At 70.7% G+C, this 111,456-nt stretch carries 115 protein-coding genes (1 of these 115 only partly in view); 60 read left to right on the top strand and 55 right to left on the bottom strand.

The annotated features are described in order from the left end of the window. Window positions 1-169 carry the final stretch of a hypothetical protein gene (locus tag HQK15_RS16995; RefSeq protein WP_173492701.1) on the top strand. Its footprint begins 422 nt before the window's first position, so the window shows 169 of its 591 coding nt (coding positions 423-591); the start codon falls outside the window, past its left edge; the stop codon is at window positions 167-169. 15 nt (window positions 170-184) lie between these two features. On the opposite strand, the gene HQK15_RS16990 is transcribed toward HQK15_RS16995, so the two are convergent. Both HQK15_RS16990 and HQK15_RS16985 read right to left on the bottom strand, forming a co-directional pair. Further along, window positions 185-772 (bottom strand): TetR/AcrR family transcriptional regulator, encoded by a 588-nt coding sequence (locus tag HQK15_RS16990; RefSeq protein WP_173492700.1) that lies wholly within the window; start codon window positions 770-772, stop codon window positions 185-187. Window positions 773-831: 59 nt separating this feature from the next. Next, window positions 832-1,095, bottom strand: a complete 264-nt coding sequence (locus tag HQK15_RS16985) for a hypothetical protein (protein WP_173492699.1) — start codon at window positions 1,093-1,095, stop codon at window positions 832-834. A gap of 130 nt (window positions 1,096-1,225) precedes the next feature. Between HQK15_RS16985 and HQK15_RS16980 the strand changes: the two genes are divergently transcribed. The 6 genes from HQK15_RS16980 to HQK15_RS16955 all read left to right on the top strand — a co-directional run bounded on the left by HQK15_RS16980 (window position 1,226) and on the right by HQK15_RS16955 (window position 8,195). Then, window positions 1,226-1,942 carry a response regulator transcription factor gene (locus tag HQK15_RS16980; protein ID WP_173492698.1) on the top strand — a complete coding sequence of 239 codons (717 nt, stop codon included), beginning with the start codon at window positions 1,226-1,228 and terminating at the stop codon, window positions 1,940-1,942. 5 nt (window positions 1,943-1,947) lie between these two features. Beyond that, window positions 1,948-3,384, top strand: coding sequence for a sensor histidine kinase (locus HQK15_RS16975; protein WP_173492697.1), 1,437 nt, complete (start codon window positions 1,948-1,950; stop codon window positions 3,382-3,384). A 155-nt stretch (window positions 3,385-3,539) separates the two neighbouring features. Continuing rightward, window positions 3,540-5,603, top strand: coding sequence for an ArnT family glycosyltransferase (locus tag HQK15_RS16970; RefSeq protein WP_173492696.1), 2,064 nt, complete (start codon window positions 3,540-3,542; stop codon window positions 5,601-5,603). Further along, on the top strand, window positions 5,600-6,829 hold the full coding sequence (locus HQK15_RS16965; protein ID WP_367649232.1) for a bifunctional glycosyltransferase family 2/GtrA family protein: 1,230 nt from the start codon (window positions 5,600-5,602) through the stop codon (window positions 6,827-6,829). The genes HQK15_RS16970 and HQK15_RS16965 overlap by 4 nt, the downstream gene beginning before the upstream one ends. Before the next feature lie 102 nt (window positions 6,830-6,931). Beyond that, window positions 6,932-7,678, top strand: a complete 747-nt coding sequence (locus HQK15_RS16960; protein ID WP_173492695.1) for a PspA/IM30 family protein — start codon at window positions 6,932-6,934, stop codon at window positions 7,676-7,678. 31 nt (window positions 7,679-7,709) lie between these two features. Then, on the top strand, window positions 7,710-8,195 hold the full coding sequence (locus HQK15_RS16955) for a DUF2505 domain-containing protein (protein WP_173492694.1): 486 nt from the start codon (window positions 7,710-7,712) through the stop codon (window positions 8,193-8,195). 31 nt (window positions 8,196-8,226) lie between these two features. Here HQK15_RS16955 and HQK15_RS16950 read toward each other — a convergent pair whose 3' ends face one another. Genes HQK15_RS16950 through HQK15_RS16935 form a run of 4 tightly spaced genes read right to left on the bottom strand, consistent with a single transcriptional unit; the run spans window position 8,227 to window position 11,785 of the window. Continuing rightward, entirely contained in the window at window positions 8,227-8,535 is a 309-nt protein-coding gene (locus HQK15_RS16950; RefSeq protein WP_173492693.1) for a hypothetical protein, read from the bottom strand. After that, entirely contained in the window at window positions 8,532-9,935 is a 1,404-nt protein-coding gene (locus HQK15_RS16945; protein ID WP_173492692.1) for a WS/DGAT/MGAT family O-acyltransferase, read from the bottom strand. The genes HQK15_RS16950 and HQK15_RS16945 overlap by 4 nt, the downstream gene beginning before the upstream one ends. Window positions 9,936-9,975: 40 nt before the next feature. Beyond that, window positions 9,976-11,127: a CpaE/TadZ family protein gene (locus HQK15_RS16940; protein WP_173492691.1), complete on the bottom strand. Its 1,152-nt coding sequence runs from the start codon at window positions 11,125-11,127 to the stop codon at window positions 9,976-9,978. A 1-nt stretch (window position 11,128) separates the two neighbouring features. After that, window positions 11,129-11,785, bottom strand: coding sequence for a hypothetical protein (locus tag HQK15_RS16935; protein WP_173492690.1), 657 nt, complete (start codon window positions 11,783-11,785; stop codon window positions 11,129-11,131). A 108-nt stretch (window positions 11,786-11,893) separates the two neighbouring features. Here HQK15_RS16935 and HQK15_RS16930 point away from each other — a divergent pair, with 108 nt between their 5' ends. Continuing rightward, window positions 11,894-12,133, top strand: coding sequence for a helix-turn-helix domain-containing protein (locus tag HQK15_RS16930; protein ID WP_173492689.1), 240 nt, complete (start codon window positions 11,894-11,896; stop codon window positions 12,131-12,133). Here HQK15_RS16930 and HQK15_RS16925 read toward each other — a convergent pair. Beyond that, the gene (locus tag HQK15_RS16925; protein ID WP_173492688.1) at window positions 12,117-12,620 is read right to left on the bottom strand and encodes a hypothetical protein; all 504 of its coding nucleotides are present in this window, start codon (window positions 12,618-12,620) and stop codon (window positions 12,117-12,119) included. The two genes, HQK15_RS16930 and HQK15_RS16925, sit on opposite strands and share 17 nt — an antisense overlap. Window positions 12,621-12,749: 129 nt before the next feature. Between HQK15_RS16925 and HQK15_RS16920 the strand changes: the two genes are divergently transcribed. Further along, entirely contained in the window at window positions 12,750-13,352 is a 603-nt protein-coding gene (locus HQK15_RS16920) for a LysM peptidoglycan-binding domain-containing protein (RefSeq protein WP_173492687.1), read from the top strand. Next, window positions 13,349-13,831 carry an Rv3235 family protein gene (locus HQK15_RS16915; RefSeq protein ID WP_173492686.1) on the top strand — a complete coding sequence of 161 codons (483 nt, stop codon included), beginning with the start codon at window positions 13,349-13,351 and terminating at the stop codon, window positions 13,829-13,831. Before HQK15_RS16920 ends, HQK15_RS16915 begins: the two co-directional genes overlap by 4 nt. Before the next feature lie 6 nt (window positions 13,832-13,837). Here the strand turns inward: HQK15_RS16915 and secA are convergent, their stop codons facing one another. From secA to ahcY, 9 genes are all read right to left on the bottom strand, one after another. Beyond that, entirely contained in the window at window positions 13,838-16,540 is a 2,703-nt protein-coding gene (gene secA, locus HQK15_RS16910) for a preprotein translocase subunit SecA (protein WP_217361815.1), read from the bottom strand. Window positions 16,541-16,620: 80 nt separating this feature from the next. Next, a complete protein-coding gene (locus HQK15_RS16905) occupies window positions 16,621-17,838 on the bottom strand; it encodes a winged helix-turn-helix domain-containing protein (RefSeq protein WP_173492684.1) in 1,218 nt (405 codons plus the stop codon). Between the two features lie 7 nt (window positions 17,839-17,845). Further along, complete coding sequence (locus HQK15_RS16900; protein ID WP_254451136.1) at window positions 17,846-18,475, bottom strand: response regulator; 630 nt, start codon at window positions 18,473-18,475, stop codon at window positions 17,846-17,848. A gap of 75 nt (window positions 18,476-18,550) precedes the next feature. Then, complete coding sequence (gene hpf / locus HQK15_RS16895) at window positions 18,551-19,180, bottom strand: ribosome hibernation-promoting factor, HPF/YfiA family (RefSeq protein WP_173492683.1); 630 nt, start codon at window positions 19,178-19,180, stop codon at window positions 18,551-18,553. Between the two features lie 106 nt (window positions 19,181-19,286). Beyond that, window positions 19,287-19,985, bottom strand: coding sequence for a ComF family protein (locus tag HQK15_RS16890; protein WP_173492682.1), 699 nt, complete (start codon window positions 19,983-19,985; stop codon window positions 19,287-19,289). Between the two features lie 60 nt (window positions 19,986-20,045). Continuing rightward, window positions 20,046-21,791 carry an LpqB family beta-propeller domain-containing protein gene (locus tag HQK15_RS16885; protein WP_173492681.1) on the bottom strand — a complete coding sequence of 582 codons (1,746 nt, stop codon included), beginning with the start codon at window positions 21,789-21,791 and terminating at the stop codon, window positions 20,046-20,048. Then, complete coding sequence (gene mtrB / locus HQK15_RS16880) at window positions 21,788-23,317, bottom strand: MtrAB system histidine kinase MtrB (RefSeq protein ID WP_173492680.1); 1,530 nt, start codon at window positions 23,315-23,317, stop codon at window positions 21,788-21,790. Before mtrB ends, HQK15_RS16885 begins: the two co-directional genes overlap by 4 nt. Window positions 23,318-23,327: 10 nt before the next feature. Then, the gene (gene mtrA / locus HQK15_RS16875) at window positions 23,328-24,026 is read right to left on the bottom strand and encodes an MtrAB system response regulator MtrA (RefSeq protein WP_173492679.1); all 699 of its coding nucleotides are present in this window, start codon (window positions 24,024-24,026) and stop codon (window positions 23,328-23,330) included. A gap of 84 nt (window positions 24,027-24,110) precedes the next feature. Continuing rightward, a complete protein-coding gene (gene ahcY, locus HQK15_RS16870; protein ID WP_173492678.1) occupies window positions 24,111-25,538 on the bottom strand; it encodes an adenosylhomocysteinase in 1,428 nt (475 codons plus the stop codon). 162 nt (window positions 25,539-25,700) lie between these two features. On the opposite strand from ahcY, the gene HQK15_RS16865 reads away from it, so the two are divergent. The 4 genes from HQK15_RS16865 (at window position 25,701) to mctP (ending at window position 30,408) form a co-directional block, all read left to right on the top strand. Continuing rightward, window positions 25,701-27,383, top strand: a complete 1,683-nt coding sequence (locus tag HQK15_RS16865) for a hypothetical protein (protein WP_173492677.1) — start codon at window positions 25,701-25,703, stop codon at window positions 27,381-27,383. A 1-nt stretch (window position 27,384) separates the two neighbouring features. Next, window positions 27,385-28,395 carry a hypothetical protein gene (locus HQK15_RS16860; protein WP_173492676.1) on the top strand — a complete coding sequence of 337 codons (1,011 nt, stop codon included), beginning with the start codon at window positions 27,385-27,387 and terminating at the stop codon, window positions 28,393-28,395. Between the two features lie 73 nt (window positions 28,396-28,468). Then, entirely contained in the window at window positions 28,469-28,741 is a 273-nt protein-coding gene (locus tag HQK15_RS16855; protein WP_173492675.1) for a DUF3311 domain-containing protein, read from the top strand. Beyond that, on the top strand, window positions 28,738-30,408 hold the full coding sequence (gene mctP / locus HQK15_RS16850; protein ID WP_173492674.1) for a monocarboxylate uptake permease MctP: 1,671 nt from the start codon (window positions 28,738-28,740) through the stop codon (window positions 30,406-30,408). Before HQK15_RS16855 ends, mctP begins: the two co-directional genes overlap by 4 nt. 195 nt (window positions 30,409-30,603) lie before the next feature. On the opposite strand, the gene HQK15_RS16845 is transcribed toward mctP, so the two are convergent. The 3 genes from HQK15_RS16845 to HQK15_RS16835 are packed head-to-tail and all read right to left on the bottom strand — an operon-like array spanning window position 30,604 to window position 32,486. Further along, entirely contained in the window at window positions 30,604-30,774 is a 171-nt protein-coding gene (locus HQK15_RS16845) for a Trm112 family protein (RefSeq protein ID WP_173492673.1), read from the bottom strand. Between the two features lie 21 nt (window positions 30,775-30,795). After that, entirely contained in the window at window positions 30,796-32,160 is a 1,365-nt protein-coding gene (locus HQK15_RS16840) for a phosphomannomutase/phosphoglucomutase (RefSeq protein WP_367649231.1), read from the bottom strand. Then, window positions 32,157-32,486 (bottom strand): DUF3499 domain-containing protein, encoded by a 330-nt coding sequence (locus tag HQK15_RS16835; protein ID WP_173492672.1) that lies wholly within the window; start codon window positions 32,484-32,486, stop codon window positions 32,157-32,159. Before HQK15_RS16835 ends, HQK15_RS16840 begins: the two co-directional genes overlap by 4 nt. 48 nt (window positions 32,487-32,534) lie before the next feature. Between HQK15_RS16835 and HQK15_RS16830 the strand changes: the two genes are divergently transcribed. Then, window positions 32,535-32,981 (top strand): metallopeptidase family protein, encoded by a 447-nt coding sequence (locus tag HQK15_RS16830; protein ID WP_173492671.1) that lies wholly within the window; start codon window positions 32,535-32,537, stop codon window positions 32,979-32,981. Window positions 32,982-33,010: 29 nt separating this feature from the next. Here the strand turns inward: HQK15_RS16830 and HQK15_RS16825 are convergent, their stop codons facing one another. The 3 genes from HQK15_RS16825 to HQK15_RS16815 are packed head-to-tail and all read right to left on the bottom strand — an operon-like array spanning window position 33,011 to window position 37,428. Continuing rightward, window positions 33,011-34,351, bottom strand: a complete 1,341-nt coding sequence (locus HQK15_RS16825; protein ID WP_173492670.1) for a DUF5719 family protein — start codon at window positions 34,349-34,351, stop codon at window positions 33,011-33,013. Next, window positions 34,348-37,137 (bottom strand): glycosyltransferase, encoded by a 2,790-nt coding sequence (locus HQK15_RS16820; protein ID WP_173492669.1) that lies wholly within the window; start codon window positions 37,135-37,137, stop codon window positions 34,348-34,350. The genes HQK15_RS16825 and HQK15_RS16820 overlap by 4 nt, the downstream gene beginning before the upstream one ends. Before the next feature lie 36 nt (window positions 37,138-37,173). Continuing rightward, window positions 37,174-37,428, bottom strand: coding sequence for a WhiB family transcriptional regulator (locus HQK15_RS16815; protein ID WP_056212467.1), 255 nt, complete (start codon window positions 37,426-37,428; stop codon window positions 37,174-37,176). Between the two features lie 118 nt (window positions 37,429-37,546). On the opposite strand from HQK15_RS16815, the gene HQK15_RS16810 reads away from it, so the two are divergent. The 4 genes from HQK15_RS16810 (at window position 37,547) to HQK15_RS16795 (ending at window position 40,722) form a co-directional block, all read left to right on the top strand. Then, a complete protein-coding gene (locus HQK15_RS16810) occupies window positions 37,547-38,314 on the top strand; it encodes a 2-phospho-L-lactate transferase CofD family protein (RefSeq protein WP_173492668.1) in 768 nt (255 codons plus the stop codon). Next, the gene (locus HQK15_RS16805) at window positions 38,311-38,976 is read left to right on the top strand and encodes a TIGR03089 family protein (protein WP_173492667.1); all 666 of its coding nucleotides are present in this window, start codon (window positions 38,311-38,313) and stop codon (window positions 38,974-38,976) included. The genes HQK15_RS16810 and HQK15_RS16805 overlap by 4 nt, the downstream gene beginning before the upstream one ends. Window positions 38,977-39,056: 80 nt before the next feature. Continuing rightward, window positions 39,057-39,914, top strand: coding sequence for an ABC transporter permease (locus HQK15_RS16800; protein ID WP_173492666.1), 858 nt, complete (start codon window positions 39,057-39,059; stop codon window positions 39,912-39,914). Beyond that, a complete protein-coding gene (locus tag HQK15_RS16795; protein ID WP_367649230.1) occupies window positions 39,904-40,722 on the top strand; it encodes an ABC transporter ATP-binding protein in 819 nt (272 codons plus the stop codon). Before HQK15_RS16800 ends, HQK15_RS16795 begins: the two co-directional genes overlap by 11 nt. 113 nt (window positions 40,723-40,835) lie before the next feature. Here the strand turns inward: HQK15_RS16795 and HQK15_RS16790 are convergent, their stop codons facing one another. Then, window positions 40,836-42,254 (bottom strand): LCP family protein, encoded by a 1,419-nt coding sequence (locus tag HQK15_RS16790; protein ID WP_173492664.1) that lies wholly within the window; start codon window positions 42,252-42,254, stop codon window positions 40,836-40,838. 103 nt (window positions 42,255-42,357) lie between these two features. Beyond that, the gene (locus HQK15_RS16785; RefSeq protein ID WP_173492663.1) at window positions 42,358-43,791 is read right to left on the bottom strand and encodes an LCP family protein; all 1,434 of its coding nucleotides are present in this window, start codon (window positions 43,789-43,791) and stop codon (window positions 42,358-42,360) included. 158 nt (window positions 43,792-43,949) lie between these two features. Here HQK15_RS16785 and HQK15_RS16780 point away from each other — a divergent pair, with 158 nt between their 5' ends. From HQK15_RS16780 to HQK15_RS16765, 4 genes are all read left to right on the top strand, one after another. Further along, window positions 43,950-45,080, top strand: a complete 1,131-nt coding sequence (locus HQK15_RS16780; RefSeq protein WP_173492662.1) for an LCP family protein — start codon at window positions 43,950-43,952, stop codon at window positions 45,078-45,080. A gap of 171 nt (window positions 45,081-45,251) precedes the next feature. Next, entirely contained in the window at window positions 45,252-46,196 is a 945-nt protein-coding gene (dapD, locus tag HQK15_RS16775; RefSeq protein WP_173492661.1) for a 2,3,4,5-tetrahydropyridine-2,6-dicarboxylate N-succinyltransferase, read from the top strand. Then, window positions 46,197-47,042 (top strand): hypothetical protein, encoded by an 846-nt coding sequence (locus HQK15_RS16770; protein ID WP_173492660.1) that lies wholly within the window; start codon window positions 46,197-46,199, stop codon window positions 47,040-47,042. Continuing rightward, window positions 47,039-47,863: a VldE C-terminal domain-containing protein gene (locus HQK15_RS16765; RefSeq protein WP_173492659.1), complete on the top strand. Its 825-nt coding sequence runs from the start codon at window positions 47,039-47,041 to the stop codon at window positions 47,861-47,863. The genes HQK15_RS16770 and HQK15_RS16765 overlap by 4 nt, the downstream gene beginning before the upstream one ends. 33 nt (window positions 47,864-47,896) lie before the next feature. Here HQK15_RS16765 and dapC read toward each other — a convergent pair whose 3' ends face one another. Together dapC and fdxA are read right to left on the bottom strand one after the other, a co-directional pair. Further along, window positions 47,897-48,991 carry a succinyldiaminopimelate transaminase gene (dapC, locus tag HQK15_RS16760; protein WP_217361794.1) on the bottom strand — a complete coding sequence of 365 codons (1,095 nt, stop codon included), beginning with the start codon at window positions 48,989-48,991 and terminating at the stop codon, window positions 47,897-47,899. A gap of 8 nt (window positions 48,992-48,999) precedes the next feature. Continuing rightward, window positions 49,000-49,323 carry a ferredoxin gene (fdxA, locus tag HQK15_RS18320; protein ID WP_367649229.1) on the bottom strand — a complete coding sequence of 108 codons (324 nt, stop codon included), beginning with the start codon at window positions 49,321-49,323 and terminating at the stop codon, window positions 49,000-49,002. 96 nt (window positions 49,324-49,419) lie between these two features. Between fdxA and HQK15_RS16755 the strand changes: the two genes are divergently transcribed. Together HQK15_RS16755 and HQK15_RS16750 are read left to right on the top strand one after the other, a co-directional pair. After that, on the top strand, window positions 49,420-50,391 hold the full coding sequence (locus tag HQK15_RS16755) for a GNAT family N-acetyltransferase (protein WP_173492657.1): 972 nt from the start codon (window positions 49,420-49,422) through the stop codon (window positions 50,389-50,391). 38 nt (window positions 50,392-50,429) lie between these two features. Next, window positions 50,430-51,287: an intradiol ring-cleavage dioxygenase gene (locus HQK15_RS16750; protein WP_173492656.1), complete on the top strand. Its 858-nt coding sequence runs from the start codon at window positions 50,430-50,432 to the stop codon at window positions 51,285-51,287. A 6-nt stretch (window positions 51,288-51,293) separates the two neighbouring features. On the opposite strand, the gene HQK15_RS16745 is transcribed toward HQK15_RS16750, so the two are convergent. The 4 genes from HQK15_RS16745 to mshB are packed head-to-tail and all read right to left on the bottom strand — an operon-like array spanning window position 51,294 to window position 55,254. After that, window positions 51,294-53,477, bottom strand: coding sequence for a VanW family protein (locus tag HQK15_RS16745; RefSeq protein ID WP_173492655.1), 2,184 nt, complete (start codon window positions 53,475-53,477; stop codon window positions 51,294-51,296). After that, window positions 53,474-54,007 (bottom strand): flavin reductase family protein, encoded by a 534-nt coding sequence (locus tag HQK15_RS16740; protein WP_173492654.1) that lies wholly within the window; start codon window positions 54,005-54,007, stop codon window positions 53,474-53,476. The genes HQK15_RS16745 and HQK15_RS16740 overlap by 4 nt, the downstream gene beginning before the upstream one ends. Next, window positions 54,004-54,339: a hypothetical protein gene (locus HQK15_RS16735; RefSeq protein ID WP_173492653.1), complete on the bottom strand. Its 336-nt coding sequence runs from the start codon at window positions 54,337-54,339 to the stop codon at window positions 54,004-54,006. The genes HQK15_RS16740 and HQK15_RS16735 overlap by 4 nt, the downstream gene beginning before the upstream one ends. 6 nt (window positions 54,340-54,345) lie before the next feature. Further along, window positions 54,346-55,254, bottom strand: coding sequence for an N-acetyl-1-D-myo-inositol-2-amino-2-deoxy-alpha-D-glucopyranoside deacetylase (mshB, locus tag HQK15_RS16730; RefSeq protein ID WP_173492652.1), 909 nt, complete (start codon window positions 55,252-55,254; stop codon window positions 54,346-54,348). A 59-nt stretch (window positions 55,255-55,313) separates the two neighbouring features. Between mshB and HQK15_RS16725 the strand changes: the two genes are divergently transcribed. Next, a complete protein-coding gene (locus tag HQK15_RS16725) occupies window positions 55,314-57,395 on the top strand; it encodes a S9 family peptidase (protein WP_173492651.1) in 2,082 nt (693 codons plus the stop codon). On the opposite strand, the gene HQK15_RS16720 is transcribed toward HQK15_RS16725, so the two are convergent. Then, window positions 57,396-57,653, bottom strand: a complete 258-nt coding sequence (locus tag HQK15_RS16720) for a hypothetical protein (protein WP_173492650.1) — start codon at window positions 57,651-57,653, stop codon at window positions 57,396-57,398. It abuts the gene before it with no gap. 138 nt (window positions 57,654-57,791) lie between these two features. Here HQK15_RS16720 and HQK15_RS16715 point away from each other — a divergent pair, with 138 nt between their 5' ends. Then, complete coding sequence (locus HQK15_RS16715; RefSeq protein WP_173492649.1) at window positions 57,792-59,408, top strand: ABC-F family ATP-binding cassette domain-containing protein; 1,617 nt, start codon at window positions 57,792-57,794, stop codon at window positions 59,406-59,408. Here HQK15_RS16715 and HQK15_RS16710 read toward each other — a convergent pair. After that, window positions 59,375-60,310: a quinone oxidoreductase family protein gene (locus tag HQK15_RS16710; RefSeq protein ID WP_173492648.1), complete on the bottom strand. Its 936-nt coding sequence runs from the start codon at window positions 60,308-60,310 to the stop codon at window positions 59,375-59,377. The genes HQK15_RS16715 and HQK15_RS16710 overlap by 34 nt on opposite strands. Window positions 60,311-60,355: 45 nt before the next feature. Here HQK15_RS16710 and HQK15_RS16705 point away from each other — a divergent pair, with 45 nt between their 5' ends. Then, window positions 60,356-61,600: an FAD-binding protein gene (locus HQK15_RS16705; RefSeq protein ID WP_173492647.1), complete on the top strand. Its 1,245-nt coding sequence runs from the start codon at window positions 60,356-60,358 to the stop codon at window positions 61,598-61,600. Here the strand turns inward: HQK15_RS16705 and HQK15_RS16700 are convergent. Continuing rightward, window positions 61,504-62,142: a bile acid:sodium symporter family protein gene (locus HQK15_RS16700; RefSeq protein WP_173492646.1), complete on the bottom strand. Its 639-nt coding sequence runs from the start codon at window positions 62,140-62,142 to the stop codon at window positions 61,504-61,506. The genes HQK15_RS16705 and HQK15_RS16700 overlap by 97 nt on opposite strands. A 69-nt stretch (window positions 62,143-62,211) precedes the next feature. On the opposite strand from HQK15_RS16700, the gene HQK15_RS16695 reads away from it, so the two are divergent. Beyond that, complete coding sequence (locus HQK15_RS16695; protein ID WP_367649228.1) at window positions 62,212-62,946, top strand: YqjF family protein; 735 nt, start codon at window positions 62,212-62,214, stop codon at window positions 62,944-62,946. Here the strand turns inward: HQK15_RS16695 and HQK15_RS16690 are convergent. Both HQK15_RS16690 and HQK15_RS16685 read right to left on the bottom strand, forming a co-directional pair. After that, on the bottom strand, window positions 62,936-63,358 hold the full coding sequence (locus HQK15_RS16690; protein WP_173492645.1) for a cupin domain-containing protein: 423 nt from the start codon (window positions 63,356-63,358) through the stop codon (window positions 62,936-62,938). The two genes, HQK15_RS16695 and HQK15_RS16690, sit on opposite strands and share 11 nt — an antisense overlap. Beyond that, complete coding sequence (locus tag HQK15_RS16685) at window positions 63,355-64,125, bottom strand: phosphotransferase (RefSeq protein WP_217361793.1); 771 nt, start codon at window positions 64,123-64,125, stop codon at window positions 63,355-63,357. Before HQK15_RS16685 ends, HQK15_RS16690 begins: the two co-directional genes overlap by 4 nt. A gap of 9 nt (window positions 64,126-64,134) precedes the next feature. Between HQK15_RS16685 and HQK15_RS16680 the strand changes: the two genes are divergently transcribed. Both HQK15_RS16680 and HQK15_RS16675 read left to right on the top strand, forming a co-directional pair. Continuing rightward, the gene (locus HQK15_RS16680; RefSeq protein WP_173492643.1) at window positions 64,135-65,403 is read left to right on the top strand and encodes a YibE/F family protein; all 1,269 of its coding nucleotides are present in this window, start codon (window positions 64,135-64,137) and stop codon (window positions 65,401-65,403) included. A gap of 268 nt (window positions 65,404-65,671) precedes the next feature. Then, entirely contained in the window at window positions 65,672-67,798 is a 2,127-nt protein-coding gene (locus HQK15_RS16675; protein WP_173492642.1) for a DEAD/DEAH box helicase, read from the top strand. Between the two features lie 69 nt (window positions 67,799-67,867). Here HQK15_RS16675 and HQK15_RS16670 read toward each other — a convergent pair whose 3' ends face one another. From HQK15_RS16670 to HQK15_RS16660, 3 genes are read right to left on the bottom strand one after another with little or no spacing between them, the layout of a single operon-like run. Continuing rightward, window positions 67,868-68,035, bottom strand: a complete 168-nt coding sequence (locus HQK15_RS16670; protein WP_173492641.1) for a hypothetical protein — start codon at window positions 68,033-68,035, stop codon at window positions 67,868-67,870. A 47-nt stretch (window positions 68,036-68,082) separates the two neighbouring features. Beyond that, complete coding sequence (gene rnhA, locus HQK15_RS16665) at window positions 68,083-68,532, bottom strand: ribonuclease HI (RefSeq protein ID WP_173492640.1); 450 nt, start codon at window positions 68,530-68,532, stop codon at window positions 68,083-68,085. After that, window positions 68,529-68,948: a DUF1801 domain-containing protein gene (locus tag HQK15_RS16660; RefSeq protein ID WP_173492639.1), complete on the bottom strand. Its 420-nt coding sequence runs from the start codon at window positions 68,946-68,948 to the stop codon at window positions 68,529-68,531. Before HQK15_RS16660 ends, rnhA begins: the two co-directional genes overlap by 4 nt. 49 nt (window positions 68,949-68,997) lie before the next feature. Here HQK15_RS16660 and HQK15_RS16655 point away from each other — a divergent pair, with 49 nt between their 5' ends. From HQK15_RS16655 to HQK15_RS16640, 4 genes are read left to right on the top strand one after another with little or no spacing between them, the layout of a single operon-like run. Beyond that, on the top strand, window positions 68,998-69,354 hold the full coding sequence (locus HQK15_RS16655) for an HNH endonuclease (RefSeq protein ID WP_367649227.1): 357 nt from the start codon (window positions 68,998-69,000) through the stop codon (window positions 69,352-69,354). Further along, complete coding sequence (locus HQK15_RS16650) at window positions 69,351-69,758, top strand: hypothetical protein (RefSeq protein ID WP_173492636.1); 408 nt, start codon at window positions 69,351-69,353, stop codon at window positions 69,756-69,758. Before HQK15_RS16655 ends, HQK15_RS16650 begins: the two co-directional genes overlap by 4 nt. Window positions 69,759-69,770: 12 nt before the next feature. Next, window positions 69,771-71,114, top strand: coding sequence for an MFS transporter (locus HQK15_RS16645; RefSeq protein ID WP_173492635.1), 1,344 nt, complete (start codon window positions 69,771-69,773; stop codon window positions 71,112-71,114). Further along, window positions 71,111-71,749 carry a hypothetical protein gene (locus HQK15_RS16640; protein WP_173492634.1) on the top strand — a complete coding sequence of 213 codons (639 nt, stop codon included), beginning with the start codon at window positions 71,111-71,113 and terminating at the stop codon, window positions 71,747-71,749. Before HQK15_RS16645 ends, HQK15_RS16640 begins: the two co-directional genes overlap by 4 nt. Before the next feature lie 34 nt (window positions 71,750-71,783). Here HQK15_RS16640 and HQK15_RS16635 read toward each other — a convergent pair whose 3' ends face one another. Continuing rightward, window positions 71,784-73,550, bottom strand: coding sequence for a GNAT family N-acetyltransferase (locus tag HQK15_RS16635; protein ID WP_173492633.1), 1,767 nt, complete (start codon window positions 73,548-73,550; stop codon window positions 71,784-71,786). 48 nt (window positions 73,551-73,598) lie between these two features. On the opposite strand from HQK15_RS16635, the gene HQK15_RS16630 reads away from it, so the two are divergent. The 6 genes from HQK15_RS16630 (at window position 73,599) to HQK15_RS16605 (ending at window position 79,183) form a co-directional block, all read left to right on the top strand. Next, on the top strand, window positions 73,599-74,381 hold the full coding sequence (locus tag HQK15_RS16630; RefSeq protein ID WP_173492632.1) for an alpha/beta fold hydrolase: 783 nt from the start codon (window positions 73,599-73,601) through the stop codon (window positions 74,379-74,381). 124 nt (window positions 74,382-74,505) lie between these two features. After that, entirely contained in the window at window positions 74,506-75,438 is a 933-nt protein-coding gene (locus HQK15_RS16625; RefSeq protein ID WP_217361791.1) for a homocysteine S-methyltransferase family protein, read from the top strand. A gap of 47 nt (window positions 75,439-75,485) precedes the next feature. Continuing rightward, window positions 75,486-75,923, top strand: coding sequence for a VOC family protein (locus HQK15_RS16620; RefSeq protein WP_173492631.1), 438 nt, complete (start codon window positions 75,486-75,488; stop codon window positions 75,921-75,923). A gap of 98 nt (window positions 75,924-76,021) precedes the next feature. Then, window positions 76,022-76,903 carry an alpha/beta fold hydrolase gene (locus HQK15_RS16615; RefSeq protein WP_173492630.1) on the top strand — a complete coding sequence of 294 codons (882 nt, stop codon included), beginning with the start codon at window positions 76,022-76,024 and terminating at the stop codon, window positions 76,901-76,903. 56 nt (window positions 76,904-76,959) lie between these two features. After that, entirely contained in the window at window positions 76,960-77,811 is an 852-nt protein-coding gene (locus HQK15_RS16610; RefSeq protein ID WP_173492629.1) for a class I SAM-dependent methyltransferase, read from the top strand. Between the two features lie 190 nt (window positions 77,812-78,001). Then, a complete protein-coding gene (locus tag HQK15_RS16605) occupies window positions 78,002-79,183 on the top strand; it encodes an HNH endonuclease signature motif containing protein (RefSeq protein WP_173492628.1) in 1,182 nt (393 codons plus the stop codon). A 53-nt stretch (window positions 79,184-79,236) separates the two neighbouring features. On the opposite strand, the gene HQK15_RS16600 is transcribed toward HQK15_RS16605, so the two are convergent. From HQK15_RS16600 to HQK15_RS16580, 5 genes are read right to left on the bottom strand one after another with little or no spacing between them, the layout of a single operon-like run. Then, window positions 79,237-79,821, bottom strand: a complete 585-nt coding sequence (locus HQK15_RS16600; RefSeq protein ID WP_173492627.1) for a hypothetical protein — start codon at window positions 79,819-79,821, stop codon at window positions 79,237-79,239. Continuing rightward, window positions 79,818-80,906, bottom strand: a complete 1,089-nt coding sequence (ychF, locus tag HQK15_RS16595) for a redox-regulated ATPase YchF (protein ID WP_173492626.1) — start codon at window positions 80,904-80,906, stop codon at window positions 79,818-79,820. Before ychF ends, HQK15_RS16600 begins: the two co-directional genes overlap by 4 nt. 19 nt (window positions 80,907-80,925) lie before the next feature. Then, on the bottom strand, window positions 80,926-81,456 hold the full coding sequence (locus HQK15_RS16590; RefSeq protein WP_173492625.1) for a GNAT family N-acetyltransferase: 531 nt from the start codon (window positions 81,454-81,456) through the stop codon (window positions 80,926-80,928). Next, window positions 81,453-81,992 carry a GNAT family N-acetyltransferase gene (locus tag HQK15_RS16585; RefSeq protein ID WP_173492624.1) on the bottom strand — a complete coding sequence of 180 codons (540 nt, stop codon included), beginning with the start codon at window positions 81,990-81,992 and terminating at the stop codon, window positions 81,453-81,455. Before HQK15_RS16585 ends, HQK15_RS16590 begins: the two co-directional genes overlap by 4 nt. A gap of 36 nt (window positions 81,993-82,028) precedes the next feature. Beyond that, a complete protein-coding gene (locus HQK15_RS16580; RefSeq protein WP_173492623.1) occupies window positions 82,029-82,469 on the bottom strand; it encodes an RNA polymerase sigma factor in 441 nt (146 codons plus the stop codon). 108 nt (window positions 82,470-82,577) lie between these two features. Here HQK15_RS16580 and HQK15_RS16575 point away from each other — a divergent pair, with 108 nt between their 5' ends. From HQK15_RS16575 to HQK15_RS16565, 3 genes are read left to right on the top strand one after another with little or no spacing between them, the layout of a single operon-like run. Further along, on the top strand, window positions 82,578-82,904 hold the full coding sequence (locus tag HQK15_RS16575) for an antibiotic biosynthesis monooxygenase family protein (protein ID WP_173492622.1): 327 nt from the start codon (window positions 82,578-82,580) through the stop codon (window positions 82,902-82,904). A gap of 40 nt (window positions 82,905-82,944) precedes the next feature. Next, the gene (locus HQK15_RS16570; RefSeq protein ID WP_173492621.1) at window positions 82,945-84,021 is read left to right on the top strand and encodes a DNA recombination protein RmuC; all 1,077 of its coding nucleotides are present in this window, start codon (window positions 82,945-82,947) and stop codon (window positions 84,019-84,021) included. Window positions 84,022-84,023: 2 nt separating this feature from the next. Continuing rightward, window positions 84,024-84,461: a DUF6542 domain-containing protein gene (locus HQK15_RS16565; protein WP_173492620.1), complete on the top strand. Its 438-nt coding sequence runs from the start codon at window positions 84,024-84,026 to the stop codon at window positions 84,459-84,461. 4 nt (window positions 84,462-84,465) lie between these two features. Here the strand turns inward: HQK15_RS16565 and HQK15_RS16560 are convergent, their stop codons facing one another. Next, window positions 84,466-86,361 (bottom strand): Na+/H+ antiporter, encoded by a 1,896-nt coding sequence (locus HQK15_RS16560; RefSeq protein WP_173492619.1) that lies wholly within the window; start codon window positions 86,359-86,361, stop codon window positions 84,466-84,468. A gap of 113 nt (window positions 86,362-86,474) precedes the next feature. Here HQK15_RS16560 and ggt point away from each other — a divergent pair, with 113 nt between their 5' ends. Continuing rightward, a complete protein-coding gene (gene ggt, locus HQK15_RS16555; RefSeq protein WP_173492618.1) occupies window positions 86,475-88,322 on the top strand; it encodes a gamma-glutamyltransferase in 1,848 nt (615 codons plus the stop codon). A gap of 20 nt (window positions 88,323-88,342) precedes the next feature. Here ggt and HQK15_RS16550 read toward each other — a convergent pair whose 3' ends face one another. Continuing rightward, the gene (locus HQK15_RS16550; RefSeq protein WP_173492617.1) at window positions 88,343-89,338 is read right to left on the bottom strand and encodes a 4-hydroxy-3-methylbut-2-enyl diphosphate reductase; all 996 of its coding nucleotides are present in this window, start codon (window positions 89,336-89,338) and stop codon (window positions 88,343-88,345) included. A 296-nt stretch (window positions 89,339-89,634) separates the two neighbouring features. On the opposite strand from HQK15_RS16550, the gene HQK15_RS16545 reads away from it, so the two are divergent. Genes HQK15_RS16545 through HQK15_RS16535 form a run of 3 tightly spaced genes read left to right on the top strand, consistent with a single transcriptional unit; the run spans window position 89,635 to window position 91,632 of the window. Continuing rightward, window positions 89,635-90,159, top strand: coding sequence for a C40 family peptidase (locus tag HQK15_RS16545; RefSeq protein WP_173492616.1), 525 nt, complete (start codon window positions 89,635-89,637; stop codon window positions 90,157-90,159). Window positions 90,160-90,185: 26 nt separating this feature from the next. Continuing rightward, window positions 90,186-91,427 (top strand): exodeoxyribonuclease VII large subunit, encoded by a 1,242-nt coding sequence (gene xseA, locus HQK15_RS16540; RefSeq protein WP_173492615.1) that lies wholly within the window; start codon window positions 90,186-90,188, stop codon window positions 91,425-91,427. Next, complete coding sequence (locus HQK15_RS16535; RefSeq protein ID WP_173492614.1) at window positions 91,420-91,632, top strand: exodeoxyribonuclease VII small subunit; 213 nt, start codon at window positions 91,420-91,422, stop codon at window positions 91,630-91,632. The genes xseA and HQK15_RS16535 overlap by 8 nt, the downstream gene beginning before the upstream one ends. Here HQK15_RS16535 and HQK15_RS16530 read toward each other — a convergent pair. After that, entirely contained in the window at window positions 91,605-92,129 is a 525-nt protein-coding gene (locus HQK15_RS16530; RefSeq protein WP_173492613.1) for a DUF4245 domain-containing protein, read from the bottom strand. The two genes, HQK15_RS16535 and HQK15_RS16530, sit on opposite strands and share 28 nt — an antisense overlap. 111 nt (window positions 92,130-92,240) lie before the next feature. Between HQK15_RS16530 and glpX the strand changes: the two genes are divergently transcribed. The 8 genes from glpX (at window position 92,241) to HQK15_RS16490 (ending at window position 99,096) form a co-directional block, all read left to right on the top strand. Next, complete coding sequence (gene glpX, locus HQK15_RS16525; protein WP_173492612.1) at window positions 92,241-93,248, top strand: class II fructose-bisphosphatase; 1,008 nt, start codon at window positions 92,241-92,243, stop codon at window positions 93,246-93,248. 17 nt (window positions 93,249-93,265) lie between these two features. Then, window positions 93,266-94,180 carry an alpha/beta fold hydrolase gene (locus HQK15_RS16520; RefSeq protein ID WP_173492611.1) on the top strand — a complete coding sequence of 305 codons (915 nt, stop codon included), beginning with the start codon at window positions 93,266-93,268 and terminating at the stop codon, window positions 94,178-94,180. A 10-nt stretch (window positions 94,181-94,190) separates the two neighbouring features. Then, complete coding sequence (locus HQK15_RS16515; protein ID WP_173492610.1) at window positions 94,191-94,835, top strand: FMN-binding negative transcriptional regulator; 645 nt, start codon at window positions 94,191-94,193, stop codon at window positions 94,833-94,835. Between the two features lie 34 nt (window positions 94,836-94,869). After that, on the top strand, window positions 94,870-95,274 hold the full coding sequence (locus HQK15_RS16510; RefSeq protein WP_173492609.1) for a TOBE domain-containing protein: 405 nt from the start codon (window positions 94,870-94,872) through the stop codon (window positions 95,272-95,274). Next, a complete protein-coding gene (gene modA / locus HQK15_RS16505; RefSeq protein WP_173492608.1) occupies window positions 95,271-96,053 on the top strand; it encodes a molybdate ABC transporter substrate-binding protein in 783 nt (260 codons plus the stop codon). Before HQK15_RS16510 ends, modA begins: the two co-directional genes overlap by 4 nt. 4 nt (window positions 96,054-96,057) lie before the next feature. Further along, window positions 96,058-96,831 (top strand): ABC transporter permease, encoded by a 774-nt coding sequence (locus HQK15_RS16500; RefSeq protein WP_173492607.1) that lies wholly within the window; start codon window positions 96,058-96,060, stop codon window positions 96,829-96,831. After that, window positions 96,828-97,874, top strand: a complete 1,047-nt coding sequence (locus HQK15_RS16495; RefSeq protein ID WP_173492606.1) for a sulfate/molybdate ABC transporter ATP-binding protein — start codon at window positions 96,828-96,830, stop codon at window positions 97,872-97,874. The genes HQK15_RS16500 and HQK15_RS16495 overlap by 4 nt, the downstream gene beginning before the upstream one ends. A gap of 64 nt (window positions 97,875-97,938) precedes the next feature. After that, window positions 97,939-99,096: a redoxin domain-containing protein gene (locus tag HQK15_RS16490; RefSeq protein ID WP_173492605.1), complete on the top strand. Its 1,158-nt coding sequence runs from the start codon at window positions 97,939-97,941 to the stop codon at window positions 99,094-99,096. Here HQK15_RS16490 and HQK15_RS16485 read toward each other — a convergent pair. Next, window positions 99,075-99,506, bottom strand: coding sequence for a DUF6314 family protein (locus HQK15_RS16485; RefSeq protein WP_173492604.1), 432 nt, complete (start codon window positions 99,504-99,506; stop codon window positions 99,075-99,077). The genes HQK15_RS16490 and HQK15_RS16485 overlap by 22 nt on opposite strands. A 34-nt stretch (window positions 99,507-99,540) precedes the next feature. On the opposite strand from HQK15_RS16485, the gene HQK15_RS16480 reads away from it, so the two are divergent. Continuing rightward, a complete protein-coding gene (locus HQK15_RS16480; protein ID WP_173492603.1) occupies window positions 99,541-100,182 on the top strand; it encodes a spermidine synthase family protein in 642 nt (213 codons plus the stop codon). Continuing rightward, entirely contained in the window at window positions 100,179-101,594 is a 1,416-nt protein-coding gene (locus tag HQK15_RS16475; protein WP_173492602.1) for a class II fumarate hydratase, read from the top strand. The genes HQK15_RS16480 and HQK15_RS16475 overlap by 4 nt, the downstream gene beginning before the upstream one ends. 97 nt (window positions 101,595-101,691) lie before the next feature. On the opposite strand, the gene HQK15_RS16470 is transcribed toward HQK15_RS16475, so the two are convergent. The 7 genes from HQK15_RS16470 to HQK15_RS16440 form a co-directional block, all read right to left on the bottom strand. Further along, window positions 101,692-103,011, bottom strand: a complete 1,320-nt coding sequence (locus HQK15_RS16470; protein WP_173492601.1) for a DUF2079 domain-containing protein — start codon at window positions 103,009-103,011, stop codon at window positions 101,692-101,694. 2 nt (window positions 103,012-103,013) lie between these two features. After that, window positions 103,014-104,177, bottom strand: a complete 1,164-nt coding sequence (locus HQK15_RS16465) for an ABC transporter ATP-binding protein (protein WP_173492600.1) — start codon at window positions 104,175-104,177, stop codon at window positions 103,014-103,016. Then, window positions 104,174-105,154: an ABC transporter permease subunit gene (locus HQK15_RS19185; RefSeq protein ID WP_173492599.1), complete on the bottom strand. Its 981-nt coding sequence runs from the start codon at window positions 105,152-105,154 to the stop codon at window positions 104,174-104,176. Before HQK15_RS19185 ends, HQK15_RS16465 begins: the two co-directional genes overlap by 4 nt. Further along, window positions 105,151-105,972 (bottom strand): carbohydrate ABC transporter permease, encoded by an 822-nt coding sequence (locus HQK15_RS16455; protein WP_173492598.1) that lies wholly within the window; start codon window positions 105,970-105,972, stop codon window positions 105,151-105,153. The genes HQK15_RS19185 and HQK15_RS16455 overlap by 4 nt, the downstream gene beginning before the upstream one ends. Then, complete coding sequence (locus HQK15_RS16450; protein WP_173492597.1) at window positions 105,969-107,195, bottom strand: extracellular solute-binding protein; 1,227 nt, start codon at window positions 107,193-107,195, stop codon at window positions 105,969-105,971. The genes HQK15_RS16455 and HQK15_RS16450 overlap by 4 nt, the downstream gene beginning before the upstream one ends. Window positions 107,196-107,308: 113 nt before the next feature. Next, window positions 107,309-108,631, bottom strand: coding sequence for an RNA 5'-3' helicase PhoH2 (gene phoH2, locus HQK15_RS16445; RefSeq protein ID WP_173492596.1), 1,323 nt, complete (start codon window positions 108,629-108,631; stop codon window positions 107,309-107,311). A 330-nt stretch (window positions 108,632-108,961) separates the two neighbouring features. Then, window positions 108,962-109,723: an isoprenyl transferase gene (locus tag HQK15_RS16440; RefSeq protein WP_173492595.1), complete on the bottom strand. Its 762-nt coding sequence runs from the start codon at window positions 109,721-109,723 to the stop codon at window positions 108,962-108,964. Window positions 109,724-109,800: 77 nt separating this feature from the next. On the opposite strand from HQK15_RS16440, the gene trhA reads away from it, so the two are divergent. Together trhA and HQK15_RS16430 are read left to right on the top strand one after the other, a co-directional pair. Next, the gene (trhA, locus tag HQK15_RS16435) at window positions 109,801-110,502 is read left to right on the top strand and encodes a PAQR family membrane homeostasis protein TrhA (RefSeq protein ID WP_173492594.1); all 702 of its coding nucleotides are present in this window, start codon (window positions 109,801-109,803) and stop codon (window positions 110,500-110,502) included. Between the two features lie 46 nt (window positions 110,503-110,548). After that, window positions 110,549-111,440, top strand: a protein-coding gene (locus HQK15_RS16430) for an IS5 family transposase (protein ID WP_437340255.1) whose coding sequence is annotated in 2 segments (ribosomal slippage) — window positions 110,549-110,893 and window positions 110,895-111,440 — 891 coding nt in all. Because the reading frame shifts where the segments join, the coding sequence is not laid out codon by codon here. The last annotated feature ends 16 nt before the right edge of the window (window positions 111,441-111,456 follow it).

Genomic DNA, 111,456 nt, shown 5'->3' with positions numbered 1-111,456 from the left:
CCTGTGGGCCAAGCCCGGCGGCACGTGGCAGGAGGTCTGGAGCGGCCAGGAGCTCACCGACTGCGCGACGCTCGAGAAGTACGGGTTCCCGGCCGACGTCGTCGGCGGCACGTGCCTCGACGGCGAGGACGAACGGCCGTACACCGCCGGTGGCGTCGACGTCGAGTGAGCCCGAGCGGTCGGGCTAGGTGATCGACGCGAGCAGGGGCGCGATGAGGCGCAGGAACCGGTCGGGCGACGCGGCCCGGTTGGTCACCTGGCGGATCGCGACGCCGATCGCGTAGTCGACGGCCGCCTCGGCGAGCACCACGACGGTCTCGTCGTCCACGTCGTCGGCCGTCACGAACGAGCGGACGACCTCGGCAGCCTGCGCGACTGCCGACTCCTGCCGTGCGGTCTGCTCGGCCGCCAGGCGCGGGTCGTTGATCGTGTCGAGCAGCAGCTCGAGCTCGAACCGCACCCAGCCGGACGCCGTCGCCGCCGCGGCCCACGCCTTGACCTGGGCCAGCACGTCGTCGGACGACGACACCCGGGTCACCCGGTCGGCCAGGGCGGCGATCTGCTCGGTCTGGAGCCCGGCCAGGACGCCCAGCGCCAGGTCGGCCTTGCTGCCGAAGCTGGAGTAGACGATGCCCGTCGTGAAGCCGGCCTCCTTGGCGACCGAGGCCAGCGAGGTCGCGACGTAGCCGTCTCGCAGGAACGCGGCTCTGGCCACCTCGAGCACTGTCTCGCGATTGCGCTCCTGCACCTGGGTACGGGTCAGGCGCGTCATGGATGACAGCGTAGTCAGGCCACCGCCCCGCGTGGCGGAGGTGTCCGCGACGCTCGTGTCTAGGGAGTCTGCTGCTGCCCCGGCGCCCGGCCCTGCATCTGCCCGGGCACCTGGCCCTGCATCTGCCCGGGCATCTGACCCCTCATCTGGCCGGGTCCTCCCCCACCGGGCCCGCCACGGCCTGACGAGGAGTCTCCGCCGGCGGCCCCGAGCGCTGCGCCCGCCCCCACTCCGAGGACGACAGCCGCCAGGGCTGCGGCGAGCATCGTCCGGGTCGACCACTGCCGCGAGTCGGTGTCCGCGGTCTGCTGAGCATCATTCATGCCCACCATGCTCGGTGCCGTGCCTGTCACCAGCCTGTGAGCAGGCTCGAGCAACGCTGAGCGAACCATTCACAGGTTCTGCACAGCGTCCACCCATGCAGATCTCGTCCAGCACACCCACACTGGACTCATGGCTTCTTCACTGACTCGCGCCGACGGATCCCCCCTGCGCGTCCTCGTCGTCGACGACGAGGTCAACATCGCCGAGCTCCTGCAGATGGCGCTGCGCTACGAGGGCTGGGAGATCCAGACCGCGCACTCAGGACGCAAGGCCGTCGCCGCGGCCAAGGACTTCGCGCCCGACGCGATCGTGCTCGACATGATGCTGCCCGACTACGACGGCATGGAGGTGCTGCGCAAGGTGCGGGCGTTCGCCCCCGAGATCCCCGTCCTGTTCCTCACCGCCCGCGACTCCGTCGAGGACCGTGTCGCCGGGCTCACGGCCGGCGGCGACGACTACGTCACCAAGCCGTTCAGCCTCGAGGAGGTCATCGCCCGGCTGCGCGGGCTCATGCGCCGCGCCGGCGCCATGGACGCGAAGCCCGACAACGTCATCACGGTCGGTGACCTGACCCTGGACGAGGACAGCCGCGACGTGCACCGCGCCGGCCGCGAGATCGACCTGACCGCGACCGAGTTCGAGCTGCTCCGCTTCCTGATGCGCAACCCGCGCCGCGTCATGTCGAAGGCACAGATCCTCGACCGCGTCTGGGACTACGACTTCGGCGGCCAGGCCAACGTCGTCGAGCTCTACATCTCCTACCTCCGCAAGAAGATCGATGCGGGGCACGAGCCGATGATCCACACCAAGCGCGGCGCGGGCTACGTGCTCAAACCGGCAGAGTAGGGCCCATGCGCAAGCTCCTGCCCTCGTCACTGACCGGGCGCCTGATCCTGACGGTGGTGACGTTCGTCGCCGTCGTGAGCATCCTCGTGTCGGTCTCGGCGACCCTGATCATGCGGTCCTACCTGACGGGCAAGCTCGACGACCAGCTGGAGCAGGCCTTCGACCGCGCCCAGCGCGAGCAGCGGGACCCGTCGAACGACGGCTTCGGCGGGGGGCTGCCGCAGCGAGGCCAGGGCGTGCCGCTGCCGCTCGGCCAGGCCGCCGGAACGGTCACCGCGACGTACGACTCCACGAACCAGCGCGGAGTCGTGCTGACCACGCAGGGCCCGCCCCGGGCCCTGTCGACGACCGCGATCGAGGCGCTCACCGAGGTGGTCGCCGACGGCAAGCCCCACACGATCGAGCTGCCGGCCCTGGGCACCTACCGGGTCGTCGCCGTCGAGGACGACGACGGCGACACGTTGGTCGGCGGCCTGCCGACCGAGGACGTCGACGGCACCATCTCCAGCCTCATCTGGTGGGAGTCGCTCCTGGCCGTCGCCGGCATCGGTGCCGCCGCCGTCGCCGGACGCGTCCTCGTGCGCCGCCAGCTGCAGCCGCTGCGCGACGTCGCCGCGACGGCCCACCAGGTCACCGCGATGCCGCTGTCGTCCGGCGAGGTGGGCGAGACCGTCCGCGTCCCCGACGACCTCACCGACCCGACCACCGAGGTGGGGCAGGTCGGCGAGGCGCTCAACCAGCTGCTGGGCCACGTGGAGCAGGCCCTCGACGCCCGTCACGAGAGCGAGCAGCAGGTGCGGCAGTTCCTCGCCGACGCCTCCCACGAGCTGCGGACGCCCCTGTCGACCATCAAGGGCTATGCCGAGCTCAGCCGTCGCACCGGCCGGGCCGACCCGGACCAGATCCTCGCCAAGGTCGAGTCCGAGGCCGGACGCATGTCGACCCTCGTGGAGGACATGCTGCTGCTCGCCCGGCTCGACGCCGGCCGCGACATCGATCGCCGTCCCGTCGACCTGACCCGCCTCGTGGTCGAGGCCGTCAACGACGCCCGCGTCGTCGACCGCGAGCGGCAGTGGACGTTCGACGTGCCCGACGAGCCGGTGACCGTGACCGGCGACGAGCAGCGCCTGCACCAGGCCGTCACCAACCTGCTGACCAACGCCAGCCGCCACACCCCGCCGCAGACCCGCGTCGACGTGCGGATCGTCGAGGGCGACGTCGTCCGGGTCGAGGTGCACGACGACGGCCCCGGCATCGACGCCGAGCTGCTGCCGACGATCTTCGAGCGCTTCACCCGGGGCGACTCGTCCCGCACCCGGGCGTCGGGTGGCGCCGGTCTGGGCATGTCGCTCGTCAAGGCGATCATGCACGCCCACCACGGCGACGCCACCGTCGCGAGCGTGCCGGGCGACACGACCTTCACCCTCACGCTGCCCGCCTGATCCAGCGCGTCTGATCCAGCGCGTCTGATCCAGCGCGTCTGACCGCGCCCGTCTGGTCCCCCGCGACGGGGCTCCCCGACGGGCCCCGCGAGGGTCACAGGGTGGGCACAGAGTGACCACACCCCTGTGCCAGAGCAGCCGTCGATGGTGGTCTCATGACCCAGACGATCCTTCCGGCGCCGCCGACGGCGCACCAGCGCGAGGCGAGCTCCTCACCCGCACCGGCCACCCCGACGAGGCTCCGCCAGCTCTGGCGTGGCCGGGTCGAGGACTCGCCGCACGTCCGCCCCGTCCTCCTCGGCCTCCTGCTGGCCACGGCCCTGCTCTACCTCTGGGGCCTCGGCGCCTCGGGCTGGGCCAACTCGTTCTATGCCGCAGCGGTCCAGGCCGGCTCCGAGTCGTGGAAGGCGTTCTTCTTCGGCTCCTCCGACGCCGCCAACGCGATCACCGTCGACAAGACCCCGATGTCGTTGTGGCCGATGTCGCTCTCGGTGCGCATCTTCGGCCTCTCGTCGTGGAGCATGCTCGTGCCGCAGGCGCTGATGGGCGTCGCGTCGGTCGGTCTGCTGTACGCCGCGGTGCGCCGCACGACCCGCAACGCGTGGGCCGGCCTGCTCGCCGGTGCGATCCTGGCCCTGACGCCGGTCGCCGTGCTGATGTTCCGCTTCAACAACCCCGACGCGATGCTGACGCTGTTCCTGATCGGCTCGGTCTACGCCACGATCCGTGCGATCGAGTCGCCGGAGCGCGCCGTGCGCTGGCTCGTCCTCGGCGGCTCGCTGGTCGGGTTCGCCTTCCTGGCCAAGATGCTGCAGGCCTTCCTGGTCCTGCCCCCGCTCGCGCTGGTCTATCTCGTCGCCGCGCAGCCGTCGGTCGGCACCCGCATCAAGCACCTGCTCGTCGCCTTCGCCTCGATGGTCGTCGCCGCCGGCTGGTGGATCGCGATCGTCGAGCTGTGGCCGGCCTCGAGCCGTCCCTACATCGGCGGCTCGCAGAACAACTCGATCCTCGAGCTCGCGCTCGGCTACAACGGCCTCGGTCGCCTCAACGGCAACGAGACCGGGTCCGTCGGCGGCGGTGGCGGCTGGGGCGAGACCGGCCTGCTCCGCCTGTTCGGCTCCGAGATCGGCGGCCAGATCGCCTGGCTGCTGCCCGCCGCGATCGCCCTGCTGGGTCTCGGCCTGTGGTTCCGTCGCGGCGCCGGCCGAACCGACCGCCAGCTCACCGGGCTCGTCGTCTGGGGCGGATGGTTGCTCGTGACGGGCCTGACCTTCAGCTTCATGGCCGGCATCTTCCACGCCTACTACACGATCGCGCTCGCCCCGGCGATCGCTGCCCTGGTCGCGATCGGCGCGAGCATCCTGTGGGACCAGCGCGACTCGGTCGTCGCGACCCTCGGCGCCGCGTTCGTCATCGCGATGACCTCGGCCATGAGCTTCGTCCTGCTCGACCGCTCGGCGAGCTTCCTGCCGTGGCTCAAGTACGCCGTCGTCGCTGTCGGCGTGGCGACCGCCTTCCTGCTGGTGCTGCACCGGCTGCTGCCCCGTCGGGTGGCCGTCGCCGTCGCTACCGGCGCCGTGATCGCCATGCTCGCCGGCCCGGCCGCGTACGCGGTCGACACGGCCGCGACCCCGCACACCGGCTCGATCCCCAGCGCCGGGCCCAGCACGGGCAGCGGCGGGATGGGCGGCCCCGGTGGCAACCGTCCGGGCGGTGGCCGCGGCATGGGCCAGCCCCCGACCCAGCAGGGCACGCAGGGAACCCAGGGCACGCAAGGCACCCAGGGAACCCAGGGCGCGCAGACCGCACCCGGCGGCACCCAGACCCAGGGCGGCACCGGTGGCCTCCTGTCCGGCTCGGAGTCGACCGACGAGATCAACGCGCTGCTGACCGCCGACGCCGACTCCTACACCTGGGCGGCCGCGGCGATCGGGTCCAACACGGCGTCGGGCTACCAGCTCGCCACCGAGCTGCCGGTCATGGCGGTCGGCGGGTTCAACGGCTCCGACCCGAGCCCGACCCTGGCGCAGTTCCAGCAGTACGTCGCCGACGGCGAGATCCACTACTTCATCGCCAGCGGTGGTGGAGGCGGCGGACGCGGCGGCATGAACGCGAGCGGCAGCACGAGCACGGAGATCTCGACCTGGGTGACGGAGAACTTCACCGCCCAGACCGTCGACGGCGTCACGGTCTACGACCTCTCCGGAGGCATCCAGTGACCGCCACCGCGATGCAGCCGGTCCCCGCCGGCGCTCCCCGGGGCGCCCCCGTCCTCGACGTCGTGATCCCGGTGTACAACGAGGAGAAGGCCCTCGTCGGCTCGGTCGAGACCGTCCGTGCCCATCTGCGGACCCTCCCGTTCGACTTCCGCGTCACGATCGCCGACAACGCGAGCACGGACGCCACGGGCCTGCTGGCCCACCAGCTGGCCCACCGGTTCGACGACGTCCGCGTCGTGAGCCTCACCGAGAAGGGCCGGGGCCGGGCGCTAAAGCAGGCCTGGTCGCGGTCGGACGCCGAGGTCCTCGTCTACATGGACGTCGACCTGTCGACCGACCTCAACGCGCTGCTGCCGCTCGTCGCCCCCCTGTTGTCAGGGCACTCCGACCTCGCGATCGGCTCGCGCCTGGCTCGCACGTCCCGCACGACGCGCGGTCCCAAGCGTGAGCTGATCTCGCGGACGTACAACGTGCTGCTGAAGGGTGCGCTGCGGGCCCGGTTCTCCGACGCCCAGTGCGGGTTCAAGGCGATCCGCCGCGACGTCGCCGAGCAGCTGCTGCCGCTCATCGAGGACGACGAGTGGTTCTTCGACACCGAGCTGCTGGTCGTCGCCGAGCGGGCCGGCCTGCGCATCCACGAGGTGCCGGTCGACTGGATCGACGACCCCGACAGCCGCGTCGACATCGTCAAGACCGCCGCGGCCGACCTGCGCGGCATGGGTCGGCTCGGCTGGGCCCTCATGCGTGGACGCATCCCGCTGGCCGAGGTCGCCCAGACCCTCGGCCGGGCCACGGCCAGCAGCGCCCGCGGACGCCTGAGCTCGCAGATGGTGGTGTTCGCGCTCATCGGCATCCTGTCGACGCTGGCCTACGGCGTCCTCTACGTCGCCCTGCGCGGCAGCCTGGGCGCCCAGGAGGCGAACGCCGTCTCGCTCGCCGTGACCGCGATCGCCAACACCGCGGCCAACCGGCGGTTCACGTTCGGGTTCCGCGGCGCCGACGGCGCCGTCCGGCACCAGCTGCAGGGCCTGCTGGTGTTTGCCTGCGGCCTGGCGGTCACGAGCGGAGCCCTCTGGGCCATGCGGGCCCTGCAGGGCGACGCCCACCCGCTCGTCGAGGTCATGGTGCTGACGGCGGCCAACCTGTTCGTGACCGTGATGCGCTTCGTGCTGATGCGCGTGTGGATCTTTCGCAGGATGCCCGAGAAGGTCGAGCACGCCGTCTGAGGCGCGCGGGGCGCCGGTATCGGTTGTCTGGACCCTCTCCATGCACCAAGATCGAGGACGACGGCACGCACTCTCACCGCCGACCGACCGAAAGTGACGACCATGGCTCAGAAACAGTCCATCCTCGGGCGCATCGGGCAGCTGACCCGCGCCAACATCAACGCCCTCCTCGACAAGGCCGAGGACCCGGAGAAGATGCTCGACCAGATGGTGCGTGACTACACGAACTCCATCGCCGAGGCCGAGGACGCCGTGGCGCAGACGATCGGCAACGTGCGCCTGGCCGAGGCCGATCACGCCGAGGACGTCGCCGCGGTCAAGGAGTGGGGCGCCAAGGCCCTCGCGGCGTCGCAGAAGGCCGACTCGCTGCGGGCGGCCCAGCCGGCCGAGGCCGACAAGTTCGACGCCCTCGCCAAGGTCGCGCTGAGCAAGCAGATCAGCTTCGAGAACGAGGCCAAGGCCGCGGCTCCGCAGATCGCCGCGCAGAACGAGACGGTCGAGAAGCTCAAGTCCGGCCTCATCGGCATGAAGGCCAAGCTCAGCGAGCTGCAGACCAAGCGCGACCAGCTCGTCGCCCGCGCCAAGACCGCCGAGGCCCAGGCCAAGGTCCAGGACGCGGTCAGGTCGATCGACATCCTCGACCCCACGAGCGAGCTCTCGCGCTTCGAGGAGAAGATCCGCCGCGACGAGGCGCAGGTGGCCGGGCAGGCCGAGCTGGCGGCGTCGAGCCTCGATGCGCAGTTCGCCGAGCTCGAGGGCGACAGCACGATGACCGAGGTCGAGGCGCGACTCGCCGAGCTCAAGGGCATCGGCGCTGCACAGCCTGCGGCCGTCGACCCGGCAGAATGACCTCCACTCCCGAACAGAACAGGACGACCAGATGAAGCTCAGCGAGAAGTTCTCCTACGAGGGCGCCAGCGTCGAGGCCGTGTACGGCCTGCTCGCCAACCAGGAGTTCCGTACCGAGTCGTGCGAGAACCAGGGGGCGACCGACTACACGGTCACCGTCGAGGAGCAGGGCGGCGGATCGACCGTCACCATCATCCGCACCCAGGACGCCGACATGCCCGACTTCGTCAAGAAGCTCACCGGCAGCACCGTCAAGGTCAAGCAGACCGAGGTCTGGAGCGCACCCGACGCCTCGGGCAACCGCACCGCCGACGTCAAGGTCAGCATCATCGGCCAGCCCGCCGAGATGACCGGCACGGCCAAGCTCTTCGCCAAGGAGGGCGGCTCCGACTTCACCGTCGACGGCGACGTCAAGGTCTCGATCCCGTTCATCGGCAAGAAGATCGAGCCCGAGGTCGCCAAGGCGATCCGCGCGTCGCTGCGCGAAGAGGTCGAGTACGGGATGACCAAGCTCTAGGCAGAGCCTGTCGTCACCGACGACACGTCACCTACGACGCCGTGCGCCGCACCTCGCGGAGCACGGCGTCGATCTCTTGCGGGGCGTACCACGCGAGGTCGCCGCTGCCGTCGAGGTCGAGGTGGAACGAGGCGACGTCGATCATCCGCACCGGCCCGTCGGCGTCGTCGATCTCGACCGCGGCGGCGACGACACCGTGCTCAGCGGCCTCCTCGAGCGCCGCGAGCTCGTCCTCCTCGTCGACGGACACCGACACGAACGCCTCGGCGGGGGTGATCGTCTCCCCCGCCTCGAGGGCGGCCAGCTCGTCGAGCGTCAGCCCTAGATAGACGCGCGTCACTTCTTCGCCGGACGCTGGCGTCCGCGCGGCGCCCGGGCGCGCCGCCCCTCGACGGTCTCGACGAGCTCGGCGAGCGCGTCCTCGATGCACTGCGCCAGCACGTCGACGTCGGGCACCGCGTCGCGGTCGGCGACGATCCCGACGAAGACCTTGCTGTTGTAGGACGTCACGCCGATCGCGAGCGCCCGGCGCCCGCTGAGCGGGATGCACGGATAGACCTCCGCGACCGCCTCACCCGCGAGGTAGAGCGGATCCTGCGGGCCGGGGACGTTGGTGATGACGATCTGGTGGCCGCGTCCGGCCTCGGAGTCGGCGACCCTGGCGCCGACGGCGTGGAAGGTCGAGGTCGCGAAGCCCGGCAGCGCGGCGAGCGTGTTGGCCGCGACGGCCGACCCGGTCTCGCGGTGGTCCTTCAGCGCGTAGGAGACCTGGTGCAGCCGGACGACGGGGTTGGACTCCCCCACCGGCAACGACAGCAGGTGCCCGCGGACCTTCGAGCCCAGCGAGGTCGGCAGCCCGTCCTCGGCGACGACCGACATCGGCACCATGGCCCGAAAGCTCGTCTTGGCAGTGACCGGCTCGGCCCGGGTGAGCATCCAGCCCCGGATGCCGCCGGCGATGACCGCCAGGATCACGTCGTTGACCGTGCCGCCGTGCTCCTCGCGGACACGGCGGAAGTCGTCGAGGTTGGCCGCGAGCGACGCGAACCGGCGATGGCGGCTCAGCTCGGTCGACAAGATGCTGTGCGGCGCCTGGGCATCGGCACCGATGATCGGCAGCCGCCGTGCGAGACGGCCGAGGTTGAGCTCGGTGATGCGCAGCGCCTCGGCGGGATGCCGGATGTTGCGGCCGATCGTGTCGGCGACCAGCTCGGCGGCGTTGGGCTCCGACCGAGGGTTCCACTCCTCGTGGGGGATGTCGCGCGCATGGGCGGTCTCCTCCAGCAGCACCTGCGCGAGGTCGACCGTCTCGGACCCGTCGACCAGCGCCTGGTGGGCCTTGAACAGCAGGGCGACTCGCCCGCCGGCGAGCCCCTCGATGAGGTAGAGCTCCCACAGCGGTCGGTCGAGGTCGAGGCGGCGGGCGATGAGGCGCCCGACCAGCTCGTGCAGCGCGTCGGCCGTGCCGGGACGCGGCAGCGCGGAACGACGCACGTGCAGCGAGATGTCGAAGTTCTCGTCGTCGAGCCAGACCGGCGTGCCGAGCGCACCCGGGACGGAGCGGGGCACCTGCCGGTAGCGCGGCACGAGGTCGATGCGCTCGTTGATGACGTGAATCAGCCGGTCGTAGTCGAGCGGGGTCTCGCCGGGCTCCAGGATCGCGAGGGACGCCACCTGCCGGGGCACCGTGGGGCTGTCCTGGTGCAGGAACATCGCATCCAGCGGGCTCAACCGTTGCATGTCTCTCCTCGTGACGACCTGCACAGAAGTTACCACCGGGTCACCTGTCGGACAGCGCAAGCATCGCCGGGGGTGAGACGCGATCGAGGACATGGGCCGCGAGCACCTCGACCCGAGCCACGAACGGTGACGAGGGCGCGGCCTCCCGAGGGGTCCGGCCGCTCACGGCCGCAAGATCGAGCCCCGACTGGTCGAACGGCAGGCACGCGGCCGGTTCGAGGCCGGCGAGCCGGGCGATCATCGCGCGGATGTCGCGCTCGCCCCAGCCGAGCGTCGTCCGCACCATGTTGACCGCAACGAGCACGTCGAGGCCGGGAGCGGTCTCCGCGAGCTCGTGCAGACCGCGCACCAGACGGGCCAGCCCGACCGGGTCGGGACGCCCGACCACGACCGCGAGGTCGGCCTGCTCGATCACCTGGAGCGTCGTCTGGTTGCGACCTGCCCCACCGGGCGCACCGCCGGGCTCGAGCGAGAAGGCGCAGTCGACCACGACGAGACCCGCGTGCGACCGCAGCTGCGCCAGGACGACGTCGAGGGCACCGGGGCGGACCTGCGGCCACATGTCGGCCCGTGGGAGGCCCGAGAGCAGCCGCAGTCCGGGATCGATGTCGAGCAAGTGGTCGGCGACCTCGTGGCCGCGGCCCTGGTTGGCGGCGCGGCAGGCGGCGACGAGGCCGGAGACGTCGTCGAGCACGCTGAGCAGCTGGCCCTGGGCACCGCCGTGGGTGTCGGCGTCGACCAGCACCGTGTCGACCCCGCGTGCCGCCGCGGCCGACGCCAGCCCCAGGGCGACGGTGCTGCGTCCGGGAGCACCGTTCGGCCCCCACACCGCGACCACCGGAGCGACCCGCCCCGGCTCGGGCCGGGCGGTGGTCGGGGCTTCTCGCGCGATCTCGTCGAGCGAACCCAGCCGGAGCTGCCGGACGATGCCGAGGGCCTCGCACCGTGCGGCATCGCCCGCGACCGCGGCCACCCTGACGCCGGATCGCTCGAGCCGGTGGACCGCGTCGACGTCGATGCCCGGGAGGTCGACGGACACGAGTGCCGCGGCGGCCCGGCCCGTCTCGGCCGTGGCCAGCAGGTCGGCCACGTCGACGCAGCGACGCACGAGCCGGATCACCGACGACGCCTCGACCTCGCCGATGGCCGCGGACTCCCACGCTGCGTCACCTGCGGCGATCACGACGTCCATGTCACGTCACCCGCACGAGCGTGACGTGGCCCGAGGCGACCGTGCTGATGACCGAGCGGCCCAGGCTGACCTCGTCGACCTCGACGAGCACCGTCTGGGCCAGCGAGCCGCTCGCGGCCGCCGCATCACCCCCGGACTGCAGGACGCGGACGGACTCCAGCACGCGGACCGCCTTGCCACCCGGCTCGTCGCCGGGCCCGGGCCCCACCCACACGTCGACCAGGTCGCCGCGGGACAGGTCGGCCGGCGCGGCACCGTCCGTCACGCTCAGGGGCAGCTGGCTGAGCGTGACGGCCGACCGCTTCACCACGGCGTCCTTGCCGACGAGCGATCCCGACCCCAGGCCGTGGGCCCACACCAGGTCGTCGAGCGGCGCCTCGAACTCCTCGTCGATCCGCACGTAGTTGCCGGCGGCCCCACCCGACAGCCGCACCCGGGCGGGCTCGAGGTGCTCGGCGAGGACCGGGTCGCCGGGACGCACCTGCTTGCTCACCGACCAGTACTCGACCGAGTCGTCGCTCGCCGCGGCGACCCGCGCGCCCAGCACCGTGGCGCCGAGCACCAGCAGGATGCCCAGCACCAGCCGCGGATCGCGCCATCGTCGGATGCGCAGTCGTGTCGTCCTGCCTGATTCCCCAGGCCCCCGCCAGTTCGTCATGGAAAGGTTCTACCGACCATCCGCCGTGGCGTCCACCCCCTGCCCACATGTCCACAGGTCGTCAGGACCCACGTCCGCTTTGACACCCTGTCGTGGGAAACTGGCTGCATGCCACCTCCCAGCCCGCGGTTCCTCACGCTGGCTGACGTCGCCGAGATCCTCAACGTCACGGTCCGTCAGGTCTATGCGCTCGTGCGGTCAGGCGACCTGCGCGGCATCCAGATCGGTGGACGCGGCCAGTGGCGCATCGAGAACGACCAGCTCGAGGACTACATCTCGCGCCAGTACGCGCGCGCCGAGGCCAACGACATCGTCGAGGCCGACGACGACGTCACGTCCGACCACTGACCACGGCGATCGCGGTCCACACGACGACCTGGTCGCGGCCCGACGCCATGCGCAGCCTGACGAAGTCACGCCCGACGACGTCGACCACCCCGTCGCGTGACGAGCCGTCGACGAGCCGGATCCTGATCTCCTCGCCGGCGTCCCTCAGCGCGCGGAGCACCTGACCCCAGCCCAGCCGCGCCCCCACCAGGGACGGCTCGTCGGCCCGCCGCTGCGCCTCGTGGACCGCGGTGACGGCTCTCGTCGCGACCACGTGGTCGGCGGCATCCCCCTCGAGCCGGATGATCGCCTCGTTGACGAGCGAGACGACCCCGTCGAGGCGTCCGGCTCCGCGGACCTCGATCGCGACCCGGCCGCCGAGCAGGTCGCGCCACGACGTCTCGGCCCAGTCGCCGTCCCGCAGCTCACCGACCAGGGCGTCACGCTCCGCGAGCTCGAGGTCGGCGGCCTGGCCCTCCAGGTCGTCGAACAGTCGGTCCCAGCGCACACCGGCACGCTACCGAATCCTGCAGGCCCGTGACAGTGTCCCCAGCCCGCCGCGACCATGGTTGACAGATGTTCTCAAACAGTCTTTTCTGACATCAAACGTTCTCAAACGTCATCAAAGGTGATTCGGATGCATCTCACACGGGGTGGATGGCTGGTCACAGCGATCGCCGCCGCCGGCGCGTACGTGCTCGGGCCCGAGGCGAGCGGCCTGGTCCGCGACCTGGGCGGGCCGTCGTTCCCCGCCGCGCTGCTGGCGCTCGGCTCGCTGGTGCAGCTGACGCTGTCGACGTGGGCGCTGGTCGTCGCCGCCCTCTCGCTGACCGGCCGCACCTCCCGACTGGCCCGAGCGATCACGCCCGGCTTCGTGCGGCGAGCCGTGTTCGTCGGAGCCGTCGGGGCCTTGACGATCGCCCCTGCCCACGCCGAGCAGGGAGCGAGCCCCCGCGACGACACCCCCCACTCGCTCGACGGCCTGCGGCTGCCCGACCGACCCTCCGGCGTCACGACGACCGCACACCGCGCACCCTCTGCCGGCGTGGTCGTCGTGCGAGCAGGCGACACCCTCTGGGACATCGCCTCGCGATCGCTGCCCCCGGGGGCGACGGACGCCGACGTCGCCAGCGCCACGCGCGACTGGCACCGCAGCAACGACACCGTCATCGGGACCGACCCCGACCAGATCTTCCCCGGCCAACGCCTCACTCCACCTCGCGGGAAGGACCGCCCATGAAGACCGCCACCGCCCTGATCGCCCCGTCCGTGCACCCCTCGTTCGCCGACCCGGTCGAACCGGCATCAGGGCAGATCCCGCTGCCGTTCCCCGGCATGACGCCGGTGCTTCCCGTGCCCGTCGAGCGCGGCGACGCACGCCCCATCCGCGAGCGGTCGGCTCGATTCATGCAGGCCCTCGTCGAGGTCCTGTCCGGCGAGCGCCCCGTCCGCCAGATGGCCGCGTGGATGGCTCCCGACGTCTATGCCCAGCTGACGACACGTCTGACGGCGCACGCCCGCGTGCCCCTGCGCGCACGGTCGGGCCGAGGCGCACGGATCGTCTCCGTGCACGTCGCGATGGTGCACGACGAGGCGGCCGAGGTCGCCGGGCGCATGGTGCACCGCGGACGCTCGCGCGCCATCGCGGTGCGCCTCGAGCTGCAGACGACGCACCGCGGCGACCAGGTGTGGCGCTGCACCGCGCTCACCTGGGCCTGACCGGCCTCAGCGGTTGTTCTTGCGCGACTTGCGCTGCTGCTTGGCCTTCTGGCGTGACTTGTTCTTGGCGTTCGCCGCGCGGCGCGCCTCGGCCTCGGGGCTGTCCTCGGTGATCGTCTCGCCCCGCACCTCGGGCTCGCCGTCCTCGCTGGGCGCGGAGTACGAGAGCGCCTGGGGCGCCGACTTCACCCCGAGGCCCTTGGCCGTGAGCTGCATCGTCTCGTCGTCCGCCGCCGCCTGCGACTCCTCGACCTGCACGTCGAGGTTGAACAGGAAGCCCACCGACTCCTCGGCGATGCCCTCCATCATGGCGTTGAAGAGCTCGAAGCCCTCGCGCTGGTACTCGACCAGCGGGTCGCGCTGGGAGTACGCCCGCAGGCCGATGCCCTCACGCAGGTAGTCCATCTCGTAGAGGTGCTCGCGCCACTTGCGGTCGAGCACGCTCAGGACGACGCGGCGCTCCAGCTCACGCATGACCTCGGCACCGAGCTCGTCCTCGCGGGCCGCATAGGCCCGCTGGGCGTCCTCGGCCACGACCTGCTGGAGCAGCTCACGGCTGAGGCCCTCACGTCCGCCGACCTCGTCCTCGACGCCCTCGATCGTGATGCCGATCGGATAGAGCGTGCCGAGCGCGGTCCAGAGCTGCTCGAGCTCCCACTCCTCGGGGAAGCCGTCGGTGGCACCGGTGACGTAGGCCGTCACGACGTCGTTGATCGTCGAGGTGACCCACTCGTGCATGTCCTGGCCCTCGAGGACCTGACGACGCTCGGTGTAGATGACCGAGCGCTGGGCGCTCATGACGTCGTCGTACTTGAGGATGTTCTTGCGGGTGTCGAAGTTCTGCGCCTCGACCTGCGCCTGCGCCGAGGCGATGGCACCCGTGACGCGCTTGTTCTCGATCGGCACATCGTCGGGGATCTTCATGGTCTGCAGGACCCAGTTGACCCAGTCGGCCTTGAACAGACGCATCAGGTCGTCCTCGAGCGAGAGGTAGAACCGGGTCTCGCCCGGGTCACCCTGACGGCCCGACCGACCGCGCAGCTGGTTGTCGATGCGGCGCGACTCGTGGCGCTCGGTGCCGATCACGGCCAGACCACCCGCGGCGGCGACCTCGTCGTGCTCGTTGGCGACCTGCTGCTCCATCTGCTTGAGCGTGTCGGGCCACGCGGCCTCGTAGGCCTCGGAGTCCTCGAGCGGGTCGAGGCCCTTCTTGCGCAGGGCAGCATCGGCGAGGAACTCGACGCTGCCGCCGAGCATGATGTCGGTGCCACGACCGGCCATGTTGGTGGCGACCGTGACGGCGCCCTTGTGGCCGGCCATCGCGACGATCGCGGCCTCGCGGTCGTGCTGCTTGGCGTTGAGGACCTCGTGCGGGACGCCGCGCTTCTTCAGCTGCTTGGACAGGCGCTCGCTCTTCTCGACGCTGGTCGTGCCGACCAGGATCGGCTGGCCGTTGGCGTGACGCTCGACGATGTCCTCGACGACGGCGTTGAACTTCGCCTCCTCGGTGCGGTAGACGAGGTCGGGCTGGTCGATGCGGGCCACGACGCGGTTGGTCGGGATCGGGACGACACCGAGCTTGTAGATCTTGTCGAACTCGGACGCCTCGGTCATGGCCGTTCCGGTCATGCCGCCGAGCTTGTCGTAGAGACGGAAGTAGTTCTGCAGCGTGATCGTGGCCAGGGTCTGGTACTCCTCGCGGATCCGGACGCCCTCCTTGGCCTCGATCGCCTGGTGCAGGCCCTCGTTGTAGCGACGCCCGTCGAGGATGCGGCCCGTGTGCTCGTCGACGATGAGCACCTCACCCTCCATGACGACGTAGTCCTTGTCGTTCTTGAACAGCTCCTTGGCCTTGATGGCGTTGTTGAGGAAGCTGATGAGCGGCGTGTTGACCGCGTCGTAGAGGTTGTCGATGCCGAGCTGGTCCTCGACGCGGTCGATGCCCTCCTCGGTGACGGAGATCGTGCGCTTCTTCTCGTCGACCTCGTAGTGCTCGTCGGCCTTCATGGCCCCGACGATCTTGGCGAACTCGCCGTACCACTTGACCTCGTCCTCGGTGGGGCCCGAGATGATCAGCGGCGTGCGGGCCTCGTCGATGAGGATCGAGTCGACCTCGTCGACGACGGCGAAGTTGTGGCCGCGCTGCACGCAGTCGTCGATGTTGTCGGCCATGTTGTCGCGCAGGTAGTCGAAGCCGAACTCGTTGTTGGTGCCGTAGGTGATGTCGGCGGCGTAGGACTGGCGGCGCTCGCCCGGCGACATGCTCGGCAGGATCTGGCCGACAGAGAGCCCCAGGAAGTGGTGGACGCGACCCATCCACTCCGCGTGGTACTTGGCGAGGTAGTCGTTGACCGTGACGACGTGGACGCCCTTGCCCGACAGGGCGTTGAGGTAGGCAGGCAGCGTGGAGACCAGGGTCTTGCCCTCACCGGTCTTCATCTCGGCGATGTTGCCCAGGTGCAGCGCGGCGCCACCCATGATCTGCACGTCGAAGTGACGCTGGCCGAGCACGCGGAACGCGGCCTCGCGCACCGTGGCGAATGCCTCGGGCATGATGCCGTCGAGGGTCTCGCCGTCGGCCAGGCGGCTGCGGAACTCGTCCGTCATGCCACGCAGCTCCTCGTCGCTCATGGCGTGGAACTCGTCCTCGAGGGCGTTGACCTGCTTGGCGATCGCCTCGAGCTGCTTGAGGACCTTGCCTTCGCCCATGCGAAGAATCTTGTCGATGACCTTGGGCACGAAATGCACTCCTGAAACGGCGGGAACTCGAGATAAGTCTGTGAGCCTTGTCAGTCTAGATCAGAGGCAAGGGCGGCTGTGAGTTCCCCGGCCAGATCCCCCTTCACCGGTGGTGACACGGTGTCGAGGCCGAGCCAGCGGGCCAGGAGCCGCAGCTCGTCGGCGAGCTCGGCGGCGGTGTGGGACGGGGCGTGCGACTCGGCCCAGGCGCCGTGGACGAGCAGGACGCCGGCCTGCCGGTCCGCCTTGAGGTCGACCCGGGCGACGAGGCGGTCACCCAGCAGGAACGGCAGCACGTAGTAGCCGTGGACGCGCTTCTTCGCCGGCACGTAGATCTCGATGCGGTAGCGGAAGCCGAAGAGCTGCTCGGCCCGCGTCCGTTCGAAGACCAAGGGGTCGAACGGGCTGAGCAGCGCACGCGCGGAGACCTTGCGGGGCTGCACCGCGTCACGGTGCAGATAGGCCGGACGGCGCCAGCCCGCGATGGTCGCCGGCAGCAGCTCGCCGGTCTCGACGAGGTCCTCGATGGCCGCCTTGGTCGACGCGGGGTCCATCCGGAAGTAGTCACGCAGGCACTGCGCCGTCCCGACGCCCAGCGCCGCCGCGGCATGGCTGACCAGCACCCGGTGGGCCTCTGCGGAGTCCAGCGGCGGGGCGGCCATCTGGGCGGGCGGGATCACCCGCTCGGGCAGGTCGTAGACCCGCTCGAACGCTGAGTTGCGGCGTGCCGCGGTGACCCGTCCCTTGTAGAAGAGGTACTCCAGGGCCAGCTTGACCTCGGACCAGTTCCAGCCCCAGCCGTCCTTCTCACGCGGGACGTCGTGCTCGATCTCGCGGGCCGTCAGGGGGCCGTTGGCCCGCACCTCGTCGAGCACCCACTCGACGAACGCCGGCTGCTCCTCGGCAATGCGTGCCATGCCGCCCCACATGCGGGCGCCCGACTCCATGCGGAACCCGAAGGCCTGCCAGAGGTTGACGTCGACGAGGGCCGCCTCGTGGGCCCAGTACTCGAACAGCCGGCGCGGTGCACGGCCCGACGCCCGGTGCAGGATCTCGACGTCGTAGGCCCCGAGCCGTGAGAACAGCGGCATGTAGTGGGCCCGCTGCAGGACGTTGACCGAGTCGATCTGGAAGAAGCCCAGGCGCTCGACGACCCGCGCCACGTGCCGCGACGTCACCTCGCCGTCGACACCGGGCCGCGGCCGGGTGAACCCCTGCGCGGCCAGGGCGATGCGACGGGCCTGCAGGACCGTGAGCTGCTGGGTCACGCGAAGGTCAGGGGACGTCGTCGACGAGCTTGCTGCGCACGGCGTACATGGCCGCTTCCATGCGCGACTTCATCTGCAGCTTCTCGAGGATGTTGCGGATGTGGTTCTTGACCGTGTTCTCGCTGATGAACAGCTCCTCGGCGATCTCGCGGTTGCTGAGCCCGCGGGCCACGTGCCGCAGCACCCCGAGCTCGCGGGGCGTGAGGTTGGTCGTCGGTGCCGGGCTCTTGGACATGTGCACGAACTCGTCGAGCAGCTTCGTGGCCATGCTGGGGCTGATGAGCGACTGGCCGGACGCGACGAGGCGGACCGCCTCGGCCACCTGCTCGTAGGTAGACCCGTCCTTGAGCAGGTAGCCCGAGGCGCCGCTGCGGATGGACTCGTAGAGGTCGGACTCGTCGTCGCTGGCGGTCAGCATGATGATGCCCGTGGTCGGCGAGATCTGCTTGATCGCCGCGCAGACCTCGACACCGCTGCGCCCGGGCATGCGCACGTCGAGCAGCACGATGTCGAAGGGGTTCTCCGCGACGAGCTCGAGCGCCTTGTCGCCGTCGTCGACCTCTTCGAGCTCGAGGCTGTCATCAGCCCCGAGCACCATCTTGACGCCGCGTCGGAAGAGCTCCTGATCATCGACCAAGAGGACGCGGATGCTATCGCCCCGGGAAGTCACTCGACGATCATGCCACGGAAACGGGGCACGAGCGCGGAGGGCTCACTCGACGACGTCGAGGTGGATGACCCCGTAGTCGTAGCCCTTGCGCAGGTAGACCACGCTCGGACGCATCGAGTCCTTCTCGAGGAACAGGTAGAAGTCGTGCCCCACGAGCTCCATCTCGTACATCGCCTGGTCGAGGGTCATGGGGCTCGCCTCGTGCGTCTTCTCGCGCACGACGAGCGGGCAGTCGCCCTGGACGTCGATCGGCCCGGCCTTGCTGAACGGGACCTCGTCGCTGGGGTCGTCGCGCAGGAGGTCGTCTCCCACCGGCAGGCCCGCGGTGGCCTCGGCCACCGAGGTCGGGCGCTTGTCGCCGTGGTGGATGCGCTTGCGGTCGACGGCGCGACGCAGGCGGGACTCGAGCTTGTCGATCGCGGCGTCGAGCGCCGAGTGCTGGTCGGTCGAGGTGGCCTCGGCCCGGACGGCCGGTCCGCGCGACCGCAGGGTCATCTCCACCTTGGCGGCGGTGTCGTGCTGGCGCGGGTTCTTCTCGTGCGTGACCTCGACCTCGACACGATTTATTTTCTGCCGAGCGTCGTATTTTTCGAGCCGGAGAAGCTTCTCCTCGACGTGCTCCCTGAAGCGCTCGGAGATCTCGCTGTTGCGACCGTTGACGACAATTTCCATGGGAACTCCCTTGTCTCGGTGTCACGCCTGTGAGCAGCGCTGCTGGTCAAGCCATATCTGTGACGGTAGACCGCCCCGGGGCGATCCGCCAGTGTTCGGCTCAAGTTCATCTGCGCGTCTCAGGAAGCCGCGGGGTGGCCGCGACGACCGACACTCCGAGGGGTCGTTGACCCGCCGCCGTGAGCACCCGGACGGCCTCCCCCACGGTCGATCCGGTGGTGAGGATGTCGTCCACCACGACGACGTCCCGGCCTTGCAGGCCATCTCGACGATCCAGCCGGAACGCGCCGTCGAGGTTGGCCCTGCGGTCGGCCGCGCCCAGGCCGGCCTGGTCACGCGTCGACCGGGCGTACGCCAGCGCCGGGACGACCACCGCGTCCACGCCGGTCACCGTGAGACGTCGGGCGGTGGACCGCGCGAGGTCACCGACCAGGTCGCTGCCCCGCTGCCTCCTGCTGCGCCGCGACGTCGGCACGGGGACGATGGCGAGGGGACGTCCGGGCCGCAGGTGCGGGACCACCGCGGCGGCCAGCTGGAGGTCGAGCACGGCGGTCAGGCGGGTCGCGCCCTCCTCCTTCCACGCCACGAGCACACGCCGCAGCACGTCGGTGTTGAGGCCCGCGGCGACGGGGACCACTGGCGCCGGGCCGCGCAGCGAGTCGGGCGAGGGATCGGGCCACGCCACGGTGGGATCAGGCCGGATGGAGATGCCGCAGGGCCGGCAGAGCGACAGTGCCATCGCGCCGCACCCGGCACATCGGGCACCCAGCACCAGGTCCGCGAGGGGGACGACGACGTCTCGCACGTGACCACCCTCGTCCGCTCGACCCGGCCGGACCAGCCCCGGTCGAGCGGCTGTGGACTGTCAGCCCCCGAAGGTCAGGCCTGTGGTCACGGACGCCTTCAGCAGTCGCCACGAGCCGTCGGTGGACTGGAACCAGAGGCGCCGGCGCGCATCGGTCGTGTAGAGCGTCGGCTCCTCGCCCCGGCCGATGGCCAGGGTGTCGGTGTCGACGTCCGGCAGCAGCGCGCTGCCCCGGGCCAGGTCGTCGGACGTGGCGGACCCGTCGACCGGCACCTGGTAGACCTGGACGCCGGACACACTGTCGGCCAGGAAGCCGATCTGGGTCGACGACGCCCACGACGCCGACCGCACGCCGCGGGCCGAGGTGCGGACCTCGCGCGGTGTGCCGAGCCCGAGGATCCGGTCCTTGGCGTCGCGCAGCACCAGGCCCGCCAGGATCCGGTTGCGGCCCGCGTCGGGCGACGTGACGACGTAGCGGGTCCCGTCGGGCGACAGCGAGAACGTGTCGACGTCGACGTCGCGCAGGCCCGCCACGCCGACCCTGCGCAACCGGGGGCCCTCGACCACCCTCACCCGGGTGTCGCCCTGGTCGCGGTCGACCAGCCAGAGCGTGCCGTCGTCGTCCCACCACGGTCCGATGAGGTCGTTGCCCGTGATGGTGCGCGCTCCGGTGCCCTTGCGGCTGGTCAGACGCACCTGGCTGCGGCCGGCGAGCACACCGGCGACCCCGGCGTCGGAGACCCCGACGAGCACCGCACCCCGCGCATCGCGGCCCCATGCACCGCTGAGGGGCTTGACCTCGCCGTCGTCGATCTGGATGACGGAGTTCTCGCTCAGGGCGTAGCCGTGGCCGCCTGCGTCGCCCGCGCCGTAGTCCTGCCACGCCGTGATGGGCTGCACCTCACGCCCCTCGGACGTCAGCGGCGTCGACCCGCCGATGACCTGCACCGCGTCGATGCCGGGCACCTGGCGCAAGGTCCAGACGATCTGTGCCGACAGGTGGTCGCGCGCCGACGCGCTCGCGTCGCCCAGGTCGGCCGTGAACTCGACGTCGGCCACCCCGTCGGCCGACACGGGCACCGAGGGACGCAACGACGCCAGCGAGGGCGTATAGCTGCGGCTCCCGTCGGCGATCGAGGCACGCGGCCCACGGACGAGGCTGGTGACGAGGTTGGCGGCGAGCTGGTCGCCCACCACGAGGTGGACGGGATCGGGCACCAGGCGGCGTCCGGGACGGTCGAAGAAGAACAGGCTGAACGACCGGTAGTAGTCGGTGAAGAACTTCTGGTTGATCATGATGCCGTCCGGCGGGTTGGTGATCCGCCACTCGCCGTCGACCTGCTCGAGCGTGTAGGTCACGGCGCCGGGCCTCGCCCGTCGGGTGTAGTGCCCCTGGCGGTCGAGCCTTGCCTCCTCGTCGAAGCCGAGCCGGACGTCGACGGCGCCCTTGGCGGCAGCCCGCGGATCGTCCAGACCTGTCGTGGACGGGACCCGCCCGGCCACCTCCGGCTTGGAGTAGATGCTGGTGCCCCTCGACGGGTTCCACGACGTCGCGGCGCCCGGTGTCAGGTAGGTCGCGGCGGTCCGTGTCGAGGCAGGGAACGCCAGCATCGCGTCGAGGAAGCCCCGCACGACCTGCTCCGGCGACGCGCCCTCGGTCGGCTTGGCGGGCAGGTAGCGCACCGTGCTCTCACCGAGCCCCGCGTCGTCCCGGACCTTCTGCACCGGACCCGACGACGGGATCCCGGCGCAGGCCGACAGCGTCAGGGCCGCCACGGCCAGCACGGCGCCAGCGCGGGCCCTCATGCGTACACCGAGGCGAGCGGAGGGTTCTTGGCCGATCCCTGCGGCTTGGGGATCGTCAGGATGAACTCGCTGCCCTCGCCGGGCCTCCCCCACGCCTGGAGCGTCCCGCCGTGCAGCGCCGCGTCCTCGCGGGAGATGGCCAGGCCCAGCCCGGTGCCTCCCTGGGTGCGCGCCGGATCGGCCCGCCAGAACCGATCGAAGACCCGCAGGTTCTCGTCGCCGGACAGCCCGACGCCGAAGTCACGCACGGCGATGGACGCCGACTCCGCGTTCTGGGCGACCTCGATCTCGATGACGTCGGAGCCGCTGTACTTCGCGGCGTTGGCCATGAGGTTGCGCACGATGCGGTCGATGCGGCGGATGTCGGCCTCGACGATCGCCGGCTCCTCGACGCCGAGCAGCCGCACCGTGATGCCCTCGCGCGCCACGAGGGCGTCCTCGGCCGCCAGCCGGGCCACCTGCGAGAAGTCGATGGTGTCGAGCTCGAGCTGTGCGGCGCCCGCGTCGAACCGGCTGAGGTCGAGCAGGTCGGAGAGCAGCGCCTCGAAGCGGTCGAGCTCTCGCTTCAGCAGCTCGGCCGACCGTGCCGTCTGCGGATCGAACTGCTCGCGCGAGGAGTAGAGCACCTCGCTGGCCATCTGCACCGTCGTCAGCGGGGTGCGCAGCTCGTGCGAGACGTCGGAGACGAACCGCTGCTGCAGGCGCGACAGGTTCTCCAGGCGGCGGATCTGGCTCTGCAGGCTCGCGGCCATCTGGTTGAACGACGTGCTGAGGCGGGCGATGTCGTCCTCGCCGCTGACGTGCATGCGCTGCTCGAGGTTGCCGCTCGCGTAGCGCTCGGCGATGCGTCGGGCCAGGCGCACGGGGTCGAGCACCTGGCGCGACACGAGCCAGGCGACACCGCCCACCATCAGCACCATCGCCAGCCCGCCCAGCAGGAGGGCACGGCGCACCAGGTCGAGCGTCTCCTGCTGGTCCTCCAGCGAGAACAGGTAGAACAGGGCGTAGGTGTCGCCGCTGTCGGGCGCCCGCAGCTGGCTGCCGACCACGACCGACGGCTCCGCGTCGGAGCCTCCGAGCAGGCCGAGGTCGGAGTAGCGCCAGAACGTCCCGGGCCCCGAGCGCACGGCATCGGTGAGATCGGCCGGCAACGAACCGGCGGCGATCGCGGCCGACGACCGGATCGGGACCTCGCCGTCGGCCGTCACCAACGGCCCCTCCAGCACCAGCTCGTAGGTGCGCTGGGCGCCTCGCGAGCGGGTCAGCGAGTCGACCATCTGGGTCAGCGTCTGCGACTGGGTCGTGGGCTCGGTCTCGACCGAGGCGTCGAGCTGGGTCTGCGCGTAGTCGAAGCCCGACCGGGCCTCGGAGATCGCCGCGGTGCTGCGGTCCTCCGCGAGCCCGCTCGCGACGTCGCGCAGCAGTGCCCACCCGGTCAGCGCCACGACCAGTGCGCTGAGCACGATCGTGCTGGTGACGACGCGGGCCTGGATCGAGCGGCGCCAGATCCGCGCGACGCTGGGCATCAGGCCCTCATCACGGCACCGGCGTGATCGCCTGGTAGCCCACGCCGCGCACGGTGCGGATGATCTCGGGGTTCTCGGCGTCGTCCTCGATCTTCGACCGCAGCCGGGTCATGTGGACGTTGACGAGCTTGGTGTCGCCGGGGTGGTGGTAGCCCCACACCTTCTGCAGCAGCGTCTCGCGGGTGAAGACCTGCGACGGATCGCCCAGCAGGCAGGCCAGCAGGTCGAACTCCAGCGGCGTGAGCTCGAGCGGCTCGCCCTTGCGGGTCACGGTGTGGCCCGCCGGGTCGAGCACGATGTCACCGAACTCCAGCGGCTCGGCGAGCTGGTCGGACCGCCGCAGTCGCGCGCGGATGCGGGCCACGAGCTCGGTGTTCTTGAACGGCTTGGTGATGTAGTCGTCGGCGCCGGCCTCGAGGCCCGCGACGACGTCGGGGGTGTCGGACTTGGCCGTCAGCATGATGATCGGGACCGCCGACGTGGCGCGGATCTGGCGGCAGACGCTCATACCGTCGAGCCCGGGGAGCATCAGGTCGAGCAGCACGACGTCGGGCTTGAACTGGGTGAACGCCGCCATGACCCGGTCGCCCGACCGGCAGACGGCGGCGGTGAGGCCCTCCCCCTCCAGGACGATGGTCAGCATCTCGGCAAGGGAGGCGTCGTCGTCGACGACCAGCACCCGGTCGCGCTTCGTTCGTCGATAGCTCATGTTGCAGCGATTCTACCGAGCCCCCAACAGCGACGAGCGCCAGATGCGGACATCTGGCGCTCGTCGCTGTGGTGAGTCAGTGACTCAGTAGCGGTACAGGTCCGACTTGTAGGGACCCTCGATCGGCACACCGAGGTAGGCGGCCTGCTCCTTGGTGAGCTCCGTCAGCTCGACGCCGAGGGCGTCGAGGTGCAGACGGGCGACCTCCTCGTCGAGGTGCTTGGGCAGGACGTGGACGCCGAGCTCGTACTCGTCGGCCTTGGTGAACAGCTCGATCTGCGCGAGCACCTGGTTGGTGAACGAGTTCGACATCACGAACGACGGGTGGCCGGTCGCGTTGCCGAGGTTGAGCAGACGTCCCTCCGACAGGACGATGATCTTCTTGCCGTCCTCGAAGATCCACTGGTGGACCTGGGGCTTGATCTCGTCCTTGACGATGTTCGGGATCTTGGCCAGGCCGGCCATGTTGATCTCGTTGTCGAAGTGGCCGATGTTGCCGACGATCGCCTGGTGCTTCATCTTCTGGAAGTGCTCGACCGTGATGATGTCGAAGTTGCCGGTCGTGGTGATGAAGATGTCGGCGGTCTCGATGACCGACTCGAGGCGCTTGACCTCGTAGCCGTCCATCGCGGCCTGCAGGGCGCAGATCGGGTCGATCTCGGTGACGATGACGCGAGCACCCTGGCCGCGCAGCGACTCCGCGGAGCCCTTGCCGACGTCGCCGTAGCCACAGACGACGGCGACCTTGCCGCCGATCATGACGTCGGTGGCGCGGTTGAGGCCGTCGATCAGCGAGTGGCGGCAGCCGTACTTGTTGTCGAACTTGCTCTTGGTGACCGAGTCGTTGACGTTGATCGCCGGGAAGAGCAGCGTGCCCTCGCGGAAGCGGTCGTACAGCCGCAGGACGCCGGTGGTGGTCTCCTCGGAGACGCCCTTGATGTCCTTGGAGATGTTGGTCCAGTGCTGCGGCTTGTTGGCGACCGAACGGGCCAGGACGCGCAGCACCTCCTTGAACTCCTCGTTGTCGGTGCTGTCCTGCGAGGGGACGACGCCGGTCTTCTCGTACTCGACACCGAGGTGCAGGAGCATCGTGATGTCACCACCGTCGTCGAGCAGGACGTTGGGTCCGCCCTCGGCGAAGTCGAAGACCTTCTCAGCCTCGTCCCAGTACTCGGCGAGGGTCTCGCCCTTCCAGGCGAAGACGGGGGTGCCCTGGGGGTTCTCCGGGGTGCCGTCGCGACCGACGACGACCGCAGCAGCAGCGTGGTCCTGGGTCGAGAAGATGTTGCAGGTCGCCCAGCGGACATCGGCGCCGAGGTCGACGAGCGTCTCGATCAGCACGGCCGTCTGGATCGTCATGTGCAGCGAGCCGGCGATGCGGGCTCCTGCGAGCGGCTTGCTCTTGCCGTAGCGCTCACGCATGGCCACGAGGCCCGGCATCTCGTGCTCGGCAAGTTCGATTTCCTTGCGACCGAACTCCGCGAGGGAGAGGTCTGCGACGTTGTAATCCATGCGGTCCAGCGTACCGGCGGGTAGCAGTTCTCACCGAATCAACGCGGGTGAGATATTTCGCGACGTGCCGTCCGTAACTTTTCCCGCGGGCACGGCACCGTCTCCTGACAGATAGGCTGTCGCGCACCGCCAGAAGGATCAGAGTCACGGGGAGGCTGCACCATGGGGGACGGGCCCGAGCAGACGTACGCCGAGATGACCTCCGGGCAGCCCGCCGCGATCGACGCCGCGATCGACTCCTGCGCCACGACGATCCGCCACCTCGCCGACGCGGTCGACCTGATCGGTCTGGCCACCGACACGCCCCAGTGGGACAGCTCGGAGGCCTACGAGGCCTACAACCTGCGCGCCTGGGCGACCCGCGCGGCGGCCGAGGTCACGCTGGTCCGTGTCAACCGGACGTCGCTGGCCCTGTCGATGGCTGCGGGAGCGTACGTCTCGATGGTCGACTCGGCCACCGAGGTCATCGAGTTCTGGCGCCGGGCGAAGCGGTCCGACGTCAGCGGCGACGTCGTGTCGCTGGCCCGCACGCTCGCCCAGATGAGCCTGGGAGTGGTGCGCTCGACCTTCGAGGCCAACCTCCGCGAGGCCATCGACTTCGTGCAGACCGACCCCCTGTCAGGCGACCAGGAGACGTGGCAGACCACCGGGCTGATCAAGTCGATGCTCCACGACCTCAACTCCCCCACCGACGTCGGTCCGTCGATCCCCAACACGTTCGCCACCGGGGACGACGACGGCGGCTGGACCCCGCAGGGCCTGGGCTTCGACCCCGACGGCGACCCGCCGACCCTGCTGCAGACCTCCTACTCCGGGCCGGACGCCCAGCTCTCGCTGGTCGACCCCGAGACCGGCGAGCAGCTCGGCTTCGTCAACCTCGCCGGCGACGGAGGTGGGCCGGCCCCCGACCACGCCGGTGGCGTGACGGTGCACGACGGCACGGTCTACGTCATGTCGTCCGGCGACCCGGCGTCGATGTACTCCTACCCGCTCGATCAGATCCGCGGGGCGACGCCCGGCCAGACCGTCCAGCCGCTGGCTGCCCCCGTCGAGATGGAGGCAGGTGCCTACTCCACGATCGACGGCAACACGCTCTACGTCGGCACGTACGAGGAGGACGGCCCGGGCACGCTCTACACCTACGAGTGGAACAGCTCCGCCGGCGCGTGGGACCTGATGCCCGGTTCCCACGACACCCCGCCGAAGACGCAGGGGGCCGCGGTCATCGATGGCCAGATCGTGTTCTCGACCTCGGGCGGACGTGGCAACACCAGCGACCTGTACGCGTACACGGTGGACGACGTGCTGGCCGGACACGGCAACGACGCCGACCACCTGCTCGGTCAGGTCAGCCTCCCCACGATGTCGGAGGGCGTCATCGCGCTCGACGGCACGGGGCTGATCACGACGTACGAGTCGGGCGCCTCGCCCTACTCGACCCCCAGCAGCTCGGCAAGCCTCGAGGACCTCTGGGCGGCCCAGGCCATGACGATCACCCCCTTCTCGGCCCTGGACCTGACGGGCGGCATCGACGTCGTGCCGGTCTCCCTCGACCGGGCGTCGATCGACTTCGACGCCGGCGCCCGACGCCTCCAGAGCGCGGCGGCGTCGATCGACGAGGTGAGCCTGCCCGCCGGGACCCTCGGCACCAGCTCGACGGGCGACACCTTCGCCTCGGTCGTCACGGCCCACTGCGACCAGACGTCGCAGTGGATCGCCGAGGGCCGGATCTCCGCGACCGTCACGGCCGACGGCCTCGTGACGTCCGCGGCGTCGTACGTCGCGACCGACCAGGCGATCCGCGACGGCATCGACGCGCTCACCTCGTGGATGACAGGACCCTGACGTGCGACTGACCCTAGCCATGCTGCTGACCGCCGCGGCGCTCACCGCCTGCGGCTCGGACGGCGCTGACGGCGCCCTCGACTGGCCGGCATCCCGCGACGTCGCCGGTGCCGACTCCGGCCTGGTCTGGGCCGATGCGCCGACCGGTGACGTCCACCTGGCCGACGGCAGCACGCTCGCCGGCGACCGCGCCATCAGCTCGTTCGTCGTCGCCGGGCGGGGCGCGTACGTCGTCGACGACGACTCGGCCCTCGTCGAGGTCACGGCGGACGGCTCCCGCGCCACCGGCGCGCACGTCGACCAGCGGCTCAGGGCGTCACCCGGTGGCCGCTACCTTGCCTTCATCGACCCGTTGGCAGGACCGCTCTACCAGGAGGATCCAGCCGGCGACGTGCACCAGATGACGTCCGTCGTCGTCGACCTCGAGACCGGCCAGGAGATCTTCCGCTCGACCCGGGGCATGGGCGACCCGCAGAAGGACGACCTCGTCGACCTCTACGAGGACGCCTCCTACGGCGTGCTCGGCCTCACCGACGACACCGCGTGGATCGAGCCCGCGACCGGCGACGTGCTCGCGATCGACCTCGCGAGCGGCGACGTCTCGACCGTCCCTGACGACACGTCCGGCGACCGGCAGCCGTGGGAGACCGGCACGATCTCCCCGCCGACGACCGGTGGCGCCGCCAACCCCGACCGCACCTGGGGCATCTATCACGTCACCGTGGAGGATCCCGACCTGTCGGACGTGTCCGGCCTCCGCTTGTCCCGCGACGAGCTGGAGCCGGCCGACGGGCAGCGGGTCGTCCCACGGCCCGACGCCCGCACCTGGTCGTTCGAGCAGTGGATCGACGAGTCCACCGTCGCCGGCTTCGCCAACCCGGGGCTGGGCGACCCCGACCGGATCAAGGACCCGCTCCCCCGGTCCGTGATGACCTGCACCGTGCCCGACGGAAGCTGCACGATCGTGCCCGACTCGGACGGAGCGATCCTGCCGGAGCCGAGCCTGTCCTGACGTGGGCGGTCTGCGGGGTCTAGGTTGGTCCGTGGCGTGACGGGGGTCATGCCGACTGATCTGGGGGGATCACATGACCGACCGCACGCCGCCCGGCAAGGGCCCACTCGTCGTCGCGGGGGTCGCGCTGGCCGTCGCCATCGCCGCGCCGCTGCTCGTCTCGACCTACGCCAGGCGGGACCCCGAGCTCTGGGGCGTGCCGTTCTTCTTCTGGTACCAGTTCCTGCTCGTGCTGGTCTCGGTCGTGCTGACCTCGTTCGCCTACTGGCTCGTCATCGGGCACGAGCGCAAGCGACGGGCCGCCGAGGGACTGTCGACCGACGGCAAGGGCGGTGACCCGCGATGAACGACGTCGATCCCGTGGCGCTGGTCGTCTTCCTGTTCTTCTTCCTGCTCGTCACCGTGATGGGCTTCCTCGCCTCGCGGTGGCGCAAGGTCGGCGACCTCGACAACCTCGACGAATGGGGCCTCGGCGGTCGCAGCTTCGGCACGTTCGTCGCGTGGTTCCTGATCGGCGGTGACATCTACACCGCCTACACGTTTATCGCGGTGCCGGCGACCCTCTACGCGGGCAGCGTCACCGGATTCTTCGCGGTGCCCTACACGATCATCCTCTACCCGATCATCTTCATCTTCCTGCCGCGTCTGTGGTCGGTGTCGCACCGCCGCTCGTACGTCACGCCCGCCGACTTCGTGCAGGGACGCTTCGACTCCAAGACCCTGGCGCTGGCGATCGCGTTCACGGGCATCCTCGCGACCCTGCCCTACATCGCGCTGCAGCTGGTCGGCATCCAGGCGGTGCTCGACGTCATGGGCCTCGGCGGAGGGGACGATGCCGGCTGGTTCCGCAAGGACCTGCCGCTGTTCGTCGCCTTCGCGCTGCTCGCGGCCTACACGTACTCCTCCGGGCTCCGCGCGCCCGCCCTGATCGCGTTCGTCAAGGACACGCTGATCTACATCGTCATCATCGTCGCCGTCGTCTACCTGCCCACGCAGCTCGGCGGCTGGGGCGGCATCTTCGAGTCCGCCGAGAAGGCGTTCAGCTCGTTCAACAGCGACAACGCCGACGCGATCGCCAGCGGAGAGGCGACCGGCAAGGGGCTCATCCCCGGCATGGGCGTCTCCCAGTGGGCGTACGCCTCGCTGTCGCTGGGATCGGCGCTGGCCCTGTTCATGTATCCGCACTCGGTGACCGCGGTGCTGTCGACCAAGAACCGCAACATCATCCGCCGCAACGCCGCCCTGCTGCCGGCCTACTCGTTCCTGCTGGGCCTGCTGGCGCTGCTCGGCATCGCGGCGATCGCGGCCGGCATCCAGGTCAAGAACCCGCAGCTGGCGATCCCGCAGCTGTTCGAGCAGGAGTTCAGCCCGTGGTTCGCCGGCGTCGCCTTCGCGGCCATCGCGATCGGGGCGTTCGTGCCGGCGGCGATCATGTCGATCGCGGCGGCCAACCTGTGGACCCGCAACATCTACAAGGCCTACATCAACCGCGACGCGACGCCGTCGCAGGAGGCGAAGCAGAGCAAGCTCGCATCCCTGCTCGTGAAGTTCGGGGCCCTGATCTTCGTCCTCACCCTGCCCAAGGACTTCGCGATCAACCTGCAGCTGCTGGGCGGCATCTGGATCCTGCAGACCCTGCCGGCGATCGTCGTCGGTCTCTACACCCGCTGGCTGCACCGCTACGCGCTGCTCGCCGGCTGGGCGGTCGGCATGCTGTGGGGCACCGTCGCGGCCTACAACAAGCCCGTGGTCGGCGACCCGGGCTCCCACTTCGGCGGCTCGGTCGGCCCGCTCGAGGTCTTCGGCATCCAGATCAGCGAGAACCTCATCTACTTCGGCATCACGGCACTCGTGCTCAACCTCGTCGTCGCCGTCCTCGGCACGTTCGTGTGCCGGGCGCTCGGCATCGGCGCGGGCACCGACGAGACCCGTCCGCGGGACTACCTCGCCGATGCGGGCGACCCGCAGGTGGCCAACGAGCTCGACCCGATCAGGACGCCCAAGACCACCTAGGAGATCGATCCCCCGGGAGGTGGATCTACCACCTCTTCCGCCCCCGGGAGGTGGATCTACCACCTCATCCGCCCCCGGGAGGTGGATCTGCAACCTCATCGCGTCCGATGACGTTGCAGATCCACCGGCCAGGCAGGCGACCGGGCCGATGACGTTGCGGATCCACCGTCCGGGCTGGTGACGGGGTGACGGGCGTCAGGAGATCGCGCGGGCCTCGTCGACGAGCATGACGGGGATGTCTTTGCGGACGGGGTAGGCCAGGGCGCACGCGTTGCACACCAGTTCGCTGGCCTCGTCGTCGACGAACAGGGTCGCGCGGCACTGCGGGCACACGAGGATCTCGAGCAGGGCCGGGTCAAGGTTCATGAGGTCATCCTATGCGGGCGGTCAGGCTCGACGGATCACGGCGAGGACGTCATCGCGCACGCGTGCCATCGTCGCCTCGTCATCACCCTCGACGTTGAGGCGCAGCAGCGGCTCGGTGTTGGAGGCACGGACGTTGAACCACCACGTGTCACCGGTGATCGTCAGACCGTCCATGGTGTCCTGGGGCAGATCGGCATAGGTCTGCTTCAGCTCGGCGAGGATCGCGGGGCCGTCGGCGACGGTGCTGTTGATCTCGCCCGAGGCGACATAGCGCTCGTACTGCGCCATCAGCTCCGACACCGTGCCCTCGGTCTCGGCCAGCGCCGCCATGACGTGCAGCGCGGCGATCATGCCGGAGTCGGCGAGGAAGAAGTCCTTGAAGTAGAAGTGCCCCGAGTGCTCGCCACCGAAGACGGCGCCCGTGCGGGCCATCTCGGCCTTGATGAGCGAGTGCCCGACCGGCGTGCGGACCGCGGTGCCACCGTTCTCGGTGATGATCTCGGGCACGGCCTTCGAGGTGATGACGTTGTGCAGGATCGTCGCACCGGGCGTCGTGATCAGGACGCGGTGCGCGATGAGGCCGGTGATCGCCGACGGCGAGACGACCTCACCCCGCTCGTCGACGACGAAGCAGCGGTCGGCGTCGCCGTCGAAGGCCAGGCCGATGTCGGCACCGGTCTCGCGGACCTTGGCCTGCAGGTCGACGAGCGTCGAGTGGTCGAGCGGGTTGGCGTCGTGGTTGGGGAACGTGCCGTCGAGCTCGAAGTACATCGGCGTCAGGTCGACGTCGAGCGACGCGAACACCTGGGGCACGGTGTGACCGGCCATGCCGTTGCCCGCGTCGGCGACGACCTTGAGCCGGCGGCCGGCCGGGACCGGGACGATCTCGTGGAGGTAGTCGGCGTAGCGGCTGAGCGCGTCGCGCTCCTCGAACGAGCCGGTCGGCTCCGGCAGCTCGGTGCGGGTGAGCAGCTCGGTCGCCTTCTCGGCGATCGCCGAGAGGCCGGTGTCGTAGCCGATCGGCTTGGCGCCGGCCCGGCAGAGCTTGATGCCGTTGTACTCGGCCGGGTTGTGGCTCGCGGTGATCATGGCGCCGGGCAGGTCGAGGTCGCCCGAGGCGAAGTAGAGCAGGTCGGTCGACGCCAGGCCGATGCTGATGACGTCACCGCCCTGGGCCCGCACGCCGTCGGCGAACGCCTCGACCAGCAGCGGCGACGTGTCGCGCATGTCGTGGCCGATGACGGCAGTGCCACGACCACCGTCGATGCCCGTCTCGAGGGCGAACGCCTCGCCAAGAGCACGTGTCAGGTCAGGGTCGAGCTCTTCGGGCGAGCGGCCGCGCACGTCGTACGCCTTGACCACCAACCCCAGTCGGGGATCGATCACGAATCGGGCCTCACGAGTCGAAGGGACGGCGGACCGTCGGGCGTGGGAGTCGGTGTGCGACCAGCCTCGCGGACCGCGTCGGCCAGCGCAAGAAGGTCGTCGTGTGACGGTTCTGACGCTGCCGGGTCCGGCGCGAGCCGCAGGACGTTCCAGCCCTGCGGGGCGGACATGCGCTGGGAGTGCTCAGCACACAGGTCGTAGGTGTGCGGCTCGGCATAGGTCGCCAGCGGGCCCAGCACAGCGGTCTGGTCCGCATAGACGTACGTCAGCGTCGCCACGGCTGCCTGGGAGCACGCGGATCGCGTGCAGCGTCGAACTGTTGCCACGTGGCGAGGCTAGCCGGACGTCGGTCGCAACCGCGTTAGGCTCACCGCATGGATCACCTCGGCGGCATCGTGACGGGCCCGCGGCCCGGCCGCATGCGCGATCGTCGTGGACGGGGGCCTCGCGGGCCGATGGCCCTGCCGGGACCGCTGTCGCCGCGGAGCGTGCCCGTGCACCGGGCACCGCGGGAGTCCTTCGACCTGCTGGTGCGTGACATCCTCGGCGCGCTGGAGCCCCACTTCTCCGCCGAGCCCGACCACGTCGAGATCGTGGTCGAGGAGGCACCCCTCCTGCCCGCCGAGTGGTCGGACGACGTGCCGCTCAGCATCGTCGCCGTCGACGGAGAGACCCACCGCGTCCTGCTGTTCCGCATCCCGATCACGCAGCGCTGTGCGACGACGGACGACCTCGAGGAGCTCGTCTGGTCGGTCGTCCTCGACCGCCTCGCCGAGGTCTGGCACCTGTCGCCCGACGACCTCGACCCACGCCCCCGCTGACCTGACCCGCCCGACCTGCCTGGCCTGCCTCAGTCGACGGGACGGACCTGCGGTGCCAGCGTCGTCAGCGGGGCTCCCCGCAGCGCCAGCGAGCTGATGCCGTCGCCGTCGACGTAGGTCGCCGCGGCCACCACGTCACCCTTCGGGGTCACCACGACATAGGCGGCGCCCCGGGTCGTGAGGCTCACCGACCGGGTCGTCCCGGCCTCGAGGTCGAGCGTGCTCGACGCCAGCGGCTTCATGTCGGCGTCGAAGGCCTCGAGCTCGACCGATGCCGCGCCCTTCGGCGTCGACAGGTGCAGGCGCGGCGCATCGACGTCGGTGCCGACGTCGACCGGCACGATCGTGGGTCCGTCGAGCGGGACGTTGGCCTCGGCGTAGGCGAAGTCCTGGGTCGTCGGCGCCATGCGCACCGACGCGGCGACCGGCTCGTCGGAGGTCACCCGCAGCGCCTGCTCACCCGCCCCCGCTGACTTCGGCACCGTGACGGCCCGCAGCGAGCCCGCCTTGACCCGGATGCCCTCGAGGCCCGCCGGGGTGAAGGTCGTGGTGCGGCCGATGACCTCGACGTCGACCCGCGCGGTCGTCGTGCCCGGGTTGAGCACCAGCAGCGTCCGGCCCGCGGCACCCTTGACGAGGCCGCCCACGACCTGGTCACGGCTCGGGCCGGTGTTCGCCGTGACGGGCTCGGTGCCCCGGAAGGTCGCGGTGGACGTGTCGTTGGCGACGGCCGACACCGACCCACGACGTCGCGTCACGTGGACCGCCAGCTCGGACTCACCGGCGGCGAGCGAGTCGAGGCGGATGCGTCGCACGGAGAACGGCTCGATCACGACGCCCTCGGCATCGACGGCGTCGATCTTGCCCTCCGGACCCCAGAGGTCGAGGTCGACCGCAGCGGTCGAGTCGGCGAGGTTGGTGAGGATCAGGGTCGAGAAGTGCTGGTCGCCCGAGCCCAGCCCGAGCAGCCACGCGTCGTCGACCACTCCGGGGCACGAGCCCACGACGAGCCCGCCGCCACCGGCCTTCGGGGCAGTGCCAGCGAAGTAGCCGGCAGCTCCCGAGGTGCGTCCCTCCTGCTGGACGATCACTCCGGGTCCGTCGACGACGGCGCTCTGCCACGCGGCCGCATCGCTGAGTGCCTCGTCGGGCTCCTGGCCCGGCAGGACGCTCGCGGTGCGCGACGTGCCCGGCTGGACCTGACCGGCGGACACGCTGATGACCGAGCCGGCCGGGCAGGCATAGGTCGACTGGGTGATCGACACCTTGCTCGGCGGACGGGGCGACTCGTCACCCGACGGCGCCACCCATGCGAGGAGCACCAGGAGGACGGCCACGAGCGGGAAGGCGAGGCTCTTCAGATGGGTCATGCGGTCGCCTCCTCGTCGGTGCCGAGCGGGTCGGGCTCGTCGCGGCGCCTGACCGGCAGCGTCAGCACGACCGCGACCAGCCAGGCCACGACCTGCAGGCCGGTCACGACCGGGTGCCACAGCGGCCCTGAGTCCTGCTCGGACCGCGGGGCGTCGACCAGCGTCCAGACCCGCGACCCGGGCCGGTCGCTGCCCGAGGGTGCGAGGAACGGGGCCGCGTCGATGCGCTGAGCGATCTCGACGTCGGCCCGGGGCGCATAGATCGCGTCGATGCCGAAGCTGCTGAGCGCCTTGACGTCACGGCCGGTCGGCTGGGCGAGCAGACGGCGCAAGGTCGACGTCAGCCGCTCGGAGTCGGCGTCGGACGGCGTGACGGCCTCCTGCCCCAGGAACGGTCCGTCACCCGCGACGACCCGGAAGTCGACCCCGCCGGCGATGCTGCCGGTCAGGACGAGGGTGTCGCCGGGACGCTCGGCCAGGAAGACGGGCACCGGCTCGGGGCGTCGGTCGTCGAGGGGGCCGCCGGTGCCGCTGACGAGCCACCACGCACCGGTGCTGACCGGAAGGACGAGGGCGGCCACCACGGCAGCGGCGAGCGCCGGGCGCGGCCACGAGGTGGCGGCGGGCACGGCCAGCAGGACGGCCGTCGCCAGCCCGCCGATCCACAGCCCGGTCGGCACGCCCACCCACGGCGCGATGTCGGCCGGTCCGGCCGGCGTCGAGTAGGTGACCACCGTGCCGAGCAGCGCGACCCCGAGGCCCAGCAGCGCCACGATCCACGCCAGGTGGACACCCGTGCGCGTGCTGCGCGGCACGAGGGCGACGACGGCAAGCACGAGCAGGCCGATCGTGAGCCACCCGGGCAGCAGACCGTCGGCGGCTCGTCCGAGCACGACGTCCTGGATCGTCGCCGTGCCGGGCACGGGGTAGCCGGCCTCCCACCACATGCGCCACGGACGAGCGGCGCGCTGCACCAGCCAGGGTCCGAGCAGGACGATCGGGGTCACCAGCGCCACGACGAGCTGCCGGCTGACCCAGCGTCCCTCGGACCACCAGAGCACCAGCAGGCCACCGAGGCCCAGCACGAGGACGATCGGCGCGAAGGCCGCGGCGAGCGAGATCCAGATGCCGAGCCGCAGGGCGAGCTGCCAGCCGGGCTGCTCCGCGAGCTGCCAGGCGGTGTTGACGACGATCGGGAGCACGATCAGGGCGACCACCGTGCCGAGGCGCCCCTCGGCCACGGCGCCCGTCGCGAGGACGATGAGCCCGTAGGAGACCGCCCACACCATCCGGGGACCGCGATGGGGGCTGATCTGGCGTCCCAGCCGGTGGGCCGACAGTGCTGCGAGCGGGACGGCGAAGACCATCAGGACGGTGACGACCAGTCCGGGGGCGAACCAGACGGGCGTCGAGACCACGGCCAGCGGCAGCGCGAACAACGGTGGGAGCGACGTGCTCGACAGCCCGATGTCGTGGCTGCGCTCGAACAGCAGCTGCCACCAGCCCGCCGCCGAGTCGGGCGCCGGCAGCAGGGCGCCGCCGCTGAAGCTGCCGCCGTAGAGCCCACGACCCGCCACGATCGAGACCAGCACGAGCGCCAGCACGGTCGTGAACCACGGGCGCCGCACGAGAAGCGACGCCCCGTCGTCGAGGTCGACCGCCTCGTCGGGGGCCTGGTCGATCGCGGTCGAGCGACGTCCGACCGTCGGCACCGACTCGGGCTTGACCAGCGCCGTGACCGTGTCGCGCAGGACGTCGTAGCCGTGCTGGTAGGGCAGCCAGTAGGGGGCGAAGAGCCCGCGGATCTCACGGTGCGACCTCGTCGCGGTGCGGGCTCGCGCGCGGCGGGCCCGGGCCAGGCGCACCGGGTGCAGGTAGGCCGACCGCAGCGCGAGGAGCTCGTCGCTCGCGGCCTCGGGATCCTTGCCAATGACGAGCCCGCCGACTCGCACGAGCGAGCCGAAGAACAGCCGGACGTACTGCCACAGGAATCGTGGCATCGCGGTGTTGGCGAGCTGCGTGTAGAGCGCGGCGCGACGCTGCTCCCAGTGCGGGACGTCGCCGGCGGTCGGGGCGCGGGTGCCACGGCGGCTCGACTCGGCGTGGAAGATGACCGCGGTCGGGGCCGTGACGGTGCGGTAGCCGGCGCGAGCGAGCCGCCAGCCGAAGTCGATGTCGTCGAAGAACAGCGGGAGGTTCTTGTCGAGGCCGTCGAGCTCGAGCCAGACGTCGCGGCGCACCAGCATGCCGGCCGTGTTGACCGCGAGCACGTCACGCGGCCGGTCGTGCTGGCCGGCGTCGGGCTCACCGGTCTCGAGACCCGTCTCGCGGGCGCCGGTGGCGGTGACCGTCAGACCGACCTCGAGCAGGCGGCGCAGCGACGGCCACTCGCGGATCTTGGGTCCGACGGCCGCGATGTCGGGCGCGGACGTCGCCGTGTCGAGCAGGCCCGACAGCGTGCCGGGCAGCACCGACGCGTCGTCGTGCAGCAGCCAGATCCAGTCGGTGTCGGGCAGCTCGGCCAGGCCGATGCGCACCGCGTCGCCGAATCCGGTCCCGGAGGGCGCGTAGGTGATGCGGTCGGCCCCGAAGGAGTCACGCAGCAGGTCGGCGCTGCCGTCCGTCGAGCTGACGTCGACGACGCGCCACTCGGTGGGCGCGTGGAACATGTTGCTGAAGGAGGACAGGACCTTGGGCAGCCACCGGGCACCGTTGTGGGCCACGAGGATGGCGCCGACCGTGGGTGGATCGTCGAGCCAATGGCGCGTCGCTGCTGTCTCGTCCACGTAGAGCGACTCTAGTGGACGAGGCGAAGGATGCGGTTAAGCCCGCTTCTTGAGCTTGCGCCGTTCACGCTCGGACAGACCGCCCCAGATGCCGAACCGCTCGTCGTGAGCCAGGGCGTACTCGAGACACTCTCCACGGACGTCGCACGTCAGGCAGACTCGCTTGGCCTCACGTGTCGATCCGCCCTTCTCGGGAAAGAACGCCTCTGGGTCTGTCTGGGCGCACAGCGCACGCTCCTGCCACATGAGTTCTTCATCGAGCTCTTGCGGCAGACCCAGATCGAATGACATACGTGGAATTACAGTCCTGTCACCTCTCACATGTCAAGCCGAATGGCAAGATTCATGAAATCTCCGGCGTGTCGCCCCCTTGCCCGTCGTCCTCGGGTGGCACGACACAATGGCGGACATGCGGATCACGATCGTCACCGGCGCCGACGGCGCCCCCTTCGTCCACGACCTGGCCGCGCGACTCGCGCCCGAGGACGAGCTCACCGTGATCGCTCCGACGGTGCGCGACCACTGGTCGGCGTGGCTGAAGGCCTCCCCCGACCTCGACGCCCTGCTCCTCGCCCCGGGGACGCCCGCGACGTACGCCGTGGCCGACCAGCTGCGCACGATCGAGTACTCCCCCGAGTGGCAGCGCACCAGCGACCAGACGGTCGCGACCCGTCTGGTCCGCACCGAGCTGATCGGCTCGGGCTTCTCGCTGACCGAGGCGACCCTCGCCGCGGCGACCCGCGGCGGCCTGCCGTACGGGCTGCTGCCGGTCTCGGAGGAGCGCGCTGAGCTGCACGTCGTGGTTGGCGACGAGCCGCGCGCGATCCACGTCGAGGAGTACCTCGCCGACCCGGCGGGCCACACCCCCAGCGAGACGGTGCTCGTCGCCGAGACCCTGTCGGTGTCCGCGACCGTCACCACGACGCTGCGGCAGACCGACGTGCTGGTGCTCGGACCGTCGAGCCGGACGCTCGCGATCGACCCGGTCCTGCGGACGCCTGGATTCCTCGACCTGGTGCCGGCCGACCTGCCGGTGCTCGTGGTCGAGCACGACGACTCCGCGCCGGCCGACCTCGTCCGGGTCGCCGGCCTGCGCCAGGACGATCCCGGCTCGCCCCAGCGCGTTGCCGCCGACCCCGCCGCGGTGCTCGAGCTGGCCAGAAAGGTGACGGCATGAAGACCCTCGACCAGCTGCTGCGCGCCAGCGCCGACCCGTCGCAGCCGCTGCTGACCTTCTACGACATGTCGACCGGCGAGCGGGTCGAGCTCAGCACCACGACGACGGCCAACTGGGTCGCCAAGACCAGCAACTTCCTGGTCGACGATCTCGACGCCGAGCCCGGCACGCGCGTCCGCATCGGTCTGCCGAGCCACTGGCTCACCGCGGTGTGGATCCTGTCGGCCTGGAACGTCGGCGCTGCGGTCGTCGACTCCGGGGCCGACATCGGGCTGAGCGGACCCGAGCTCGTCGGCGACGAGCCCCACCGGGTCGCCGCGTCGCTGCGGCCCCTGGGCGGCCGGTTCGCGACCGCCCCGGAGGGCTTCCTCGACCTCGGCGCCGAGGTGCCCGGGCACGGCGACCACTTCGTCGCGCTCGACCCCCCGGAGCCGTCCACCGTCGCGCTCGACCTCGACGGCGCCCGCAGGACCCACGCGGACGTCCTCGGGCAGATCACGCCCGACAGCGCCCGTCGGGTCGTGTCGCCGGGGACACTCGGCCGCGACGTCGAGCTGCTGGTCGGCGCCTGCGTCGGCGGCGGCTCGCTCGTGATCGTGGCGTCGGCCACACCCGAGCAGATCTCCCGCGTGGCCGAGCAAGAGGGCGGCAGGCTCGGGTAGCCGAATCCACTACACTCGTCGAGGCTGCGGCACGTGCCTTTCCGCAGGCCACGCCGTCTGAACAGTAGGGACCTCACACGATGACAACCGCCGAGGACGCGGCGCGCGCAGGCCTGATCAAGGTCGGTGGACGCCCTCCCCTCAAGACCTATGTCAGCGAGGTGTGGCGACGCCGTGCCTTCATCTTCTCGATGGCCAAGTTCAAGATCGAGTCGGAGAACCAGCAGAACTCCCTCGGCATGTTCTGGGTCATCCTCAAGCCCCTGCTCAACGCGCTCGTCTACGGCGCGATCTTCGGCTTCCTCATCGGCACCAACGGCCGCCCCGAGCACTTCGTCGAGTTCCTCATCATCGGCGTCTTCGTCTTCGAGTTCTTCGCGCAGTCCTGGACGAGCGGCGGCAAGGCCATCACCAACAACGCCGCCCTGCTCCAGAGCCTCGCGTTCCCGCGGCTGGCGCTGCCGCTCGCCGCGGTCACGCAGCGGTTCCTGCAGTTCCTGCCGACCGTCGCGATCATGCTGGTCTTCCTGCTCGTCAGCGGCAACGCCCCGACGTTCCAGTGGCTGCTGATCGTGCCGATCTTCACGCTCTACTTCCTGTTCAACTGCGGGCTGGCGCTCGTCACGGCCCGCCTGTCGGTGCACTGGCGCGACCTCAACAACTTCCTGCCGTTCCTGACCCGGTTCTTCTTCTACACGACCGGCATCTTCTTCAGCATCGAGAAGCGGTTCGCCGAGCACCCGACGCTGGTCAAGATCACCGACTTCCAGCCGATCCACGAGTTCCTCAGCCTGGCCCGCGCAGCCCTGCTGGAGGGACCCGACTACGGCATGAACGGCATCTACTGGGTCTATGCGACCGCGTGGTCACTGGGCCTGTTCGCCTTCGGCATCTGGTTCTTCTGGCGCGCCGAGGAGAGGTACGGACGTGTCGACTGACCCCACCATCCCGACCACAACCACGACCCCCGCCACGCCTGACGTCCCTGACGTCCCCGGCGGCGGCCGCAAGCCCGTCGTGATCGTGGACGACGTCCACGTCAAGTACAAGGTCTTCGCGACCGGCAAGCGCCCCACCGCGGCCGACCGCCGCTCGCTCAACCTCAAGGGCCGCGGCAAGCAGATGCGCACCGTGCACGCGCTCAAGGGTGTCTCGTTCACGGCCTACGAGAACGACAGCATCGGCGTCATCGGCACCAACGGCTCGGGCAAGTCGACCCTCATGCGGGCGATCGTCGGCCTGACCACGACCAGCGACGGGGCGATCTACGCCGCCTCGCGACCGAGCCTGCTGGGCGTCGGAGCCGCCCTCATCAGAGACCTGTCGGGCGACCGCAACATCATCCTCGGCGGCCTGGCGATGGGCTTCACGATGGACGAGATCGAGGAGAACTACGACGACATCGTGTCGTTCGCGGGCCTCGAAAAGTTCGTCGACCTGCCCATGCGCGCCTACTCCTCCGGCATGACGGCGCGGCTGAAGTTTGCGATCGCGAGCGTCAAGACGCACGAGATCCTGATCGTCGACGAGGCCCTCGCGGTCGGCGACCGCACGTTCCGTCAGCGCAGCGAGGCGCGCATCCGCGAGATCCGCGACAACGCCGGCACGGTCTTCCTGGTCAGCCACTCGATGAAGTCGATCAAGGACACGTGCAGCCGGGTCATCTGGCTCGACCAGGGCACGCTGATCATGGACGGCGACCCCGACGAGGTCATCGCTGCCTACAACGCGGCCCAGGACAAGTAGGGCGCACGGCTCCTAGCTCGCCGCACCACCGGCTCGCGCCTCGCCGGTGCTCGCCTCGCTCGTGCGCCAGCCTTCGCTCGCTGACGCTCGCTCGGCCCGAGATGGCGTGCTGATCAGCAGTCGGCGGAGAGGTCGTCGCTGTTGTTGGCCTTGCGACCCGTCGGGTCCTTGGTGGCTCCGTCGGTCGGCTTCTTGACACCCTCGGACTTGTCGATCGCCTTCTGGATCGCGGCGTGGATCGCGACGTAGTCGGGCGTGACGGTGTTGAAGTCCGGCGGCACGATCGAGACGGTGCGGATCTTGGTGCCGCGCGACTTGAGCGCCAGGTCGGCGAACCGGCCGAGCTCGCTGCGCGGGATGCTGGTGCTCAGCAGCTCCTTGCCGGACTGGGCGATGTCGACCGCGTTGACCACGACCTTGCTCGGGCTGAGCTGGTCGGCCATCGCCGCCATGAGGCACTTCTGCCGCCCCATGCGGGTGTAGTCGTCGGACTGCACGCGGCTGCGGGCGTACCAGAGGGCCTGCTGGCCGTCGAGCTTCTGGTCACCGATCTCGATGTAGGTCTGCTTGTAGGCGTCGTCCTTGCCGAACATCGCGATCCGGGTCTTGACGTCCATCTGCACGCCCCCCATCGCGTCGACGAGTCCCTTGAAGCCGTTGAGGTTGACCATGACGTAGTAGTTGATCTTGAGGTCGGTCGCACCCTCGACGGCGTCGATCGTCGCGTCGAGGCCCGGGTCCTTGCTGTCGGGGTAGAGATCAGTGCGGTCCTGCGCCGCGGTGTGCACCGCGTTGAGCAGGCAGGTCGGGCCGCAGTTGTAGCCGTTGGGATACAGCTGCAGCATCGGGCTGCCCTCGGAGAACGGGACGTTCTGCAGGTTGCGCGGCAACGAGACCAGCACGACCTTGCCGGTGTCGGCGTCGACGCTCGCGACGGTCAACGAGTCGGGGCGGATGCCCGTGCGGTCGGCGCGGGCATCGGAACCGACCAGCAGGATGTTGAAGCGTCCCTTGAGGGGCTCGACCTTCGCCTGCGGCTCCGGCTTCTGCGCGAACACCTCGCCGAGCGCGTCGTCGCCCTCGTTGATCGCCCGGGCCGCGTAGGCCGTCGAGCCGGCGACCCCGCCGATGATGGCGAGGTTGAGCACCGTGATGAAGGCCGCGCGCACGAAGTTGAGCCGGAACGGCGAGGCCAGGCGCCACGCGTCGAGGAACAGCACGCCCCACAGGACCGCGACCGTCACGAGCCCGGCGCGGGCAGCCAGCAGCACGTCAGCGTCGGTGAACCAGCCGATCACGGTGGCCCGGTCGGTGCTGTACCTCCAGAGCAGGTAGCCGCCGCCACCGAGGGCGACGAGCCACAGCGTCACGGCGAACCAGCCGACGATCTTGCGGCCCACCGCGATGTGACCTGCACCGGGCACGATCACGGTCATGAGGCACAGCAGGAGCGCGCGACGGAAGCGGACGCGCGGCGAGTCCAGGTGCTGATCCTGGTAGCCGCGGCCCAGGAGACTCGCGCGATGCGACATGTTCCCTCACGGTGATCCGGCCGACGAAGTATTCATTATGGACGATCCCGGCGTCATGGTCGGACCGAGTCCTGTGATCTCAGTGACTCCTCAGGACGAGGGTCTAGCAGGACGAGCCGAGGTCGCTGCTCTGGTTGGCCTTGGTGGGGTCGTTGTTCTCGCCGGACTTCGGCATCGTCAGGCGGGCACTCGTGAGGCCGACCTTCTGCGTCGAGCGTCCCTCGGCCTTGGCGACCGCCTTGGAGATCATGCGGCGGACCTTGGGGTAGTCGGGGTTGCCGGTGTAGATGACCGGCGGGACCAGCGAGACGGTCGAGACCTTCTGCGTCTTGGCCTTGAGCGTCAGGTCGGCGAACACGTCGAGGTCCTGGCGCGGGATGTTGGTCGACAGCAGCTCGGCGCCCGACTGGGCGATCTTGTTGACGTTGAACAGCACCTTCTTGGGGCTGAGCTGCTGCAGCATCGCGTTCATGACGCACTTCTGGCGGCCCATGCGGGAGAAGTCGTTGTTGTCGACGCGGCTGCGGGAGTACCAGAGGGCCTGGTCACCGGTGAGCTTCTGCTCGCCGGCCTCGATGTAGCCGCGGACCGGCGAGCCGATGCCGCCGATCGCGGTGCGCTGCTTGACGTCGACCGTCACGCCGCCGACGGCGTTGATGAGCTTGGAGAAGCCCTTCATGTTGACCATCGCGTAGTAGTTGAGCTTGAGGCCGGTGATCTCCTCGACGGCGCCCATCGTGGCGTCCATGCCGGGGTCCTTCTCGCCGAACATCGCCGCGTGGTCGTTGGCCCAGGTGTTGACCGCGTTGAGGTAGTTGCCCTCGCCGGTGAACCCGTCGGGGAACTCCTTGTCCATGACCGAGCCGGCCGGGAACGGGACGTCCTCGAGGTTGCGGGGCAGACCGATCAGGATCGTGCGACCGGTGTCCTTGTCGATGCTGGCGACCGTCAGCGAGTCAGGTCGGACGCCGCTGCGGTCGGGGCCGGAGTCGCCGCCGAGCAGCAGGATGTTGTAGCGGCCCGACTCGGGCTTGGAGACCGTGTCCGAGGCGAACACCGTGCCGATCGAGGAGTTGGCGGTGCTGACCAGGTGGGCCGCGAACAGCATCACGCCGGCGGTGACGAAGCACAGCGCGCTGTTGAGACCGGTCATCCAGAGACGGTGGTTGCGCCGCAGCTCGAGCGGACGTCCGAGGCGCCAGGCGTCGACGATCAGCGCGACCCACGCGACGGCACCGGCCAGCAGGATCCAGCGGCCCAGGGTGAGCGGACCGGACGAGTCGAGCGTCAGCGACAGCAGGGTCTGACGTGACGTGAGGGCCAGCAGGAGAACGACCGCACCGACGGCCAGGAACGCGAGCCAGACGCGCAGGCAGATGCGACCGACCCGCTTGTTGCCGGCGACGAGCTGGGCCGACCCGGGCATGACGAGCGTCATCGCCGTGAGGGTCAGGGCGCGGCGGAACTGGATGCGGGCCGATGTGTCGGCCGGGCGGGCGTACGACCCACCCAGCACACTCGAGCGAACGTCAGACATGGTGCCCTCACGTTGGGGAAGAGGCTGAGGCGATTCTCAGTATCCACACAAAGTCTCAATCCGAGGTTGAGGGCGCGCCGGGACGCGCCGAGGATTTTCCGATCGGGTCCCGGTCTGGCTGCCCGAGCCTCCGGGAGCGTTCCGGTACGGTCGTGCTCATGTCTGATGAGCGTCCCCAGGGCAACTACGGGTGGCTGTACGGGAACGACGAACCCACCCGTCCGGCCCCCCGTGCGGACGCCGCACCGCCTCCCCCGCCGAACGACCTGCCACCGCCCAACCTGCCGCCTCCGGGACGCCGTCCGGCCGGACCGACGCCGCCGGGCAGGCCGCGCAAGCGCTTCGGCAAGGGGCGCATCGTCCTGCTCGTCGTGCTCGCCTGGGTCGTGTTCCTCGTCGCCGTGCCGATCTGGGCGTGGGGCCAGATCGCCAAGGTCGACGCCTCCCCCGCCAGCGGACGTCCCGACGAGCAGCCCGGCACGACCTACCTGCTCGTGGGCTCCGACAGCCGTCGCGGCCTGACCAAGGAGGAGCAGAAGGAGCTGTCCACGGGCGGCGACAGCGGCGGACGCGGCCGCACCGACACGATCATGATGCTGCACACCGGTGACGGCCCGAGCATCCTGATGTCGATCCCCCGCGACTCGATCGTCGACATCCCCGGCTACGGCCGCACCAAGATCAACGCGGCCTACACCTACGGTGGCGCCAAGCTGCTGGTCCGCACGATCGAGGGCAACACCGGCATCCACGTCGACAACTACGTAGAGGTCGGGTTCGGCGGCCTGGTCAAGGTCGTCGACTCCCTGGGCGGTGTCGAGATCTGTCCGAAGGACGACATCAAGGACAAGGACTCGGGCCTCGACGTCAAGGAGGGCTGCCAGACCGCCGACGGGGCGACCGCGCTCGCCTACTCCCGCAACCGTCACTCGTACGCCACGCAGGACATCCAGCGCGTCCAGAGCCAGCGTGAGGTGCTGGGCTCGATCGCGGCAGAGGCCAAGTCGCCGTGGACCGTCCTCAACCCGTTCCGCTACGTGAGCGTCGCCAAGGGCGCGTCCGGGTCGCTGACGATCGGCGACGACGTCGGCCCGATCGCGCTCGGCAGGTTCGCGCTCGCGCTCTCGGCCGCCATGGGCGGCGACGGCCTCAGCTGCACGGTGCCGCTGCAGGACCTCGCCGTCAACTGGGACGCCACCCGGGCGCCGCAGATGTTCGAGTACATCCAGAAGGACCAGACCGCCAAGATCGGCTCGCTCTGCACCAAGGACGGGCTGCCCAAGGGCTAGGGCCCGTCACGGCGCTATCTCGAACCTCGGCATGCGTCCGCCGCGACGATCGTGAGGACGGTCCGGAGCCCCGCGTCGAACCCGCCGTCGGCCGGCGCGGCTCTCGGCATGATCTGACCCTAGTGGCGACACGTGCCGAAGGCCATGGGATCGACTCGATAGGTTGGGCCCATGACTTCAGCTGAACTCCCCGGCGCGCACGCGTACGGCATCGCGACCCTGACGGCCGACGGCACGGTGCTCGACGTCTGGTACCCCGAGCCCCGTCTGGGCCCGGCGCCCGAGGGCGAGACCGAGCCGGCCGAGCTGACTGCGCTCTCCGGCGACGACGAGGTGCGCCAGGTGCGCAAGGTCGTCGTGCTCGCCGAGATCGCCGACCTGCAGGCCCCTCCCGTCGACGCCTACGACGTCTGGCTGCGCCTGCACCTGCTGTCGCACCGGCTCGTCAAGCCGCACGGCCTGAGCCTCGACGGCCAGTTCGGCCTGCTGGCCAACGTCGTGTGGACGTCGATCGGCCCGTGCGCCGTCGCCGGCTTCGAGGCGACCCGTGCCCGGGCCCGCGCCGCCGGCCAGCACGTGCAGGTCACCAGCGTCGACAAGTTCCCGCGCATGACCGACTACGTCATCCCGTCCGGCGTGCGCATCGGCGACGCCGATCGCGTCCGTCTCGGCGCCCACCTGGCCGAGGGCACCACCGTCATGCACGAGGGCTTCGTCAACTTCAACGCCGGCACGCTCGGCACCGCGATGGTCGAGGGACGCATCTCGGCCGGCGTGACGGTGGGCGACGGCTCCGACATCGGTGGCGGCGCCTCGATCATGGGCACGCTGTCCGGTGGCGGCAAGGAGGTCATCACGGTCGGCGAGAACAGCCTGATCGGCGCCAACGCCGGCATCGGCATCTCGCTGGGCAACGACTGCGTCGTGGCAGCGGGCACCTACGTCACGGCCGGCTCCAAGGTGCGCATGCCCGACGGCACGATCACCAAGGCCTCCGAGCTGTCGGGCCAGGACGGCATCCTGTTCCTCACCAACAGCGAGACCGGTGCCATCGAGGCCCGTCCGCGCGGTGCCCGGACGGGCATCGAGCTCAACGCGGCGCTGCACGCCAACTAGATGGCGATCTGGTCGCTGCTCGACCTCGGGACCCGCTGGTGGTGGCGGGCGTGGGGGCAGCCCGTCGACCTCGCGGGCGACGACGCGTTCCTCGACGCCCCGATGCACGTGGCAGGCACCGTGGGCGACGACTGGCTCGCGGCGGCGGCCACGCAGTCCGGCACGCGACTGGTCGAGGGCGCGGAGGCGGGTCTGCTCCGCTCGATGGCCGACCTCGACGCGGGCTCCTTCCGACACGAGCTGGTCGACCCGGTGGTGCGTGACTTCTACGAGCACACCGCCCGGTGGCGCATGGAGGTCTGGGCCGGGTGGAACCCGCTGTTCAGGCCCGGCGGCGCCCTCATCCAGCGCTGGTTCGGTCGCCGGGTCGGGCAGCTGGCCATCCCGGTCGACCCGCTCTCGGTCTCCCGGGGCATGGACAGCCGGATCGTCACCTTCGTCGACGCCGACGACCGTCCCCGCGCCGCCGCCTGGATCCGCACCCTGCGCTCGACCGGGGAGTTCGTCTACAGCGGTCGCTATGCCGTCACGACCATCCCGTCGACCGGCCGCCCAGCCGTCCACGTGACCTTCCCGCTGGAGTCCGGCAACGTCCAGGTCTTCCTGCAGCCTGAGAACGATCCCGACGGCTCCCTGTGGCTGCGGTCCCCCCGCGGGCGGCACGGCGGGCTCGGGGCGTACGTCGTCGTCCGGCTGCGGGGGCGTGACCACGCGGCCAGACCACCGCTGGCCGAGACGTTCCACGTCTACGTCGACGAGGAGGGCGTGCTGCGCACCGACCACGAGCTCAGGTTGTGGGGGCGACGCGTCGTCCGGCTGCACTACCGCCTCGAGAAGCAGTCATGAGATTTCGCTGGTTCGTCGCGCTGGGGCTGTTCGCTGCCGCGGTGCTGGTGGCGACGACGCTGCGTGACCGCACTCCCCTGCGCGCGGAGTTCTGCGTCGCGGAGGTCAACGGCGTGCGCGCGCAGGTCGACCTCGAGCAGGGACGCTGGGCCTCGTTGATGGCGGCGATCGCCCAGCGCCGCGGCCTGCCGCCCCGGGCCACGACGATCGCGATCGCCACGGCGTTCCAGGAGTCGAAGATCCACAACATCGACTACGGCGACCGAGACTCGGTGGGGCTGTTCCAGCAGCGTCCCTCGCAGGGCTGGGGCACCGTGGCCGAGATCATGGACCCGCACTACTCGACCGGCGCGTTCTACGACGCGCTGGAGAAGATCGACGGCTACGGCTCGATGGACATCAACGACGCGGCGCAGCTCGTGCAGCGCTCCGGCTACCCCGGCGCCTACGCCCAGCACGAGGACTACGCCCGCGCCCTCGCCTCGGCGCTGCGGGGCTACAGCCCGGCGAAGTTCACCTGCCAGATCAACCCCGAGGGCGGCGGCAGCACGACCGCGGTGGTGCAGGACGTCGAGCAGGCCTTCGGCGACATCACCGTGGAGCGCGACGGAGACGACGCGCGCTATCCCCTGAAGGGCACGACGGCGGACGTCCGGGCCCGCGGCTGGGCGATCGCCCACTACCTCGTCGGCAACGCCTCCGAGCTCGGCATCAACCAGGTGTCGTTCAGGCGCCGCACGTGGACAGCCACGTCATCGCACGAGGGCTGGGTCAAGGACCTCGACGCCCCGACCGACCAGGTCGTCGTCTCGACCAACTGAGGCCGGCTCAACGGCCAGGTCAGGCGACCGACCTCAGCTGAGCCGCTCGACCGCCGCGGCGATGCGCTCGTCGGTGGCCGTGAAGGCAACGCGGACGTGCTGGGCGCCGGCCGCCCCGTAGAAGTCGCCCGGAGCGGCGAGGATGCCCCGCTCGGCGAGCCAGTCGATGGTGTCGCGGCAGGGCTCACCGCGCGTCGCCCAGAGGTAGAGCGCACCCTCGGAGTGCTCGACCGTGAAGCCGGCCGTCTCCAGGGCGCCCCGCAGGTCGGCGCGACGAGCGGCGTAGACCACCCGCTGCTCCTTGACGTGCGCGTCGTCGGCCAGCGCGGCCGTCATGGCGGCCTGCACCGGCGTGGGCAGCATGAACCCGAGGTGCTTGCGCACCGCGAGCAGCTCGGACACGACGGCCTGGTCACCGGTCACGAACGCGTCACGGTAGCCCGCCAGGTTGGAGCGCTTGGACAGCGAGTGCACCGCCAGGATCCCGTCGAACGATCCACCGCAGATGTCGGGGTGCAGCACCGACCAGGGAGTGTCGTCCCACGCGAACTCCAGGTAGCACTCGTCGGACACCAGCAGCGCTCCGCGGTCGCGGGCGAACTCGACGACCTTGCGCAGGTGGTCCTTGCCGAGGATCTGGCCGTGGGGGTTGGCCGGGGAGTTGATGTAGATCAGGGCAGGAGTGCGCGGACCGATCGCGATCGTGGAGTCGGCCGCGAGCACCTCGCACCCGGCGTAGCGCGCGCCCACCTCGTAGGTCGGGTAGGCCAGCTCGGGGATGACGACCAGGTCGTCGGGGCCCAGCCCCAGCTGCATGGGCAGGTTGGCGATGAGCTCCTTGGAGCCGACCGTGGGCAGCACCTGCGAGGGGCTGAGGCCGGTCACCTCGAAACGTCGCTCCAGCCAGTCGACGGCGCCCTGGCGCAGCGACTCCGGGCCGAACACCGTCGGGTAGCCCGGGGCGTCGGCGGCCGCGACGAGCGCCTCACGGGCGACGTCGGGCGTCGGATCGACCGGCGTGCCGATCGACAGGTCGACGATGCCGCCGCCATGGGCCGCCGCACGCTCCTTGGCCGCGGCGAGGGTGTCCCACGGGAACTCGGGGAACCTCGCGGAGACGGAGGCCATCGCGGCGACTACTCCTGGTTCTGCGGAGGCAGTGCGGCGATCATGGGGTGGTCGGCATCGATCACGCCGAGCTTGGCAGCACCACCCGGCGAGCCGAGGTCGTCGAAGAAGTTGACGTTGGCGCCGTAGTAGTCCTTCCACTCCGCCGGGGTGTCGTCCTCGTAGAAGATGGCCTCGACGGGGCAGACGGGCTCGCAGGCGCCACAGTCGACGCACTCGTCGGGGTGGATGTAGAGCATGCGCTTGCCCTCGTAGATGCAGTCCACAGGACATTCGTCCACACACGCGCGGTCCTTGATGTCCACACACGGCTGGGCGATCACGTACGTCACGAGCAGTTCTCCTTCGGCGAGCTGGCTCCAGTATCCCGTCAGGGCGAGGGGACCCTCTAGTAAGGCTCACCTCAAACGGCATGGAAGTCTTGAGTCATGACTCTAGACGGTGCCGTGCTCGGTCGACGCATCGTCGTGCGCCATGAGACGGGTGGTGTCGGTCCGTCGGGCGGACCGGAGATGAACGACGTCATCGGACACGTCACCGCGGTCGACGCCACCTCGGTCACGCTCGAGCTGCGCGACGGCAGAACGGCGGACGTCGCGCTGTCGACGATCGTCACCTGGAAGCCGGTGCCGGAGCGCCCCGTGCGTCGCCGCCGCGCGACGTCCGTCGACGCGGAGGACCTCACCGTCATCACGTCCCGGGGCTGGCCGGCGATCGAGTCGGTCGCGCTCGGCGACTGGGAGCTGCGCGCCGCAGGACGGTTCACGGGCCGCGCCAACTCCGTCGCGGCCACCGGCTCCCCCGGGGTGCCGTTCGAGCAGGCCGTGGACCGGGTGATCGCGTTCTACGCCGAGCGCTCGATGCCGGCGCTCGCCCAGGTCGTCGTGGGCTCGACCCACGAGCAGGCGTTCAGGGGTGCCGGCTGGGTGCCGATGCAGGGCTATCACGGCGGCGCCGTCGTCCAGGTCGCCGACCTGGAGCCTGCGTACGCCGTCGACCCCGAGGCCCGGGTCTCCTCGACGGCCGACGACGACTGGCTCGCCAACTACGGACGGGTCGACGACCCCGTCCACGCCCGCGCCGTGATGGAGGGGCCATCGCACGTCGGATTCGTGTCGATCGGCAGCCCGGCGGTCGCGATCGGCCGCGTCGTCGTGACCGGCGAGTGGGCCGGCCTGTCCGCCGTCGAGGTGCAGCCCGCCGCCCGCCGACAGGGCCTGGCCCGCCGGATCGTCGAGACGTCGCTGGGCTGGGCCGTCGAGCACGGAGCCGACAAGGCCTATCTGCAGACCATGCGGTCCAACACGGCCGCGCTCGCGCTCTATGCGCCCTACGACTTCGCCGACCACCATGACTACCTCTACCTGGAGCCGTCGTCCACAGGCTCTGCACAGCGTTGACCCGTTGCACTCCCAGCGAGCCTTCGTAGCCTGAGGTCATGAGCCACCACCACGACGCCGACGAGGTCCACGAGCACGACCTCGGCCTCTCCCACGACCTGCCCACCGTCCTCAACCGCCGGCGCGCGCTCGGCCTGATGAGTGCTACCGGCCTCGCGGCCGCGCTGGCCGCGTGTGGAGCCAGCGACTCCTCCGGCACCACCTCGACCCGGACGCAGGGCGGTCCTCCGTCAGGCGGCGGCGGATCGGAGTCGACCGTCGAGGTCGCCGACGGCGAGATCCCCGAGGAGACTGCGGGACCCTACCCCGGCGACGGCTCCAACGGCGTCAACGTGCTGACCGAGAGCGGCATCGTCCGCCAGGACATCACGTCGAGCTTCGGCACGGCCAGCGGCGTCGCGGCGGGCGTCGCGACCACGGTCGCCCTCACGATCATCGACATGAACGGCGGCGAGGTCAGCCCGCTGGCCGGCGCCGCGGTCTACCTCTGGCACTGCGACCAGGAGGGCCGCTACTCGCTCTATGACGACGCGATCAAGGACGAGAACTACCTGCGCGGCGTGCAGGTCGCCGACGCCGACGGCAAGCTGTCGTTCACGACGATCTTCCCGGCGGCCTACTCCGGGCGCTGGCCGCACATCCACTTCGAGGTCTACCAGGACGAGAAGTCCGCGACGTCCGGCACCAACAAGCTGCGCACCTCACAGCTCGCGATCCCCGAGGACGCCTGCAACGCCGTCTTCGCGACGTCCGGCTACGAGGCCAGCGTGCAGAACATGCAGCAGACCTCGCTCGACAGCGACAACGTCTTCAGCGACGGCTACTCGCTGCAGCTCGCCAAGGCGTCGGGCTCGGTCTCGAAGGGCTACACGCTGAGCCTCAACGTCGCCGTGTGACGTCTCTCAGTCGTCGTCGGGCTTCTTGCCGCAGACGACCTTGTCGGCGGCCTGGTAGTTGGCCGTGTCGGTCTCGGTCTTGACCTTCTTGCCGTCCTTGAAGAAGGTCCGGTAGATGTCGATGTCGAAGCCGTTGACCGGGCTCTGCGGCACGCAGCGGTCGGTGTCGTCGTACTGGGTGCCGGGGCTGCGGCCGTTGCGCCGCTCGGACTGGCCGGCCTCGATCTTGTCCCAGACCTTGGTGCTCCAGAGCTCGACGTGCATCTCACCGGGCGAGGAGGGCGTGCTCTTGTTGACGTAGGCCCGGACCAGGACGCCGTACTTCGTCGGGTTCTTCCAGCGCAGGTCGAGGCTGCCGAAGTAGACCGTCGCCTCGCGTCCCACGGGATAGCGGTCGATGTAGAACGCGTGCGGGTGGTGCTCGGTGTCGTCCATGCCGCCGAAGAAGCCGGCGTTGTAGGTCGTCGTGGCGACCTGCGACACACCGCCGCCGAGCTCCTCGCGGAAGACGCCGCCGTTGATGACGGTGCCCGTGACGAACCCGTTGGCCTCGGTGCGCTCGCCGACGATCGAGTTGAAGCTGAACGTCTCGCCGGGCTTGATGATGGTGCCGTCGATGAGCTCGGCGGCCCGCCCCTGGTTGATGTTGCGGTACTCCGCGTAGGGGAACGGTGTCTCGAAGTCGCTGATCTTCTCGGTGATCTTGAGCGCCTTGGCGTCTGCCGTCGTGAACAGCGGCTCGACGACCTTGGCCTCGACCTCGACCGCCCTCGCGCTGCCCGTCTCGGACAGGGCGGGGATGAGCAGGGTCGCCATCTCCGTGGGCTGCAGGCCGACGCCCTCCTTGCCCGGGACGACGACGGGCTTGCCGTTCTCGATCCTGACCGTCGCGTCGACGGCCTTCTTGCCGATGCCGGTCGTGGCGTCGGTGAGCGGCTTGGCCAGCTTCTTGGGGTCGAGATGGGGCGCGAGGGCGTTGTTCTCCACCCGGATCACGAGCGCCGGGGCATAGGCCGACACCGGCAGCTCGAGGTCCTTGTCGCCGACCGTGAGGGTCACGGGACCGCTGACGACGGTCTTGGCGATCGTGTCCATCGCCTCGTCCAGCCCGTCGGCGTCGACCGACGGCTCCACGTCGACCCACGGCACCTCGACGGGCTCGTCGCTCACGAGGTAGGCCCCGCGGATGACGGCCGAGGCGTCGGACTTCGACACCACGCGGCCCGGCTTGGGCTCGCGCGCGACGGGCTTGCCGTCGGGGAAGGTGATCTGGGGCTCGACGACCTCGCGGTTGACCGCCTCGCTGATCGTGCCGATCGCGCTCTGCAGCAAGGCGTCGTCGACGTCGAGCGCCGGATCGGTGTCGTGGTCGCCGGCGAACAGGCTGATCATGTCGCGCGGGTCCCAGCTGCGTCGCCCACCCGCGGCCTCGATCGATCCGTCCAGGTCGAGCGCCAGGCCGGCGTCGGACGGCTCGATCTGGAACGTCTTCTTGCCGTAGGTGAGCGCGATCTTGCGATCGGCGTTGGGCGTCAGGGCCTGGTCGACGAGCGTGCGGGCCGCCGCCGGGCTCTTGCCGCTGACGTCGACGCCACCGATCGTCGCGTTGGCCGGCATGCGGGTGCCGGTCAGGAAGAAGCCGGTGACGTAGGCGGCACCCACGAACGCGACCACACCGAGCAGGACGTAGCGGCCCCAGTGGCGCTTCGGGGACTCGTCGACAGGCGCCGGGGGCTCGTCACCTCCGCGGTCGGCCTCGTCGGTGTCGTCTCCGTCGGAGAACGCGGTGGCGGGGATGACCAGCGGCTCCTCCTCGCGCTCCTCCTCGCGCTCGCCCGTGGCGACGGCGTCGGCAGCGACGGCGTCGTCCTCGTCGGGGTCGGTGTCGGGATCGACCGGGTCGTCGCTGTCGCCGAGGGCGTCCTCGACCTCGTCGTCGGTCAGGGCGTCCTCGGGCTCGGGGTCCTCGTCGGAGTCGACGTCGTCGACGGCGGCCTCGGGCTCGTCGAGGTCGAGCTCGTCGCCCTCGACGACGAGACCGGCCTCGGCCTCGGCCTCGGGAGCTTGAACCTCGTCAGGCTGGCCGGGCTGGTCAGCATCGTCCGGCTGAACTGGCTTGTCAGGCTGAACTGGCTCGTCAGGCTGAACTGGCTCGTCAGACTGGTCCGGATGGTCGGGCTTGTCCGTCATGCTTGTCCCCCGTAGACCGTCTTCTCGGATGCGGGCAGTCTCACGATCGTGCCGTAGTGCGAGCGGTAGTAGAGCAGCGGATCATCGAGGTCGTCGCGCACGCCGGCGCCGACGACCGCCCCGATCAGGATCGTGTGGTCGCCGCCGTCGACGACCGTCTCGGTGCGGCACTCCAGCCACGACAGCGACTGCTCGAGGAGCACGACACCCGTGTCGCCCCGGCGGTGCGGGATCTCGTCGAACTGGGTCTCGAGCGGGCGCCCCTTGTGGGCGAACCAGGCAGAGGCGTCGATGCCCTCCTCGGCCAGGATCGAGACGCCCCAGATGCCGCTCTCGAGCACCGCGTCGTGGAACCGGTTGGTCTTGTGCGAGCAGATGAGGACGAGCGGCGGATCGAGCGAGACCGAGGTGAAGGCACTGGCCGTCATGGCATGGTCGACGCCGTCGAGGACGGTCGTCACGACCGTCACCCCGCTGGCAAATCGCCCGAGCGCGCCACGAAAAGCGCTCTGGTCGACCGTCACCGTCATTGCACCAGCCTAGGAGGCTTGGCCACGGCGAGGACGATGACCCCCAGGCACGCCGCGGTGAAAGACCAGCCGAGCCAGTCCGCCGCGATCAGGAAGCTGCCGCCCGGGGACCACTGCAACGACAGCAGCGCGATCGCCCAGCCCAGGGTGAACCAGGCTCCGCCGACACGGGCGACGAGACCCGACGCGACCGCGACGACGTACGTCACGGCGATGACCAGGGCCAGCCCCCACGGCCACTCGATCCCGGCGGCGAACCACACGTGCCGGTGCACGACTGCCCCGAGCACGCACACGTAGAGCCCGAGGACGAGGAGGGCAGCGCGTCGCATGGTGGCCTACAGACCTGCGAACAGGTCTTCCTCGAGGCCGCTGTCTCCGACCGGGCCGCGCGTCCCCTTGATGAGGCGGTAGAACTCGGTGCCCCAGACGACGGCCGCCATGTCCATGCCCCCGGCGAAGAAGGCGCCGTCCTCGGTGATCTGGGTCTTGTGGGCCTTCATCGCGGCGAGCTTGGCGGGCACGAAGTCGGGGGCGACGATCATGGCGTCGAGGAGGTCGTCCTCGATCGCGAACGGCGGCAGGTTGTCGGGATCCATGCCCTCGAACGTCGTGGTGTCGCCCGACTCGCGGATCGCCCGGAGGCCGTCGCGGAACCGGGAGGCCGACATCGCGACCCAGTAGACCTTGGCCACGTCCCACGCCTGACCGAGATCGGGACGGAACGACCGGGCCGCGGCCAGATCGGTCGCGTAGTGCGCGACCCGGTGGGCCTGGATGTGGTCGGGGTGGCCGTAGTTGCCGAACTCGTCGTACGTCACGAGCACCTGCGGACGCACCTCGCGGATGATCTCGACGAGCAGCGAGGCGGCCTCGGTGAGGTCGGCGTGCCAGAAGGCGTTGTCGTGGATCTCGTCGGCCGCGGTGGCGTGGCCGTTCTCGTCCCACTTCATGCCGGAGTCACGGAAGCGCCCCGCCCCGCCGAGGAAGCGGTGGTCGGTGACGCCGAGCTCGGCCATCGCCTCCTTGAGCTCGCCCTCGCGGTGCTGTCCGAGGGTGTCGTCGCGATCGGCCGCGATGTGCGCGAGCTCGGGCACCAGCACCTCACCCATCTCGCCCAGCGTGCAGGTCACGAGCGTGACGTGCACGCCCTCGTTGACGTAGCGGGCCATCGTCACGCCGTTGTTGAGCGACTCGTCGTCGGGGTGTGCGTGGACGAGCAGGATCCGACGATCGGCAGAGGTCATGACCCAAGGCTACTGACCGCACAGGTCCCGGGTTCGGACCAGATGGTTGGATCGAAGGCATGACCGTGTCCTACCCCCGTCTGGCCGCCCGCACGCTCCGCTTCACCCTCGGCATCCCGCGCACCATCACGGTGTCGCCGGACGGCCGGACGGTCCGGTTCATCCGGACGCCCGACGGCGTGACGCGCACCGGTCAGCTGTGGGAGCACGACGTCGCATCGGGCACCGAGTCGCTGCTGGTCGACCCTGTCGCGCTGCTCGGCGAGGGCGGGGAGCAGCTGTCGGCCGAGGAGAGGTCACGCCGTGAGCGCAGCCGGGAGTCGGCGGCGGGCCTGGTCGGCTACGACGTCGACGACACCGGTCGCTGGGCGTGCTTCGCCCTCTCCGGCGGGCTCTGGGCCGTCCACCTCGGGGCCCGCGCCGTCACGGCGCTGCCCAGCGTCGGTGCGGTCATCGACCCGCACCTCGACCCCACCGGACGCCACATCGCCTACGCGTCGGGCGGTGCACTGCGGGTCATCGGCGTCGACGGCGAGGGCGAGCGGGCCCTCGTCGAGCCCACCTCGCCCACCGAGGTGTGGGGGCAGGCCGAGTTCATCGCCGCCGAGGAGATGGAGCGCTTCCGTGGCTTCTGGTGGGCGCCGGACGGCCAGTCGCTCCTCGTCGAGCGGTTCGACGACGCACCGGTGCAGACGTGGCACATCGCCGACCCCGAGAACCCCGAGCGCGAGCCCGTCGCCCAGCGCTATCCCGCCGCCGGCACCCCCAACGCCGAGGTGACCCTGTGGCACGTCGCGCTCGACGGCAGCCGCACCGAGATCGTCTGGGACCGCACGGCGTACGAGTACCTCGGCCGGGTCTCGTGGTCGGCGCACGGTGGCCCGCTGCTGCAGGTGCTGAGCCGCGACCAGAAGGCGTCGCAGGTGCTGACGGTCGACGTCGCCACCGGTGCGACGACGGTCGTCCGCGAGCTGCACGACGACGCGTGGGTCGAGCTGTCGTCGGCGCCGCGGCTCGCCCCCGGCGGCCGGCTCGTGACCGTCGAGGACGCCGACGGCTGGCGCCGGGTCGTCGTCGACGGCACCCCCGTGTCCCCCGACGGCTGGCAGGTGCGCGGCATCGTCGACACGTTCGAGGACTGTGTCATCGCCACCGCGTCGCAGGAGCCCACCGAGATCCAGGTCGTCCGCCTCGGGTTCGACGGCACGGTCACTCCCGTCACCGAGGGGGCCGCGGTGCACGGCGCCGTGATCGGCGGACCCACCACCGTCATCGTCCGATCGGGGCTCGAGGCCGTCGGCACGACCGTCACGGTCCACCCGGAGGCAGGTGAGCCCTCGACCGTCCGCGTCGTCGCCGAGCCGGCGCCGCACGAGCCGACGATCCGCCTGCTCGCGGCCGGCGAGCACGGCATCCGCACCGCGGTGCTGCTCCCCCGCGACCACCAGCCGGGGTCGACGCGCCTGCCCGTCCTCATGGACCCGTACGGCGGACCGCACGCCCAGCGCGTGCTCTCGTCGGCCCGCGCCTTCCTCGAGGCGCAGTGGCTGGCCGACCAGGGGTTCTGCGTCGTCGTCGCCGACGGTCGCGGCACGCCGGGCCGCGGACACGCGTGGGAGCGGGCCGTCCTGCACGACTTCGCCGGCGTGACGCTCGACGACCAGGTCGACGCCCTCGCGGCCGTCGCGGCCGCGTTCCCCGACGACGTCGACACGTCTCGTGTCGGCATCACGGGCTGGTCGTACGGCGGCTACCTGTCAGCGCTGGCGGTGCTGAAGCGTCCCGACGTGTTCCACGCCGCGGTCGCCGGGGCGCCCGTCACGGAGTGGCGCCTCTACGACACCTGCTACACCGAGCGCTACCTCGGCGACCCGACCACCCAGCCCGAGGTCTACGACGCCAACTCCCTGATCCCACTGGCCCCGGCCCTCGAGCGGCCGCTGATGATCATCCACGGGCTGGCCGACGACAACGTCGTCGCGGCGCACACCCTGCGGCTGTCGTCAGCCCTGCTCGCCGCCGGACGGGCCCACACCGTGCTGCCGCTGTCGGGTGTCACCCACATGACGCCGCAGGAGGTCGTCGCCGAGAACCTCAAGCTCCTGCAGGTGCAGTTCCTCAAGGAGCACCTCGGCGCCTGATCAGCGCTTCGGCGCGTCAGGGAGGTCCGGCGGCTCGGCGGGGAGCCGGTCGTCGCCGGGCATCCAGCCCCCGTAGACGTCGACCATCTCGACGACGCGGTCGTCGAACGGCTCGACCAGGAGCACCCAGGCGCGGTCCTCCCAGTCCTCCTCGCCGGCGAACGCCTCACGCGTCAGCGTCGTCGTGTAGCCCTCCGCCTCGAGGGCGCCGATGAGCTCGGCAGCATCGTCCTGCTCGTCGAAGTGGATCGCGACCATGTGCAGATCGTATGATGGACCCGTACCCATCCCCGAGAACGAGGTCACCAGTCCGTTGAAGCTCTGAGGTCAGCCACCGCCCGCACCCGTCGATGACGACGGTGCGAGCGATCCCACGACCTCATGGAGCTCCGCTCGATGGCCCCTTCTTCGCGTACATCTGTCTCGATCCACGACCTTCACTTCACCTGGCCCGACGGCGACCCGGTCTTCGACGGCCTCGACGTGGCGATCGGCCCCGGCCGCCACGGCCTCGTCGGGCTCAACGGCAGCGGCAAGTCGACGCTGCTGCGGATCGTGGCCGGCGTCCTGGCACCCGACTCCGGCACGGTCACCGTCGACGGTGACCTGGCCTACCTCCCCCAGGATCCCGGCACCGATCCGTCACGCACCGTGGCCGAGCTGCTCGGCGTCGCCGACACCCTGGCCGCGCTCGCCCGGATGGAGGCCGGGGACGTCCGCCACGACGACGTCGACCTCGTCGGAGACGACTGGGACGTCGCCGAGCGCACCGCCGCCGAGCTCGGCCGGCTCGGGCTGGGCCACATAGGCCTCGACCGCGCCGTGGGCTCGGTCTCCGGCGGCGAGCTCGTGCTGCTGTCACTGACGGCGCTGCTGCTGCGCCGGCCCAGCGTGCTGCTGCTGGACGAGCCGACCAACAACCTCGACCGGTCGGCCCGCGCCCGCCTGGTCGACGTCGTCTCGTCGTGGCGCGGCACGCTCGTGGTCGTCAGCCACGACCGGGCCCTGCTCAACGTGATGGACGACATCGGCGAGCTGCGCGACGGCGTGAGCTGGTACGGCGGAGGCTACGACGCCTACGAGGCGGCCGTCGCCGCCGAGCAGGAGGTGGCCCAACGGGCCGTCCGCAACGCCCAGTCGGACCTTCGCGCCCAGAAGCGGGACCTCGTCGAGTCGCACAGCAAGCTCGCGCACCGTCGCAAGATGGGCGAGAAGGCGTGGGCCGAGAAGCGGATGCCCAAGATCGCGATGGGCACCTACAAGCGCAAGGCCGAGGTGTCGGCCGGCAAGCTGACCGGCATCCACGAGGAACGGCTGGACGCCGCGACGTCCCACCTCGACGAGGCGCAGGCCCGTCTCCGGGACGATCGCGAGATCCGGGTCGACCTGCCCGGCACCGCGGTGCCGCCGAGCCGCGACGTGCTGCGGCTGGAGGACGTCCGTCCGCTGCACGGCGACCTCGTGATCGATCTCGACGTCCGCGGGCCCGAGCGCATCGCGCTGGTCGGGCCCAACGGGGCCGGCAAGACGTCCCTGCTCCGCACCATCACCGGTGACCTCGAGCCCGCCGACGGCACGGTCGAGGTGACGGTGCCCGTCCGCTACCTCCCGCAGCGCATGGACGTGCTGGACGAGTCGCTGACGGTGGCCGAGAACATCGCCCGCATCGCCCCCGACACGACCGAGACCGAGCGTCGGTCACGGCTGGCGAGGTTCCTGTTCCGCGGCCGCGCGGCGGACCAGGCGGCATCGACCCTCTCAGGAGGAGAGCGTCTGCGGGCGACACTCGCCTGCCTGCTGCTGGCCGATCCTGCGCCACAGCTGCTGCTGCTCGACGAGCCGACCAACAACCTCGACCTGCCGAGCATCCGACACCTGGTCGAGGCGCTGCAGTCGTACGAGGGTGCGTTCGTCGTCGTGAGCCACGACGAGACGTTCCTCGCCGAGCTCGCGCTCACCCGGACGATCGAGGTCGGCCCTCAGGGGACGAGCGCGAGCTTGCCGCCCGGATGACCGGCCATCAGGCGGGCCAGGGCCTCGGGAGCGTCGGTGAGGGGGTACGTCGCCGCGACCGGGACGACCAGCTGCCCTGAACCGGCGAGCTCCACGAGGTGCGCCCGCACCTCGTCGCGGAACCGGGCGCTCTCGGGCATCGTGCCGCCGAGCGCCGTGAAGCCCTCACGGTCGGCTCGGCCCTTCGCCGCGATCGTCACGATCCGGCTCCGGTCGGCGACCAGGGCGAGCGACACGTCGACCGCCTCGTCGGTGCCGACCGCGTCGAGCGCGACGTCGACGCCGTCGGGTGCCGCAGCGCGGACCCGCGTCTCGAGCCCGTCACCATAGGCGACGGGGGTGCCGCCGAAGCCCCGCACGACGTCGGACCGTCCCTCGCCGGCGGTGCCGACCACCCGCACGCCGAGCAGCCGCGCCTGCTGCAGCAGGCTGACCCCGACCGCTCCGGATGCTCCGTGCAGCAGGATCGTCTCGCCCGCCGTCACCCCGGCCGCGCGGAGCATGTCGGCGGCCGTCGACCCGGCGAGGAACAGGTTCGCGGCCTCGGCGAACCCGATCGTGGCCGGCTTGGCGAACACGTCACGCGCGGGGACCGTCAGCTCGGTCGCGTAGCCGCCGCTCACCCGGAACGCGAGCACCTCGTCGCCGACCGCGCCGCCACCGCTCGCGATCTCGGTGCCCGGGCCGACGGCCGTGATCACGCCGGCGACCTCGTAGCCGATCGCGACCGGCAGCCGGGACGGATCGGAGCCCGCCGCGACGTGCTTGACGTCGGCGGGGTTCATGCCGGCCGCCCGCACCGCGATCGTGACCTCCCCCGCGCCCGGCGGAGCCACCTCGTGCTCGACGAGCCGCCAGCTCTCGGGCCCGGCCAGGTCGTGCGCTTCCCATCGCTTCGCCATGACGCCCAGTCAACTCCCCCACCGGTGAGGGCGCACACTGGTCGGGTGACCACGGGGACCAACTGGGCAGGCAACCTGACGTACGGGGCGAGCGAGCTCCACGAGCCGCGGTCGATCGACGAGCTGATCGAGATCGTCCGGGCGGCGCCGCGGCTGCGCGCGCTGGGCTCGCGGCACTCGTTCAACACCATCGCCGACACCGACGGTGCACAGGTCTCCGTCGCGGCGCTGCCGGCAGTCGTCGAGGTGGACCAGGACGCCCGAGCGGTCACGGTCTCGGCGGGCCTGCGCTACGGCGAGCTCGTCGAGCGGCTCGACCAGCAGGGCTGGGCCCTGCCCAACCTCGCGTCGCTCCCCCACATCTCGGTCGCCGGCGCCGTCGCGACCGGCACCCACGGCTCGGGTGACCGCAACGGCAGCCTCGCGAGTGCGGTGGCGGCGATGCAGATGGTCCGTGTCGACGGCGAGCTGGTCGACGTACGCCGCGGCGACGACGACTTCGACGCCATGGTCGTGTCGCTCGGGCGCGTCGGCGTCCTGACGTCGGTGACGCTCGACGTGGTGCCGACGTTCGAGGTGCGGCAGGACGTCTTCGAGCACCTGCCGTGGTCGGCGCTCGAGGAGAACCTCGACACCATCACCGCCAGTGCCTACAGCGTGAGCATGTTCACCGACTGGAGCGCGAGCGGCCCGCACCAGGTCTGGCTCAAGTCACAGGCCGGTGGGGCCGCCCCGACCGAGCTGTTCGGCGCCACCCCCGCCGAGCACGGCGTCCACCCGCTCCCGGGCGTCTCGGCGGAGTTCACGACCCAGCAGCTCGGTCGGTCAGGTCCGTGGTGGGACCGCCTGCCGCACTTCCGCCTCGGCTACACCCCCAGCGACGGCGAGGAGCTGCAGACGGAGTACCTCGTCCCCCGCACCCACGCGCTCGAGGCGATCGCGGCCGTCCGCGCTCTCGCACCCCTCGTCCAGCCGCTGCTGCTGGTCTCGGAGATCCGCACCATCGCCGCCGACACCCTCTGGCTGAGCCCGAGCCACAGCACCGACTGCGTGGCGCTGCACTTCACGTGGCGGCTCGACGTCCCGGCGGTCACGGCGTTCCTCCCCACGCTCGACGACGCCCTCGCGCCGTTCGCGGCCCGTCCCCACTGGGGCAAGCTGTTCGAGACGACCCCCGAACGGCTGCTCGCGGCCTATCCCCGCCTGCCTGACTTCGCCGACCTCGTCGCCCGGGTCGATCCCGACGGCCGGTTCGCCAACGACCTGACGGACGCCTGGCTCAGGCCCTGACGGGCTCGGTGCGGCGCGACAGGACGTAGCCCCACGCTCCGGCGAAGACGAACATGAAGATCGAGTAGACCGCCGCAGGCCCCCAGCATCCCGAGCAGCACCGGCAGGAGCACGACCGCGAAGACCTCGACGACCTTGCGGAGCTGCAGCGAGACGGAGTCCTGCCGGTCGAAGTAGGCGATGGCCAGGTTGGTGATGATCGGGAGCGTGAAGATCGCCACGATCGAGTTGATCGCGGTGAGGGTGACGTTGAGCTCCACGTCGCCGTGGAACAGGTGGCTGAACAGGTTGGCGCTCGTGCCGCCCGGCGACGCCGCCAGCAGCATCATGCCGATCCCGAGCAGGGGCGGCAGGTCGAGCGCGACGACCAGCCCGAAGCAGACCGCCGGCAGCACGAGCAGCTGGCAGGCCAGCGCGATGACGACCGCTCGCGGGTGCTGCCGGACGCGATCGAAGTCGGCCAGGGTCAACGACAGGCCGAGACCGAACATGATGATCCCGAGCGCGATCGGCAGACCGATCGTGGTGAGCGGCGAGTCCATCCGGTCACCCTAGAGGTGAGCCAGGTCACATGGTGAGCGGACGCCTTGTCGCGGGTCCATACTGGAAAAGTGAACACGTTCAATCCGTTGGCGCCGCCCCTCGTCGGGCCGCGCATCATGCGCCAGGACTGGACCCGGCTGACGTTCGTGCACTGGGCCGTCGACCCCGCGATCATCGCCCCGCTGCTGCCGGCCGGCACCCGGCCCGACACCCTCGACGGCGTCACCTACGTCGGCCTGATCCCGTTCGAGATGCGCCGCGCCGGCTTCGCCCACGGACCCGCCGTGCCGTTCTTCGGCGACTTCGCCGAGACCAACGTGCGGCTCTACTCCGTCGACGAGGAGGGACGTCACGGCGTCGTCTTCCGCTCGCTCGAGACCAGCCGGCTGCTCGTCGCGATCGGCGCGCGGGTCGCCTTCGCGACCCCGTACATGTGGGCGCGCATGCGGATCAGCCAAGACGCCGACCGCATCGAGTACGTCACCCGGCGCCGCTGGCCCGGACCGCGCGGCGCCGGTGGCCGCCTCGTGGCGACGCTCGGCGACCCCATCACCCACCCGTCGTCGGTCGAGGAGTTCGTGACGGCCCGCTTCGGCCTGCACACCCGCTACCTCGGCCGGACGCTGTGGATCCCCAACCACCACGTCCCGTGGTCGCTGCGCGAGGCGACGCTCGACGTGCTGGACGACGACCTGGTCGCCGCGGCCGGAGTGCCCGGGCTCGCCGGTCGCGCCCCGGACTCCGTCGTGCACGCCGACCGGGTCCACACGGTGTTCGGCATGCCGACGCTCGTCAGGGGCTGACGAGCTCGAAGTCGTCGAAGCTGAAGCCGGGCGAGACCATGCAGCTGACCAACGCGTCGGCCTCGGACGGCACGGTGCGCTGCCACACGCCCGCCGGCACCCGGGCCTGCGGCACCTGCCCCGCAGCCAGGTCGAGGCCCACGACCTGCGCGGTGGTCTCGCCCGGCAGGTCCCCGTCGCCACCCAGCTCGAGGACGACCGAGCCTCGCTGGGCGATCCACAGCTCGTCCGACGCGACCTTGTGCCACGCGGACGACTGGCCGGCGGGCAGCAGGAAGTAGATCAGGGTCGCGGTCGGGCGCACGCGACCGTCCGGCAGGGTCACCTGGACCGGCGACTCCCAGGTGCGGCGGTACCAGCCACCCTCGCGATGGGGCTGCAGGTCGAGGGCCTCGGCCAACGGATGGGTCATGACAGAGCCGCCTCGATCGCCGCGATGCGCTCGCGGAAGGCCTCCACGCGATCGCGCGTGCGCTGGGGCTCGCCCACCCTGGCGAGGTTGATGAAGCCCTGGTCGCCGCGAGCCTGGCCTGCCTCGATGCGGTCGGCGGCCGTGGTCATCCGCTCCACCACGGCGTCGAGCACCGTCATGGGGCCCCACTCGCCGTAGGCGTCGACCAGGAGGTCAAGACGCCGTGCGACGTCGTCGACCGGGATCTCGCGGTAGAGCGGGATGCCCGTCCAGGCCAGGAAGGCGAGGTCGTCGATCGCCCGGCCCGGGCCGGCCATGTCCCAGTCGATCATCGCGACGAAGTGCCCGCTCTGGATGATCCAGTTGTAGGCGCCCGGGTCGTTGTGGCAGATGACCTGGCCCGGCTCGATCTCCGCCTCGCCGCCGCGCCAGACGCGCGAGCCCTCGGGCCGGAAGCCCTCGACGATGTCGTGGAAGTCGCGCAGCCAGGCGACGGCCTCCACCAGCACGGTGTCGAGCACGACCTCGTCGTCGATCGGGACGCCACGACCCTCGACGTACTGGAGCACCTCGCGGCCTTCGTCGTCCATGCCGTGCAGGGCGGGCATGCCCCGCAGGCCGTTGGCCTGCAGGTAGGTCAGCAGCTCGTGCACGGCCGGCGTCCACGCCCCGGTGGGGCGTCGCACCGTGCGGCCGATGCGGGTGGCCCCGCCGACCGCTCCCGGGAGATGCTCCCTGTCCTCATGCGGCTCGGTGTCCTCTGGCACGCTGTCATCGTGGCACACTCTCACTCGCACTCCACGCCCGACGCCGGGCCGCCCCGGCGCCGCCTCGCGGTGATCCTGGGCGTGGTCGTCCTCGCGATCGCTGCGGTCGCCCTGGCGGCGATGGTGGCGCTGTGGCCCGACGCCGACCAGGTCCCCCGCGACCAGAACCCCTACGGCGCGGACGGCGTGAGCACGGCCAACGGCACCGTCACGAAGGTCGACCCGTTCAACTGCAACAGCGGTGGCGAGGGGCCCGACGGCACGGTCGAGGTCGCCGGTGACTGTGCCCACGTCGAGGCCTCGGTCTCGGACGGCACGGCGAAGTTCGACCTCGACGCGTCGCGCTACAAGGCCGGTATCGAGCCGGGTGACAAGGTCCAGCTGATCCGGCTGCAGCCCGAGGGCCAGACCGTGTCGTACGAGTTCCTCGACTTCCAGCGCGGCTTCCCGCTGACGGCGCTCGCCCTGATCTTCGCGGTCCTCGTCATCGCCGTCGCGCGCTGGCGGGGTCTCTTCGCCATCGCCGGCATCGGCGTCACGCTGTTCGCCCTCACCAAGTTCATGCTCCCCGCGTTCCTCGCCGGAGAGTCGCCTCTGCCGGTCGCGATCGTCGGGTCCACGGTGATCATGATCGTCGTCCTCTACCTCGCCCACGGCATCTCGATCAGGACGACGTCGGCGCTGTTCGGCACGCTGGTCGGCATCGCGCTGACGGCTGCCATCGGCGTCGCGGCCACGGGCTGGACCCAGCTGAGCGGCATCGGCTCCGAGGACGACCAGCGATTGATCGCCACCGTTCCCGGCATCTCGTTGTCGGGCATCGTCGCCGGCACGATGGTCATCGCCGGGCTGGGCGTGCTCAACGACGTCACCGTCACCCAGGCCAGCGCCGTGTGGGAGATGCGGACGCTCAAGCCGGCCGCCCGCGGCGCCGAGCTCTTCACCTCGGCGATGCGCATCGGCCGCGACCACATCGCGTCCAGCGTCTACACGCTCGTCTTCGCCTACGCCGGCTCCGCCATGACGATCCTGCTGCTCGCGACGGCCTACCAGCGCGGCCTGGCCGACATCGCCACGACGGAGGAGATCGGGCAGGAGATCGTCCGCACCCTCGTCGGTGCGATCGGACTCGTTCTCGCCGTGCCGGTCACCACGCTGTTCGCGGTGTGGCTCGCACCCCCACGCGCCGAGGACCTTCCCACCACCCCCACCACCGGACGACCGACCCCCGCGGCCCCGTCGTCGGGTGGCAGCCACGCGGGTCCGCGCGGCGGCTGACGAGGTTCGTCCCGCCATTCGGGGCCGTCCCCGCCCCATGTGCCACCGGGAGCGGTATGGTGGTCATGACACCGAACCGCAGCAAGCGTCGCTCGTCGAGCGACAAGGACTGCTCCAGGATCGTGACGCGAAGCCCGTTGGACGCAGGGCACGCCGCCAGACGATCGTTCGCCGTATCTGTGCCCGGCGGGCATCGACACGAGTCCGCGAGCAGGTGTGGTGTCGGCACACCGTCGGACGACCGTCCGGCACTCCACAGGAGGAACCCTTGGCTCGACGAGGCCAGCGCCAGTCCGGCAACACCCGGACGGCACCACGCCAGCAGCGATCTGCCCGTCCCCTCGAGAAGGGCGACATCATCCGCGTCCTCGCGCGCGCCGTCCGTGAGGTCGAGGCCAAGGCCCAGCGCGGCCCGCTGACGCCGTCGGGACGCACCAAGTTCCAGGTCGTCGCGGTGCTCGTCCGCGAGGAGCGCACCCGGGTCAAGGCCGACAAGGCCATGACCGAGGCCAGCCGCGCCGAGCAGATGAAGCGTCTCGACGGCGTGGCCACGATCCTGGCGCAGACCGTCGCCCTCGACCCGACCGTCTACCCGCTCCTCGACGAGAACGCCGTCTTCACCGACGCCGCCGACACCCTGCGCACCGAGATGCTGCACACCGCGGGCATCGAGCAGGCGGCCGAGGAGTCGTCCGACGAGCCGTCGGCAGCACCCGTCGTCACCGAGCGCCGCGTCGTCCCGCAGTCGGTGATCTCCCGCCAGCTGGCCAACCCGTTCCTCGCCCCCGACTTCTCCGCCGCCCCGCAGAAGGCAGCGAGCCCCAAGCGGCTGTCGACGTGGGAGCTGCTCGGTCCCCTGTTCCGCGCCTTCGAGTACGGCGGCGCGTCGTCCTGCATGCCCCTGCCCGATCCCGGCTTCCTCATGACGCCCGGCGGCCTCGAGCTCATGCCCCACCAGGCGCAGGTCGTCGCCTCCGCCGCGGAGGGTCACCGCACCTTCCTGCTCGCCGACGAGCCCGGCCTCGGCAAGACGGCGCAGGCGCTGCTCGCCGCGCACGCCGCCGACGCCTACCCGCTGCTGGTCGTCGTCCCCAACGTCGTCAAGACCAACTGGGCCCGCGAGGCCGACATCTGGACCCCCAGCCGCAAGGCGACGGTCATCCACGGTGACGGAGACTCGATCGACGGCTTCGCCGACATCGTCGTCGTCAACTACGAGGTGCTCGACCGTCACGTCGGCTGGCTCGGCGACTTCGGCTTCCGCGGCATGGTCGTCGACGAGGCGCACTTCATCAAGAACAAGTCGTCCCAGCGTTCCAAGCACGCGCTCGAGCTGTCCGAGCGCATCCGCACCCGGACCGCGCGGCCGCTGCTCATGGCCCTGACCGGCACCCCGTTGATCAACGACATCGAGGACTTCCGGGCCATCTGGCAGTTCCTCGGCTGGATCGACGACAAGAAGCCGCTCGCCGAGCTGATGGAGAAGCTCGAGGAGACCGGCCTGTCACCGGCCGACTCCGGCTTCTACTCCTCCGCCCGCACCAACGTCATCAGCATGGGCATCGTCCGCCGCCGCAAGGTCGACGTCGCCGCCGACATCCCGGCCCGGCGCATCGCCGACCTGCCGGTCGAGCTCGACGACGCGGTCGGACGGTCGATCCGCGAGGCCGAGCAGGAGCTGGCGCGCCGCCTGGTCGCCCGCTACGACACGGCGCTGGAGACCCGTACGTCCGGCCGGACCGTCGACGGCATCGACGTCGACCTCGTCCGCAGCGTCGCCCGCTGGGAGCGCGAGGACAGCGACAACGAGAAGACCGGCGAGAACGTCTTCGGCATGATGCGCCGCATCGGCCAGGCCAAGGCCGGGCTTGCCGCCGACTACGCCGCGCAGCTGTCGCGCAACGTCGGCAAGGTCGTCTTCTTCGCCAAGCACGTCGACGTCATGGACGTCGCCGAGGAGACGTTCACCAAGCGCGGCATCCGGTACGCCTCGATCCGCGGCGACCAGACTCCCAAGGTCCGTCAGAAGAACATCGACGCCTTCGTCGAGGACGAGGACGTCGAGATCGTCGTCTGCTCGCTCACCGCGGCAGGCGTCGGCCTCAACCTGCAGGTCGCCTCCAACGTCGTCCTCGCCGAGCTGTCGTGGACCGACGCGGAGCAGACGCAGGCGATCGACCGCGTCCACCGCATCGGCCAGGAGGAGCCCGTCACCGCGTGGCGCATCATCGCCGCGCAGACGATCGACGGCAAGATCGCCGAGCTCATCGACAGCAAGGCCGGCCTCGCCGCCCGGGCGCTCGACGGCTCCGACGAGGAGATCTCGTCGTCGGCCGACGTCCAGCTCGAGGCGCTGGTCGCCCTGCTCACCGAGGCCCTCGAGGCCCGCGCCTGACCCACCCCGCGTTGCGTCATACCTTCTGAGGCTTCTAGCCCCCCGAAGCCATGACGCAACGCTGGCGGGTCAGTCCCGGTCGGGGCCGGCCTCGGCGGTCAGGTCGCCCGGACGTCCTTCACCCGTGTCCGACGAGTCCTCGGGCTCCGCCGGGACAGGCCCGGGATTGGCCAGCTGGCCCTCCTCGTCGGCGGTGCTGTCGTCGTTGTCGTTGCGTGCTGTCGTCGGATCGCTCATGGACCGGGTGTACCCCGATGTGGAGATCTTCCCCCCGCGACCAGGTCTCAGCGGCCCATCGCCTCGGTCATCCCTCGGGTCGCGAGCACGTCGGCGAGCTCGTTGTCGGGCACACCGGAGTGACCCTTGACCCAGAACCACTCGACCTCGTGACGGTCGCACGCGGCCTTGAGCCGCTGCCAGAGGTCGACGTTCTTGACTGGCTGCTTCGACGAGGTCCGCCAGCCGTTCTTCTCCCACCCGGCGACCCACTGCGTGATGCCGCTGCGGACGTAGGTGCTGTCGGTGTGCAGGTGGACGACGGCCGACCGGGTCAGGGCCTCGAGGGCCATGATGGGTGCGGTCAGCTCCATCCGGTTGTTGGTCGTCGACTCTGACTCCCCGCCGAACATCTCCTTGACGTGCTCGCCGTGACGCAGCACTGCCCCCCACCCGCCGGGACCGGGATTGGGGGTGCAGCCGCCATCGGTGTGGATGACGACGGGTGTCTCGCTCACGACTTCCTCTTCCCTCCGGAGTGCTGGCCAGGCGTGGACCACGCAGTGCTGCCGGCCTCGAAGTCGTTGATCCGGTCGGCGATCAGTCGACGGACCAGGCCCTCCGGGACGTCCTGGTCCCACCGGATCTTGAGGGCGCCCTCGATCGCCTCGTAACCGGCCGCCTCCGCCTCGGCGCGGTGGTCGGCGAAGAACGCCACGGGAAACCGGATCGAGCAGTGGTTCTTGAAGCACTGCAGAGTCCAGACCATCGTGCCCTTGGCGTAGGCCGGGAAGTTGTATTTCAACACCTCCTCCACGCCGGTGCCGGCCGTACCGGCGAGGCTCAGCTCGCGCAACAGCTCCACGTGCGGCCGCTGGACGTCGTCCAGCCGGGCGAAGAACTCATCGACGTCAGCGACCTTGGGTGCAGGCATGCCCCCGAGCCTAGCCACCGAGGGAGCCGTGGCGTCGTACGATCGCGGTGTGCCGTCAAGCCGCAGGTCCGCCACGTATGCGCGACGGCGCAAGACCCGCATGTCGAAGGTCGAGCACGACCTGACTGACGAGCAGTGGGCGGCCCTGATGGACGCCTGGGGCGGCTGCGCCTACTGCGGCGGAGACGGTGCGGCCCTGCAGAAGGACTGCATGCTCCCGATCTCGCGGGGCGGTCGTTACACGCTCTCCAACGTCGTGCCGGCGTGCCGCTCGTGCAACGCGAGCAAGTGGAACCTCGAGGTCACCACCTGGATGCGGCGCAAGAAGCTCGACGAGCGGACGTTCCTCGTCCGCCAGGTAGAGGTCGCGCGCCTGGTCGCCGCCCTGCCGCAGGGCACCGCATGACGACCCTCACCGCCCTGGTGGCCGCCGGCGGGCTCCACCTCGGGTTCCAGGCCGTCGTCACGGTCGTCGTCTATCCCGCCCTGGCGTCGACGCACCCCGACGACTGGGACACCGCCCATGCGGCCCACTCCCGCCGGATCAGCTGGCTCGTCGCCCCGCTGTACGTCGCGGTCGCCGGGGTCTGCCTGTGGGTGCTGGTGGACGGACCGCTGACGGCCTGGACCCTGACCGCCGTCGCCGGGCACGCCGCGGCGGCCGGCATCACCGCCGTCATGGCGGCGCCGTCGCACGGACGGCTGGGGCGCCACGGGCCGTCCGACGCCGAGCTGCGGCTGCTCCTGACCGCCGACCGGGTCCGCCTGGCGGCCAGCGCGGTGGCGTTCGCCGCAGCCCTCGCTGCCTGACAGGATGACGAGGTGCGTCGCGCCGTATCCCCTCTCCTGCTCGTGACCGTGGCCCTGGTGCTCGCGGACTCGGCGGTCGTGACGCTCGCGCTGCCCGACATCCTGCTGCACCTCGACGCGTCGGTCGGGCAGGTCGCCTGGGTGCTGATCGCCTACAACCTGGTGCTGGGTCTGGGCGCCGTGCCCGCCGCGATGCTCTTTGCCCGGACGCAGCCTCGCGTCTTCACGGCCACCGGGATCGCCCTGTTCGCCGGCGCGTCGGCCTGGTGCGCGGTGGCCGACTCGATCGAGATCCTGATCCTCGCCCGCTGCCTGCAGGCGATCGGCGGGGCGCTGGCCCTGATCGGCTGTCTCGAGCAGCTGGTCGCCGAGCGGGGTGAGCGCCGCGGGGTGGCGTCGTGGGTGGCGGCCGGGGTGCTCGGCACCGCGCTCGGACCTGTGGCCGGCGGCCTGCTCACGCAGGCGATCTCGTGGCAGGCGATCTTCGTGGTGCAGGTGCCGTTCGCGGTGCTCGCGGTGCCGGCCGCCCTCGCCGTACGGACCGAGCCGCAACGCGTCCCCGATCGCCACCGTCCCGCGCTGCGGGCCAACGTGACCCTGGCCCTCATGTCGGCCGCGCTCACCGCGGCGCTCTTCCTCCTGGTGCTGCTGCTGGTGCAGGGCTGGGGGCGCTCCCCCGCCACCGCGGCCATCACCGTCTCGGTCGTCCCGGTCGCGGCCCTCGCCGCTCGTCCACTGGCCCGGCTGCTGCGTCCGCCGCCGGGCGTCGAGATCGCCGTGGGCTGCTTCCTGGTCGCCGGCGGCCTGGTCGGCCTCGCGATCCCGCCCTCGTCCCACCTCGCCTGGACGATCGCACCCCAGGCGCTCGTCGGCCTCGGGCTCGGGCTGACCGTCGACCAGCTGACCTCGCAGGCCATGCGGATGCGACTTCCCCGGGCGCGCCACGCGGGATGGACGATCGGCGCTCGGCACCTCGGCGTCGTCGTGGGGCTCGCGATCCTGACGCCGGTGTTCACGGCGGACCTCAGGGACGCACAGCAGCCGGCTGAGCAGGCGATCACCGCGCTGGTGCTCGACTCTCCCCTGACGCCCGAGAGCAAGATCGCCGTCGCGCAGGGACTCGGCGACGTGCTGGCCGACCAGCGCGGCGAGGTGCCCGACCTGCACCGCGCGTTCGCGACGCTCGACGTCGACCCCGGCGAGGCTGCGGCTGTCGCCCGGCTCGAGCGTGACCTCAACGAGCAGGTCGAGCGGGCCGCGACGCTGGCCTTCCGCGACTCGTTCCTCATCGGCGCAGGGCTGGCCTTCCTGGCCCTGCTCACGCTGATCCCGATCCGCCGACGGAGGACGCCGTGAGCGGTTTGCAGCGCTGGATCGGGCTCCCGGTCGCCGCGGTCGTCCTCGTCGTCGGGGTCGTCGGGGTCCAGCTCGTCAACGGCGGCGGGACGTACGAGCCGCTCAAGCCGGCTGACCCCTGCGTCGAACGGACCGTCACCTCCCGGGCCGCCGGCATCGACGCCCTCACCGAGCGCCTCGTGCTGCTCGGCGTCAACAACGCCGCCTGCACCCTGGGGGTGAGCCGTGAGGCATTGACGCTCGAGCTCGCCCAGTCGGGCGGGCAGTCGAGCGGGCAGTCCGGAGCTCGCTCCGACGCCCGGATCGACGCCCTCCGCCAAGGCCTGTTGACCGCCGTCGACCAGATGAAGGCCGACGGCTCGCTGCCCCGGGCGTCCGACCTCGTCGACGAGGCGCTCGACTCCGCCGACCTCAACGGGCTGCTCGAGCGGGCGATCCGTGCGCTTCCGGACTCCCTGATCGACTCGGCCCTCAAGACCGACGACGTGCTGCAGCGCGCGATCGACGACCTCGACCTGCGCGAGCTGCTCGGGAACGTCGACGACCAGGACGATCTGCAGCAGCAGGTCGAGGTGGCCGTGACCCAAGCCGTCAAGGACTCCCTGGCAGCTCGTCTGCGAGATCTCCTGCCCTGAGCGGTGACTCTGAGCGCTGGCTCCGGGCCCAGGGTCAGAGCGGACGCTTCAGGCCGACATGGCTGGTGTCGTAGCCGAGACGCTCGTAGAAGCTCCGCGCTCGTTCCCGGGCCTCGTCGGTCGTCACCTGGGCGAGCGACGCTCCCCTGGCCCGACCGTGCTGGTGCGCCCACTCGAGCATGGCCGCACCGAGGCCCCGTGAGCGCTCGGCCTCGGACACCCGCAGCCCCTCGATCTGCAGCCGGGTCGTGCCGGCGCGCAGCAGCCCGGGGATGATCGTGAGCTGCATCGTGCCGACGACGTGGTCGGTGTCGTCCCGCACGACGGCGAGGTACTGCGACCCGTCCCGGGCGACGACGTCGAAGGCGGCTTCGTACTGCGCCTCCTCACCGCCTTCGCGCTGCTGACCGATCTCGTCGTCGGCGAGGAGTGCGACGACCGCGGGCACGTCGGCCCGCACGGCCCGCTGCACCCGAAAGGTGCGGTCGCCGACCCGCAGGCTGCCTCCGGCCGATGCTCCTGCGATGCCGCGCAGCCGCGCCACGAGCAGGTCGAGCCAGGCCCCGACGTGCGTCCGGGCCTGCGTGGTGTCCGGGTAGCGGCAGCGCAGGTGCAGCCCGCTCTCGTCGAGGATGAACCAGAGCATCACGCCGTCGGTGCGGATCGCTGCGCCGATGTACTGCGCCTCCAGGCCGGCGGCGTCGACCCGCACGGGCAGGCGGCGCAGGTCGAGCCACGAGATGGCGAACATGCCCGGCGCCTCCGGCATCCCGCCCCACGGCTGCAGGATCTCCTCGAGCGGCCACGACCCCAGCTGCACGGCCTCCTTGACGGCCGCGGCGCAGGCGGCGGGGGCAGGATCGGCCGACTCCAGCACGGAGTTGGTGATGAACCACCCGACGGAGTCGTGCCACGCGGGCTCGTAGCGGCTGTGCACCGGGAAGACCGCACGCAACGAGGTCCCCGCCAGCTCGCGGGTGACGCCGGTCATCGCCGATACCGCCAGCGCCAGCGTCGAGACGCCGTCGGCCCGGGCCTGCGCGGAGAAGGCCGCACTGTCGTCGACGTCGAGCACGTCTCGCACCTCGACCCGCTCGGGGTGCATGACGGGGTCGCCGAGCGACAGCGGGAACCGCGGCATCGTCCCGCCACTGGCCTCGAGGATCTCGCGCCACCGCCGGTGCACCTCCTCGGGTGCCTGCGGCCGGTCCCGCAGCGCCGCTGAGTGATCGGCGAACGCCGGGGTCGCGACCAGGCTCGACGCCCGGCCGCCGTGCGCGTCGGCCAGGGCGGTGAGGAGGTCGCGGACGATCACGAGCATCGACCACATGTCGACGTGGGAGTGGTCGGCGGCGATCACCACGGTCGGGCCGGTCGCGGTCTCGAGCACGCTGAGCCGGTGCGACGGCGTCGCGTACGGGGTGCACGCGCTGTCGAGCTGGTCCCTGAGGGCGTCGTTGACGGCCTGCCCCGGAGCGATCGGGTGCTCGGTCCACGTGCCGGGCAGCACGTCGACCTCGCGCAGGTCGGGCTCGCCGTCGTCACCGGCCACGAAGACCGACCGCAGCGTGCCGTGCCGCGCGACGACGGCCAGCCAGGCGGCGGCGAGCGCATCCCTCGACACGGGCTCGCCGAGGCGGAACGAGATCGCCATCCACGATCCGGGACGGTCTCCCGCTCCGACGTGGCGACGCTGGTCGAACGAGACGGGGAGCTGGCGGCCCGGCTCGGAGACCCTCACGTCGTACCCCATCAGTCGTCCGAAGGGGAGGCGCAGATGGGCGACGTTGGTGAGTCGCATGGCCGATACCCTAGCCGTCACACGCTCAGGCGACAGGAGGAAGCCCCCGTGAGCACCTTCGCAGTCCCGGGAGCCGAGCTCGCCCTCGAGCTGAGCGACGAGGGCGGCCATCCCGTCGTGCAGCTGCACGGCCTGACGTCGAGCCGCTCGCGTGACCGGGTGCTCGACCTCGACCTCGGGCGCGGCCTCAGCGGCACCCGCCTGCTGCGCTACGACGCGCGGGGTCACGGGCGGTCGACCGGCCGGGCCGAGCCCGCCGACTACGAGTGGCCCCGGCTCGCCGACGACCTCCTGCGGCTGCTCGACCGCTACTTCCCCGGCGAGCAGGTGCACGGCGTCGGGCCCTCGATGGGCACGGCGACGCTGCTCCACGCGGCCGTCCGCGAGCCCGACCGGTTCAGCAGCCTGACGCTGCTCGTGCCGCCGACCGCCTGGGCGACCCGGGTCGCCAAGGGCGACGACTACCGGGCCGCAGCGCAGGTGATCGAGCAGCAGGGGCTCGAGGTGTTCCTCGAAGCCGGACGTCTCGCGCCGGTGCCGCCCGCGACCGAGGGTCTGCCCGAGACCCAGCCCGACGTCGACGTGAGCCTTTTGCCGGCGCTCTTCCGCGGAGCCGGGGCGAGCGACCTCCCTCCGGCCGACGCCATCGGACGCGTCGCGGCCCCGACCACGATCCTGGCGTGGGTCGACGACCCCGCCCATCCCCTGTCGACCGCCGAGGCACTGGCCGACCTGCTGCCCTCCGCGACGCTCGAGGTCGCCGCCACACGAGCCGACCTCGAGACGTGGCCCGCGATCCTTGCGGCCGACGTGGCACACCACGGCACGTGATGGGGGCGAGCCTGTTGCACGCCTCGACTCCAGCCCGCTGGCGGATCACGACCGCTCTACTGACCGAACGTCCACCTCCCGCGAGGGATTGTCGGGCGCGGTCGGCTGGGTCTAGCCTCACGAGATGACGACGGAGGACACGATGCCTGCGAGCGACGTGCTGGACGGCGGCGGCTGGGTCACCGACGGCGGCCTCGAGACCGACCTGGTCTTCCACCACGGCATCGACCTGCCGGAGTTCGCCTCGTTCCCGCTCCTGCACGACGAGCGCGGCATCGGGCTCCTCCGGTCGTACTACGGCGAGTACTCCTCGATCGCCGCGGCAGCCGGCGTCGGCCTCCTGGTCGAGACGCCCACGTGGCGGGCCAACCCAGACTGGGCCACGACCCTCGGACTGGGCCCTGCCGAGCTCGACCGGGCCAACCGCGCCGCCGTCGCCCTGGCCCACGAGGTGGCCGGCGCGTCGCCGGTCGAGCGGACCCGGATCAGCGGGGTCGTGGGGCCGCGCGGCGACGGATATGTCGCCGCGCGCACCGAGGTGGACGAGGCCGCTGACTATCACGCGCCCCAGGTGAGCGTCTTCGCCGCCGAGGGCGCAGACCTCGTGCACGCCATGACCATGACGGGGCCGGCCGAGGCGGCCGGCGTGGTCCGGGCGGCGCGAGCGGCCCGCATCCCCGTGGCGATCTCGTTCACCGTGGAGACCGACGGCCGGCTGCCCGACGGACGCACCCTGTCCGAGGCCATCGACACGCTCGAGTCCACCGATCCCGCCGACTGGTACGGCGTCAACTGCGCCCACCCGTCCCACCTGGCGGCGGGCCTCGACGGCGGGTCGTGGCAGGAGAAGGTGTCCTTCCTGCGTCCGAACGCATCGACGCTCTCGCACGCGGAGCTGGACGCCATGGAGGTGCTCGACGACGGCGACCCGGCTCTCCTCACCGGTGCGACGGACGCGATCCGGTCGCAGCTGCCCGCGCTGCGCGTGGTCGGTGGCTGCTGCGGTACTGACAGCCGTCACGTCGCGGCCCTGTGGGGAGTGCCTGCGCCCCGCTGAACGTCGTCCCCGCTCCGGATCGACCACGACACCGCAGGATGGACCCCATGACTCATGTTCGACGCTTCGACCACATCGGCATCACCGTCGCAGACCTGGACGCGGCGACGGCGTTCTTCGTCGGCCTGGGGCTGGAGGTGGAAGGCATCGGCTCCGTGCAGGGAGAGTTCGTCGAGACCGTATGTGGCATCCCAGGCGCGCACTGCAGGATCGCGATGCTCACGTCGCCCGGCGGCGGCCGTCTTGAGCTCTCGAGCTTCATCACCCCCGACCACGTGCAGGGATCGCTGCAGCCCATGGCCAACGAGGTCGGGCTGCGCAACGTCTCGTTCGAGGTCGGCGACCTGCAGGCAGCCGTCGACGCCGTGGCCGCTGACGGCTACGGCCTCGTCGGAGGCGTCGGGACGTACGAGGACAGCGTTCGCATGGCGTACGTCCGCGGTCCCGAAGGCATCATCGTGTCGCTCTTCGAGCAGCTCGCCTGACCCACGCCGGCCGCGCGTGGCCCCTCAGCATGCGTCGACGCCCCGGGCGGCATAGGTTGGGCGCTCCCGGCCCCACGAGCTTCACGAGGATGGCCACCATGGCGCGCACGGCTCCGAGCACGGTCACCCTGCACGGCCACGACCTGTCCTACGTCGACAGCGGCTCCGGCCCGGTCGTGCTGTTCATCCACGGGATCCTCGGGTCGCAGCGGCAGTGGGAGCACCTGATCGACGTGATGGACGACGACCACCGGGTGCTCCTGCCGGACCTCTTCGGTCACGGCGAGTCGGCGAAGCCGTACGGGGACTACTCGCTCAGCGCGCACGCCGCGGCCATGCGCGACCTGCTCGACCATCTCGGGATCGAGCGGGTCACGCTGGTCGGGCACTCGCTCGGTGGCGGGATCGCGATGCAGTTCTTCTACCTCTTCCCCGAGCGGGTCGAGCGTCTCGTCCTGGTCTCCAGCGGCGGGCTCGGGCGCGAGGTGAACCTGCTGCTGCGTGCAGCGACCCTGCCCGGGGCCGCACAGGTGCTCAGCGTCATCGCCTCGGCACCTGTCCTCTCCCGCGTCGAGGCACTGGGCCGGGGAGCCTCGAAGGTCGGATGGCGGCCCGGCGCCGACGTCGACGCGGTCTGGCGGGGCTTCAGCTCGCTCGGCGACCATGAGAGCCGGCGTGCGTTCCTCGCGACCACCCGCGCCGTCATCGACATCGGCGGGCAGAGCATCAGCGCCCACGACCACCTGGACGGCGCGCTGCCCATCCCCTCGATGATCGTGTGGGGGTCGAACGACCGGATGATCCCGGTCGCACACGCGCTCAGCGTGGAGAAGCAGCTGCCTGACTGCCGCCTGGAGATCTTCGAGGGGGCGGGGCACTTCCCGCACCTCGACGATCCGGACCGCTTCGCCCGGGTGCTCCGCGAGTTCATCGCCGACCACGCGCCGCCGGACCAGCCGTCCCCCGGCGAGGATCTCTGATTCTCAGCACAAGCACTGTCTGGTGCAGCGGGCGCACCTGGGAGTAGATTCCGTAGATGGCCGACGATGCCGGGGACAGCAAGGACACCCGCTTCGTGGGGCCCATCCCCGACCTCTACCAGCGGCTGCTGGTGCCGATGATCTTCCGGGCCGCCGCTGACAGCCTCGCGCAGGTGGTCGCCGGCCTGTCGCCGCACGACGTCCTCGAGACGGCGGCCGGCACCGGCGCACTCACCCGCGCCCTGGTCAAGGCCTGTCCTGACGCGGCCGTCACCGCCACGGACCTCAACCAGCCGATGCTGGACGCGGCGGCCACTCACACCGCTGACGGCGCGACCGTGACGTTCCAGCAGGCCGACGCCCTCGACCTGCCGTTCGGCGACCAGACGTTCGACGTCGTCGCGTGCCAGTTCGGCGTGATGTTCTTCCCCGACCGCGTCCACGGCTATCGCGAGGCCGGACGCGTCCTGAGGCCTGACGGGTCGTTCGTGTTCAACACGTGGGACCGGATCGAGAACAACGAGGTCACCCACGTGATCCAGTCGGCGCTCGTCGCGGCGGCACCCGACGAGCCGTTGCTCTTCATGAGCCGGACCCCGCACGGCTACTTCTCGCCCGAGCAGATCCGGGCCGACCTGGAAGCCGCCGGCATGCCGGGCGCGTCGATCACGGCGATCGACGGGACGAGCCGCACGTCCGCCTCCGAGGCCGCGACGGCCTTTTGCCAGGGCACTCCCCTGCGCGTGGCGATCGAGAGTCACACCACGCTGAGCGTCGCCGAGGCGACCGCCATCGCCGAGGATGCCCTGCTCCAGCACTTCGGCGCCGGACCCATCGATGCGCCCATCCGCTCGTTCGAGGTCGTCGCGCGGCCGACCGCTCCGCAGCTGACCGACGGTGAGAGGTAGGGCTGCTGGCGCACCGTCAGACGCTCATCGTGCTGCCCACTTCTCGCGGCTCGGGGACTGTCTGACCCCGCCTCTAGAGTGGAGGAAAGGCTGCAATCGAAGGGTTTTCATGGGGTTGGACGACCGGGAGACGATCGATCAGATCGTGGTGCGTCGCCAAGCCCAGGCCTCCTGTGATGCGGCTGAGGCATTGGACCTGTTGGACTATGTCGACCGGGCCCGGGTTGCGGGCGAGCGGATCAGCGAGGGTCAGGGACGCCGGCGGGTCGACAGCGCCGTGCACGAGCTGTCGTTGGCGATGAGGCTGCCGGTCCCGACGGTCGAACGGGCTGTGGCCCGCGCCCGCCGACTCCGTTCGAGGATGCCGGTGGTGTGGCAGGCATGGCACGACGGACGCATCCCGACCGCCCACGTGGAAGCCATCGACCGGGCCGGCTGCCGGCTCACCCGCGCCGAGTCGGTGACCGCGCTCGATGATGTGGCGGTCGACCGGGTGGCACGTCTGACGCCGGGGCAGGCGACCCGGTGGTTGGACCGGTGGGTCGAACGCACCGAAGCAGGCGCGTCCAAGGAACGGCATGTGAAGGCGTTCGCCGACCGGGCCGTGGGACTACGTCCGCTCGGGGACGGGATGACCCGCCTGACCGCAGACCTCGGTGCGGCTGATGCGGCAGCGATCATGCAGTCGTTGACCAAGACCGCCCACGCGTTGCCGGCCGATGATGACCGCACGATCGACCAGGCCCGCACCGACCTGCTCGCCGACACCCTGCTCGGCCGCCGCGACGGCGGCCTGGGCTACCGCCCTGTCATCGGTGTCACGGTGCCGTTGTCGTCGCTGATGGGATTCAGCGACACCCCCGGTGAGCTGACCGACCGCACCGCCACGATCCCCGCCCACGTCATCCGGACTGCCCTGGCTGATGAGACGAGCGTGCTGTATCGGTTGGTCACCAGTGATGTCGGTGACCTGCTGACCGTGACCTGGCTCGGCCGGCTGGCCCCCACCCGCCTCCAGCAGGTCCTCGGGTTCCGCGACGGCACGACCGTCTTCCCGACCGCATCGGTGCCGGTCCGGGCGTGCGACATCGACCACAGCGACCCCTGGCCCGCCGACACCAACGCCGCGAACACCGGGCCCTTGCACCGCCGCGCCCACAACCTCAAGACCGAAGGCCACCTGCAGTTGCGACAACCCTCGCCCGGGAGCTTCGAATGGACCACGCGCACCGGGCACACCTACACCCAGCACCCCGACCCGCTCCCCATCGCAGCATGGGAACCCGACACACCCGTCGAGGCCACCGGCCTGCCACCCGACCCCGGAGCCGACGACTTCACCCAGATGCTCGCCTACCTCGACGCCGCCTGAACACGCCTGCCCCCCCGGAAGTCCGACACGGGATCAAGCCGTCGTGCGCACCCTCACCGCCAGTCGAGGAGCTCTCGCACCATCTGCTGTGATGCCGGCGAGCCGTCGTTGCGGATGCCGTTCATCGTGTCGTGCGACACGAAGATCCCGTTCGCGGTGCTCGCGGCGACGATGGCCTCCACCGAGGCACGGATGCGCGTCGAGGCACCGAACGATCCTTCCGGGTCTCCCTTGCGGGACGTGTGGGGGTAGAGGACCAGCTCGATCGTCGCGTCCGGCAGGTGCCTGGCAGCGACCATCACGAGGGTGGGTGAGATCTTGCGCTGGAAGCGCTTGAGAAAGATCAGCGGCGTGTCTTCGATGACGTCCTGGAGATACTGCCGGGGCCATGACACGTCGGCCGTGCCGATCTCCACGGCCCGGGCCAGCCATGGCGAGCCCATCTGGCGCAGACGAGCGTCGAGGTCGTCCTCGCGGGCGACGAACCCCTCGGAGACGAGCTGGGCCACCGCGAGCGTGACGGCATCGGTCGCGGTGCCGCGAAGCACGAACCGCGCACCGGTCGGCACTCGGCTGCGACTGAAGAAGTGAAAGCGGGCGTCCTTCCCGGAGCCCAGCCCGTCACTCCCGGAGGTCATACGTTGAACCGGAACTCCACCACGTCGCCGTCAGCCATCACGTACTCCTTGCCCTCCATGCGGACCTTGCCGACCGACTTGGCGGCGGTCATGGAGCCGGCCTCGACGAGGTCGTCGAACGACACGATCTCGGCCTTGATGAAGCCGCGCTCGAAGTCGGTGTGGATGACGCCGGCCGCCTGCGGAGCCGTGGCACCCTGCGGGATCGTCCACGCGCGCGACTCCTTGGGGCCAGCCGTGAGGTAGGTCTGCAGGCCCAGGGTCGCGAAGCCGACGCGCGCGAGGGCGTCCAGCCCGGGCTCCTCGACGCCCATGTCGGCGAGCATCTCGGCACGCATGATCTCGGCCTCCTCGTCGTCGCCCAGCTCGACCAGCTCGGCCTCGCCCTTGGCGTCGAGGAAGATCGCCTCGGACGGCGTGACCAGATCGCGCATCTGCTGCTTGAGCGCCTCGTCGGTGAGCTCGTCGGCGTCGCAGTTGAAGACGTAGATGAACCGCTTGGACGTCATGAGGTGCAGGTCGCGCAGCAGCTCGAGGTCGAGCCCGGCCTTGAGCACACCCGTGCCGGCCTCGAGCGCCTCCTTGGCCTTCTTGGCCTCCTCGAACGCGGGGACGAGCGACTTGTCCTTGCGCGACTCCTTGTCGAGGCGCGGCAGCGCGTTCTCGAGGGTCTGCAGGTCGGCCAGGGCCAGCTCGATCGAGATCGTCTCGATGTCGTTGGCGGGGTTGACGTCGCCGTCGACGTGGGTGACGTCCTCGTCACGGAACACACGGGTGACCTGGCAGATCGCGTCGGACTCGCGGATGTGCGACAAGAACTTGTTGCCCATGCCCTCACCCTCGGACGCGCCGCGGACGATGCCGGCGATGTCGACGAACTGGACCGTCGCGGGCAGGATCTTCTCCGACCCGAAGATCTCGGCGAGCTGGGCCAGCCGCGAGTCGGGGACGCCGACCACGCCGACGTTCGGCTCGATCGTCGCGAACGGGTAGTTCGCCGCGAGGACGTCGTTCTTGGTCAGTGCGTTGAAGAGGGTCGACTTGCCCGCGTTGGGGAGTCCGACGATGCCGATGCTGAGAGCCACGAGGGACGATCCTACGTCCTCAGCCCCGGTCGAGGCGAAACGCCCGGAGCTCCTGGTCGTACCAGTCCGTCGTGAGGCCGAGATCGGTCATCCCGAGCCGACCGCAGACCGCCTGCGAACGGACGTTGTCAGGATCGGTCACGGCGAAGATTCCCGACATCCCGGCATCGAAGCCGCGCTGCACCAGCGCCGTCGCCGCCTCCGTCGCGAAGCCGTGGCCCCACGCGTCGGGATGCAGGTGCCACCCGACCTCGTGCACGCGTCGCTCGTTGCCGGCGCTCGGCGGGAGCGGCACCAGCAGGGTCATGCCGACGAAGGCGCCGGTGTCGAGGCGCTCGGTCGCGAACAGGGCCGCCGCCGGATGGTCGCCGGCCCGTCCGGGTGCCCGCTCGATGCGGGTCGTGGCCTCGGAGACGTCGACCATCGGCGTGCCCTGACCGCTCCAGCGGGCGACCTCCGGCAGGCGGAAGACCTCGAACAGCGACGGCGCGTCGGCCGGGACGAGCGGACGAAGGTGGAGCCGCTCGGTCGTGAGGGTGGGCTCGGTCATCGGCTCACCCACCCCTCACGCGTGGTGTGGAACATCCGCGACAGACCGCCGTACCAGCGATCGGGGACGGCCCCGAGGTCGGCGAGACCGAGCCGTGTGGCAACTGCAGCCGAGGCCGCGTTGTCGGGATACATCGTGCACCACACCTCGTCGAGTCCGTCGGCGAAGACGGCGTCGAGCAGGGCGCGAGCGGCCTCGGTCACGTAGCCGTGGCCGACCGCGTCGGGGTGCGCGCTCCACCCGACCTCATATCTCTCCTGGTCGTCGTCGGGCAGGCGCTTGACCAGCACGTTGGCCACCAGCTCGTCGCCGCCTCGGGGCACCGCCGCGAGGTGCACCTCGTGCCGACTCGCCGCATCCTGCTCGGCCCAGGCGGCGATCCGCTCCCGCGCCGCGTCGATCCCGTGCATCGGGACATGTGGCGGGTCGCCGAGCCAGCGCAGCACCTCGATGTCGCTGTAGATGTCGAGGACGCGCTGCGCGTCCGCGCCGACGTACGGACGCAGCACCAGCCGCTCGGTCTCGATGATGTCCACGACACCGATCCTGTCAGGACCAGCCCCCGGGACGGGTCAGGCGGCTGGCGACGTGCCCATCGACCACGTGTCTGCGGGCGCCAAGGCACGGAGGGCGTCTCCGAGCAGCCGTGCCACGGTCTCCGCGGGCAGCTCGAGCAGCTCGGCAACCTGACGGTAGGTGTGGCCGCCGAACCGGCAGAGCGCCAGGGCGACTCGCTGGTCGTCGGGCAGCGCGTGGAGCTGGGCCGTCAGCGTCGGCAGCGATGACGGCTGCGAGGCGCCATCGGTGCCGTCAGCAGGAGCCCAGCAGAGCCAGGCGACCCACACAGCGGCCGACAGGTCGCGCAGGTCCGTCTGCCCGTCACCGTGCACCGAGATGGCCTGCATCACGATCTGCTCGGCGAGGTCAGGGTCACAGGTCAGGGTCGTTGCCACCGCATACAGCTGCTGGCCGTACCGATCGTAAAGTCGCAGGCGCTCGCGATTCCTCTTCATGCAGTTCTCCCGTCGTGGCCCCACTCGAGCATGACCGGTCCACGTCCTCGGCGGAACGGGCGAACCTATGCAACTGTGGTGCACACGCCCGGGTGACAGACTCACGACATGACCGTCATCAAGATCAACGCCATCACCGTCCCCGCCGGATCGGGCGACGAGCTCGCCCACCGCTTCGCCGCGCGCGCCGGCGCCGTCGACGGGGCGGACGGGTTCCAGGGCTTCGAGCTGCTGAAGCCGACCGACGACCGGGAGCAGTGGCTCGTCGTCACGCGCTGGGCCGACGAGGAGTCGTTCCAGGCCTGGGTGAGCTCGCCGTCGTTCGCCGAGGGCCACCGCTCGGCCGTCGAGCGCGCCGGCGGCGAGGCCCCGAAGCCCGTCTCGACCCACAGCGAGATCTGGAACTACGAGATCGCCGGCGGCTCCAAGGGCTGACCTGCACGGAACTGTCCGTGGTCCCCCGCATGCTGGGGTCATGGAAGCCTTCCCCCTTCTCCTCACCGCCCTGCTCGCCCTCGCCGCGGGGCTCTCGATCGGCTATCTCCTGGGCAGCCGTCGGGCCCCGTCGGCCTCGGCCCACGACCTGAGCCTGTCGCAGGCCGCGACGGCGCAGGCCGTCGAGCCGGTCCGTGAGAGCCTCGACCGCTTCGGCGAACGACTCCGACAGCTCGAGTCGAGCCGCATCGAGTGGCACACCCAGCTGCGCGAGCAGGTCGACGCCGTCCGCCTCACCAGCGACTCGCTGCGCAAGGAGACCGCCTCGCTGGCCACGGCGCTGCGCCGCCCGCAGGTCCGCGGTCGCTGGGGCGAGATGCACCTCAAGCGCACGGCCGAGCTCGCTGGCATGCTCGATCACTGCGACTTCGAGCTCCAGGTCAGCGTCAGCGACGGCGACACGATGCTCCGCCCCGACATGGTGGTCAGGCTCGCGGGCGACAAGCGGGTCGTGGTCGACTCCAAGGTGCCGCTCGACGCCTACCTCGACGCGGCGCAGGCCGAGACCGAGGCCGAGGGTGCCGAGCACCTGCGCCGCCACGTCCGCCAGGTCCGCACCCACATCGACCAGCTGGCGGCGAAGTCCTACTGGTCGCAGTTCGACCAGGCCCCGGAGTTCGTCGTGCTGTTCGTCCCCGGCGAGTCGATCCTCTCCGCGGCACTCGAGGCGGAGCCGACGCTGCTGGAGTACGCCTCGGCCAAGAAGGTCGTCCTCGCGACACCGACGACCCTCATCGCGCTGCTGCGCACGGTCGCCTATGCGTGGACGCAGGAGCAGCTCGCCGCCAACGCCCGCGAGATCCAGACCATCGCCCGCGAGATGTACGACCGCATCGGCACCGTCGCCGGCCACGTCGACAAGCTGGGGCGGTCGCTGGAGAGCACCGTGCGCTCCTACAACGAGGCCGTGAGCTCGATCGAGTCCAGGTTTCTGGTCACGGCCCGCCGTTTCAACGCCCTGCACGTGTCCACCACGCCCGTCGAGTCCCCCAGGCTCGTCGAGTCGACACCCCGTTCATTGACGGCTCCCGAGCTCGTCGATGAACTAACGTCGTAGCCATGACGCAGGCGGTGTCCCGCACACCAGCACGCCGGCCCCGAACATCTCCTGCCCGGCACGACCTCAGTGCCCGGCAGGCGGTCGTGGCTGCCTGCCTGGCCATGACGGCGATCGTCCTGCTCGACCTGATGGACGGCCGCATCGGTCTGCTCTACTCGGTGGGCTTCGTGCTGATCGTCATCACGGCACCGCTCAGCGTCGACGTGCGCGCCCTGTTCCCGACCGGAGTCCTGCCGCCGGCCCTGCTGATCGGCAGCCTGCTGGCGGTGTGCCTGCTCGACCCCCAGGCCATCCAGGTCGGCGGCATGGCCAAGGACGCGGGCACGTTCGCCCGGCTCATCGCGGGCACGATCGACCACGGCATGACCCTCGTGGTCGGCCACGGTCTCGCGCTCGGCCTGATCGCCGTGCGCATCGTCACCGCCCCCGAGCGCTGAGCCGTCAGCCCGTCGCCTCGTCGACGAAGCACCAGCGCCACGCCTCGCCCGGCTCGAAGCTGCGCATCACGGGGTGACCGGTCTGCTCGAAGTGTCCGGCCGCATGCTTGCCGACCGACGAGTCGCAGCACCCCACGTGACCGCACGTCATGCAGAGCCGCAGGTGCACCCAGTCGGTGCCGTCGCGCAGGCACTCCTCGCAGCCGGTCGGCGTGACCGGGTTCGGGAAGTCACACGCGGCCCGCAGGTGCTCGCACGAGCCCGCGACGTCCTCCGGAGCCCGCAGGTCGGTCTCGCGCTCGGCCGTCGTCTCGCCCTCCGACAGCCGGTCGAGGATCGACTCCTCGACGTCGAGGGCGTTCATGACCTGCTGCAGGATCGACTGGTCGACGCTGCCGAGGTCGCGGATGCGCAGCAGCTCGGCGCGCTCCTGGCGCAGCATGTGGGCGCGCAGCCGCGAGTACTGCGCGCTCGGGGTCTCCAGCCCGCCGAGGCGCTCCCAGACCGCATTGGTGCGATCGGTCGCGCGCTCGCGGAGGCGGTGCATGACGGCGTCGCTGACCGTGCCCTCGACGTTCTTGTCGAGATAGGCCATGCCGGCGTCGGTCACCGCCTGGTAGACCGTCGCCTCCTGCAGGTGGTCCTCGTGCCGATCGGGTCCTGGCACCTTGAGCACGCGCACCAGGGTGGGGATCGACAGGCCCTGGATCATCAGGGTGCCGACGGTGACCACGAACGCGATCAGCACCAGCACCTCCCGCTCCGGGGTCTCGGGCGGCAGCAGGAAGACCGCGGCCAGCGTCAGCACGCCGCGCATGCCGGTCCACGCGACCATGAAGATCGTGCGCGGGTCAGGGCGCGGCTGGGCCGCCGCGATCCGCGGGATCAGACGAGGCAGGTAGGTCGCCGGGAACACCCAGACCATGCGCAGCACGATGACAGCCAGCAGCACCGCGACGCAGGCCGCCGTGATGCGGGTCGCCGACAGGTCGCTCTGGTCGAGGTTGTTGACGATGTCGCGGATCTGCAGGCCGATGAGCAGGAAGACCGCGTTCTCGAGGACGTACGAGATCGTCGACCAGTTGGTGCGCTCGAACAGCCGTGACGCGCCGGACTGGATGATCGGCGACTTGTGGCCGAGGATGATGCCCGCGACGACGACCGCGAGCACGCCGGACGGCTGGGCGTCGATGCCGTAGAAGTCCTTGACGTGCAGCTCCTCCGCGGGGATGTAGGCGATCCACGGGGTCAGCAGCGACACCGCGACGTCGGTGACCTCGTCCTCGATGAGGCGGCGGATCCGACCGACGACGAACGCGACGATCAGCCCGATCGCGATGCCACCGAAGGCCGAGATCAGGAAGCCGACGCCGACCTGCCACACCCCGACGGTGCCGGCGATGGCGGCGATCGACGCGCGGAGCGTGACGATCGCCGTGGCGTCGTTGACGAGGCTCTCGCCCTCGAGGATCGTGACGACACGGCGCGGCAGCCCCACCCGTCGCGCGATCGCCGTGGCCGCGACGGCGTCCGGCGGCGCGACGACGGCGCCCAGCGCCAGCGCCACGGCGAACGGGACGTCGAGGATCCACCAGACGAGCAGGCCGACGCCGGCCGTCGTGAACAGCACGAGACCGACGCTGAGCAGCATGATCGGCCGCTTGTTGGCCCGGAAGTCGACGAGCGACGTACGGATCGCGGCGGCGTAGAGCAGCGGCGGGAGCAGCCCCACCAGCACGATCTCGGGCGTGAGCTCGAAGTCGGGCACGAACGGCACGTAGGAGCCCACGATGCCGACGACGATCAGCACCAGGGGTGCCGACATGGAGAACCTGCCGGCGATCGCGCTGACCGCGACGACGATGGCCAGCAGGGTGACGAGGGTCAGGGCGATGTCCACCCCTCCATTGTCTCAGCCCGAACCACGTCGCCACGACGCTCGCCCGGTCGCGGACACCACCGGGCCGCCGTACGGTGAGAGCACGTCACCGTCTTCCGGGGGGAAGCATCATCATGACCGTCCTCGCACGTCGCACCCGTCCGCTCGTCACGCTCGTCGCGACCACCGCCGTCGGTGCAGCCCTCGTGGCGGCCGGCCCGCCGAGTGCCCAGGCCGCCGCCCGGCCGTCCGACTCCGGCGCCACCGGGTCCTCCGGCTCCACCGCCCGCGGGACGGGTGGTGCCGTGAGCTCCGTCGACGCCAACGCCAGCCGCATCGGCCGCGACGTGCTCCGCCGGGGCGGCAACGCGGCCGACGCCGCGGTCGCCATGGCCTCCGCGCTCGGAGTCTCCGAGCCCTACAGCGCCGGCCTCGGCGGCGGCGGCTACTTCGTCTACTACGACGCCAGGAGCCGGAAGGTCAGCACGATCGACGGCCGCGAGACGGCTCCGGTGGGCATCACGCCCGACGCCTTCGTCGACCCGTCGACCGGCAAGCCCTACAGCTTCACCCCCGAGCTCGTGTCGTCCGGCGTGGCCGTCGGTGTGCCCGGGACGCTCGCGACGTGGCAGTCGGCGCTCGACCGCTTCGGCACGCGGTCGCTGGCCCGCACGCTGGCCCCGTCGATCGAGCTGGCACGGGACGGCTTCGTCGTCGACGACACGTTCCGCAGCCAGACGCTCGACAACAAGACCCGGTTCGCGGCGTTCCCCGACACGGCGAGGCTGTTCCTGCCCGGCGGAGACGCCCCGAAGGTCGGCACCCGGTTCCGCAACCCCGACCTCGCCCGGACGCTCACCCGGATCGCCCGCCAGGGCACCGACGCGTTCTACCGCGGACCGCTCGCCGCCGAGATCGCCGACGTCGTGCAGCACCCCCGCAAGGACCCCGCCTCCACGCTCCCGGCACCCGCCGGCTCCATGACGTCCCGCGACCTCGCGACGTACAAGGTCCGCCAGCAGGCCGCGACGAAGATCCGCTATCGCGGCCTCACGGTCCACGGCATGGCACCGTCGTCGTCGGGCGGGACGACCGTCGGTGAGGCGCTCAACATCGTGGAGAACCACCGCCTGCGCGGCGGCTCCGGCACCGCCCGCAGCCTGCACCTGTATCTCGAGGCATCGGCGCGTGCGTTCGCCGACCGCGGCGCGTACGTCGGCGACCCCGCCTTCGTGAAGGTGCCCACCACGACCCTGTCGAGCCAACGCTTCGCCGACTCGCGTGACTGCACGATCGATCCGACGACGGCGGCCCCCAAGCCCGTCTCCCCCGGATCGCTCGACGGCACGGGGTGCGCCACCGCGAAGGCCGACGAGAAGCCCGACACCGAGAACGTCTCGACGACGCACCTGTCCGTCGTCGACCGGTGGGGCAACGCCGCGTCCTACACGCTGACGATCGAGCAGACCGGCGGATCGGCCATGACCGTGCCCGGTCGCGGCTTCCTGCTCAACAACGAGCTCACCGACTTCACCGCGGCGTACGACCCGAACGACCCCAACCGCATCGCCCCCGGCAAGCGTCCCCGCTCCTCGATGTCGCCCACGATCGTGACCGAGAACGGCAAGGTCGCCTACGTCGTCGGCTCTCCCGGGGGCGCCACGATCATCACGACGGTCCTGCAGATCCTGCTCAACCGGATCGACCTCGGCATGTCGCTGCCCGAGGCCGTCGCGGCCCCGCGCGCCTCGCAGCGCAACACGGCCACGACTCCGGCGGAGCCGGCGTTCATCGCGGCGTACGAGCAGGCGCTCGCGCCGTACGGCCAGAAGCTCGTGCCCTCGGGCGACCAGTTCACGTCGGCGGCCGAGATCGGCGCGGCCGCAGCGATCGAGGTCGGGCCCCGCGGCCGGCTCACCGCCGTGGCGGAGCCGACGCGCCGCGGTGGCGGCAGCGCGATGGTGGTGCGGCCCGGCCGGTGAGGGCCGAGGCGGCCGAACCCCTAGGAGTAGGGGACGCCGGCGGCCTTCATGTCCTTGCGCAGCTCGGGCGGCAGGGCGAAGATCAGGCTCTCGTCGGCTGTGCGCACCGCGTCGGCGTCGGGGTGACCGTGCTCGCTGAGGTAGCCGAGCACCTCCTGGACGAGGTCGTCGGGCACCGACGCACCCGAGGTGACGCCGACCTTCTCGACGCCGTCGAGCCACGACTCGTCGATCTCGGAGATGTCGTCGATGCGGTAGGACGCCTTGGCACCGGCCTCGAGCGCGACCTCGACGAGGCGCACCGAGTTGGAGGAGTTGGCCGAGCCGACGACGATCACCAGGTCGGCGTCCTTGGCGATCTCCTTGACCGCGACCTGCCGGTTCTGCGTGGCGTAGCAGATGTCGTCGCTGGGCGGATCCTCCAGCTGCGGGAACTTCTCGCGCAGGCGGCGCACCGTCTCCATCGTCTCGTCGACGCTCAACGTCGTCTGCGACAGCCACGACAGGCGGGTGCCCTCGGGGAACTCGAGGTCGTCGACGTCATCGGGGGTCTGGACGAGCGTGATGGCCTCGGGGGCCTCACCGGCGGTGCCCTCGACCTCCTCGTGACCCTCGTGCCCGATCAGCAGGATGCGGTAGCCGTCGTTCGCGAAGCGGCGGGCCTCGTGGTGCACCTTGGTGACCAGCGGGCAGGTCGCGTCGATCGTCTTGAGGCTGCGCTCGGCCGCCTCGGCGTGCACCATCGGCGAGACTCCGTGGGCGGAGAAGACGACCGTCGCACCCTCGGGCACCTCGTCGAGCTCCTCGACGAAGACCGCGCCACGCGCCGCGAGGTTGTTGACGACGTGCTTGTTGTGGACGATCTGCTTGCGCACGTAGACCGGCGCGCCATAGAGGTCCAGCGCCTTCTCGACCGTGATGACGGCCCGGTCGACGCCTGCGCAGTAGCCGCGGGGGTCGGCGAGGAGCACGCTGCCACCGACCGGGGGCATGCCGAGAGAGACCTGGGAAGACATGGCTCCATCCTAGGTGACACCGCATGGGCGCCCAACGACGCGACCGACCTCACACCGCCAGCCCAGCGGGTGACCTTAACAAGCCTGTAACATTTCGCGACGTTGGCTCCCCCCGGGCCGCACTGCGGCCGCGCCGAGGCCCGTCACGTCCGCAGCCATCGAAGATCCAGACGGGCATGGAAGACCCAGCACGGCGGCTCCCCCGGAGCCTTGGGGTTAATCGGTCCCACCGACAGGCATCCTTCGCGCCTGAACCCGACAGGTCATCTTTCACAGGCGTGCACGAAGGAACCCCTATGCGCACGTTCTCACGTGTCCTTGTCGCCATGCTCACCGCCGTCGTGGTCGTCCTGACCGGACTGAGCAGCACGGCCAACGCCAAGACGACGACCGTCGTCCACGACCGCTCCGCGACGGTGCTCAAGCAGGCCGCCAAGCTGAAGGGCAAGCCCTACCGCTGGGGCGGCGCCGGTCCGACGTCGTTCGACTGCTCCGGCTACGTCCAGTACGTCTACAAGAAGGCCGGCAAGACGATCGGCCGCACCTCCGGCGCCCAGCTCGCGGGCCAGCGGATCTCCAAGGGCAAGAAGAAGCCCGGCGACATCCTCGTCTTCCTCAAGGGCGGCTCGGCCTACCACTCGGCGATCTACGCCGGTGGCGGCACGATGTGGGAGGCCCAGCGCACGGGCGTCCCGGTCGGCAAGCACAAGATCTGGTCGCAGGGCTACGTCGTCGTGCGTCCCAGCGGCGGCCGCACGGTCACCACGACCACGACGGTCAAGGCCGTCAAGACCGACGTCCCCAGCGGCAGCCGCGGATAGTCAGCGCCCACCTCTAGGGTGGGCGCATGGCCCTCGAGACGACTGCGGAGACCCCCGCACCGCTGCGGCAGATCTCCCAGCTCCTCGACGGCTACGTCGCCCGTCTGGGCGCCGTGTGGGTCGAGGCGGAGATCGCCTCGCTCACGCGGCGCCAAGGCATCTGCTTCCTGACGCTGCGTGACCTCGAGGCCAAGATCTCGATCGAGGCCAAGTGCCACGTCAGCGTCCTCGACGCCTCGCCTGCCCCCATCACGGAGGGATCGCGGGTCGTCGTGCACGCCAAGCCCGCGTTCTACGCGCCGCGGGGCAGCCTGTCGCTCGACCTGCGCGAGATCCGTCCCCAGGGCGAGGGCGAGCTGCTGGCCCAGCTCGAGCGCCGCAAGCAGCTGCTCGCGGCCGAGGGCCTGTTCGACCCGCGGCTCAAGAAGCGTCTGCCCGTCCTGCCGCGCGGCATCGGGCTCATCACGGGCCGCAACTCCGCCGCCGAGCGCGACGTCCTGCAGAACGCACGCCTGCGCTGGCCCGACGTCCACTTCGTCGTCCGACACGCGCTGATGCAGGGCAACGACTCGGCCCGCGACGTCATGGCGGCGCTCACCGAGCTGTCGGCCGACGTGTCGGTCGACCTGATCGTCATCGCCCGCGGCGGCGGCTCGATCGAGGACCTCCTGCCGTTCTCCGACGAGGGACTCATCCGGGCCGTCCACGCATGCGCGATCCCGGTCGTCAGCGCGATCGGTCACGAGCCCGACACCCCGATCCTCGACCTCGTCGCCGACCTGCGTGCCTCGACGCCCACCGATGCCGCCAAGCGCATCGTCCCCGACGTCCGCGAGGAGCTGGCCGGCATCGCGATGATGCGCGAACGGGCCTCCCTGTCGATGCGGTCGATGCTCGAGCGCGAGCTGCGGGGCATCGCCGACCTGCGCAGCCGACCGGTGCTCGCCCGACCGGCCACGCTCGTCGAGGCCGAGGAGTCCCGTCTCCACGACGTCCGCGACCGGGCCCGCCGCTCGCTGGGCCACCGCCTCGACCGTGCAAGTGACGAGATCGGCCACCACCTGGCGCGGGTGCGCGGCCTCTCGCCCCTCGCGACGCTCGAGCGCGGCTACGGCGTCGCCCAGCTGCCCGACGGCACCGTCATCACCTCGGTCGCGCAGGTCGCGACCGACACCGAGCTCACGATCCGCGTGGTCGACGGCACGATCCACGCTCGCGCCCTCTCGACCGAGACCAGCCTGACCACCGAGGAGACCGACCATGACTGAGACGACACCCGACATCCCCTACGAGCAGGCCCGCGACGAGCTCGTGTCGGTCGTCCAGAAGCTCGAGGCCGGTGGCACCAGCCTCGACGAGTCACTCGCCCTGTGGGAGCGCGGCGAGCAGCTCGCCGCGATCTGCCAGACGTGGCTCGACGGCGCCAAGGCCCGTCTGGCCGCGACTCAGCCCGCCGACAGCGACGAGATGTAGCGCTCGATCACCGGGCGGGACGCCGTGCCGTTGAGCAGGGTCGTCAGGCCGCCCTCGGTGCGGACGTAGGTCCAACGGCCCTTGGGCCCCGACCGCACGGTCCACGTCTCGCCGGCGACCTGCGCCGTCCCGGCGGCCTTGCTGCCCTCCGCATAGCGGGCGAGCGCACGGTCGACGCTGACCTTGAGCTGGTTGAGGCCGATGTACTCGTCCTGGTCGGTCAGCACGCCCAGGCGCCACGCATCGGGCTCGAACTGGGCGACGTTGGCCCGCCAGCCGGCCGGCAGGCTGGACGGCGCGAGCAGCTCGAACGAGGCGGCAGGGCGAGCCTGCTGCACGACCTGGGCGTAGTCGACCGGCTTGACCGGGTCGCCCGGATCGGTCGTGAAGATCTTGCCGAAGCCCCAGACGGCCAGGATGATCACGCCGATGACACCGACGGACCGCAGGATGTCGCCCATCGACGGATTGCCACGCGATGACGTGGTGGAACTCATCGGCACCCTTTCGTGACGTCGGCCCCTCCACTTTACGGGCCCGGGCCCACCCGTGGTCCACGAGACCTCGTACCCACCCGCCGGGCGCTCGCCGCCCGCTAGGATGTGCGCGTGGACAGCCTCAAGCCCGCCGCCCAGGCGCCCGACCGCAACCTCGCCCTCGACCTGGTCCGCGTGACCGAGGCAGGAGCCATGGCCGCCGGCCGGTGGGTCGGTCGCGGTGACAAGAACGGCGCCGACGGGGTCGCGGTCAACGCGATGCGCTCGCTCATCAACACCGTGCAGATGAACGGTGTCGTCGTCATCGGCGAGGGCGAGAAGGACGAGGCCCCGATGCTCTACAACGGCGAGCGGGTCGGTGACGGCACCGGCGCCGAGACCGACGTCGCCGTCGACCCGATCGACGGCACGACCCTGACGGCCAAGAGCCTGCCCAACGCGGTGTCGGTCATGGCCGTCGCGCCACGTGGCTCGATGTACGACCCGTCGGCCGTGTTCTACATGGAGAAGCTCATCGCCGGACCGGAGGCCGCCGACGTCGTCGACATCCGCCTGCCCGTCGCCGAGAACATCGCCCTCGTCGCCAAGGCCAAGGGCATCTCGCACAGCGACGTCACGGTCTGCGTCCTCGACCGTCCCCGCCACCAGGGCCTCGTCGACGAGATCCGCGCCGCAGGCGCCCGCATCAAGTTCATCATCGACGGCGACGTCGCCGGCGGCATCACCGCCGCGCGGCCCGACACCGGCGTCGACCTGCTGGTCGGCATCGGCGGCACCCCCGAGGGCATCATCACCGCCTGCGCCATCAAGGCCATCGGCGGCGTCATCCAGGGCCGGCTGTGGCCGATCGACGACGACGAGCGCCAGCGCGCGATCGACGCCGGGCACGACCTCGACCGGGTCCTGTCGACCAACGACCTCGTCGACGCCGACGACTGCTTCTTCGTCGCGACCGGCATCACCGACGGTGAGCTCATGAACGGCGTCCGCTACGGCGCCGGCAAGGCCTACACCGAGTCGATCGTCATGCGCTCGCGCAGCGGCACGATCCGCAAGATCACCAGCGAGCACCAGCTCGGCAAGCTGCAGGCCTACTCCGCGATCGACTACGAGCACTGAGACAGGCCGGTGACGACATGACCCGCTCCGGAGAGCTGTTCGCGTCCCTGCCCTCGGGCATCGACCTGTGCCACGAGACCTTCGGCAGCGCGGACGACCCCGCGGTGCTGCTCGTCATGGGCCTCGGCGGCCCCATGGGCTGGTGGACCACCGACTTCTGCGAGCAGCTCGCGCAGCGGGGCTTCTTCGTCATCCGCTACGACAACCGCGACACCGGTCGCTCGACCAAGCTGCGCCAGCACCGGGTCGGGCGCACCGAGGTCATCCGGGCCTTCCTCGGCCTGCCGATCATCGGCGCGGTCAAGGCCCCCTACGGCCTGGGCGACCTGGCCGGCGACGCGATCGCCCTGCTCGACCACCTCGAGATCGAGCGGGCCCACCTGGTGGGCGTCTCGATGGGCGGCATGATCGTCCAGACCATCGCGATCGAGCACCCCGAGCGGGCCCTGTCGATGACGTCGATCATGTCGACGACCGGCCGCCGCACCGTCGGCTTCCAGAACCCCAAGGTCATCCCGGCCATGCTCGCCTCGGCCGGCCGGACGCGCGACTCGTACGTCGAGCGGTCGCTGCGGACGTCGAAGGTCATCGGCTCCCCCGCCTTCCCCTCCGACGAGGAGGCTGCGCGCGATCGCGCCTACGAGACGTACGACCGTGGCTGGACCGCCAGCGGCGTCACCCGTCACATGCTGGCGGTGCTGACCCAGAGCGACCGCACCGAGGCCCTCAGCCGGGTCGACCTGCCGGTCGCGGTGATCCACGGCCTCAACGACCCCCTCGTGCACCGCTCGGGTGGCCGTGCCACGGCCGAGGCCATCGCGGGCGCCGAGCACCTCGAGATCGCCGGCATGGGCCACGACCTGCCACCTCAGCTCTACGCGACCTACATCGACACCATCGCCCGGACGGCAGCACGCGCCGTCAGCCGATGAGGCTCGCCCGATGAGGCACAACCCTCGTCACGCGACCGACGACGAGCAGGTCGTGCGCCAGATCATCGCCGACAACCCGTGGGCGCTCCTGGTGAGCCACCACGACGGCGAGCTCGTGGCGTCCCACTACCCCGTGCTGCTCGACGAGGACGCCGAACGGCTCACCGTCGTGACCCACGTGGGCCGGCCCGACGACCGGCTCCACGGCCTCGGCGACGGCGAGGTGCTGCTGGTCTTCCAGGGACAGCACGGCTACGTCTCCCCCAGCTGGTACGCCCCGGGCTCCAGCCGGGCGCCGACGTGGAACTTCAGCGCCGTGCACTGCCACGGCACGCCCCAGATCCTGTCGCCCGACGACAACCTCGCCGTGCTCACCCGCCTGACGGCGCACTTCGAGCAGCACGTCGACGAGCCGATGTGGCTCGACCAGGACTGGGGCGCCCGGATCGCCCGCGGCACCGTCGGTCTGCGCATCCCCATCGACCGGTTCACCGCCAAGGTCAAGATGAGCCAGGACAAGGACCCCGTCTCGGTGCAGAACGTCATCGACCACCTGCGCGCGCCCGGTCCCTACCGGCAGCCCCGTCTCGCCGACGACATGGAACGCACCCGCGCCGAGGGCATCGGCCACGCATCTGCGGATGAGACTGGCTGAGCAGTTCCGCATCTGATCCTCTAGGATTCAGTTCATGTCGCACGTACGGATCTCTGACGCTGCCCGGTTCCTCGGGGTCAGCGACGACACCGTGCGGCGCTGGATCAGCTCCGGCACCCTGACGTCCGTCACCGACGCGTCCGGGCGCATGGCGATCGAGGGCAAGGACCTCGCCGCGTTCGCCCGCGACCAGGCCCGATCCATGACCGATCCGTCCGGCACCAGCAGCTCGGCCCGCAACCGCTTCGTCGGCCTGGTGACCTCGGTCAAGGCCGACACCGTCATGGCACAGGTCGAGATGCAGTGCGGACCGTTCCGGGTCGTCTCGCTCATGAGCAGCGAGGCGGTCGACGAGGTCGGCCTGGAGGTCGGGTCCGTCGCGGTCGCCGTCATCAAGTCCACCAACGTCATCATCGAGTCCCTGGAAGGTCATTCATGAACCGCCTCGTCGCCACCGTCGCCGCCGGCCTGCTGCTCTCCACCGTCGCAGCCTGCTCCAGCGACGCAGGCGGCTCGTCCGACGACGCCCGGGCCGCCGACAAGCCCCGCTCCGTCACGGTCTTCGCCGCCGCCTCGCTCAAGACGTCGTTCGAACAGATGAAGCCGAAGTTCGAGGCCGCCAACCCCGGCACGACCGTGACCTTCAACTTCGCCGGGTCCTCCGACCTCGTCGCGCAGATCCAGCAGGGCGCTCCCGCCGACGTCTTCGCCTCCGCCGACACCAAGAACATGGACAAGGCTGCCGCTGACGACCTGGTCGAGGGCACCCCGGCCAACTTCGCGACCAACACCCTCGAGATCGTGACCCCGCCGGGCAACCCCGGCCAGGTCGACTCGATCGACGACCTGGCCGGCTCCGACCTGCAGGTCGTGCTGTGCGCCCCCGAGGTGCCGTGCGGCGCAGCGGCCGAGAGCGTGGAGAAGGCGGCAGGCATCGACATCAAGCCGGCCAGCGAGGAGCAGTCGGTCACCGACGTGCTCAACAAGGTCGCGACCGGAGAGGCCGATGCCGGCCTCGTGTACGTCACCGACGTCAAGGCCGCGGGAGACTCCGTCGTCGGCGTCACGTTCCCCGAGTCCGCGGACGTCGTCAACACCTACCCGATCGCCGCGCTGTCGGGCAGCAAGAACGTCGAGCTCGCCCAGGCCTTCGCCGACTTCGTGACCGGCACCGAGGGGCAGGCCATCCTCGAGGCGGCCGGCTTCGCCAAGCCGTAGAGCCGTGTCCGTCCCCCGCTGGGTCTACGTCCCCGCCGCGGCGGGAGCGCTGTTCATCGTGCTCCCGCTGGTGGCGATGGCGGCCCGCGTGGAGTGGAGCCAGTTCTTCTCGCTCATCGGCTCCGACTCGTCGCGGGCGGCGCTGTGGCTCAGCCTGCGCACGTCCGCCGCCAGCACGGTGCTCTGCGTCGTGCTGGGCGTGCCGATGGCCCTGGTGCTGGCGCGCACGACCTTCCGCGGGCAGGGCGCCCTGCGGTCGCTCGTGCTGCTGCCGCTGGTGCTGCCTCCGGTCGTCGGCGGCATCGCGCTGCTCTACACGTTCGGGCGCAAGGGCCTGCTCGGCGAGACCCTCGACGTCCTGGGGTGGCAGATCGCGTTCTCGACCACCGCCGTCGTCATCGCCCAGACCTTCGTGTCGCTGCCGTTCCTCGTCGTGAGCCTGGAAGGGTCGCTGCGCACCGCCGGTCAGCAGTACGAGGTCGTCGCCGCCACCCTCGGCGCCCGGCCGACGACCGTGCTGCGCCGGGTGACCCTCCCCCTCGTGCTGCCGGGGCTCGCCGCCGGCGCGGTGCTGTCGTTCGCCCGGGCGTTGGGCGAGTTCGGTGCCACGATCACGTTCGCCGGCAGCCTGGAGGGCGTGACCCGTACGCTCCCGCTCGAGATCTACCTGCAACGTGAGACCGACCCCGACGCCGCCGTGGCCCTGTCGCTGCTGCTCGTCGTCGTCGCGGTGCTGGTCATCGGGCTCGTCCGAGGGACGAGGAGCAGCGCGCTGTGACCCTGCACCTCGACGTCGTCGTCGCCACCCGCGACGTGCGAGCCACCCTCGACCTCGGGGACGGCGAGACCGTCGCGATCCTCGGCCCCAACGGGTCGGGCAAGTCGACCCTGCTCGCCACCATCGCCGGCATCGTGCGGCCCGACACCGGGTCCGCGACGCTCGACGGCACGACGCTGTTCGACACCGCATCCGGCACCTGGCGCCCTCCCCATGACCGCGGCACGGCCCTGCTGGCGCAGGACCCGCTGCTCTTCCCCCACCTCACGGTGCTCGACAACGTCGCCTTCGGCCCCCGGAGCGCGCGGATCGCCCGCTCGGAGGCGCACGTGATCGCCCGTCGGTGGCTCGACGAGGTCGACGCCGGCGATCTTGCCGGCCGCAAGCCGTCCCAGCTGTCGGGCGGACAGGCGCAGCGGGTGGCGATCGCCCGCGCGCTTGCTGCGGACCCGCACCTGCTGCTCCTCGACGAGCCCATGGCCGCGCTCGACGTCACCGTCGTGCCGGCGATGCGGCAGGTGCTCAAGCGCGTGCTCGCCGGACGCAGCGCCGTCATCGTGACCCACGACGTGCTCGACGCCCTGCTCCTCGCCGACCGGGTGGTCGTCATGGAGGCCGGCCGGGTCGTCGAGCAAGGACCCACCAAGGACGTGCTGGCGCGCCCGCGCAGCTCGTTCGGTGCGGGGATCGCCGGGCTCAACCTGGCCAGGGGACAGGTCGAGTCCGGCACCGTGCGCACCCGCAGCGGGCTCGTCGTCGCGGGGCTCCACCACGACGCGACGGTGCCCGACGGGCAGCAGGCCGTGGCGGTGTTCAGCCCCAGCGCGGTCAGTGTGCACCGTGAGCAGCCCGGCGGCAGCCCGCGCAACGTGTTCGCGACGACCGTCCGCGAGCTCGAGCCGCGCGGGTCGCAGGTGCGGGTGCAGACCGACGAGCTCAGCGCCGACGTGACGGCCCCTGTCGTCGCCGAGCTCGACCTGATGCCCGGCACGCCGGTGTTCCTCGCGGTCAAGGCCAGCGAGGTCTCGATCTACTCCGCCTGACCGACTCCCACCCGTCCACCTCGGGCCCGGCCTCGAACCACCCGTGATGACTCGCCTCCGTTCGATGTTGCAGCGCCTGCGCAGCTCCCCGCGCGCGCTCGGCGTCACCGCCGTCGTCGCGGTGCTGCTCGCCGCGGCGGTCCTCGACGTGCCCGGCCAGCTGGGAAAGCTGGCGCCGGACCAGTCGACGTCCACCTCGACCCCTGATGCGCCGGTCCCCGACGAGCCGGTCGAGACCGATCCCGGCGAGCTGACCAACCTGGTGACGAAGGACAACGCCGGTCTCGACCAGTGCACGCCCGGCAGCAAGGGGCTCGCGTGGTGCGGCCGAGCGCCGGCGCTCGGCGACGGCACGTGGCTCAACACGCCCGGCGGACGACCCGTCAGCCTCCGGGACCTGCGCGGCTCGGTCGTCATCGTCGACTTCTTCGCCGGGTCCTGCGGCTCGTGCCGCCGTGACTCGCGCTACCTGCGCGCGTGGGAGGCGCAGTACGGCGACCTCGGCCTGGAGGTCGTCGGCGTGCACGTGCCGAAGTTCCGCTACGAACGACGGGCGTCGAGCCTGGCCAGCACCCTCGACCGGCTGTCGATCCGCTTTCCGGTGCTGCTCGACAACGGCTTCTCCACGATCACCGACTACCGCAGCAGCGTGCTGCCGTCGAAGTACCTCATCGACCGCACCGGGACGGTCCGCGCGATCACCTTCGGCGAGGGCGGCTACCCGCGCATCGAGAACCAGATCCGGACGATCCTGCAGCAGTCCGACTTCAGCGGCGAGCTGCCGTCGGCGATCGGCGAGCTGGACGACGGTGCCGACGCCGAGCCGGGCACGACACCGCAGATCGACCTCGGCGACTCCCGCGGCAGGCGCTATGACACCGAGTCCGACATCGTCGTCGGTGACAACACCCGGTTCCGCCTGCCCGACCAGCAGCCCGACGGCACGTTCAGCCTCGGCGGCGTCTGGCGCCTGCGGGCCGAGGACGCCACCCCGCGCCCCGGAGGGGTCGCCCGGGTGAGCTTCCGGGCGCGACGGGCCTACCAGCTGGTCGCGGGCTCCGGCACGCTCGTCGTCACGACGTCGCAGGGCGTCACTCGACGGATCCCCGTCTCGGGCGGTCCCGACCTGGTGCAGGTCTACGGCGCACCCACGTCAGACCCCGAGACGCTGACCGTCGCGTACGAGGGCGACCTGCGGGTCTACGCGTTCTCGTTCGGCTGAGCACGCACCAGGACGCTCGTCATCGTGTAGTCCTTCGCCGGGCCGCTCACGGCCCACTCCACGCGCCAGTGATCGTCGGAGAGGATGTCGACCCGGCCGACGTACGTGTCGGGGGCGCACGGGTGCACCACCTCGCCACCCGGCGACCAGGGGTGGAAGTCGCGACCGTCGTCGAACGTCACGAACCACTCGTCGTCGCGGGGCTCGACGAAGAGCAGCCGGCTGACCGGCAGCACGAGCTCACCGCTGCGCAGCGTGCCCTGCTCGCTCCAGCGGACCCGACCGTCGGGCTCGAGGCTCAGCTCGGACGTCCCGTCGACCGTCGACTGCTCGGCCTTCATGCGGTCGTCGATCTCGCGAGCCAGCGTCCAGGCGCCCAGCAGCGCGGTCGGGGCGAGGTCTGCGGTCACGGGCCCAGCCTAGGTCGCCGACTATCCTGACCCCATGACCGGTGCAACCCTGCGCCGTCGTGACGACGGCGCCACAGAGCTGCGGGTCAACGGCGTGTTCGTCATGGACGACCGCGAGACCTCGTCCGAGCGTGAGCTCGCTCGGATCGTCCTCGACCTGGGTGCCGCAGACCTGCTCGTCGGCGGTCTGGGCCTCGGCCACACGCTCCGCGAGCTGCTGACGTCCTCGGTCGTCCGATGGGTCGTCGTCGCCGAGCTGCACCCCGAGATCGCCGACTGGATGCGCGACGGCACCATTCCCGGGGCCGACCTGCTGGCCGACCCCCGCACCGAGCTCGTCCTCGACGACGTCCGCGCCGTGGTCGAGGCGCAGGCGCCCGGGTCGCTGGACGCGATCGTGCTCGACGTCGACAACGGCCCCGACTTCCTCGTGCACGACCACAACGCACGGATCTACGAGACGCCCTTCGTGCAGACCTGCGCCGAACGGCTCCGACCGGGCGGCCACCTGTGCATCTGGTCGATGGGCCCCTCCCCCGCGGTGGCAGCGGCGCTGGCTACCGCCTTCGACGACGTCGCGGAGCGGAGCATCCCGGTCCGGCTGCAGGGCCGCGACGAGCACTACTGGATCCTCACGGGCTCGCGTCGCAGGGGCAGCGCTATCGTGCGAGCATGACCGACAACACTCCAGCCACCGACAACACCAGCGACTGGCGCATCGAGCACGACACGATGGGCGAGGTCCGTGTCCCGGCCCACGCGCTCTGGCGTGCCCAGACCCAGCGGGCTGTCGAGAACTTCCCGATCTCCGGCACCCCGATCGAGTCCGCCCAGATCCGCGCCCTCGCGCAGATCAAGTCCGCGTGCGCGCAGGCCAACGCCGAGCTCGGCATCCTCGATCAGGACATCGCCGACGCGATCGTCGCCGCTGCCGCCGAGGTCGCCACCGGCGCCCACGACGCCCACTTCCCGATCGACGTCTTCCAGACCGGCTCGGGCACGTCGAGCAACATGAACACCAACGAGGTCATCGCGACCCTTGCCACGAACGCGCTCGGCAAGGACGTCCACCCCAACGACCACGTCAACGCCTCGCAGTCGAGCAACGACGTCTTCCCGACGTCGATCCACGTCGCGGCGACCGCGTCGGCCACCAACGAGTTGATCCCCGCGCTCGACCACCTCGCGACGTCGCTCGAGGCCAAGGCCACCGAGTTCGCGTCCGTCGTGAAGTCCGGCCGCACGCACCTCATGGACGCCACCCCGGTCACGCTGGGCCAGGAGTTCGCCGGCTACGCGATGCAGATCCGTCGTGGCATCGAGCGCGTCGAGGCGTCCCTGCCGCGCACGGCCGAGGTCCCCCTCGGTGGCACCGCCGTGGGCACGGGCATCAACACCCCGATCGGCTTCCCGCAGCGCGTCATCGAGATCCTCGCCGCCAACACCGGCCTGCCGATCACCGAGGCCGTCGACCACTTCGAGGCGCAGAGCGCCCGCGACGGACTCGTCGAGATGTCCGGCCAGCTGCGCACCATCGCGGTCGGCCTGACCAAGATCTGCAACGACCTGCGCTGGATGGGCTCCGGCCCGCGCACGGGTCTCGGCGAGATCGCCCTGCCCGACCTGCAGCCCGGCTCGAGCATCATGCCCGGCAAGGTCAACCCGGTCCTGCCCGAGGCGACGCTCATGGTGGCCGCCCAGGTCATCGGCAACGACGCCACGATCGCCACCGCGGGAGCGTCCGGCTCGTTCGAGCTCAACGTCATGCTGCCGGTCATCGGTCGCAACATCCTGGAGTCGATGCGTCTGCTCGGCAACGCCTCGCGCGTGCTTGCCGACCGCTGCATCGACGGCATCACGGCCAACGAGGAGCGCTGCCTCGAGCTCGCCGAGTCGTCGCCGTCGGTCGTCACGCCACTCAACCGCTTCATCGGCTACGAGAACGCCGCCAAGGTCGCCAAGACCTCGGTCAAGGAGAAGAAGACGATCCGTCAGGTCGTCATCGAGTCCGGGTTCGTCGAGCGCGGCGAGATCTCCGAGGCCGACCTCGACAAGGCCCTCGACGTCATGAGCATGACCCACCCCTGACCCCCACGCTGACGAGAGCGTTTCCGCCCCTTCACGAGACCTTTACCGCCCCTCGCAGGGGCGGAAACGCTCTCCTCGAGGGGCGGCAACGCTCTCGTCAGCGGCGCTGGGCGAGGACGTAGCCGTCGTTGTCGTAGATGAGGTCGTACGTGCCGCCGTGGGCCTGCTCGGCGTACCCGACGACGTCGTCGGGTGATCCCACCCCGGCGGCGAGGTCGAACAGGACGTACTCCGGCTTGGCGTCGCCGACCGTGCCGAGCCAGTAGACGGTGTGGTCGGTCACCAGGTGCGTCATGAGGCCGATGTCGGTCTCGACGCTGGCGCCGTCGCGCACCAGTGACAGCACCAGGCGGGCGCTGTCCGCGCGCGGCGGCTCCTCGTACGTCGCGGAGTCGGCCAGCGCTGCGACCGGCGACCCGACCACGAGGAAGCCGCTGACGACGATCGCCCCCACCGACGCCCACCGCAGCTGCGGTCGGCGCACGATCGCGTCGATCATCGCCACGAAGACGATCGGCATCAGCACCAGCGAGTAGTGGAACTCGGTGCCCCAGTAGAACGGGACGTCGTTGACGAACCGGCCCAGCAGCGTCGGGACGGCGAGCAGCACCCACGGCGACGCGAGCGCCGCCAGCCCCGTGATCGCGACCGTCAGCACGACCGTCGCGGCCTTGCGGTCGAGCTGGTCGAAGAACGTCGTCAGCACACCGCGGTCACCCAGCGTGGAGTGCGTGTACTCCCCCGCCGCGTTGAACGCCGGGATCACGACCAGCACGATCAGCACCGACGCGACCAGCCCCACCACCGCCAGGACCCGACCGCGGCGACGGTCACCGGCGAGCCACAGCACCACGCCGATCGCAGCGACGGTCACCCCGAGGTCCTCCTTGACCAGGATCAGCGGCAGCGACCACCACATGACACGGTCGAAGCGACGGTCGACGTATGCCGCCCCCGCCAGCGCGAGGAGCGGAGCCGCAAAGGCGACCTCGTGGAAGTCGGCCTCGACCGCCGACTGGATGCCGAACGACAGGCCGTACGCGACACCGATCGCGAGGCCCACGACCGTCCCGAGCCGGCGCATCGCCAGCACCGAGATCACCTGGATCGAGATCGCGATCAGCACGACCTGGGCGAGCAGCACCGTCTGCGCCGACGGGAAGACGCGGTAGAACGGCGCGATCAGCGCCGTCACGGGCGAGAAGTGGTCACCCAGGATGTTGTAGCCGGGCCCCTTCACGTCCGAGACCGGCACGCCCAGCGCGGCATAGCTCTTGACGACCTGCTCGAAGATGGCGTTGTCGAACGAGGTGATCGTGAACCGGTCGAACCGGATCAGCGTGACCGCACCGTAGGCCGCCGCGCAGGCGAGGGTCAGGACCCCGGCGAGCGCGTGCTGGGCGCGGCTGGCGTGCATCGTCACAGCGTGAGGTTCTCGCCCGTCTCGGGATCGAAGACGTGGACGCGACGGCGCGGGATGACGACTCGGATCGACATCCCGGGGCGCAGCGCGCTGTCGGCGGCCAGCTCGGCGACCAGGAAGCTCTGGAAGAGGTCGAACTCGAGCAGGTCCTCGACCTCGTTGAGCAGGTCCTCGACCGCGGGCTCGATCTCGTAGCCGAGGTAGGCGAACTGCGAGCTGCCCCGCCACTCGACGTCGTCGATGCGCGTCGTGAACTCGACCCGGTCGGTCACGGCCTGTCCGCCGACCCCGGTGGCGTCGTAGCAGTGCTCGGGACGGATGCCCGCGACGACGACGCCCCGGTCTCCGATGCGCTCGAGCAGCTCGTCGTCGAGCAGCATCGTCGCCAGCGGCATGACGAGCTGCTGGCCCATCGGGAACGCCGGGACGAGGTTCATGGGCGGGGACCCGAGGTAGCCCGCGACGAACATGTCGGCCGGCCGCTCGTAGAGGTCACGCGGCGTGCCGACCTGGTGGATGAAGCCCTGGTGCATCACCGCCACCCGGTCCGCCGTGCTGAGGGCCTCCTCGACGTTGTTGGTCGTGAAGATCGAGGTGCGGTCGTTCTCCTGCTGCCACTGGGTCGTGACCGAGCGGACGTGGGTGCGCACCCGCTCGGACTGCGACGAGAATGGCGAGTCGAACAGGTAGGCGTTGGCGTCGCGCACCAGCGACCGGCCGAGGGCGACCCGCTGGCGCTGCGCGTCGTCGAGGTCGGCGGGCTTGGCGTCGAGCAGGTCGGACAGCGCGAGGAGCTCCGCGACCTCCTCGATGCGGTCCGACAGCGCGACCTTGTCGTAGCCACGACGCAGCGTGGACGAGAAGGCGAGGTTGTCGAAGACGTCGAGGTGCGGGTGCAGCGCAAAGTCCTGGAACACCATGGCCAGGTCACGTCCGCGCGGGTCGACGGTCGTCACGGGCTCGTCGTCGAGCAGGATCTCGCCGGACGTGGCGTCCTCCAGGCCGGCCAGCGTCCGCAGGAGCAGCGACTTGCCCGCGCCGGTCGGGCCCGTGATCGCCAGCGTCGTGCCCTCGGGGACCTCGAGGCTGATGTCGTCGAGCAGCGGACGGGACCCACCACGGGCGGCCGTGGTGAGGTGGCGGACTTCGATCGAGGTCATCGGTAGGACCTTCCGAGGAGGTGGTTGATCCGGCGCGGGAACAGCAGGAGGAGGACGACGGCCGGCAGCATCCAGAGGAGGCCGGCGGCGGCGATGGCGGCGCTGGAGTCGTCGACCTGACCGCTGGCGAGCATGAGGGTCGCCGGCAGCGGGAGCGTCCGCGCGTCGGGCGACAGGGCGGAGCCGAGCACGAAGTCGCTGCAGCCCACCACGAAGACGAGCAGCGTCACGACCGTCAGCCCCGGCAGCAGGGCGGGCGCCGCGAAGTGCCGCACGACCTGACGCCGGGTGGCTCCGTCGGCGCGGATCGCGTCGAGCAGCGGCCACGGGACGTCCCGCAGGACCGTCACGCTCAGCCAGGTCGCGAGCGGCAGCGTGACGACCAGCGCCGCCGGCACGAGCGCCAGCCGTGACCCGTACGCGCCGAAGGCCACCAGCTGCTCGGAGATCGGGCCGGCGATCGCGAGCACCGGCATCAGGATCGTGCCGATCACGAGGCCGTAGGCGATCCGCTTGCCGCGCGCCGGCACGCGGACGAACCCGTACGCCGCTGCGACCGCGAGCGGCATGGCGATCAGCGTCGCCAGGCCCGAGACCAGGAACGACGTCACGGCGGCGTCGCGCAGGATGTCGGAGCCGATCGCGCCGTCGAACGCCCGCCAGCTGACTCCCTGGGGCCAGAGCGTCTGCGGATCGGCGCCCTCGGGGGCCGTCGCCACCGTGAAGGTCCACAGCAGAGGGACGAGCGTCACGACCGCGAAGACCTCGAAGCCGAGAATGCCCCAGAAGGACACCGGCCGCGGCGTGTCGGCGTAGAGCACCCCCGCGGCGCCCGTGGCCATGAGGACGACCGAGGCGATGATCCAGAGCCACTGGTCGGGTCGGGCGATCATGAGGATGCCGTAGTTGCCGACGCCGAAGCCCAGCGCGAACGACAGGCCCGACGCCCAGAGGCGCGACTTCACCGACGGCGTCACACGGTCCTCCTCACCCGGAGCAGCGGGACGAGCGCGGCCGCCAGCAGGACCGCGAAGACGAGCAGGAGCACCGACATCGCGGCACCGAGGCCGAGCTCGAAGCGCGAGAACGTCGTGTCCCAGACCAGCACGGGCACGGTGCGGACGTCGGTGCCGGGCTGGTCGACCAGCAACGGCCCCTCGAGCATCCGCAGGGCGTCGAGGGCGCGATAGACCACCGCGACGGCGATCGCGGGAGCCATCGCCGGCAGCACGACCCGGCGGAACCGCTGCCACGCGGTGGCGCCGTCGGCGACCGCGGAGGCCATCAAGGAGGTGGAGACCCGCAGCAGCCCGGCCAGCAGGATGACTGCGGTGATGCCGGTGCCCCGCCACACCTCGCCGAGCGAGACCGCGACCAGCTGACCGACGGGCCCCAGGTCGTCGAGGCGGAACCAGGCGGCCGCGAACCCCGTCGTCACGGCGTCACGCCACACCACCGCCGAGACGACGGCGAGCAGCGCGAAGGGCAGCAGCACCACGACCCGTGCGACGGGCCACAGCACCGTCATGCGGCGCAGGGCGGCCGCGAACGCCAGACCGAGCAGCAGCTGGAGCACGACCATCACCGTGATGATCGCGAGCGTCGCGGCCACCGCGATCCACCACGTCCGGGTGGTCAGCACGTCGACGTAGTTGTCGACGCCGACGAACGACCGGTCGCCGGGGCTGGTGGCGGGATCGGTGCTCAGCGAGGTCCAGATCGCGCGACCGACAGGCCACGCCGTGACGGCGAGCAGCACGACGATCGCCGGTGCGAGCCAGCGCCAGCCCCTCATCGCAGCGTCCCCTCGATCGCGGCCTCGACGGCGGCCTGGGAGGTGTCAGGGGTCGTGTCCTGCGTGACGCCGGCCGTGGGCCGCCACGTCTCGTCGAGCGCGCGGACGACCTGGAACCAGTAGGGCGTCGCCGGAGCCGTGGCACCGCTCTTGACCGCGGCGCGGGCGACCTCCCCCTGCGGGAAGGCGCCCTTGACCGCCGGGTCGTTGTAGGTCGCGAGGCGGCTCGCGCCGTGCTGGGCCTCGGCCATGAGCGGACGGAGCAGCTCCGGCGACGTCAGGCACTCGATGGCCGCCCACGACTCGTCGGTGCGCGGTGCGTGCTTCGGCACGGCCAGGCCGACACCGGCGAGCGGGGCGACGCTGGTGTCGCCGACGGCCGGGTAGGCCGTCGCGACCATGTCGCCCGAGACCCCGGCCAGGGCGGGATCGGCCACGGCCGAGACCGAGGCGAGCAGGAATCCGCCGTCGGGGGCGGCGAATGCCGAGAGCGCGTCGCGGGACGGCCCCGGCCCGACCTGCGACTCCTCGTAGAGCTCGACGGTCGAGGCGGCGCCGCGCCCCGCGTCGCCGGCCAGCCCGACCTCCGCGTCACGGCCGGCACCCGTGACGATGCTGCCGCCCCCACCGGACACCAGGGCGTTGACCCAGTCCGACAGCCCGCTGCCGTCACGGTCCTGGACCTGGATCGTCACGCCGAGGCGCTGGGCGCCGGCGACGAGGTCGTCCCAGCTGATCGGCTGGGTGGTGTCGAGCCCGGCCCGCTCGGCGAGGTTGCCGCGGGACCACAGCACCTGGGGATCCATGAACCACGGGGCGACCACGAGCTCACCGTCGTACGTGGCCGCGGCCCGAGCGGTCTGCGCGATGCCCGCCCGGAGCGCTCCGACCTTGCCCCGCGGGACGGGGGCCAGGAAGCCGGCCGCGGCGAACTCCGCCGTGAACGACGTGTCGAGGCTCAGCAGGTCGATCGTGTCGTCGGCGGCGCGCAGCCGGCGCACGAGCAGGTCGTGCCGCGTCGTCACGTCGGTCGGCAGCTGCTCGACCGCGATGCGATAGGCGCCGCCGGCCTGCTCGGTGCACGTCGCTGCCAGCGCGGGCGCGTCGACGCGGTCGGGCCCGACGTACCAGGTGAGGGTCGGGACCGCGCCGGGGCGATCGCCATCGGCACCGCACGCCCCCGCTGCGAGGCACACACACAGGACGGCCGCCGCGCAGCGCACGAAACGTCTCCCTGGTCCGAACACGTGCGCAACTTTGCCACAGACAGGGGCCCTTCCCGCGGCATATGCCCACTTGCGGGAAGGGCCCCTGGAGTCACAGGAGCAAACTCACGTCACAGCGTGACGTCCTCCAGCATCTCGGTGACGAGCGCCGCGACCGGAGAACGCTCCGAGCGCGTCAGCGTGACGTGCGCGAACAACGGGTGCCCCTTGAGCTTCTCGACCACCGCGACCACCCCGTCGTGACGGCCGACCCGCAGGTTGTCGCGCTGGGCGACGTCGTGGGTCAGGACGACCTTGGAGTTGGCGCCGATGCGCGACAGCACCGTCAGCAGGACGTTGCGCTCCAGCGACTGCGCCTCGTCGACGATGACGAACGAGTCGTGCAGCGAGCGTCCGCGGATGTGCGTCAGCGGCAGCACCTCCAGCATCCCGCGGTCGAGGATCTCCTCGATGACCGCCGGCGAGGCCACCGCTCCCAGCGTGTCGAACACCGCCTGGCCCCACGGCCCCATCTTCTCGGACTCGCTGCCCGGCAGGTAGCCGAGCTCCTGGCCGCCGACGGCGTAGAGCGGACGGAAGATCACGACCTTCTTGTGGTGACCGCGCTCCATCGTCGCCTCGAGGCCTGCGCATAGGGCCATCGCCGACTTGCCGGTGCCGGCGCGGCCACCGAGCGACACGATGCCGATGTCGGGGTCGAGCAGCAGGTCGAGCGCGATGCGCTGCTCGGCGGACCGTCCGTGGATGCCGAACGCGTCGCGATCACCGCGGACGAGCTGCACCTGCTTGTCGGCCGTCACCCGGCCCAGCCCGCTGCCCTTGTCGGAGACCAGGACGAGGCCCGTGTGGCACGGCAGCTCGCGGGCCTCCGGCAGGTCGAGGACGCCCGCCTCGTAGAGCGTGTCGAGGTCGAGGCTGTCGATCTCGAGCTCGCGCATGCCGGTCCAGCCCGACTCGAGCGCCAGCTCGGCGCGGTACTCCTCGGCCACGAGCCCGACGGCCGAGGCCTTGACCCGCATCGGCAGGTCCTTGGACACGATCGTGACGTCGAGACCCTCGTTGGCCAGGTTCTTGGCGACCGACAGGATGCGGGTGTCGTTGTCGCCGAGGCGGAAGCCGGACGGCAGCGAGGAGGAGTCGGTGTGGTTGAGCTCGACACGGATCGTGCCTCCCTCCTCACCGATCGGCAGGGGGACGTCGAGGGTGCCGTGCAGCACCCGCAGGTCGTCGAGGAAGCGCAGGGCGCTGCGGGCGAAGTAGCCGAGCTCCGGGTCGTGCCGCTTGCCCTCCAGCTCGGTGATGACGACGACCGGTATGACCACCTCGTGCTCGTTGAACCGGTTGACGGCATTGGGGTCCGCGAGCAGGACACTGGTGTCCAGGACGTACGTGCGGCGGGAGGTCTGGCTCTTCGACGTGCGCGATGCGGCCACAGCTGTCTCCTCAACGGGCCCGCGCGCGCCTGCGCCGGCCCTACTCGTGGGTAGGGGTTCCGGGCTCAAGCGCGAGCGTCAACACACCACGAACGTACGACCGCAGATCGACGAATTCCGGCACGACACGCTGGCCGGTGTGTGACGAGCATGTGAACGCTGCCCCGCCCCAGCCCCGGTTCCTAGCGAGCTTGCGAGCGGGAGGGAGCGAGGAACGAGCGACCGAAGGACCAACGGTTCCTAGCGAGCTTGCGAGCGGGAGGGAGCGAGGTACGAGCGACCGAAGGACCACCAGCCCGCATCGACGCTCGGTCGCTGCGCTCGCGCGGTCTACGCGCCGAACCGGCGCTCTCGCGCGGCGTACGACCGCATCGCGCGCAGGAAGTCGACGTGGCGGAACGACGGCCACAGGGCGTCGCTGAAGTAGAACTCGGAGTGGACGCTCTGCCACAGGAGGAATCCCGAGAGTCGCTGCTCGCCCGAGGTGCGGATCACCAGGTCGGGATCGGGTTGTCCGCGGGTGTAGAGGTGCTCGGCGATGTGGTCGACCTCGAGCGTCGAGGCGACCTCCTCGAGCGATCGCCCGAGGGACGCCTGCTCGACCAGCAGCGACCGCATCGCGTCGGTGAGCTCCTGGCGCCCGCCGTAGCCGACGCAGATGTTGACCCGCATCTGCTGCACGTCGGTGGTCGACTCCGCCAGCCGCTTCATGCGCGCGGCGGACTCCGCGGGCAGCATGTCGAGGTTGCCGATCACCGACAGCGGCCAGCGCCGCTCCTCGGCGATCTGCTCCATGAGGGCCTCGACCGCGGCCAGGATGCTCTCGACCTCTTCGGCGGGGCGTTGCAGGTTGTCGGTCGACAACAGCCACAGCGTGACGATCTCGACGCCCAGGTCGTCGCACCACTGGCTGAACTCGATGATCTTGTCGGCGCCGGCCTTGTAGCCGTGCTCGTACTTGGTGCCACCGCGCTTGGCCCATCGCCGGTTGCCGTCGACGATGGCACCGACGTGGTGCGGCAGACGCTGGGGGTCGAGGCTCTTGGCGAGGCGGCGTTCATAGACGCCGTACGCCAGGTCGGTGACTCCCATGGGCACAGCGTAACCCTCGCCACAGCGGCCGCAGTCGGACGCAGCCGGGTTGCACCCCGTGCCCTAGGCTCACCCTCATGTCGAACCATGATCACGAAGGCGTCGTGCAGGAGGCGACCGAGCGCATCCGTGAGACGGTCGATGAGATCAAGCCCAAGCTGCGCGGCTGGCTGCATGCCGTGACGGTTCCGCTGGCCTTCTTCGCCTTCATCGTCATGCTGGTCATCTCCGACGACGTCCTCGTCCGCGTCGGGGTGGCGGTGTTCATGGTCAGCTCGATGCTGCTGTTCGGCGTCAGCGCCGTCTACCACCGCGGCACCTGGTCCGACCGGGTCCGCGGCTTCTGGAAGCGCTTCGACCACGCCAACATCTTCCTGCTCATCGCCGGGTCCTACACGCCGTTCTCGCTGCTGCTGCTCAAGCCGTCGCACGCCGCGATCATGCTGTCGCTGGTCTGGGGCGGCGCCCTGCTCGGCGTCATGTTCAAGATCTTCTGGATCGGCGCACCTCGTTGGCTCTACGTGCCGCTCTACCTCGTGCTCGGCTGGGCAGCGGTGCTGTACTTCCCCGAGTTCGCGGACGAGGCGTCGACGCCCGTGCTCGTCCTGCTGATCACCGGCGGCGTGCTCTACTCGCTCGGCGCCGTCGTCTACGGCTTCAAGTGGCCCAACCCGTCGCCCACCTACTTCGGGTTCCACGAGGTCTTCCACGCGTTCACCATCGCGGCGTTCATCGTCCACTACGTCGGCGTCAGCCTGCTGGCCTACCAGCAGCACTAGGGCGTGTCTCCTAAAGATCGGCGTGTGAGCGCGAGATTGTTGGAGCATGTCTCGTGCAGCTCTTCTCACTGACGCTCAGTGGGCGCGGATTGAGCCGGTGATGCCGTCCTCTGATGGCCAACGTGGTCGGCCGTTCCGCGATCATCGTCAAGTCGTGGAGGGCATCATCTTTCGTTTTCGGACGGGTTCTCCGTGGCGTGACCTGCCATCTGAGTTCGGTCCGTGGCAGACGGTCTGGAAAAGGCATCGCAAGTTCAGCAGCGACGGGACATGGGACAAGATCTTGGCCAAGCTGCTCGCTGAGGCCGACGCTGCCGGCGACATCGACTGGACCGTTTCGGTCGATTCAACGATCAACCGTGCTCACCAGCACGGCACGAACCTGCCCCGAGCCGCTGCTCTCACGGGGGGCTCTATCGAGTTACAAGAATCCGCTGGACGAGCCCGCTGATCACGCGGTCGGACGCTCCCGTGGTGGGTTGTCGACGAAGATCCACCACCTGTGTGACGGCAAGACCCGACCGCTCGTGATCCTACTGACGCCAGGGCAAAGCGGCGATTCACCGATGCTCAGGCCGTTGATGGAATCGCTGTCGGTGGCCCGGGTGGGACCAGGGCGACCACGAACCCGTCCGGACAAAGTCCTCGGCGACAAGGCGTACTCGAGTCGGGCGAATCGCGACCTGCTGCGCAGCCGAGGGATCGAGGCCGTGATCAGCGAACCATCGGATCAGAAGGCCCACCGCAGACGACGCGGCCAAGCTGGCGGCAGACCTCCCGCGTTCAACACCGAGACCTATAAGCAGCGCAACACCGTCGAGCGCGGCTTCAACGTCTTCAAGCAATGGCGCGGACTCGCGACCCGCTACGACAAACTCGCCCTGACCTACCGAGGCGGAGCTGTCCTCCGCGCCATCACCATCTGGCTACGCCAATAAGGAGACGTGCCCTAGG

It is taken from the genome of Aeromicrobium stalagmiti (assembly GCF_013283745.1).
GTDB lineage: Bacteria > Actinomycetota > Actinomycetes > Propionibacteriales > Nocardioidaceae > Aeromicrobium > Aeromicrobium stalagmiti.
This window is presented reverse-complemented; position numbering and strand designations above follow the sequence as displayed.

Excerpts from the sequence above, each read along its gene's own strand:
- HQK15_RS16565 (WP_173492620.1), top strand. The coding sequence starts at position 84,024 with ATGACGCAGGCGGTGTCCCGCACACCAGCACGCCGGCCCCGAACATCT.
- HQK15_RS16940 (WP_173492691.1), bottom strand. The coding sequence starts at position 11,127 with ATGGACGTCGTGATCGCCGCAGGTGACGCAGCGTGGGAGTCCGCGGCC.
- HQK15_RS16715 (WP_173492649.1), top strand. The coding sequence starts at position 57,792 with ATGGCCCCTTCTTCGCGTACATCTGTCTCGATCCACGACCTTCACTTC.
- HQK15_RS16735 (WP_173492653.1), bottom strand. The coding sequence starts at position 54,339 with ATGCGACGCGCTGCCCTCCTCGTCCTCGGGCTCTACGTGTGCGTGCTC.
- HQK15_RS16515 (WP_173492610.1), top strand. The coding sequence starts at position 94,191 with ATGAGGCACAACCCTCGTCACGCGACCGACGACGAGCAGGTCGTGCGC.
- HQK15_RS16755 (WP_173492657.1), top strand. The coding sequence starts at position 49,420 with ATGACTCTAGACGGTGCCGTGCTCGGTCGACGCATCGTCGTGCGCCAT.
- HQK15_RS16975 (WP_173492697.1), top strand. The coding sequence starts at position 1,948 with ATGCGCAAGCTCCTGCCCTCGTCACTGACCGGGCGCCTGATCCTGACG.
- HQK15_RS16635 (WP_173492633.1), bottom strand. The coding sequence starts at position 73,550 with ATGCGACTCACCAACGTCGCCCATCTGCGCCTCCCCTTCGGACGACTG.
- HQK15_RS16825 (WP_173492670.1), bottom strand. The coding sequence starts at position 34,351 with ATGACCCATCTGAAGAGCCTCGCCTTCCCGCTCGTGGCCGTCCTCCTG.
- HQK15_RS16590 (WP_173492625.1), bottom strand. The coding sequence starts at position 81,456 with ATGACCGAGCCCACCCTCACGACCGAGCGGCTCCACCTTCGTCCGCTC.
- HQK15_RS16455 (WP_173492598.1), bottom strand. The coding sequence starts at position 105,972 with ATGAGGGGCTGGCGCTGGCTCGCACCGGCGATCGTCGTGCTGCTCGCC.
- HQK15_RS16660 (WP_173492639.1), bottom strand. The coding sequence starts at position 68,948 with ATGCCTGCACCCAAGGTCGCTGACGTCGATGAGTTCTTCGCCCGGCTG.
- HQK15_RS16930 (WP_173492689.1), top strand. The coding sequence starts at position 11,894 with ATGCCACCTCCCAGCCCGCGGTTCCTCACGCTGGCTGACGTCGCCGAG.
- HQK15_RS16885 (WP_173492681.1), bottom strand. The coding sequence starts at position 21,791 with ATGAGGGCCCGCGCTGGCGCCGTGCTGGCCGTGGCGGCCCTGACGCTG.
- HQK15_RS16955 (WP_173492694.1), top strand. The coding sequence starts at position 7,710 with ATGAAGCTCAGCGAGAAGTTCTCCTACGAGGGCGCCAGCGTCGAGGCC.
- HQK15_RS16750 (WP_173492656.1), top strand. The coding sequence starts at position 50,430 with ATGAGCCACCACCACGACGCCGACGAGGTCCACGAGCACGACCTCGGC.
- hpf (WP_173492683.1), bottom strand. The coding sequence starts at position 19,180 with ATGGAAATTGTCGTCAACGGTCGCAACAGCGAGATCTCCGAGCGCTTC.
- HQK15_RS16520 (WP_173492611.1), top strand. The coding sequence starts at position 93,266 with ATGACCCGCTCCGGAGAGCTGTTCGCGTCCCTGCCCTCGGGCATCGAC.
- mctP (WP_173492674.1), top strand. The coding sequence starts at position 28,738 with ATGAACGACGTCGATCCCGTGGCGCTGGTCGTCTTCCTGTTCTTCTTC.
- HQK15_RS16970 (WP_173492696.1), top strand. The coding sequence starts at position 3,540 with ATGACCCAGACGATCCTTCCGGCGCCGCCGACGGCGCACCAGCGCGAG.
- HQK15_RS16990 (WP_173492700.1), bottom strand. The coding sequence starts at position 772 with ATGACGCGCCTGACCCGTACCCAGGTGCAGGAGCGCAATCGCGAGACA.
- HQK15_RS16570 (WP_173492621.1), top strand. The coding sequence starts at position 82,945 with ATGGAAGCCTTCCCCCTTCTCCTCACCGCCCTGCTCGCCCTCGCCGCG.
- HQK15_RS16805 (WP_173492667.1), top strand. The coding sequence starts at position 38,311 with ATGAAGACCCTCGACCAGCTGCTGCGCGCCAGCGCCGACCCGTCGCAG.
- HQK15_RS16480 (WP_173492603.1), top strand. The coding sequence starts at position 99,541 with ATGACCGGTGCAACCCTGCGCCGTCGTGACGACGGCGCCACAGAGCTG.
- secA (WP_217361815.1), bottom strand. The coding sequence starts at position 16,540 with ATGGGCGAAGGCAAGGTCCTCAAGCAGCTCGAGGCGATCGCCAAGCAG.
- HQK15_RS16545 (WP_173492616.1), top strand. The coding sequence starts at position 89,635 with ATGCGCACGTTCTCACGTGTCCTTGTCGCCATGCTCACCGCCGTCGTG.
- HQK15_RS16865 (WP_173492677.1), top strand. The coding sequence starts at position 25,701 with ATGGGGGACGGGCCCGAGCAGACGTACGCCGAGATGACCTCCGGGCAG.
- HQK15_RS16600 (WP_173492627.1), bottom strand. The coding sequence starts at position 79,821 with ATGACCTCCGGGAGTGACGGGCTGGGCTCCGGGAAGGACGCCCGCTTT.
- HQK15_RS16920 (WP_173492687.1), top strand. The coding sequence starts at position 12,750 with ATGCATCTCACACGGGGTGGATGGCTGGTCACAGCGATCGCCGCCGCC.
- HQK15_RS16625 (WP_217361791.1), top strand. The coding sequence starts at position 74,506 with ATGACGACGGAGGACACGATGCCTGCGAGCGACGTGCTGGACGGCGGC.
- HQK15_RS16710 (WP_173492648.1), bottom strand. The coding sequence starts at position 60,310 with ATGGCGAAGCGATGGGAAGCGCACGACCTGGCCGGGCCCGAGAGCTGG.
- ahcY (WP_173492678.1), bottom strand. The coding sequence starts at position 25,538 with ATGGATTACAACGTCGCAGACCTCTCCCTCGCGGAGTTCGGTCGCAAG.
- HQK15_RS16670 (WP_173492641.1), bottom strand. The coding sequence starts at position 68,035 with ATGAGCGATCCGACGACAGCACGCAACGACAACGACGACAGCACCGCC.
- HQK15_RS16745 (WP_173492655.1), bottom strand. The coding sequence starts at position 53,477 with ATGACGGACAAGCCCGACCATCCGGACCAGTCTGACGAGCCAGTTCAG.
- mtrA (WP_173492679.1), bottom strand. The coding sequence starts at position 24,026 with ATGAGCTATCGACGAACGAAGCGCGACCGGGTGCTGGTCGTCGACGAC.
- HQK15_RS16960 (WP_173492695.1), top strand. The coding sequence starts at position 6,932 with ATGGCTCAGAAACAGTCCATCCTCGGGCGCATCGGGCAGCTGACCCGC.
- HQK15_RS16700 (WP_173492646.1), bottom strand. The coding sequence starts at position 62,142 with ATGGACTCGCCGCTCACCACGATCGGTCTGCCGATCGCGCTCGGGATC.
- dapD (WP_173492661.1), top strand. The coding sequence starts at position 45,252 with ATGACTTCAGCTGAACTCCCCGGCGCGCACGCGTACGGCATCGCGACC.
- HQK15_RS16980 (WP_173492698.1), top strand. The coding sequence starts at position 1,226 with ATGGCTTCTTCACTGACTCGCGCCGACGGATCCCCCCTGCGCGTCCTC.
- HQK15_RS16740 (WP_173492654.1), bottom strand. The coding sequence starts at position 54,007 with ATGACGGTGACGGTCGACCAGAGCGCTTTTCGTGGCGCGCTCGGGCGA.
- trhA (WP_173492594.1), top strand. The coding sequence starts at position 109,801 with ATGTCGAACCATGATCACGAAGGCGTCGTGCAGGAGGCGACCGAGCGC.
- HQK15_RS16510 (WP_173492609.1), top strand. The coding sequence starts at position 94,870 with ATGTCGCACGTACGGATCTCTGACGCTGCCCGGTTCCTCGGGGTCAGC.
- dapC (WP_217361794.1), bottom strand. The coding sequence starts at position 48,991 with ATGGCCTCCGTCTCCGCGAGGTTCCCCGAGTTCCCGTGGGACACCCTC.
- HQK15_RS16440 (WP_173492595.1), bottom strand. The coding sequence starts at position 109,723 with ATGGGAGTCACCGACCTGGCGTACGGCGTCTATGAACGCCGCCTCGCC.
- HQK15_RS16490 (WP_173492605.1), top strand. The coding sequence starts at position 97,939 with ATGTTGCAGCGCCTGCGCAGCTCCCCGCGCGCGCTCGGCGTCACCGCC.
- HQK15_RS16610 (WP_173492629.1), top strand. The coding sequence starts at position 76,960 with ATGGCCGACGATGCCGGGGACAGCAAGGACACCCGCTTCGTGGGGCCC.
- HQK15_RS16810 (WP_173492668.1), top strand. The coding sequence starts at position 37,547 with ATGCGGATCACGATCGTCACCGGCGCCGACGGCGCCCCCTTCGTCCAC.
- HQK15_RS16470 (WP_173492601.1), bottom strand. The coding sequence starts at position 103,011 with ATGCACGCCAGCCGCGCCCAGCACGCGCTCGCCGGGGTCCTGACCCTC.
- HQK15_RS16945 (WP_173492692.1), bottom strand. The coding sequence starts at position 9,935 with ATGCAACGGTTGAGCCCGCTGGATGCGATGTTCCTGCACCAGGACAGC.
- HQK15_RS16985 (WP_173492699.1), bottom strand. The coding sequence starts at position 1,095 with ATGAATGATGCTCAGCAGACCGCGGACACCGACTCGCGGCAGTGGTCG.
- HQK15_RS16535 (WP_173492614.1), top strand. The coding sequence starts at position 91,420 with ATGACTGAGACGACACCCGACATCCCCTACGAGCAGGCCCGCGACGAG.
- HQK15_RS16770 (WP_173492660.1), top strand. The coding sequence starts at position 46,197 with ATGGCGATCTGGTCGCTGCTCGACCTCGGGACCCGCTGGTGGTGGCGG.
- HQK15_RS16845 (WP_173492673.1), bottom strand. The coding sequence starts at position 30,774 with ATGAACCTTGACCCGGCCCTGCTCGAGATCCTCGTGTGCCCGCAGTGC.
- xseA (WP_173492615.1), top strand. The coding sequence starts at position 90,186 with ATGGCCCTCGAGACGACTGCGGAGACCCCCGCACCGCTGCGGCAGATC.
- HQK15_RS16780 (WP_173492662.1), top strand. The coding sequence starts at position 43,950 with ATGTCTGATGAGCGTCCCCAGGGCAACTACGGGTGGCTGTACGGGAAC.
- HQK15_RS16785 (WP_173492663.1), bottom strand. The coding sequence starts at position 43,791 with ATGTCTGACGTTCGCTCGAGTGTGCTGGGTGGGTCGTACGCCCGCCCG.
- HQK15_RS16690 (WP_173492645.1), bottom strand. The coding sequence starts at position 63,358 with ATGACCCATCCGTTGGCCGAGGCCCTCGACCTGCAGCCCCATCGCGAG.
- ggt (WP_173492618.1), top strand. The coding sequence starts at position 86,475 with ATGACCGTCCTCGCACGTCGCACCCGTCCGCTCGTCACGCTCGTCGCG.
- HQK15_RS16475 (WP_173492602.1), top strand. The coding sequence starts at position 100,179 with ATGACCGACAACACTCCAGCCACCGACAACACCAGCGACTGGCGCATC.
- HQK15_RS16465 (WP_173492600.1), bottom strand. The coding sequence starts at position 104,177 with ATGACCTCGATCGAAGTCCGCCACCTCACCACGGCCGCCCGTGGTGGG.
- HQK15_RS16580 (WP_173492623.1), bottom strand. The coding sequence starts at position 82,469 with ATGAAGAGGAATCGCGAGCGCCTGCGACTTTACGATCGGTACGGCCAG.
- HQK15_RS16615 (WP_173492630.1), top strand. The coding sequence starts at position 76,022 with ATGGCGCGCACGGCTCCGAGCACGGTCACCCTGCACGGCCACGACCTG.
- HQK15_RS16800 (WP_173492666.1), top strand. The coding sequence starts at position 39,057 with ATGACAACCGCCGAGGACGCGGCGCGCGCAGGCCTGATCAAGGTCGGT.
- modA (WP_173492608.1), top strand. The coding sequence starts at position 95,271 with ATGAACCGCCTCGTCGCCACCGTCGCCGCCGGCCTGCTGCTCTCCACC.
- HQK15_RS16765 (WP_173492659.1), top strand. The coding sequence starts at position 47,039 with ATGAGATTTCGCTGGTTCGTCGCGCTGGGGCTGTTCGCTGCCGCGGTG.
- mtrB (WP_173492680.1), bottom strand. The coding sequence starts at position 23,317 with ATGCCCAGCGTCGCGCGGATCTGGCGCCGCTCGATCCAGGCCCGCGTC.
- HQK15_RS16575 (WP_173492622.1), top strand. The coding sequence starts at position 82,578 with ATGACCGTCATCAAGATCAACGCCATCACCGTCCCCGCCGGATCGGGC.
- HQK15_RS16650 (WP_173492636.1), top strand. The coding sequence starts at position 69,351 with ATGACGACCCTCACCGCCCTGGTGGCCGCCGGCGGGCTCCACCTCGGG.
- HQK15_RS16620 (WP_173492631.1), top strand. The coding sequence starts at position 75,486 with ATGACTCATGTTCGACGCTTCGACCACATCGGCATCACCGTCGCAGAC.
- HQK15_RS16720 (WP_173492650.1), bottom strand. The coding sequence starts at position 57,653 with ATGGTCGCGATCCACTTCGACGAGCAGGACGATGCTGCCGAGCTCATC.
- HQK15_RS16855 (WP_173492675.1), top strand. The coding sequence starts at position 28,469 with ATGACCGACCGCACGCCGCCCGGCAAGGGCCCACTCGTCGTCGCGGGG.
- HQK15_RS16815 (WP_056212467.1), bottom strand. The coding sequence starts at position 37,428 with ATGTCATTCGATCTGGGTCTGCCGCAAGAGCTCGATGAAGAACTCATG.
- HQK15_RS16725 (WP_173492651.1), top strand. The coding sequence starts at position 55,314 with ATGACCGTGTCCTACCCCCGTCTGGCCGCCCGCACGCTCCGCTTCACC.
- HQK15_RS16790 (WP_173492664.1), bottom strand. The coding sequence starts at position 42,254 with ATGTCGCATCGCGCGAGTCTCCTGGGCCGCGGCTACCAGGATCAGCAC.
- HQK15_RS16550 (WP_173492617.1), bottom strand. The coding sequence starts at position 89,338 with ATGTCTTCCCAGGTCTCTCTCGGCATGCCCCCGGTCGGTGGCAGCGTG.
- HQK15_RS16935 (WP_173492690.1), bottom strand. The coding sequence starts at position 11,785 with ATGACGAACTGGCGGGGGCCTGGGGAATCAGGCAGGACGACACGACTG.
- mshB (WP_173492652.1), bottom strand. The coding sequence starts at position 55,254 with ATGACCTCTGCCGATCGTCGGATCCTGCTCGTCCACGCACACCCCGAC.
- HQK15_RS16830 (WP_173492671.1), top strand. The coding sequence starts at position 32,535 with ATGGATCACCTCGGCGGCATCGTGACGGGCCCGCGGCCCGGCCGCATG.
- HQK15_RS16530 (WP_173492613.1), bottom strand. The coding sequence starts at position 92,129 with ATGAGTTCCACCACGTCATCGCGTGGCAATCCGTCGATGGGCGACATC.
- HQK15_RS16915 (WP_173492686.1), top strand. The coding sequence starts at position 13,349 with ATGAAGACCGCCACCGCCCTGATCGCCCCGTCCGTGCACCCCTCGTTC.